Source organism: Fictibacillus norfolkensis, assembly GCF_014836645.1.
In the GTDB taxonomy this organism is placed as follows: domain Bacteria; phylum Bacillota; class Bacilli; order Bacillales; family Fictibacillaceae; genus Fictibacillus; species Fictibacillus norfolkensis.
Map to the genome: position 1 here is coordinate 57,672 of NZ_JACSQM010000003.1, position 115,343 is coordinate 173,014.

Sequence of the window (115,343 nt, forward strand, 5' to 3'; positions counted from 1 at the left end):
AAAGAGATCGAGCTTTTTGTATCTATGCCCATGCATGAAGCAATCTGTGGAAGCATATTGTAACGATCTTCATCCGCTAGATTTCTTGCACCGATCTCAGTCCCCATATACCAGCCATTGAATGGAGCTGCCGTGTATCGGAGCCCGCCAATCTCTAGAGCCATATCAGAAATGAGGGGCACACCGTACCATTTTAGCTCTAGATCTTGAAACCATTCAAACTCAGGGTGACGGATCTCTACTTCTAAAGTTGAAGATTGTGGGAGTTCAAATAACTTAGGAAGATTATTGTTTACTTGAATTACAAGGGGCAGGATATCAAATTTTCCGTATTTTGGTTCCCAGCCGAGTTCTATGCATTTTTCTGTAAATTCAATAGAAGAAGGATCACCAATCATACCATTCTCCATTTGATAGCCCGCATATCGAATCAACTGATGATTCCATATACGCACATGGTGTTTCTTTGTTTGAGGAGGAAAAATAGTTATCGTTGGCCGAATTCGTCCATGGTTAGTCGCATATTTCATGTGATCAATGATTGCCATAAAAATTTCTTCTTCTGTCTCAACATGTCGCCGATCGAACGTCTGCATCTGGTCCCAAAATAATCTCCCAATACAGCGATTGCTGTTGCGCCACGCTACTTTCGCGCCATAATCAATTTCAAAAGGTAAGTGTTGATATGTACCATCTATTTGTATTTCTTTTGTGATTTCAGAAATTCGATCATCAATCTCACTCTGTGTTTTATTTAATTCCTGATAACAGGAGGTGATGAACTCTGTTGCTTCTTGTAAAAGATTCATTTCCAAAATAAAGCCCCCAACAAAAATAAGTGTATTATTATAATAGCCTAGATTACAAAGAAATACCGCTTGTAAGTGTTACAAAAATAGAACATGAACGAGGTGAGTTGATGGGAACGAGAGCACCCTACCAGGTTTTGGTTATTCCCTTTGTTTTGAAAGAACATGGTATTGAATATGCTATTTTGAAACGTTCAGATATGGGTTACTGGCAAGCTATTGCGGGTGGCGGGGGAATGGGAGAGATCCCTGAACAGTCCGCTAGGAGAGAAGTCTTTGAAGAAACAGGTATAGGTGAAGATTGCCGGTTAATTCAATTAGATTCAATAACTTCTTTGCCAGTTGTACACGTAGTAGGTCACTTTCTTTGGGGAGAAGAAATGTTCGTTATACCGGAGTATTCATTTGGGTTAGAAGTCTACGATCAGAAATTGCATCTATCAAAAGAGCACACTGCCTACAAATGGGTTTGCTATGAAGAAGCTGTCTCCGCGTTAAAATGGGATAGCAACAAAACACCACTATGGGAACTGGATACAAGATTAAACATAATAAACAACATAAAGGGAAATTGTGCTAAACTATGAAAATTAAAGGAGGTCATAAGAATGAACGGTACAGGTTGTTTAATTTGTGAACGGATTGAGATGATCCAAAACGGAACAAATCCATATTTTGTAGCAGAGCTAGAGACGGGTTTCGTCGTGATTGGAGATCATCAATATTTTAAAGGATATACGCTATTTCTTTCAAAACAACATAAGACAGAACTGCATTTTTTAGAATCAGAAGTGAAGAAGACGTTCTTACATGAGATGAGTATAGTAGCTGAAGCGGTTTATAACGCATTTAACGCTGAAAAATTAAACTATGAATTATTAGGAAATGGTGATTCTCATCTTCACTGGCATTTGTTTCCTCGAAGAGAAAACGACTCGCCTGTAAAAGGTCCTGTATGGTGGGTAGATAGAAAAGAGATGTTCTCTGATAAAATAAGACCGTCACAAGATGAGTTGGAAGCAATGAAGAACCGTTTATTTGCAGAACTAAGCAAATTGGTTTCTGTGACAATTCGTTAAAGAAAGGAAATGAATGAAATGAGTGATCATCCTAAAATTGAAACGAACCGTTTGATCTTAAGAAAGGTATCTCAGGATGATGCGAGGGATATGTTTTCTTATCTATCGGACTCTGAAGTTGTAAAACATATGGGCCTCGAACCTTATCAAACGGTTGAAGCGGTTTATGAAGAAATAGAGTGGTATCATTCTATCTTAAAAGAACAAACCGGGATTCGATGGGGAATCACATTAAAGAATTCCGATAGAGTAATCGGAAGCTGTGGATTTCTGAATAGAAATGATAAGCATTTTCGCACAGAAGTAGGGTTTGAATTGAATAAAGAATATTGGGGAAAAGGTGTTGCTCGAGAAGCGTTAGAAGCAGTCGTAACATATGGATTTGAACATATGAAATTGGAACGAATCGAAGCACTAATAGAGCCCAATAATATTTCATCACAGAGTCTAGTAGAGAAGGTTGGTTTTCTTAAAGAAGGATTGTTAAGACATTATGAATACACATGTGGCAAATTTGATGATCTATACATCTATTCTTTGCTAAAAGGTGATGAAATTCATTTCAAACCCGAACATTAAACAAAAAAAATAATTGAATGTTAAGTTTTATGTTGAAAATAAAAATTATTATTGTTATATTATCAAAGTAACATACATAAAAACGAATTACTCGTATATGCTCGGTAATATGGTCTGAGTGTTTCTACCCGGTTCCCAATGAAAGAACTGGACTACGAGTTGAAGTATCAGGTTGAGTAGTTATCCTTTTGAAGAATAAGTACAACAGCCGTTAATTTAGCAATATTACTTTGTTTAAAGATACTTTGACTCTGGTGGTCTAGAGGTAGAACATACTTTCTCTAGGCTTTTTTTATTGAGTATATTGGAGTAATCCGTGACATCTGGAGGGTAATATTCAATGAAAAAATACGGATTATTAGCAATCGCAGCTGTTTTAATTTTATCCGCGTTAGCTGGATATAATTTCAAACAAACAGAATCTGGAAAAGAAAAAGCAAAACGACCGATTATCATTCAAGGGCCGATGCCGATTGAGGCTGAGAATTTTGCAAAACGCTTAAAGAACGTTAAAGAAGAAAAGTCTGGGAACTTTGTTTTTTATAAAGGAACATTAAATAACTATCCGGTAATTGTGGCCAAAACAGGTAAGGGCATGGAAAACACGGCAGCAGCTACTGCTATTGCTATCGAAAAATATAAACCTGCAGCCATCATTAATCAAGGTACATCTGGTGGACATGATCCGAGCTTAAACGTATTTGACATCGTTCTAGGAAAAAGAACGGTTAATCTTGGATCTTTAAAGACGCCTCACAAAGAATCAAATGAAGGAATTCACCCTACATCATGGATTCCAATGGACCTCATGGCATCAGAAGGAAGTGCCGGTGAAGATCCGAATGCAGAAAAAGCCCGTTATTTTGAAGGCGATGCAAAGCTTTTAAAAGCTGCTCATGCTGTAAAGGATAAGTATTCAAAAGGGAAAGTTGTAGAGGGTACGATCGGTTCTGCAGACGTTTGGAACAATGAAGTTGATCGTATCAAATGGTTCCATGAGAACTTCGGAACTTCTGTTGAAGAGATGGAAGGTGCATCAGCTGCACAAATTTCCAAAGCGTATGATGTGCCATTCCTCGGCATTCGTGTGCTTTCAAACAATAAGATAAATGGCGGTCAATATGATCCTACAACAGCAGCTGCGAATCAAGATTTTGTATTCGAAGTGGTTAAGAAATACATCTCTATGAAAAAAGGTAAATAGCATAAGGAAAACCCCGCTAACCAAATTTAGCGGGGTTTATTTTTTTAGAATAGCCTTATTGAATTTTTTCAGCAGATGACCAAACTGCTCTCGTTCTTCATCTGTCCAATCCTCTGTAAGTACTTCAAAACGATCAAGTCGAGCTTTTTTGTACTCATTAAAATCTTCTGTACCTGATTTTGTTAGTTGTAGGAAGTAAGCTCGACGATCCACATGGTCAGGAACTTTGTACACATATCCCTTTTTCTCAAGTGCTGCAGCTTGTCGACTAACGGTTGATGTATCGAGCTGCAAATTTTCAGCGAGGGTCTTCACACCAAGAGGTCCATGAACAGATAATTGGTGCAGAAGGAGGTAGGCTGATCTGTCTAGATTTCCGATTTTGTTTTTGGATGTAATCGAAGTGACGCGCCTTACAAGGACAGCCATCTCAAGTTCGATCTTTTCAAGTATGGATTTTTTCATCGTTTTTGCCACCTTTATATACAAAACTCTATCAACATGATAACCGATTCATGCACGATTCAACAACAGAATCATAATTTGACAATCAAATAGTTGTACTATACAATTACATAGTTGTATTATACAATAAGTTACAAGAATAATAAAATATAAAGGAGATGTGAGGATGTCAACAAACACACAAAGTGTTGGTGGAGCTAAGGTTTCAGGAGTTTCGCTCGATAAACAAAGTTTATTTCATCAGCCGATCTCCGTATGGGCTGTTTTTTTCGCTTGTATAACAGCTTTCATGGGAATGGGCTTGGTCAATCCTGTTTTACCTTCGATCGCTGAAAATCTTCAAGCTTCCCAAAGTGAAGTGACGTTACTTTATACGAGTTATAATGCAGTGATGGCTTTTGCCATGCTTATAACAAGCACGGTTTCTTCTAGACTTGGCAATAAAGGGACATTATTGACTGGGGTATTTATAATAGCGACAGTATCTGCGCTAGGAGGTTTTGCTGATAACATCTGGACATTAGTGGGACTCCGCGCAGGTTGGGGACTAGGAAATGCACTATTTGTAGCAACGGCACTAGCTGCGATCGTATCTCTTTCAAGCAGCGGAACAGCTAAGGCAATTATTTTATATGAAGCAGCCGTAGGTTTAGGAATCTCAATCGGACCCTTACTTGGTGGGACGTTAGGTAGTATTTCATGGAGGTCTCCTTTTTTAGGAGTTTCGACTCTCATGATTCTTGCATTCATGATTCTTTTGATTTTGATGCCTAAACCGAATGCGCAGTTAGCTGTGAAAAAGAAAAAAACACCACTATCCGCTCCGTTTAAAGCGATGAAACATCGTTCACTCTTAGTACTGGGAATCGTTGCGGCACTTTATAACATTGGTTTTTTTACGATCATGGCTTACGCACCATTTGTTCTTGGCTTACATCCGAAGGGATTAGGTTATGTGTTCTTAGGCTGGGGAACACTGCTAGCGATTACTTCGGTATTCATGGCACCAAAGCTTGAGAGAACGTTCGGAACGGTAAAATCTATGGCGATTATGCTTTTCTTGTTTGTAGCTGATCTTGTCATCATGGGATTATTTACTTCAACTCAATGGGTGATCATTTCAGCGATCGTTTTTGCTGGAGCGATATTAGGTAATACAAATACCTTAATAACAACAGCTGTGATGGAAGCCGCACCTGTTGAAAGGTCGACTGCATCAGCAGCGTATAGTTTTCTTCGGTTTTTAGGAGCGGCAATATCTCCTTATATGGCGGCAAAACTTGCTGAGATCTTTAATCCACATCTACCGTTTTATGTAGCTGCAGGATTCGTATTTTTATCAATCATATTCATCGGATGGAACTACAAACATCTAGCGCACGTAGATAGAAAAGACACTGCCCATTAAAAAATAGTAGTGAAAAAGCCTGCTCCGATAGTTGGAGCAGGCTTTTATGATTGTGGGGAATAAATGAATCCAGGAGTTTAAGGCATGAATCCACGAGTCTGCAATCCTCGAGACCGTTCAACTCTAGCGGCCGATGCCAAGCACTTACTGCTCGGTCAATATAAGAGGGCCATCCTTAGTGATTGCAAGTGTATGTTCATATTGAGCTGATAGCTTACCGTCAATGGTTCTAGCTGTCCAGCCATTGTTGTCCATCTTACGTTGCCAAGCACCTTCATTAATCATCGGTTCAATTGTAATAACCATACCTTCTTTCAGTTTCAAGCCTTTTCCCGGTTCGCCGTAATGAGGAATCATAGGATCTTCGTGAAGGGTAGGGCCGATGCCATGAGCTGTAAAATCACGTACTACAGAATAACCTTCTGCTTCAGCATAACTTTGGATGACATGTCCAATATCACCTAGACGATTGCCAACGACGGCTTGCTCGATGCCTTTGTATAAGGAGTTTTTAGTTACGTCTAGCAAACGTTGCTTGTCTGTCGAGATATCACCAACAGCATAGGTCCAAGCAGAGTCGGCTAATCCGCCTTTTAGATTGACGACCATATTAATGGTTACGATATCACCCTTTTTTAAAGGCTGTTTACGCGGAAACCCATGACAGATCTCATCGTTAATGGAAGCACATGTTGCGTATCGATAACCGTGAAATCCTTTTTGTTAAGGGGTTGCCCCATGTTCAGCTAAGAACTTTTCAACGAACTGATCAATCTCTAGCGTTGTGATACCTGGTCGGATTCGTTTAGCGATTTCTTTGTGAACGGCCGCTAGCAATTTTCCAGCATTGTGCATAAGCTCAATTTCTCGAGCTGATTTCAAATGAATCATGTAAATCCCTTCTTTTCAAGTCAGATTTCTATTTCATTATTGTAATGGAAAATAATTAGAAAATGAAATATTGTGCTACAAATGAAAAAGGTTCGGAATAATACCGAACCTTTTCTCTAATTTAATATAAAAATACCAACTAACGAGTAGACGATAACTGTAGAAAACAGAATCGTCATATGGATTAGAGAATAGATAAAGAGCAGCTTTGCCCATTTCTCAGAATCCTTGTTTTTCTTGTAGCCATAGATACTTAGCACGAGCCATCCAACATTCATAAGAAGTGCCACCAACGTTAAGCCTAGGCTTAATGGTAGAAACAAGAAGCTTGTTAAACTCAGTAACACAAGATAGATATTGGTTTGTGTATACGTTCTTTTTACCCCTTTTACAACCGGAAGCATCGGTATTCGAGCCGCCTTATATTCATCATGACGGCGAATGGCGATGGCATAAAAGTGAGGCATCTGCCAAATGACCTGGATGATGAAGAGTGCTGCAATCGCGGGGTGTGCAAGTGTCCCAGTCATTGCTGCCCAACCGATAAGTGGAGGCATCGCACCTGAAATACTGCCTACTTCCGTGTTATAGATCGTTCTTCGTTTCGTCCACATCGTATAAGGAACGACATAAAAGAAAAGACCTAAGAAACCTAATAATGCCGCAAGCGGTGTAGTGAAGGCAAGGGCGATAATACCAAGCACAGCCATAATACCAGCGAGTGTAATAGCAAATTTCGTATCGATCTCACCTGTAACCGTAGGCCGGCTCTTCGTTCTTTCCATGATCGCATCAATATCGCGGTCATATACATTATTTAACGTACCAGCAGCACCTATTACTAAAATGGTTCCGATCAATGCGAATACAACATCAAGCAACTTAGTGCCAGGATCAATATCGTACGTATATAATGCCAGCGTAAGTCCGGCAAACATAGGAACGAGGTTAGACTTAATGATTCCCGTTTTCACAGTTTGTGACAGAATCGCTGACCGTTTTTGTTTTTCTACTTTCAACGTTTTTTCCATACTATAAGACACCATCTTCACAATAATTCTCTCTCTATATTATCCATATAGTGTAACCTTAAATCCACTTCTATTAAAGCACTAAATGAATTCCCAGTTCAAATAATAGAACACCTTAATACACTTTACACAAAGGTTTTGTGAACGTTCTGTGAGGTTTATGTGATAGAAATGTGATACAAACGCTTACGTAGCTTATAATCGCTCTGTTTCATTCCTTTGTTTTTTATTACCGACATAAATAAAACGGAGTGCAACTAACATCAAAAGGATCGCGAGCATGCGTTCCCAAGTGAAAGGAACGGATAGCCCTCCAAAAAATCCAAAATGATCAATAACCATACCTGAAGATAGCTGGCCGATGACCGTTGCAATATTTGTAGCGATGACTCCAATACGAGGAACTGCAACCACCGTTAAAAACAAGTAACCAACCCCGAACCAAACGGCTGCTAGCTGCCATTTTGGTGCTTCAAAGACCTTTAAGATGTTACCTTCACCAAAGAAAAGAATAAGAATGGCTAATAGGAGAGCTCCTGAGAAAAACGTAAAAAACGCAGCTTCATACGTACCTGATTTTCTACTGAATGCTCCGTTAATAGAGGATTGAGCACTAAGCAACACGCCACCTATGACTGATCCTAGAAGAATTATTATTGCATGTTGTAATCCCTTCCTTTCTAGTAATGAGCAGCAGTGAGAATGTCATGAGAGCCACTGCAATAAGTTTTTCTTTGTTAACATGGGCTTTTGAACTCCCTAACCAGCCCTTGTGCTCAATAAGCATACTCATAGCCATCTGACCGATGATGACAGAAATCATTGCTATTCCAACGCCAACAATCGGTATAGATATAATTAAGATTGTCAGATAGATGGTACCTAGGACTCCACCAGAAAGTTCCCACTTTGGCGGGAACCCTTACCTAAAAACAGAACGACGATTCCTAAAATAATGGCACCAACAAAAAAGTTGTAAAAGCTGCTTTCTAATTTTCCAATCGTTTTGCCTAGTTCTCCGTAGATCGCCCCTTCAACTTAAAGAGACTCCGGCAAGTAGTGCTAAAAGATAAGTCCATATCTTCATAAACAAAACTCCTTCATATTTACATATTTAAAATTATCGATATAAAAAACAAAAAAAGAAGAACCTATAATTCTTCTTTCAGATAGGTAGCTAACTCTTAAATGTTTTTTTCGTTTCTCCGATAGTACGTCCATTTGCCATGACGCTCTGATTCAAGCAAACCAGCTTTCTGCATCATCGATAAATATTGGGATACAGTGGATTGCGAAAGATTCGCTTTTTCCTGTATATCTCCCACACAGATACCGACTTTCTCATTAATCGTTTTTGAAAGATGAGCAGTACGTTTATCAAAGTGTTGTAGAGGTTCTTAGAGCCATTTCAGAATGTCGAGGCGAATGTCGTTGGAAAGCGCCTTAAATACATCGATAGGATTGTTCATGTTTTTTATTCTAATCGGCTTTTCTAGATCTTTTTGTAAACACTCGTTAAAATTGGAAAAAAATGAAACAAATTAGTTTCTTGAATCGTAATATTATGTAGAAAACAAATGGGAGGGAAGTAAAGATGGAATCCATATTATCGATTCTAGTTCTTGTTACGTTGATTTTCTCCATTACATATGTCATACGACAAAGGCGTTCACAAGGAATAACAGGTCTGAGGACGGCATTAACATCGATTTGTTTTTTCTTAATCGCGATAGTTAATCTTTTAGCCTACTGGTTTGATTTCCTAGGAATCTGGAGCTGGGGAACTTCGGTTGTTCTTTTACTGTTGGGGGCTTACTTTACTAAATACTTAAGAAAAGTTGAACAAGTTTAAATGTTTTCATAACTTCACTTTAAATTAAAACGTTCTTACTACTAGAAAATATTAAAATAAGGTTTAAAGTCCTAATTTTGAAGGGTATTTGTAAAAGTAGAAAAAATATCCAATTAATTGTGATATAGTGCCTATATGAATATTTAGTGTAAGGCGGTGAAATTTCATGGATCCTTATTTATCATCCCTATATAGTTTGTTAAGGATTAAAGAGGAACAGTTGGAACGCTTGAATAGATGTCAAAGTGAAATGCAACAACATCAACAAGCATTTCAGAATGACAAATACCTGTGTTTAAATCCTGAATTATCTTCTGTAACTTGGACTGGAATGCTAGCAAATCAATTTGAAGATATTCGAGAAAATAGAATGTTGATAGAGTACGAAGATATAGAAAATAATCAATTTGAATCTGTTTTTAGTGTGATTAGTAATAAGATTATGGATATTCAATCTGAGATTAAATCTATTCAGGACTCAATTTCTGTAGCTAAACAAGCTAGTATAAAAAGTTAACGTAATCTTAAGGAGTGATTAACTTGGGTGAAATCAGAATTAAGTATAGTGATGTTCAAGAGTCTTTGTCCAAAATCCAATCTGCTGTTCAATCATTGAAGCCAAATACACCTAAATCTTTAGGAGAAGGTAATGTTTTAGAATCAATAGACAAATTAAATAGCTTAAATCAAATTCTTCAACAAACTTTAATGACTTATCAACAATTAATAATAAAGAATTTAGAAGGTACTCAGAAATCTGTAAAAATGATGCAAGAGACCGATGAGGGACTAGTAACAACTATGATACAAAGGTAAGGAGGAAATGGAAATTAATGAAAACGCTTAATGCTGACTCCCTTTACAATGGGGTACATGAGTTAGATTTAATTTTGTCTAGTTTTACAGATCAGTTAAGACAAATCCAGTCTGCAATTAATGAACTTGTTTCTTTAGAAGATTCTCTAAAAGGAAAAGGAGGAACCTCAATAAGGGGATTCTTCCAAGATTGTCATGAGCCATTTCTAACCTTTTGTATTTCATGTTTAACGAACTACGGAAACACGTTAAAGAATATTCAAAGTGCGTTAAAATCTCTAGATGCTTCTCCCAATGCATTTATCAGGCAAAGTTTTTTAGAAAATGAATTAAGAAACGGTTTGCGAAAAGTTAAAGAGAATACAATTGAATTAACTCAAGATGCCAATCAAAGTATGCAAAGTGTCAGTGATATCGTCTTTCTTCCTAGGCTTAACGAATCAGAGTTTGTTAATCAAGTAGAAGAAGCTAACAGATCATCAATTCAAACAATAGAGAAATTAATAGAGTTTGATTTAATGCAAACCAATGCTCTTAGTTCAATTGAACAACAGATACTTAAAATGAACCAATTTATTGAACAAATCGAATCAATGTTTCAAAGCGGTCAATTAAGTCTAGCTAGTTATAAACCAGGTCAATTGTGGAGCCGGAATAAATCTGAAGTAGGGAATGGAAATTCAAAATCAAAAGAATCAAAGCTTAATAATCCAGTAAAAGAGAAAGAATTAGAGTGGTGGGAAAAGGAACTTCCTGGTGATGACCCAAGGGCAGTTCTTGATTTATCTGCTCCTGTAAATTCCGCAGGTAATGCGTTTGGAACTTTAACAGAAGGAGCAGCGTTTGCGAAGTCTGCTTATAATACTCAAGTAAAAGGTTTCGGTATTTCAAAACATAATGATAACTTTCACGTAAAAAATGGAAAAGTAGAGAATATCAAAGGTAAAAAGTATCATAAAAATTGGATTGATTCACAATTAAAAAGAGGAAATACACCTGAGATAGCTAAGCATGTTAAGCCAGGATCTATAGTAAAAACCACTATGAAGGGTGGACTTTCATGGTTAGGAGTGGGTATAACAACTACTGAAAATGCATATGAAAATATAAAGAACGATGAATCAACCTCTAAAATTGTTGGGGATGCTGGTGTAGATGTAGGTCTAGGTGCAGTGTCACTGGGCACAGGTGCAGTTTTTGTTTCTGCAGTGGTTGCCTCTGGTGGAACAGTACTAGTAGCTGCAGCTGCTGGTCTAATAATTTCTTCGGCTATAACTTTTGCGTTTGAAGGAATAAAAACAGGAAAAGATCAAAAAAGTGCGTCTGATAAAATAAAAGATGGAGTTCAAAAAGGCGTTAAAACAATTGCTAGTTGGTTTAAATAAATTATTAGGTGGTTTTAGAGTTGAAACTTGATGAAAACATTAAATTTAGAAATTTACCTGATGCATTCAAGGAACATTTAACCTTCTTTGCTTCATTTCAAATAAAACAAATAATAGGGGCATTTACGTTTATTGGGCTTGATTTAGTAATTATTATGCCTTTACTTTTCCCATATATTGAGGAAGTGTTATTTATAACCCTCCCCTTAATTCTCCTCATTAATGTTTGGGCAATACGGTTATTAATCAAAAACCCATCTGAAACTGAATTTGAGAGTTTGCTATATTTAGGTTTTTTAGGTGCTGTAGGATCGTTCTGCTATTTCGTTTTAACCCAAAAAATGAGTTATTGGTTATTAAATATTGATTCTCCTTTATATTACATAATTTCACTTGTTGCTTATGTTGTTTTAATTCTCGTTTTTATTTATAAAAAAAATAATAAGTTTTCCTCTATTCAAATCGATGTAAATAAGAATAATAGCAGTTTGATTTGGAATAAAGTATTTACTTGGTCGGTACCTGCTGGATATATAATCGTTCATATTCTAATGAACCAATCATCTGCTTTGCTTCATAGTTATATGATAATTATGTACTCAGGACTTTTGATATTCTTTACAGATATTTCAGTGAAGTTTTTCCATAGATACCTGTTTATAAAGTCAAATATACACTTAGTTAAGCTGTCAAAGTCAAAGACTTCAAAATTAAATGCAAAAAAAATTTAAAATAAATTATTGCTATCATATTCATTCTTTAATTATGAGTAGAGTGGCATAGTCTTGATAGATTAATAGAAAAGGAGATAAGTTAATGAAAATACAAAACCTTTTACCTAACGGCTCAATAGTGTTACTTACAGGAGGAAATAAAAAATTAATGATTTACGGCAGGAAACAACTTGTGGTTGATGAACAAGAAATACAATATGATTATATTTCGGTTCCATATCCTGAGGGACACATCAATGAAGAACATACATATGTTTTTAACCATTCAGATATTGAAGAAATTATTTTTAGAGGATATGAGAACGAAGAGGAACAAGAATTTCAGTTGGTTTTAAACTCCGTAAATTAATAGTTGATAATATTAATAGAAATAGATCATTCGTGTATTTGAATGATCTAATTTTTTTACTTTTGGAACCATTTCTTTATGAAAACCAACATTGGTTTAGTGAAAATTTTAAAAATTAATAAAATAGGAAAGGCGATCAAATTAAAGAGAAAATTGAAAATCATTTAAGTGAAGCAGGGTTTATCATTCTATTAATTGGAGTTGTATTAGCGCTGTTTACGGCTTTAATTAGTACAAAAGGATTTTGGAGAACTACTGCTTTTAGTGGAATCGGTTTGTTTTTAATTATCTTTATTTTTGGAGTGTTATCTTTTATCGGAGTAATATAAACCTTTCTTTCATATCGTATGATAAGATATAATCTTTAATAACGATATAAAAGAGGTGGTTATCATGATTAGTTCGTCAAAGTTAAATCAATATTGGACAGATATCTATTTTCACTTGCACTACCCTCACGGGGAGAAAATTACTCATCAAGTGGTACGAATACTACAATTAATTGATAAGAAAGATAGGGTAGTTGTGAATGATGTGGCAACTCACCTCGAGATTTCTCACAATACGGCTTCTGAGCATGTGAAGCGAATGATTAATAAGAACTATATAGAAAAGAAACGTGATCAGAATGATGAACGAAAAGTCATTCTGCAGTTAACGGATTTTGGGAAAAACGTACTTCATGAGAATACGAGCCTAGATGAAGAAAAGTTGAATCATATTTTTAGTGATATGGATGAAGTTGAAAAGGAGTTAATCTCAAAGGCATTCAAACTACTAAGTGAGCGTGCGAAATCATGTATGTAATCATGAAAATCCTAATTTCTGCAGGAGTAATAGCAGCTGTTACCGAAATTGCTAGAAGGTTTCCTAGCTTTGGTGGAATGGTAGCTGCTCTCCCACTCGTTAGTTTGTTAAGCATCATCTGGCTTTATGTACAAGGAGAGCAAACCAAAACGTTAAGCAATTTTGCACTTGGAGTTCTTTGGGGGTTCCCGGCGACTGCCGTTTTATTGATTATCGTTTATGTTTCATTAAAGCATTCATTCTCATTAATCGCGTGCTTAGGTTTAGGTATAAGCGGTTGGTTACTATGTATTTTGCTTCAAGAGGTGGCTTTTAAATTTGTGAAAAACATTGTTTGAGGATTGTTGATGGTCAACTAAGTATCTTTAAAAGAGGTGGAAAAATGCAAAACACAAACTTTCCTTCAAAATTAGGCAAACCCGCTGAAAGAGCTTTAACATCTGCTGGCATCTCGACAATCGAACAACTAACAAATTGGAGGGAAGCAGATTTAAAGAAATTACATGGTATGGGTCCAAAAGCGATGGAGAAGCTCTTTGCTGCATTGCAAGAAAGAGGACTGTCATTTAAGAAATAGTACATTGTTTTATATATAAAAAGGAGAACGATTACATGTTACAGACAACACTCGAAAAAGCATCAGTTAACGATGCGGTACATTTAACAGCAATTATGAAAAAAACCTTTGATTATGAAGCGGAGAAGTGGATTTCGAACCGTGACATCATCGATTATAATATTCAGCCGCCTGGATACACATCTGTTGAAATGACTAAATATATGATTAGAGAATTAGAATATTTTAAAGTAATGTACGATGGTTTACTTGTTGGAGGAATCATAGCCACAATTTCAGGAAAGTCATACGGAAGGATTGATCGGATTTTTATTAATCCAGAACATCAAGGTAACGGGATTGGATCTGCAGTTATCAACTTGATTGAAAAAGAATTTCCATTTGTAAGAGCTTGGGATCTAGAGACATCGAGCAGACAGCTTAATAACCATCACTTTTATAAAAAGATGGGTTATGTTGTGACTTTTGAAGGTGAAGAAGAATATTGCTTTGTAAAACATATTAAGCAGCCAGTGCAACATGAGAGTATGTTGAAGGATCAAAATTTATCTTATAAACAAATTGAAAACTCTGATCTAAGTCGCTCTGAATTTTACCAAGTTACGATGGAAGGCAGTTCGGTGAGTAATAGTAATGTGAGCCATATACATATGAGCAATTGCAATTTAAGTCATTCTAAGTTTCAAAATATTAACTTTAGAAAAACGATGTTTGCCGATTTGAATTTATCAGATAGTGAATTCATTTATGTCACGTTAAGTGGTGCGCGATTCCTAGATACGAACCTTGGTGACAAAACTACCCCACTTATATTTGAAAGGTGCGATCTTACTGGTTCCAAACTAATAAATTGTGACCTTAAACATGTTGAGATTGAAAACAGCGATATTACCGGTATGAAAATTGATAACATTCCTGTTGAAGAATTGCTTCACTTGTACTATCAATCTAGTAAAAGCTAAGACCACTGAAAGAACAAAAGGAGATCAACAAATGATTCAGCAACTAAACGGTCAACAAATCGTAATCAGAGAAAAAAAGTTATACGTAGAACGGTACGGTTCAAATGATAAACCAGCTATCCTTTATCTTCACGGCGGTCCTGGAGAGAGTTGTAATGATTTTTCTTATCATCAAGCAGAGAGATTAGGAGAACACTTTCATCTTATCTTAATTGACCAAAGAGGCGTTTGTCGTTCTGAAAACATAGAAAAGGACGAACCATTTGGATTTCAAGATTTGATTGATGATTGTGAAGCTCTCCGAGAGCATTTACATATAAAAAAGTGGTCACTCATCGGTCATTCATTTGGTGGTTTTTTAGCACTAGCTTATGTTCGGCAGCATCCTGATTCCATAGAGAAAGTGATTTTTGAAGGACCTACCTTTGATTTTGAACTAACATCCAGAAGTCTTATTAGAAAGACTGCTCATTTACTTAAGAAGTATGGGCAACATGAGGGATACGAAAAAGGATTGCTCCTTGCTGAGGGAGATCATTCCATTCGTGAATTAACAGAAGAATATATGAAGTTGAGTGATGAGTTAGGTGAGAACCGTATGGAGATCTATCGGCATAATCATAATAACCCAACTGATTATTATTCATTTTATTCTGAGGAAGAATGGGACGAATTCTATGACCGTTCAGAGCACCACTACAATTTGTTAAGAGAGGAAGGCAAGATATTTGATTCTTTGTTAGATGACATTAAGTTTGTTGAAAATCCGATGTTGTTACTCGTTGGAAAATATGATGCTTGTACGTGTGATAAACATTTTGAGGTGTTCGAGCGAGATGCTATTAACGGAGAAATCTTTATCTTTGAAGAAAGTGGTCACACTCCTCATTACGAGGAGTCAGATAAGTTTAAGCAAATTATCATTGAATATTTGCAAAAATTGTAATTGGAAGACCATATATGTGGTCTTCATTTTAAATTTTATCTTATAGACGTCGCTTCTGTTTTGAATAAGTTTTCTATAATGTTTTGTGGTAGATGTAAAGTTAATTCTTCTTTTTTTCCCACATATAGGCTGAATGTTCTTCTGATAACTGAACTTCGTAAGAGTCAGCGTGACATAAATAGGTAAGTAATACTACTTTTCTAGTGGGGTTTGTAAAAAAAATAGGATAAACAATTTTTAATAGGTAGAGGTGAACAATGAAACTTGTATTATTATTTGGTCCACAAGCGGTTGGGAAGATGACTGTTGGACATGAGTTAGAGAAGGTTACAAAGTTAAAGCTGTTCCATAACCATATGACGATCGACCTTGTTACACCATTTTTTGAATATGGTTCTGAGGAAGGGCGTAGACTGGTAAACTTATTTCGTTCAGAGATCTTTCAGACATTTGCGCAGAGCGATCAGTATGGGATGATTTTTACATATGTTTGGGCTTTCAATTATCAGGAAGATTGGGAGTTTGTTGAAAGTGTTTGTCAGGTATTTGAGAAGGAGGGTGCAGAGATCTATTTTGTCGAACTTGAATCTGATCTAGAGACAAGGCTCCAAAGAAACACTACTCCTCATAGGTTAGACCATAAACCTTCTAAAAGAAATATTAAGTGGTCAGAAAATGATGTAAAGACATCGATGGAAAAGTACCGTTTGAACTCTGAAGAGGGAGAGATAAAAAGAGAAAATTATCTTCGAATCAACAACGAAAATTTAAACCCTGATGAAGTAGCTGCACAAATAAAATATACATTTAGCTTATAAAAAAGGACCTCGGAGGTCCTTTTTTGCTGCTTATACGTGAAAATCTGGTGCTTTGTCTGCCACAAGGTTTAATTGGATGCCGTGTTCCAAATACGCTTTTAGCCCACACAATACCATTGTATATCCTCCCATTGCATCAATGGCATGGTTTAGTACTTCATCACCATTGCCGGTAAAACCAGCATTTGTGATGTTAACCATAGTTTCATTATTGTTGCGAGAAGTAAATGACCACTCCACTGTTGTTCCATTGGAAGATGCAATCAAAATGCGTTTATTTGTTTCTAATTCTTTAACATAAATCTCGTCGGACACTCCGTACATTTCCCATTCCCACAAAACTTTTCTTCCTTCTGATAGTCTTCCACTGCTTTTAGTAAACCAGAATTTTGTAGTGATGTCAGGCTCTATAAAAGCTTCAAATACGAGGTTAGCTGGTTTCCTAATAAGCATTTCTGTGCGTACGACAGGATTCAAGTTAATAGACTTATTCATATTTTCTCCTTTCTTTGTACGTTTCTGCATGGTTTTATTTCATTTTATTATAGAAGAATTAGTTATTAGGAACAACGCTTCTATAGAATTTTAATTACAATGCTTCACATAAAGAACAAAATGTTACATGTATATTTTTTGAAATTAGGGTGGGAAAATCATCACCAATGTTATATGGTGTGTATATAGATATAAACACTATAACAGTTTCAAAAAGGTGGATGATGTTTATGAACCGATGGCAACAAGCATTTCGGCTATCAAAATTTGAATTAATACATTCAAAGAAAAGTATTTTAATCTTACTTTTTTTATTAGCGCCATATTCGTTTTTCTTGACGATGTCCATTAGTTCGTACTTAGAAGAACACTTTATGCTTTATGATATTTTCTTTTTAGTTACTTTTGGTGTTGCAGCCATATGGGCTAAACCGAAGGAATATCAGTATCAAAGAATCGCTGACGATATGTGGGCACAGCCGTTTACAGTCTTTCTTAACCAACTTCCTATTCCAAGAGAGATTGTGGTAAGAAGCCGATTTATTATTTATTTTATTTACTCACTTCCGTTCCATCTAGCAGTATTAGTGATCATGTATAGCTTTGCTCCTGAATTGCGACAAACGTTACCGCCCCTTGAGTTTATAGCATTTTCACTCATCTGGCTGAGCTTTGGGATCTGTTATGGAAGTGTATATCCCGCAAGTGATTCAGGAGATAAAGTCACGAATGTGAAGATGGCGTTTTACGCAGTAGTTTTATTAGGAAGTTTCACCTTATTATTATTCGCTGTTCCTTACCTCTCGAGTCATGGATTAGTGGGACTTACCATTTTGCTCGCAAGCAAATGGCCCATCGTTTCATCTGTAATATCCGTATTCGCAGCCGGTGTAAGTGTTGTATTTTGGATGAGATATATGAAAAAACATATAAATAAATTGGATTATTTTCAGTAAAGAAGGGAGGAAGCATTTAAATGGAACTTCCTATTAAGCTTTCTAGAGATTCCAGGGTTCCCATCTACCACCAGATAGAAGGACAAATTAAAGCACTAATTGTTAGTGGTAAGTTACCAGCAGGTTCACCTCTCCCTTCCATTCGAGCACTTTCAAAAGACTTAGAGATCAGTGTTATTACTACTCGGCGGGCTTATCAAGATTTAGAGTACGGAGGCTTTATCAAAACAACGCAAGGAAAAGGAACTTTCGTTGCTGAAGTGGAGGTAAAAAAAATGGAGAAGTTAGCAGTATCATCTGTATCTGAGGCGATTGAAAAAGGTGTAGAAACCGCTCTTCGACACAATTACTCAGTAGATGAAATTCGATCTGTGTTTGAAGAAGTGCTAGCAAGACTTAAAGATAACGATCGAGGTGGTAGTGAATGAAACTTTGTACACAAATTGAAAGAGTTGAGAAAACAGTGGATGATTTCACAGTTGGTCCAATAGATTTAGATATTGAACTCGGTACGATTACGGCACTAATTGGCAACAACGGTGCAGGGAAAAGCACACTCATAAAAATGATGATGAACCTAGTGAAACCGGACAACGGCCTATTGTTGCATTTTGGAACAAATATTAAGTCCAGTGAACATTGGAAACAAGAAGTTGCATATCAACCACAATCTGTTCTAGGTTGTGATTTGTTAACTGGTAATCATCTAAGAGATTTAATGGCACCCTGGTATAAAAATTGGGATCAAGAAATGTTTATGAATCTTGTAAAGACGTTTGAAATTGATCTCAATAAAAGGTTCATAAAAATGTCTAAAGGCATGGGTAAATATGAAAAAGAAGAATTAGCTTTTCGATATAAGCGCTATTGGTTTGAAGATGCATTGGGGATCGAAAGGATTCCTGGTGAGATCGACCGGTTGAACGATCGTTTGCTCATTTCTAATGATGTAGAACAAACTGACACATACTTGAAGAAAAACGAGATAAAAATTATGCAATCAGAGGTTTTAGAAGTAGAAGAAATTATAACTTACATGCTAATGGGGAGGTAAGAGATGATGAATGAACGCATATTAAAAGTAGAGAGATTAGGGAAATCGTTTAAAGATAAGAGAATTATTTCGGAAATCTCTTTTGAAGTACATCGTGGTGAGATCATGGGGATTCTTGGGCCAAATGGTGCAGGGAAATCTACAACGATCCGTAACATTATGGGCATTATGTATCCAGATGAAGGATCCATTCATTTTCATGGGAATTCTGAAATTCCTCGTCATAAAATAGGCTATCTACCTGAGGAGAGAGGTTTGTATAAAAACGTAAACGTGATGGATATCTTGCTTTATTTCGCTGAACTTAAAGATTATCCACAAAAGAAGGCGAAGAAACGTGCTCTGGAGTATTTAGAGAAATTCGGACTTGCTGGTAAAGAGAATACAAAGGTAGAAGAGCTGTCCAAAGGGATGGGGCAAAAAGTTCAATTGATCGCGGCGATTATTCACGAACCAGAACTGCTAATTCTAGATGAACCGTTTTCAGGTCTTGACCCTGTAAGCCAAGAGGTATTTAAAGAAGAAATTAAAGAACTTGCAGCCAATGGCACAGCGATTCTCCTTTCTTCTCATCAGATGAATATGGTCGAAGAATTATGTGATCGATTATTTATGATACATCGAGGCAAGAAAGTGATTTATGGTGCCATGGAAGATGTAAAGAGAGAATACGCAAACTTCAAATGTACGATTATAGGTGACAATCCTGAAGAACTGTTGCGTAATATCCCATCTGTTCATCGCGTTGAGAGTAAAGATGATCGAACGATTCTTTACTTAGAGCAAGACGTTCACATTCCAACCTGGCTTAGAGAGCTGCCAGGAGAGTTGAATGTATATGAATTAATAATCGATCGTGTATCATTGCATGAGATTTTTATTGATATCGCTTCTGATAAAAACATGATTGTGAAAGAAGGTGTGAAGCATGCGTAACAGCTGGAAAGTAGCTAAGTGGGAACTTAAGCGGAACATGAAAAATAAATCCTTTATCATATCACTACTCTTGACACCGCTATTATTTATCGTGTTCGCTAGTTTTCCGACACTCCTTGAAAAGCTGGAAGGAGAACCTGATTCAGAGACCGTAACAGTTTATGTGAAAGATGAACTAAATCTTTTTGATGAAGTTAATTCGTTGGTCAAATCTCAAGATTTATCTTGGAAGATGGAAGAAGTTACAAATGATTCAAAAAAGATACTTAAAAAGATAGAAACATCCGACAACCAAGCTTACGTGGCGTTGACCGAGAATGCAATAAAAACAGGAGAAGTGAAGGTCTTCATTAGTAATGAGATGCCTGAAACCTTTTCAAGTGAGGTGCAATTTCTAGAAGCTCCACTGCGTCAGGTGAAATATGATCAGCTAAATCTGTCACCAGAAGTCGTTCAATCGATAACAAAAGGAATAGAGATCAAGTCAGAAGACGCTTCAACAAAAGCTGGTTCAGGCGCTGAGAATCCGTCAGACAAACAGAGTGCGGATGACAGCTCAATGGAACGCATTATTCCAGGCGCATTTGCTGGTATCGTCCTTTTTTCAATCGTTATGACAGGTATGATGATCTTTCAGAGTGCCTCTCAAGAAAAGAAGGAAAAAGTAGCAGAGATTGTATTATCCTCTGTAACACCTGGAGACTTAATGCAAGGGAAAATTATCGGTTATTTCATATTAGGGCTCGTTCAAGTAGGGACTTGGCTATTACTTGTTGTTCCGATTGCAGCATGGAGATATGAGCTCCCGATCGTAGAATATCTCTTTGTACCTGAACTATTGCTATTGCTAGCGATCTCTATTGCAGGTTACTTGATGTTTGCTGCTATTTTCGTTGGTATTGGTGCAACGGTTGAAGATATGACAGCTACAAGCAATTTTCAAGGAATCGTGATGATGCTGCCGTTTCTTCCACTCATATTTATCGGCCCTATCTTGGCAAACCCAAGCGGCATCATCGCCCAAGTTGCCACATATTTTCCACTTACATCTCCAAGCATCCTTATCCTTCGCCTATCCTTATTGGATCAATGGCCGTGGGTTGAGATCATTATTGCATTAGTTATCTTGTTAGCTAGTATTTGGCTGTTGATGAAATTAGCAGGAAAGGTATTTAAAACAGGGATTTTACTTTATGGAAAAAATGCAACACCAAGTGAGATCTGGAAGTGGCTGCGTTACTAAAACAAATTGTTTAAGAAAACTCATTAAATTCATTAACAGGGAATGATGACGATGACAAAATTGTCTTTTAGTGGTTTAAAATATGGAGAAAGTGAAGTTGAAATAAAAATATTGGTGGATGTACAAAATGATTGGTTTGAGATAACGCATACCAGTAAAGTGTCACAAGTAATGAATAAATCAACAGGTGAGTATATACAAGTGAATCGAAATACTTTGAGATGTGATTTTGTTTCATAACCCGAAACTTATAAATGGAATGTGACTGAATAAATCAGTCACATTTTTTTGAATTTAAGTGTCTTGACAGTTGAGATTTTGGTCAATTAGCCATTTTCTATACTTTCACGAGAAAACATATTTAAGATATTCATCATTTCTCTTCCCAGTTAAGAGGTGGCTTGTTTAATTGTGGCTTGTATCCCAATTCTTTTGACGCAGCCACAATGAACTCTTTTCTAAAAAAGAAGCTTCTGTGGTAAACAATTTTATTATTTTCGACTTCTTGATATTGAATATCGTGTACAAGCTGACTTTGATCAGACTCCGCCAATACGACAATAACATGTTTACCCCATAGCTCACATTGGATAGCATGATGTCCGGGTAACCCAAATGCAAGTGAACCGTTTCTAATTTCGTCTTTATTCACTTCTAAAAATCCTAATGATGCTTCATAGTGTGCTTGGTCACTGATCAGTGAAAGCATTCCTTCTAGATCACCATGATTAAAAGCCTTTAGATAGGCTTGAATAATCTTTGATCTTTGAGGGGAAGCATTATAGTTCGATTTAATAGATTGATGTTTAGTAGTTTGTATTTTGTGTCTCATTCTTCGTACTGATGCATACACAGCACCAGGTGTTGTTTTTACAATACTAGCTATTTCGTCCGCTTGAAAACGAAATACCTCTAGTAAAAGAAACACTGCTGTTTGTCGAGGGGTAAACAGCTCATCTAACTGTTGAAGTGCTTCTTCTAACTCAAGACTGTCTGAGAATTCTTCAAATGCATCACTTTCTTCCGATAAAACGCCAAGTGTTCGTTTTTCTTTTCTGCAGAGGTCGATCCATGTATTTGTTGCAATGCGAAATACATATGATTTTAGATTGGTAGGATGCCATCTTGTATAAAGTCCTCCAAGTACTTTAAGCATCGTTTCTTGATACAAATCTTCACCATCCCAAGGTGAACCTGTGAGGTATCTGCAATAGTTCCATAATCCTTCACTATAATCGCGAATTTCTTCTTCAAACTTTTGTCGTAAATCGTTTGCTTGAGCCTGAAGTGTATGTGTTGTTGGCTGAGACATTTTTAAAACTCCTTTCTTTTACCGTTCACTATGTACAACGAATATTCTACTGAAAATTATACGCTTTTATTGAATCTTTTTTAAAAAAGTTAGTATTTAAGTGTGTTATTGTAAAGTTGGATAAAAGTTACATTTTTAAAGTGTAAAGGAGTAAGCTGTATGCAAAGGGTTACCTGTAATGAACGGTCTAGTTCGCTCTCAAGATCACTTAGACGGAATTCCAAACCATATGAATACACCATTCAAGGAAAAGAACAGATGACATACGGAGAGTGACGTGATGAAATTTAAACTACCTGAACCATTTATTAAAAAAATGAAAGGTGTTCATGGAGACGGAGCTAGTGCATGGCTAACTAATTTTGATGAATTAGTGGCTGACTGCGAAAAGCAGTATGATTTAAACATAAAACACCCCTTTGACCTTTCATACAATTTTGTTGCTCCGGCTAAAAGGAGTGATGGAAGTGAAGTGGTTTTAAAAGTGGTGGTTGATCAGAAAGAATTCGAAGCCGAGCTACTTGCACTTCAGCTTTTATCAGGTGAAAGTACAGTTAAAGTGTTAGCGTTCGAGAGGGAACGAGGCATTATGATTCTTGAACGAATACAGCCAGGACAAACTTTAGCAGAAATAGAAGAAGATGATAAGGCGACTTTAATTGCTGCCAATGTGATGAAGAAGTTAATGATTCCTGCCCCAGTTGATTCTAATCTTTCCACTGTTCTTGATCGTGAAAATAGTTTGAAACGAATCTATCAAAATTACAACAGTTATCAACCTGTTTCAAAAGCAACCATAGAAGAGGCTTTATTCATTACTGAAAAGTTAAACACTTCTATAGAGAAGCCATATTTACTTCATGGCGATCTTCACCACTACAATATACTAGCAAATGGAGATTCTTGGACTGTAATCGATCCAAAGGGTTTGATCGGAGATCGTGAATATGAGGTGGTTCAATATTTGCTGAATAAATTACCTGAACATGGAGTGGAAGAGATTACAGAAAAACGAATTGATATTTTTGTAGATGTACTGAATTTAAATAAAGAACGAGTTTTGTTAAGAACCTATTCACATGCTGTGTTAGCAACTTGTTGGACAATTGAAGATGGTCATGTGCAGGACAGCTTTTTAAATACAATTCAAGTCTTCAAAAGCTTAGTGAGGAAATACATAAATAAAGACGCACTCCTCTAGATTGAGAAGTACGTTTTTTTTTGGTATCAAACCACTCTTATGACAACGCTACCTTTCTTACGGCCAGTTTCAACATATTCATGAGCTTCTGAAACTTGCTCTAGCTCATAATAACGATCGATGACGGGTTTCATTTGACCTGATTCAATTCGTTCTTTTAAGAATTCTAGATCCACTGTACGCTCTTTTGCAATACCTTGCCCATCAACTGTTACGAATTTACCGTTTGCTTTTAATACATTTTGACACTTAGAGGTTGATAACTTGCCTACAGCATCAAAAATGATATCGTATTTTTTATCCGTTTTTGTAAAATCCTCTTTTGTATAATCTACGACATGATCAGCTCCTAATGATTTGACCAGTTCTAGATTGGTTGGACCGCATACGGCCGTTACTTCAGTATCATAATACTTGGCAAGTTGGACAGCAGCTGTTCCCACAGCTCCAGATGCTCCATAGATCAAAACATTTTGTCCCTTAAGGATCTTTCCTTTTCTCAAAAAATGTAGAGCTGTTGTTCCTCCAAAGGGAATGGCAGCGGCTTCTTCAAAAGTTACATTCTGTGGTTTATGGGTGACTATCCCGTCTTCACGTAGACATGTGTATTCTGCATGTGCGCCAAATCGCATCCCAGTCATTGCATAGACCCCATCCCCTTTTTTAAAGCGTGTAACATTCATTCCGATTTCTTCTACAACTCCTGCTAATTCAACACCTAAAATCGGTTTCCGTGGCCTTCTTATCCCTAAGAACAAACGCATGGGTAACCAGTATAAGAGGGGGCTGTTAAAACCACGAACCCTTACATCCCCAGTTGTTACAGTTGTAGCATGGATTTTAATAAGGACTTCGTTTTCTTTTGGAGCAGGTTTAGGGACTTGTTGAAGAATGAGCACTTGTGGCGTGCCATACTTCGTACATAATACAGCCTTCATAGAAAACCTCCTATTACATGTATTCATACATCTTATGTTCATTATTTGAACTAAAATGATAAGTTTAAAGGTTTTAGAAGGAAAAATAAGACTTTTAAGGAATGAAATATGAATCACAATTTTAGACTTACATGGAGGACAGCTTATGAATATACTGAAACGCTTTTTCTTTAAACGATCTAAAAACAACATCGGAGAGCTTTGTGGACTTATTGTGATTCTTACGATTATTCAATTTGTGGATTTTAAAAGTATTTGGGAGAAGCCCCTTAACTATATTTTAGTAATTTTAGGTAGTGCTACATTATATCGAATACTTGTAGAGATATTTGAAAAAATCCTTGGTGAAAAAAATAAAGTTGTAGGATCTCGATATACGTTTATTACAATCTTTGTATTTGTATTCCTGGTGAACTTTATTGATAAATAGGTGATGAATGTGACACTTTAGATAGTTTTTACACGGCACTTGCTATTGTTTTCATACAATATCGGTTTGAGCGAATGAAGTACAAAGGAACACCATTGAAACGAACTGGACGATTAATGATTGAAGCAATCATTTTTACGCTGATTCTGTTTTATGGAAGTAAAATATTTAATTAGTGGGTGAAGAATTGTGCCAGCTTACGGAAAATATCTACTTTATATCTTTGAACATAAGTTAAATGTTTTTATAGAATGCTGGAAGCTAGGACTTTATATTCAAGCGTTTACACATGATCTATCTAAGTTTCATCCAGCTGAGTTTTTTACATACGCAAAGAAATTTTATTCAGATGAAAAACCGAGTGAAGTGGAATGGCAATATGCTTGGCTTCATCATCAACATCACAATAAACATCATTGGAATTATTGGGTGGTCGATCAGCTTAAAAGAGAAGCGGTTCCGATTCCCCGAAAGTATGTACTTGAGATGATCTGTGATTACAAATCTTTCTCAAGAAGATGGGGAAGGAAGCAATCAGGACCAACTATATCGGATCGATTGATCGCCAATCTTCTGACTGATCGTGTAATTCTGCATCCGGACACAAGGAAAGAATGTGCACAAATAATTGAAAATTTGGAACCCGAGAATGCTCAGAAATCAATCTGAGTATTTTTTATTGAAAATAATTGTAAAATATTGCAACTTTTCTTACAGTTAAAACGTGGTTGATATGAAAGGGGGAGCGGTTGTGCAACTGGAGGATGTATATAAACACTATATGAATGATCTGTACCGCTATTTGTATTCTCTTTCGAAAAATCACCATGTTGCGGAGGATTTGGTGCAAGAAGCATTTTACCGAGCATATCTAACTTTGGCAGACTATGAGATTAACAATATTAAAGCTTGGTTGTTTAAAGTCGCGTACCATGCATTTATAGATCATCAAAGAAAGAATAAAAAAACGATTCTTACTGATGAGATTAAAGAAAATGTAGATATGATAGAAAATACACCGGAGAGTAAGATGCTAGAAAAGGAATCATTTTTATTATTAATTGAGGATTTAAAGTGTTTAAAAGAGATCGAAAAACAAGCGGTTCTCTTGTGCGATTTGAATGAACTTAGTTATCAAGAAGCAGCTGAGATTTTAAACATAAAGCTGAACACATTAAAAAGTCATATTTCAAGAGGTAGAAAAAAGCTAGTGGAACGTGTTAAGGAAAGGATGAACCTAGATGAGCGACGAGCATAAACCAGATCAAAATAATGACGAAAATCTATATAAAGCTTACATGATGAAAACGAAGAACGACATTCATACCTCACCAACTCTTTCTGAAGAAGAGCAAAGAGAGATCATTCGAGTAGGATCGAATACAGCTCGTAATGCAACCGTTATGATAAGCCTAGCGATCTTGCTTCTTATTCTTCCTCTCATGACATTAATCACTTATTTGTATTATGGTATTGGTGGTAAAGCGAACACGATGATTGACGTAGTAGGAAAGACGATATATGTAACCGAACCTAATATTAGTTTAGAAGAGATGGAGATCGAGAGCGAGATCGGCTTGTTTTCCATGAATGTTAAATTTGATACGTTTAAGCGTATTGGTAGTGAAGATTATTTAGCTGAAAAGGTGGATGTATATTTCGGATTAGATGAGCCTAAATTTCCTGAAAAAATATCTTTCTTAGAACAGCTTCCACCGATGGGCTATGGAATTGATGTGGTGAAGGATGGTCAGAAAATGTATCATCCCGATGCAATGGTTCCATTTAATACACCCGAAGCATGGGATGTGTTAGATGGTCTTCCTGATGGTACTGTAGCAGAAGCATACCTTTCGTTTTCCCAATTAATTAACCCTGATGATATCGATGCTTTCTTACCGAAAGAAACGGAAATTCGCTGGTTGGCGGTTGATACAGGATTAGAAGCGGAACAACTGGACAAAGAAGGTGTTCCGATCACTCCAATCGGCTATCCGGCACAGGTCGATACGACCACCTGGTCACCTTTTAACGGTAGAGATCAAACGAATGAGGAAGTATTTCTCGATATATTAAAGTTATTAGAGAAAAATGAAGAAACTGCAGAAGTTGTATCCAAAATAAAATCACTTGAAATAAAAGAGCGTCGTAAGTATGTGGAAGACAAAGGGATTCACATTTATGGAGCGGTTGTAACCGGACCCATTCCAGAGTTAAGAAAATTAGAACAGGTGAAAGAAATTCGAGCAGCAAAAGTAGGGGAGATAAAATTATGGAATTTGAAATAAAAAAGAAAAGGAAAAGAAAGCTGCAGACGTTAACAGGATTTATTTCTTTTATAATTGGATTACTCGCTCTAGCTGTATTAAACATTGGACTATTAATAGAAACGGTGGATATACCTGAATTATTTCTATTTCCCTTACCTTTACTTGGGGTTTTCTTAGGAGTAGTTGGGTTGGTTACGAAGAATCGATCCAAACAGTTCGCATGGTGGGGAATAGGAATCAATGGATTTATCCCAATTTTCTTCATAATCATGATGGGATTATCATGGACCATTAACGCTAAACCGTAAGTTCCAGTGAGGCAAAGGATCTGAAGTGTCAGATCCTTTTTTCTTTTACTAATCAATTGTAGGGCGTAACCAAAGTTTAGAAAAATCAACATATCCGAAATGCTTAATGTTCACGTTCATCAATTCAGTAGAAAAAGGAATGTACCTTTTTTGATAATATAATGGAATCATAATGGCTTCATCAATAAGTTCCTTTTCGACTTCAACATTCAGATTCGTCCATTCTTCAAATGGCGTGTGAACATATTGAGAGATGCGTTTTTGCCATTTTCTATTTTTTCCTAAAATTAAAGGGAGTGGAGCAAATCCATTTGTTAAGAAAAAATAGAAAGATAGATCTTGATTCAGCTCGAAAATTTCACCATGTATAAACATGTCTGTTTGATCTGTAAGCTGTTTATTAAAAATAGCGTCTTCAAAAGATACTTTTATAACTTTAACTGGAATGTCATATTGAGCAAACGTGTCGAGAAGCCATCTTGAAGCTTCTTCTGTATGCTCAGCTATCCTTATGATAAGAGGTTCTGCAAATTCTGGCCGGACAGTTCTCGGTATTGAATAGGGTAGGCGATTTCCAATCATGCAGCTGTTGTCATTAGGAATGGCTCTTGACTCATACTCTCGTATTCTATGACGGTTCATTGCTAGAATTTGATGGATGTATTGCCGTACTTCCAATTTAGCTATCTGTGATTCTTTACGGTACGCATTCATAATAAGCACACCAAATCCTGAATCACTCTCTACTTGAAAGGTTTCATGATGATCTGGTTCCATAGAGGAGTGGTAAACGATTGGAAAGTCTTTCGGAACTTTTACGAACTCAACCGCATCAAGTAAAGGCCGTTCTTGGAAATGTTCTTTAAAAGCAACAAGCGTTGTTTTTTGATCAGTGTCTTCTTCGACCAAGAACCCTCCAGTCCCATATATTCTCCCTTTGCTTTCTTTGTAAATACTCGATGTCATCATACTCAACAATGGGAGAATGTAGCTGCAGCCTCCGCTGTATAAAATATCAACTACAAGTGGAGCTTTGGATACGATTTCATCAATCGGTGTCCATAAATCTTTATTTTGCTCATGAAATCGAAGCTTTTCTAAACAGTTGATAACATCTGTTGCTGTTAAAACAGAGCCGTCGTGAAAACAAACGTCTTTTCTTAAATAAAGTCGTAGTTTCGTAGGTGAAACATCCCAGCTGTGAGCAAGTTCAGGTAGGATTTCTCCTTGATCGGTTAACGATACGAGTCGGTTAAATACATTCGATACCATATTTGCGCTATGAGCGTCTGCGGCATCTAATGGGTGGAGGGTTCTAAACGGAAAGCGCTTTGGAACGACGAGTTTGTCTTTCGCTTTCTGTACGAAACCAAATTGCGTATGAAATTTGTTCATCAATCTTATCTTCGTATCCGTCGACCAGTCGTACATCAAATATTTACTGCTGATTTCAACCGGTTCATGATCCAACTTGAGAAGCACTTCATCTTCAAAGTTCTCCTCGATATTTTTCAGCCATTGAAGACGTGAGACATTTCCTCTTCCACGACCTGGGATAAAAGTTAACCATCCTTCATCGTTCCATTTTTTTAAGTATCGTGTAGTTTGTTTCTGGCTGATCTGAAGTGCTTCAGCAATCTCTTCTGTTCGTATATGACCTGATGGAAAGTATCTCCATAGAATGAGAAGTTTGTTATCCATGTTCTCCTCCCGTTTAAAAGTAGACATGTTTTATTTAATTGTCTATTTTTATCATTTGTAGTCTAGTTTAATATTACAATACAGAGAAGGAGGGGACAACATGGGATGGAGAGAATACCCCCAAAATATTAAAGTACGGTTGATTACATCGTTCTTTAATCGAGCTGTTTCTTCGGCCGTTATGCCATTTATGGCCTTATTCTTTGCAACTGAAAAGGGCAAAGTTTGGGCAGGAACATTTTTAATTTTAACAGTAGTCATCGGATTCATTGTCAATTTAATCGGTGGTTACATTTCGGATCGTTTTCCCAGGAAGAAAGTGTTGATGACAACATCTTGCTTAAACGCAGTCATGTTTTTACTCATGACCGTTAGCTTGCTGCCTGAACAAAATTGGATCTTGCTCTTTGCACTCGCTTATATAGGATTCACTATTACAAGTAGTCTAGGCAGACCTGCCATGCATGCGATCATTATGGATTCGACGACACCTGAAAACAGAAAAGAAGTATATACGCTTGATTATTGGATGATCAATCTGTCTATGGCAATCGGTGCTGCTTTGGGTGGATTGCTTTATGTAAGTCACCAGATTGAACTTTTCGTGTTGTTAACTGTTACTTCAATCAGCATTCCCATTGCTTATGGAATTTGGCTCTGTGATGAGTTCACTGGCTTTTTGAAGAAAACGCATGAAAATGTTTTTCTCGACTTGTTTCAAAACTATAAAGTGGCTTTAAAAGATTCTGCATTCGTGAAAGTGGTTATCGGTGGAACCTTCATCTTTTCAGCGGAATTTACATTAAACAGTTATATTGGGATTCGTTTGGCTGAAACCTTTGAATCTTTCCACATTGGTAATTTTGAGATCACTGGCGTTCGGATGCTCAGTATGTTAAACATCCAAAACATGTTGATGGTTGTTTGTTTCACGTTCTTAATCAATCGGGTTATGGATCGTTTTTCTAAGAAGAATGCTTTATTGATTGGGTTGTTGTTATACGGGATCGGTTACGTGACCGTTACGTCAGCAAACGCTTGGTATGTATTACTTCTATTTAACGTGATTGCTACAATGGGTGAGTTAATCTACTCTCCCATTAAAGAAGCGGAAAAAGCTAACATGATACCTAGCGATAAGAGAGGATCATACTCTGCTTTTGCCAATGTTTCATTCAGTGGAGCAGATATGTTAGCGCGTTCGACGATTATCTTAGGGGCCTTTTTAGTACCAGTGATGATGAGTGTGTATATGGGAGTCGTGATCATAATCGGTGCGTTTTTCATGTATTCTGGACTCTTCTTAAGAGAAAAGCTAACAGAAAAAGCTGTGAAAAAAGAGGTAGTTGCGCAAGTTGTGAAGTAAAGATAGTTGAGAAGAGGAAGGTTAACAGATGACGTCCACCTCAAGTGAACAAAATTACTCTTTGTTCGATCGGTATGTACATCCATCATTCATTACGAGGTAAATACAAATAATTACGTGGTAAATCTCAATAATTACGAGGTAAATTAATTTAATTCCGTATATAAGATTATTTATCCGATTTTCGATAAACTTTGTCAAGCGCATTGAGATTGAAACCAGCAAGAAGAAAAGAAAAGAAGCTTGGAATCAATTCCAAGCTTCAATTATTTATGAATTGGATTCTTTAACCGAAGCGATCTCGATCTTTTCTACAAACATGTTGAAAACGCTGCGTTTTTCTTCAAGTTTTTTCAGCTGTTGCTTCAAATCATTGTACTTTTCTTCAAAAGGTTGTTGATAGGTTTTCTTGATGTTCTTGATCATTTCTTCATTGATGGTTGATTGGATGACTTGTTTCGTGATTCCAAATTTATAAGAATAAAGTTGAAGTTCTGTTTTAACTTTGTCGTACTCTTCATCTATTTCATTCTTTTGTTGCTCAATCTCATCTTTCCATTCTAGTAGAGCATCCTTTACATACGGCTCCATGTTTTGCCTCCTTACAGTGTTCGTATTTCTGTCATTACTTTTTTATGTACTCTATACACTATTAAGAGAGAATCACTCATTTATGGGGGTATTTTCACTCGTTGACTAAATTTTTCCATCAACATATCATTGATTTAACTATGTAATCAAAGAGCAGATAGAAGAAGCGATTAAAAGCAGATTCAAATGTAAACAAGTGCAGCCATTCGCGCTGCAGAACAAAAGAACTAGCCATGACTGGTTCGGGTTTAAGTATATTTCTCGAAATTCAGCACAACCACTTTTTATTCATATCATGTGAAAATTGTGAATTTGTAGAGGTGTATGATCCTAGTGTTCTTGAAGGAAAAAAGAACAGTTGGGGTCTGTACTTGATCTTTTATTCGGATAAAAACTCTAAAGAGGTGTTGTGAAGCATGCCGGTATTTGGATGGATTTTTCTTGTAATCGTGCTGGGCGGAATCATTGTTGGTTCTTTTGTTCATAAGTATCGTTACCGTAACATGAATCTCATCTATACTGCATTTGGTCAGGAAAACTATTTTAATGTCATAGCCAAACTTAAAGCTGATGGTGTGGCATATAAAGTGAGAATTCCGGGGCAGGCATTTGGTGATAGAGAACGGCCGGTAATTGATAACACGCAATACGACATTTACGTCAAGAGAGCAGATGCACATCTAGCAGCGGATGCTCTTAGAAAGTAAGGGGATGAAACGATAGTGAAAACTTTAAATTATGTGGAAACCCAAGAGGAACTGAGGCTTATGCTCGGAACTCCAAGTCTTAGGGGGCAGAATAAAGTTATTTCTAAAATAGATGAACATTGCAAAGACTTTATCGCTCATTCACCATTTTTAATTTTAGCTACGTCAGATCATGAAGGGAACTGTGATAGTTCACCTAGAGGTGATGCTGCAGGTTTTGTACATGTGATAGATGATCACCATCTCGTGATTCCTGACCGACCAGGGAATAAGCGGGTTGATTCAATGTTTAATATTCTCTCAAATCCAAAAGTAGGCTTACTATTTCTAATACCAGGAATGGGTGAGACGCTACGGATTAACGGTAAAGCAGCTGTTATTAAAGATGAAGAATTACTCAAAAAAATGGAAGTAGGCGGAAAAGCGCCACTTCTAGGAATTCTTGTTAATGTAGAACAGTGCTATATGCACTGTGGGAAAGCGTTTAAACGATCAGGACTTTGGGAACCTGAACGTTGGGAAATGAAAGAATCTCTCCCGAACGCTGCAAAGATTCTAGCAGCTCATGTAATCTACCTGAAATGACTGAAGAAAGAATAGCAAATGACCTAATTGAAGGCTATAAGAACAAGCTTTACTAGTTGGAAGTCTTATAGGAAACTTTCAAAAGCACTGCATGTACAGTGTTTTTGAAAGTTTATACGGTATTCTTTGGTTTTAACAACTCAAGTAAAGAATCATTTAATGTATATATTGAACTCTGCATTACGGTATGTATAAACATTTCTTTTAATAAAGAAGCGGATTCAACCAAACTATCACACGTTATATCTTTTGGATAAGTTGAAAGGTATTTCTCTAGAAAGTCACTATTTAACGAGGCGTAAGCTTTAAACTGATGAAGTTTTTTGTCTTCATTTATTGCCTGAACGATTAACGTATAATCTCTCATCGACTCTAGCATCTTTAGTGCGTATACGAAATTATCGCGCTTCAACTCTTTCTCTAATCTTATGAAACAATAAATAAATTCGAAAACAGGATCTTCGAAAGTAGCATACTTTAAGGGTTTGTTTGAAAAAGCTCTATCCTCTTTTCCCATCTTCTCAGAGACTAAGCCTGTCTTGTCCAAAACTACTTTCCACAACGGAGATCTTACACTCAATGAATTCCTTGGAAGGATTGAAACGTTGAATTCCAACGAGTTTTCTAGAATAACAATTAATAGATAAATATTTTTTGAAAACTGCTTCTCTTTAATGATAACGGGTTTCAAACCCTTGTAAAATTGTTGAATATGATCTTTCGCTCCAATGACTTCATCCTCAGATGACGTAGCTATCATTAGATCAATATCCGAGAATTCGTCTTTGTATCCCGTTACACCAGAACCTAATTGAACAACACCTTCAACCATAGGCAGTACATTTAACATATCGATCGTTCGCTGAAAATAATCATCTCTTTCTGTTGGAGTATACATAAGACACCTCACATTATTTATATGCTTTTTTAATATTAACATAATTTGTAAAATACTGTAACAGTAATCAACAACTTCCACATGCAACAAAGTTTACGAGATCACACCTAAAAAACAATAGTTACCCGATCATCGAAATACCGGATAACTATTGCTTATATTTTTTAATATAGTGGTGGGACACTCTGAGGATGGTTAAATACATTCTCAGGATCATATTTTGTTTTTACTCTTTGTAGCCTAGCAAAGTTTGTTGCCCAATAAGCTTTACCGAAGTTTTGTATGTTTTCATCTGGGACGTTTACATAAGAACCTACTGTATAAGGTTTTAACTGCTGACGCACAGACTCGACTGATGCAAGACTACTCGCTTCCTCAGATTTATCAACCCACGTTGCGTTCCATTCTGTGTAAAACAACGGATCACGCCAATAGAAAGCTGTTTTGTCTTTTGGCACACTGCTGATTGCACCGCCCCAATTGGTAAAGTAGAAATTGGTTTCTGTTCCAGGTGCTTCTTCTAAAAACTGTTTCATTACCTTAATGGGTTCTTCTGGCCAAAGACTAGTCGCCCAAGAAGAAGAAAATTTAAAGTTTTGATCAGCATAAGGTGGTTCAGGTGGATCAAGGAATTCGATACAGTCTGGGTAGAAGAGCGTTTCTATAACTACTTCTGAAGGTGTCCCAGCATTTAGTAAAGGCTGCAGGATTTGAATCAATTCAGGTCTTGAACCTAAGAAAAGGCCAGTTACTTGACATAATCCATTTACTTTGCTGAAAATCTCAATATAACTGCCCAATCGTGAATCTACAAACGGCATCAAATTCTGCCATGCTTCAAATACGGTTTCGAGCTGTTCCCATGGCCAAATAATGTTAAAGACCGTTGCGGTTTCAGGTGCACGATGAACTTTAAACGTATATTCCGTATTGAATCCAAACGTACCTCCACCGCCTCCTCTAGAGGCCCAAAACAAATCTTCGTTGCAAGTTGGACTGGCTTTAAGAATCCGTCCTTTTGCATCTACGGTCTCCAGTGCAAGAAGGTTATCTGATATGACACCAATTGTACGTGAGAGTAACCCGAACCCTCCACCAGTAGTGATGCCTCCGATTCCAACTGTCGGACTATCGCCAAAGACAGCCAAAAAACCTTCTCGAGCAAGACCTTTTACAAGAGGTCCGACCCGAATTCCAGGTTGGACAGTAGCGATTCCCTTTTTCTTATCTAAGTGCACTTTATTCATATCACCTGTGTCGATAACGATTCCGCCCTTTACAACATTGAACTCTTTGTCAAGAGCATGTCGGCCACTTCTGACCCTTAATGGAACATCGTTCTCTCGAGCCCATTTAATTGCATTGCTGACGTCACATGCATTTTGTGCGAATACGAATACAAGAGGATATGTGTTGACATAAGGGTTCCAGTTTCGAACGGCTTCATTATAGCCAGGGTCACCTTTAAAGATTATTCTTCCTGTTAACTCTGTAGATCCCATTAATTCCACTCCCGGCAAAGACGTATTTGTAGTTATATAAATGTATGCAGGATATGGATAGTCGGTTAAAATCTTTTATGAAGCTGAGCTCAGTCAGACAAAAACTTTTAAGGAGTATCTTAGAAAAAGAATGGAATGTGAGTTAAAAAAAGTGATGAATAAGGGAATGCTATAACTAAAGTTAAATATAGGTTAATGCTTTATAAAAGCAGTTCATTTGGTAAAAAAACATCTACATGATATCATTTCCAATTATAGTTTTAGAAAAGGAGGGGAACCGTGCAACGATTATATAACAGGCACCATTGGTTAGCGAAGATGGTAGCAGCTGACCCTGGATATGTGCGGTTGCAACAAGCTGGAAGAGCGACTGTTAGTTTAATTCTTGCTGTATTCACTACCCTTCTTATCATGCGATACACCGGTCACTCTGGAGGTATCACACCAGCTATTGTTTCGGGTATGCTTGGGTTGATGGGCATCATGGTCGTAATGGATGATACAAAACAAGAGATGAGAGTAACCACGTTATGGCTAGGTGTTTCAGCTATGATGGGCATTACAATCGGTTCTCTTGTCGCTAACAATGCGTATTACATAGATGCAGTTTTAGTGTTAAGTGTGTTTAGCAGTTTTTATTTCTCAAGGTATGGTACACGCTATTTTTCCTTGTTCATGATCTTTTTTATGACCGTTTATTTTTCCTCAGTTTTAAAGTTATCGAGTGACCAGTTGCCTTGGTTTTATGTTGGAATATGGTTCGGCGTAGCTTATGCCTTTATCCTTAATTTCTTCTTGTTTCAAGATACGGCGAAAAATTTAAAAAGTAGTATTCATTCGTTTCATATACAAAGCAATCTGACTCTTAACCTCTTGATCGAAGCCATGCAAGATAAAGAATCCAATACTCAGCGTAAGAAAGAATTAGAGAAGAACGTTGCCAAACTAAGAGATTACGCTCTTATTGTTTCTGGCTATATCAACGAGAATGATGTGAGGAAAATATGGCCAGGTCTCTTGCCGAACCAACTTCGACTATATGTGTTTGATACAGGCATGTTGATTGAAACGTTAGTTGACTCGGTTCGAGGATTAAAAACAGCAGATGCTCTACATGTTGAAGAGATCAAACAATCACTCATTGCTGTGACGGTTGCTGTTCGTGATGCTGAAGTACTCGCTCCACATGTGAAAAAACAAAATATTCTCCCTGCTGAAAAATCGGTTCAGCAACTTCGAATGTTAATCATGAAACTTTTTGAACGAGAAGAGCCTCCACAAGGATGGATCTATCTTATCCGCCGAATTGAATCGATCGCTAATCACGTGATAGAAGGTGCTGTAACGATACAGCAATCTCTCTATTTAGAGTCTGTAGATAAAAAAGAAGAAGAGACCGTCGATAAAGTGGGCGAAGAAGATACGAAAACAGAAGACAAAGCGTTAAAGCCCTCTACTAAAAAAGCATATCAAGCACTTGTAGCAGCAATTCTATCTATTATCGTTGGTCTGATCATCTCACCTGCACAGCCATATTGGGTTCTGCTTACAGCATTTGTTGTTCTACTTGGAACGGAGTCCATCGGACGGATTTATACGAAAGGATATCAGCGTTCTTTAGGCACGATCATAGGAGCTGTTATCGGTTTTGTCCTTGCTAAATTTCTTTCGGGACACACCGTTTTGGAAGTCATCTTTCTCTTTATTGTTGTTTTTCTAGCGTTTTATTTAATGACCGTTTCCTACACGTTAATGAGTGTTTTTATTACTATGCTTATTGCGTTTATGTACGATCTTTTATTAGGTGGTATTACGTTTTCACTGATTGGAGCCAGAGTTCTTGATACGGTTGCAGGGGCATCCATAGCGTTAGCTGTCTCTTATTTGATCTTTCCGAAGAAAACGAAAGTGAAGGTAGCTGAATCGATCAACGAATTCTTAGAAGAACTCGCTCCTTTTGTCTCCGAATACGTTAGAGGGTTTAGAGAAGACGTAAACGTTAAGGATCTGTCAGAAAGTGCGTTTAAGCTCGATACGAAACTTCAGACGATCAGGGATGAAGCGCAATCCTTTCTCCAACGCCCAGGATCACCAATATACGCTGATATGGTAAGTTGGATGACGAGGTTAGCTGCTATCAATTATTACGCAAAACATTTGGTCGCTTCTGCTTACAGAAAAGGATTTGATTACCCTGAAGAACTACTCGAAGGATTTATACAGATCGAGACGAAAATAAAGAACAATATTGATTCATTAGCTAATCTTGTAACAGAGAATGAAGGTGAATATGTTCTTCAAACATTAGAAGAAGAACGAGAAAAGTTCGAGCGTCTTGCGCCAAGCCGTAAGCAATCTCAGCGTGATCTAATTCATCACCTCTATTATGTATGGCGCATCAACCAATCCATTGTTGAGCTAGGAAATGAGTTGGGAGGAGTAATAGAGCACCAAAATAAAAATAAGTAATAGATGTACAAAAGGAGATCATTTCGTGAAATCGAAACGCAAAGTAATTTTGTATATTGCTTCAAGTGTAGATGGATTTATCGCAAAAAAGAATGGTGATATTGATTGGTTATCTGTTGTTGAACGTCCTGGTGAAGATTATGGCTATGAATCATTCATTAATACTGTAGATACGGTGATCATGGGAAGAAAAACGTATGACAAAGTGTTATCATTTGGAATTGAATTTCCTCATAAGAATAAGGATTGTTATGTCATCTCGAGAACCAAAACCGGCAATGATGAAAATGTTACTTTTTTTGGAGGGGATGTTAGTAATCTGATTCAGGAGTTAAAGAACAAAGAGGGAAAAAACATTTTTATTGATGGTGGATCAGAAGTTGTAAGAGAGCTTAAATCACGTAATCTAATCGATGAATACGTGATTTCTTATATTCCAATCATGCTAGGTAATGGAATTTCGTTATTTCAAGAAACTAAAATCGACACTAAGCTGGAGTTGGTCGATAGTAAAACCTTTGAATCAGGCTTGGTACAGGTAATCTATAGAACGGTATAAAACGGAGCAGCAACTTTAGAGTTGCTGCTCTTCATTATTTAAAGGGGAATCTGGAAGGAATCACATAGAAAATAAAGAAGTTAGTTTGAGCATAGATAGGAGGTACAATATTAATGAAATCGTTGAAATCAATAGATATTCAAAGAGCATCTCAAGAAGACCTGCAAATGATTATGAGTCTATTAAAAGAATGTGCACAATGGTTGAAAGATAGGAATATTGATCAATGGGGATTTTTGCTCGGTGGTGGTGAAGATACAGAGATCAAAAGTGCAATTGAGAGAAACGAAACATATAAGGTTACAAGGAATGAACAGCTGGTTGCTACATTTACCTTATCAATAGAACAAACAGAGTGGGACGAGCATATATTTGGAAAAGATGAAGTCCATGATTCTCTCTATATACACCGTTTAGCTGTGCGTCCGTCATTTATGAACAAGGGGATTGGTAAAGAAATTGTGAATTGGATTCAAGCAAATGTTGAACATGGTAGAGAATATATCAAGTTAGATTGTGTAGCAAATAATATTAAATTAAACCAGTTTTATGTTGAAAATGGATTTGAATATATTGGTGAGTTCGATAATCATAGTAAATATATGAAATTGCTTCATAGGAGGAAAGATGAGAGAAACTTTTGATCAATTTTACAAAGAGTATATAAAAAGTTGGAGAAACTTTTCTATCAAAGGTATAGAGGATGTTATTTCGTCTAAATACACAGCTCGGGAAATTAGAGGCAAGGATGTTTATGATTTTGGCTATGAAGAATCAATTGATGGATGGAATCATGCATTTAAGGAATTAGGTGAAAAGCGAGCTGTGTGGATTCTAAAAGAAGACGTAATCTTACCTTTAAAAGATGATGAAGTGATGGCAATTCTTTGGGCATCTCTAATTGTTAATGATAAACCAATTGAAACGGCTAGTTTATTTTTCCAGACTTTTAGCTGGGAAAATGATAGCTGGAAATTGGTCAGAAGCTACATTGAGGCAGGGTTATCGATAGAAAAGATGTTGAGTATAGAGATCACCTCAAAAGAAAGGTAAGATTCGGTTATGAACTTTTCGATAATAGCTGCTATGGACGAAAATAGAGTGATAGGCAAAGACAATGATTTACCTTGGAGGTTGCCAAAAGATTGGAAGTACGTACAAAAGATTACGATGGGAAAAACCATCGTTCTAGGTAGGAAAAACTTTGATTCTATTGGTAAAGCCCTGCCTGGAAGGAAGAATATTATACTTACGAGAAAAAAAGATTTCTCACCCCAAAATTGTATCGTTGTCCATTCTATTGATGAGGTATTGAAGGCGTGTGATGGTGATGAAGAAGAAGTCATAATTTTTGGAGGAGAGGAAATCTATAGGCTGTTTATGCCGATGGTAACTAAAATGTATCTTACAAAAATTCACCATGCCTTTGAAGGAGATACTTTCTTTCCCGAATTCAATGAAAGTGATTGGAAAGAGGTTTCTAGAGTCAAAGGAATCCAGGACAAAGAAAATCCGTATATCTATTATTTTCATCAATACGCTAGGGAATTGTGAAAATTCAATTCAATTCATTTCACTAACATCTTACATTAAATCAGATAAAAACAAACTTGACAGAAATTTCTAATCATCTTATTATTAGTAAAAGTTTTCCATCGTTTAAACGTGATGATTAGGAGTAGTAAGGATCGAATTGTTGTTAAGAGAGCTGCAGATTGGGTGCAATGCAGTCAACATATATCCTGAACTTGCCTAGGAGTGGACAGACTGAATGAAGTCTGCACGGTTAACCCCCGTAATCAGGTTCTGAGGTTTGCATGGATTTTTTGCAAACAAAGAAGAGTGGTACCACGTTAGGAATAGCCTATCGTCTCTTTATCGAGATGATAGGCTTTTTGTATTTAGGAGGAGAAAACAATGAGTAAGGATTGTTTTATTTGCAACAAACATAAAGGCACTATTGATACAGCTGGTGTAAAAATATTTGAAGATGAATATGTTTATGTGGGCCATATCGATAAAGGTGTTCGCCCTTCTTACCTAGGGCATATCATGATTGATCTGAAGCGACACGCACCAGGTCTTGGTGATCTGACGATTGAAGAAGCCAATGCATTCGGTCAGATCATGGCTCGACTGAGTAAAGCAGTGAAAGAGACAGAAAATGCTGAGCACATTTATGCGCTCGTATCAGGTAATTCTGTTGCACATCTGCATATGCACATCGTTCCACGTTATCCAAATACACCAGAAGAGTACTGGGGACCGAATGAAGTATATAGTTGGGCAGACGCTCCGTTTGGAATGAATGAAGATATAGTAAAAGTTTGCGAACGAGTGAGAAATTATTTGGAGGAGAATAGTGATGAAGACTAATATGACGTGGGTTGGAAGCGATAAAACATTTATAGATGAATTAGATGTAACACGAGTACAAAACGTAACCGTGGGCAGGTTTGGAGGAAATTCTCAAGCTGGTTCATATAAAAATGAAGATGGATGCTTAGTATGGGCGAACGAAGTAGAAAATTGGGAGTTTACAATGGTACTTGATGGTCATAAGACAGCCCAAAGTGTTGAACTGGTCCTAAATCACTTTGAAAAAAATGAGGATGAAATTAAGTCTGTTCTCTCTGAATCTGCAAGTGTAGCTCTTAAAAAGCTAGATTATCTTATACTCGATATCTTTCAAGATCCTGATTTTATGGATTCTTGTCGAAAAACAACAGGTGAAACAGCTTGTCTGATCGTTGTTCGAAAAGAAAAATATTTATGGTGGTTCTCAATTGGGGATTGTATTCTTCATCTTTTCCATCCAGAGCTGATTGTGCTAGGTGAGAGACAGCTTGTTCAACGAAGTTTTTATGAGTGGGTGGGTGAAGTGAACACATTTGAACTTCCGGTTCCTTGTTATCGTTCAGGTAAGAAAGAAATGAGAAAGGGACTTAACCAAATTTTCATGACGACTGATGGGCTGACTGAATGTCCGGGTGTTCCATATGAAGATGCGGGAGAGGTCCAAAAAGTATTGAGCGATAACGGTGTGGAAAAAGGCGTTCGATTCCTATTAGAAGAAATAAGAAGAAATAGTGTAAGAGATAGCACGACCATCATTGCGTGGTCTGTTGATATAGAGGAAACAGCTAGTATGCCAAGTGATCTGTAGAGCTGCTTCCTCCTATTCTAGTGTTGGGATTTATTATTTGATATCAATATAATGCTGAAGCACGCGCGGCGGGAAATATTTTAGTGGGAGTGGGCGTAAGGAAACGACAATGGTGTGGGGCATGATTGAGTCTTTTTGAGCTTGTTTAAGGCAGTTGTACATGTTCTTGCCTCCGACAGAGTTGGCAGAGTGTATGGTTATTCGGTTCGCAAACAGCTTTTCATTAACCATCATTTGTACAAGCATCATGCCGTTTCTCGTTCTGCTCAGTAAATCATGATCCAATGATAAGTGTTCAATGTCATGGTTCCTTAGGAGAGCCATACACTCATCTATTGTTTCAACGAAGACATATCCTTCTGGCGGATTCCGGTAATCATCCATAAAAACACTAATCTTTTTCATTTTCTTGCACTCCCTTCCTTAACGGAGGGTGACTAAGAAAAGTCAAAGGCCCTAAGTTATCTTGATATATTAATTATAACACATTATTCCAAAACAAGTTTTACATGGGGTATTAAGAAAGCAAAACGAATACTTTACTCATTTACAATAAAAGTAATTTAAATATTTATTTATATTAAATATTAAGTTATTAAATTCTTCATCATTTTCTATTTTCCTTCAAGAATAGTATGTTTTTTATCAAATATTAACAAATGAAATTTAAAATTGTACAAATTTGTTGAAATGCCCCAATTAAGTCTTGAACATTCCCTTTAAGACTCTGTTTCATTACGAACAGATATTCGTTAAAATAGAAAGTGAGGTGGTATACATGTTTCGAAAAAAATCTATCCAGCAAGTTATGGACGTTTTACGAGAGCCAGAGCTAGCTAACCAAATTGTTCATTGGAAAACAATTGAGCCACGAGAAGCGGTTTCTGTGCCACTTCCTGACTCTTTGCACCCGACTATTCAATCCGCTCTTTCTAAAAGAGGGATTTCTTCCTTATATATTCACCAACTATCTGCCTATGAAGCTGCCTTACGTGGTGAAAGCTTTGTAGCTGTTACACCTACCGCGTCTGGAAAAACGCTCTGCTATAACCTTCCTGTATTACAAGAGGTCGCTAATAATCCAGAAGCAAGAGCTCTGTACCTTTTTCCGACTAAAGCACTGGCACAAGATCAGAAGTCAGAGATGAACGAACTGATCGATGAGATGGGATTGGATATAAAAAGTTATACGTATGATGGGGATACTCCCGCAAACATTCGACAAGTGGTCAGAAAAGCGGGAAACATTGTTATGACGAATCCTGATATGCTACATGCTGCGGTTCTTCCTCATCACACAAAATGGGTATCACTATTTGAAAATCTGAAGTATGTAGTGGTAGATGAGTTACATACATATCGAGGCGTTTTCGGCAGCCATGTTGCAAATGTAATACGCCGACTGAAAAGGATCTGTAACTTTTACGGCAGTGACCCCATTTTTATCTGTACATCTGCAACTATTGCGAATCCAAAAGAGTTGGCAGAGCAACTTACTGGAAACCCGATGACTCTGATTAATAACAACGGAGCACCAGCCGGTCGAAAGCATTTTCTCTTTTATAATCCGCCCGTTGTGAATAAACCGCTGAACGTCAGGCGAAGCGCTACACTTGAAGCTAGAAATCTTGCGAAGCTGTTTTTAGAAAACCATATTCAAACGATCGTTTTCGCACGCAGCCGTGTACGAGTAGAAATATTGCTTACTTACTTGCAAGAACTTGTAAAAAAGGAGTTTGGTACGAAGTCCATTCAAGGGTATAGAGGCGGATATCTTCCTAAACAGCGGCGTGCTATCGAAAAAGGACTTCGTAATGGAGATATTATGGGAGTTGTTTCAACAAACGCCTTAGAATTAGGAGTAGATATTGGTCAGCTTCACGCTTGCATTCTCACAGGTTACCCAGGATCGATCGCAAGTGCATGGCAGCAGGCTGGGCGGGCGGGTCGTCGACAAGATGAGAGTGTGGTGATCATGGTGGCTTCCTCTTCTCCACTCGATCAATACGTGATTCAGAATCCCGCTTACTTTTTTGAACGATCACCAGAGTCTGCTCGGATGAATCCTGATAATCTGATTATTTTAGTTGATCATCTAAAATGCGCATCGTATGAATTGCCATTTCAAGAGAAGGAGAGATTTGGTGATCAAGAGATAGAGGATGTTTTAGAATTTTTAGTAGATGAACAAGTGCTTCACAAGAGAGGGAAGCATTTCTATTGGATGAACGATTCTTTTCCTGCGCATAACATTTCACTTCGTTCTGCTTCACAGGAAAACGTTGTAATCATCGATCAAAGTAATGTGGCTGATGTAAAAGTGATCGGCGAGATGGATCGCTTTAGTTCGATGACACTTCTTCACGAAGAAGCGATCTACCTTCATCAAGGTACACAATATCAGGTTGAGAAGCTCGATTACGAAGAAAAGAAAGCTTTTGTTCGTGAAGTGGATGTTGATTATTTTACAGACGCAAACCTTGCTGTATCGCTGAATGTACTAGAAGTAGACAAAGAAACGACTGATGAGCAGAATGCTAAAGCATATGGTGATGTGATGGTAGTCGCAAAGGCAACCATCTTTAAAAAGATTAAATTTGAAACACATGACAACATTGGCTCAGGGGCGATTCATCTTCCGGAAGAAGAGTTGCATACATCTGCCACTTGGCTAACGTTTGAAAATAACGAGTTAAGTGAAGAGAAGCTTGAGGCTGGCCTCCTTGGAATCGCACACGTTTTGCGGCATGTCGCTCCTTTATTCGTTATGTGTGATGCAAATGACCTTCATGTTGTACCGCAAGTTAAAGCAGTACATAATCAACAGCCTACTATCTTCATTTACGATCGATACCCAGGAGGAATAGGTCTAAGTGAAAAGGTGTATGGCTCTTGGGATACTGTTCTTGACCAAGCTCTCTCTATGATACAACGTTGTCCTTGTGAAAGCGGCTGTCCGTCTTGCACGGGTACATTAGAAGAAGGAAATAACAGCAAAAATCTCGCCATAAAATTGATCTCTCAAATCAAAGGAGCGGCAGAACATGTCGATTAAAAACAAGCTGAATCGACTAAAAAAGCATATGGTCAACCCAGTCGTTGATCCTCCTGTTGAAAGTAAGCGGAATTTAGAAGATTCAACTGGTGAAAGAATTCAACATGCAGACTATTGGGAGAAGTTTGGAGCTTCAGCTTATTTTTTCGAAGATGATTATTGTATCGTTCGAAAAGTGAAATACTCTCTAGATACACAATGGGGCCGTTATCGGTTTTCCGATGTTTTAAATGCTGTATCGAATTGGCAAGATATTGATGCCGCTCATCCACTACACGCTAAGAATCTTGACGCTTCTGATCTATTGTTCTTTGATACAGAGACTACAGGTTTGAGTGGCGGAGCAGGAAATACCATCTTTATGCTTGGAATGAGTCAGATTAAAGGAGATCATGTCTTAGTCCACCAATTCTTTTTGCCTGGTCCAGGATCTGAAGTGGCTCTTTACCATTATTTTTTAAATCATGTGAAGGAACTTCGGAACTTAGTCACCTACAATGGGAAATCGTTTGATTGGCCACAAGTGAAGACGCGGCACACTTTAATACGTGATTTTGTACCTTCATTGCCAGAGTTTGGTCACTTTGATCTGCTGCACGGAGCGAGGAGGCTTTGGAAAGATACGTTGCCTGCTGTAAAGCTTTCTGTTGTTGAAAAAGAGATGCTAGGTGTGAATCGAATACATGATACCCCTGGTTATCTTGCGCCAATGCTTTATTTTCAATATTGCAATGAAGGAGATCCTTCGCTCCTTGAAGGTGTTTTTCAACACAATGAGTGGGATGTTCTTTCTCTTATCACTCTTTATACACACATGTCTGGGATTGTAACAGGTAATGGTTTTCGAACTGAGAGAGAGACGTATGAATCAGCAAGATGGTTTGAAGCCTTAAACCAAAAAGAACATGCAATGTCTCTTTACCAGGAAGTGCTGCAAACTGGTACTTCACTGACATCCCAATCTAAAAAATCGTTAGCCGCACTATACAAAAAGTCTGATGGGTTAGAGGTTTCTGTTCGATATTGGTTAGAGTTGCTTGATGAGAATGATTTAGATGAAGAACCGGCTATAGAACTTTCTAAGTATTATGAGCATATTCAAAAAGATTATGAAAAAGCTCTTCACTTTGCTGTAATGGCTTATTCCAGGTGGAAGGGTAAAAAACGGTTAACAAAAAGGAAAGAAGAACAGGAAAATCAAGCGTTCGTGAGAAGAATCGAACGATTAGAACAACGCGTCATCCAATATTCGTAAAAATTCGTCAAATTTATGAATTCTTTCAAAATATCTCTTCTCAATTGGCTTTGTTTTTTGTAGAATATAAGAGGACATAAAAAATGTTCTTAAGAAAATAAATTCCCCCTTTTTTTATTGCCCGGGTAAGCGCAAAAAACGCCATAAAAACTCATATTTCTACTGAGTTTTCGTCATATTTTCAGACGGTTCGATTGTTTTCGCAAAATAACCCGGAATATCGATAGGGAAATATATATTTTAAGCTATGGAGAGATGGTACGTGAAGCAGTGGATTGTTGTTCTATTTTTTGTGATCGTCGGGTTAACAGTAATGATTGGCAATCAAATCAGTCACACAACACAAAACTTTTAATGAAGCCCCGGCTATAGACAGAGCCGGGTGTTTTTCATTAATAGGAGGTTTTCTAAACATGCTTCAAACACTGCTTGTCAGTGGCTACAAAGCTCACGAACTCGGTATTTTTAGTGATAAACACGAAGGGGTATACTACATCAAGAAAGCAATTGCTCAAAAGTTGGTCTCACTTTTGGATGAAGGTTTAGAGTGGGTAATCATCAGTGGGCAACCTGGTGTAGAAATGTGGGCTGCAGAAGTGGTATTTGAACTTCAAACAGAATTTTCTGATTTAAAGCTAGCTGTTCTTACACCGTTCTTAGAGCAAGAATCTCGTTGGAAAGAAAATGTTCAAGAAAAATATCATGAAATTTTAGCTGGTGCCGATTTTGTTGATTCGGTAAGCCGCAAGCCATACGAGTCGCCAGGACAGCTTCGAGTTAAGAATCAGTTTCTTGTACAAAAAAGCGATGCTGTCTTGCTTTTATACGACGAAGAAAAAGATGGTTCGCCGAAGTATTATTTAGATGCAGCCAAACAAAAGCAGGAAATGGACAATTCGTACGAAATATTTTATATTACTCCTTATGACTTGGATGTTCTTGTACAAGAGGAACAATACAATCGTAATGAATAAATGAATCTAAAGTCGAAAAAAATTGACATTTAGGTCAGGTAGTGAAAAAATAATTTTAGAATCTTTGTGTGAGGTGATTCACATGAGTGAACAGCGTTTTCATTTAACGGCGAAAGAAATATTGGAAAAAGACTTTAAACAAGGCTTTCGTGGCTATGATCAAGACGAAGTAGACAAATTCTTAGATCTTATTATTAAGGATTATGAAAATTTTCAAAAAGAGTATGATGCAGTTGTTCAAGAAAACAATCGACTGCGTAAAGATGCTCAAAATTCTACTGATCATCAGCAAACACGCAGAATGTCCGCAGTAACTTCAAGCACGACGAACTCCGATATTCTTCAGCGTTTGTCTAACTTGGAAAAACATGTTTTTGGCAGTAAACTGTACGATTGATTCCAGTAATTATCCATTTGTTTTTCTACATTCAGCATGCTATAATGAATCTTGCTTTTAAAAATTAAATCAATAGCGTTCGGGTAATCGCTGGATCTGATTTTTCAGGTTTAGAGGAAAGTCCATGCTCGCACGGATCTGAGATGACCGTAATGATCGTGCCTGGCCAAAAAATAAGCCAGGGTAGATTGGTTTGCTTGAATAAAGCTTACTGAACTAACGGCAGGGAACGCACCTAAGTCTTATGGATATGGTGTTAATACCTTGAAAGTGCCACAGTGACGTAGTCCCGATGGAAACAAAGGGAGTGGAACGCGGTAAACCCCACGAGCGAGAAACCCAAATTATGGTAGGGGAGTTTCCCATTTCGGAATTGAACGATTGGGAGAACAAGAAGCCAAGGCTTTTTGTAGATAGATGATTACCACCGGTGTACGAGGCTACCAGCCGTTTGTAGTACTAAGGAACAGAACATGGCTTACAGAACGTTATTGGTACCTAAATTAAAGCTGAATGAGGGCCCCGTTTACCGGGGCTTTTTCTATTTACATAAAAAAGTGCAGCTAAATAAGGGTATACTTATTAACATAAGAATCGATGATAATTAAGGAGTTCATATTATGACACAATTAAGACTGCTAGCAACAGCCGCTATGGGATTAGAAGCACTCGTAGCCAATGAAGTTCGCGCGCTAGGTTTTGAAAATGTAAAAGTAGAAAACGGTAAAGTTTATTTTGATGGTGATGAGAAGACGTTAGTCAAAGCTAACTTATGGCTAAGAACGGCAGATCGCGTAAAATTAGTGGTTGGTGAGTTTAAAGTGGAGACGTTTGATGAACTTTTTGAGCAAACGAAAGCACTTCCTTGGGCTGATTTTATTCCTGAAGATGGAGAGTTTCCTGTAATCGGCCGGTCCGTAAAATCAAAACTATTTTCTGTATCTGATTGCCAAGCAATCGTAAAGAAAGCAGTAGTTGATAACTTGAAAACGGCGTATAACCGTAAAACATGGTTCCCTGAGGACGGAGCTTTGTATCGTATTGAGGTTGCGATTCATAAAGATATTGCGACATTAACACTTGATACGAGTGGAACAGGCTTACACAAGCGTGGATACCGTGAGTTGCATTCAGGTGCGCCGATTAAAGAAACGATGGCTGCTGCTCTAATCATGCTAACGAATTGGACGCCTGATAAGCCTTTCGCAGATCCTTTCTGTGGATCTGGAACATTGCCGATTGAAGCTGCAATGATTGGACAAAACATTGCACCAGGACTAAATCGTGAATTTGCTTCAGAAAAATGGAACTGGATCGATAAAAAAGTCTGGTATGAGGCAGTTGGAGAAGCTCAAGACGTTGCGAAATACGATCTGCCTCTTGAAATCCAAGGATCTGATATTGATCATAAGATGATCGAACTATCCAAGAACAATGCAAACGAAGCTGGGTTCGATGATTTTATCACGTTTAAACAGATGCAAGTCCGCGATTTCACGACTAGAAAAGATTACGGTTGCCTTGTGACGAACCCGCCTTACGGAGAGCGACTAGGTGAGAGAGAAGAAGTAGCACAGATGTATCGTGATCTAGGTATGGCGATGAAACCGTATGATACATGGAGTGTGTACGTCATTACTTCAAATGAAAAATTTGAAGAATATTATGGCCGTTCAGCAACAAAAAAACGTAAGCTTTATAACGGTGATTTGAAGACCGACTATTATCAATACTTTGGAAAACGTCCGATTAGACAGCAACATAGCTGATGAGTGCGTTTTGAATATATGGCGTGGGTCCCCGTGAGCGTCGAAGATTGTAGACTCGCGGATGAAAGTCAAAAATTTGTGGATTGAGAAGCAAAACTCGTGGATACAGCTATAAAATTTATGGATTTAAAGAGAAAACTTTTGGATTCATACGCCCAAAACGATAAGAAAGGCTGACTTTTTTGATTGAGTCAGTTTTTTTTAATGTGAATCATACAACTAATAGCAATAAAACTAAAATAATTTCACGTACCGTACATATTTAAGATCCTATTATTCAAAAAACATAGGAAATAGCAATTTTGAATCTAATTTTAATAAAACTACACATACTCACTGCTACATTGATCCATCATTATATAGCTTTCACCACCAAATACTGAAACAGAGTTTAAAGACCTTATAAACGCGTACATACTATGCCTAACCATTAATTTAAAGGCAGGTTATTTCTATGTACTCACAATTTAGTCATTTAGAAAGCATTCAAAAGGCATTACAGAACCTACAACCACACCTGGAAGATCATCATAAAGCCGAAATTCAAAGTGTCCTTCAACAATCGATTGGTCACGTAAATAATATTAATCCGTCCTTTGCTCCGTATGCAGAACTATTAAAGGAAGAATTTTAAAAAAACAAAATCGACCAGCAGGACTTTTTTATTTTGTCACGAATTCTTATAACGGTATGTTTTTTAATGAAACAATGAAACCGTGAAGGGATGGAATAGTAAATGACGCAAACAAAAGTTGCTGTTGAAAAAGAATTCTTAGATTATGTGAAAAAAATGGTCCACATCAATGAAGCGATCGGACTCATGTATTGGGACCTTCGCACAGGCGCACCTAAAAAAGGTGTCGAACAACGTTCTGAAGTAATCGGAACGTTATCATCTGATGTATTTGCGATGTCTACTTCTGAGGAAATGAAGAGTTATATCGAAGAACTTTCTAAGTCAGGTGTACAGGACTCTTTGTCTGATGTTACGAAAAAGACGCTCCAAGAAGTAAAGAAAGATTACGAGCGTAACGCTAAGATTCCTCCAGCAGAATTTAAAGAGTACGTTATTCTTCAATCCAAAGCAGAAACAGTATGGGAAGAAGCGAAGAACACGAATGATTTCTCCTTATTCCAGCCGTATTTAGAAAAGCTTGTTGATTTCAATAAGAAATTCATTGGCTATTGGGGATATGAAGGGAATAAGTACAATACACTCCTAGATATGTATGAGCCAGGTGTTACCGTTGAAATTTTAGATGAAACGTTCTCAAAACTTCGTGATCGAATTGTACCATTACTTCAGAAAGTAACAGAAGCTGGGCAACCTGATACAAAGTTTTTATTTGAACATTTTCCGAAAGAAAAACAAAAGGAGTTCAGTTTGCATGTATTAAAAGACATGGGTTATGATTTTGACTCTGGTCGTTTGGATGAAACGGTTCACCCGTTTGCAATCGGATTGAATCCTGGAGACGTCCGTGTAACGACAAAGTATATGGAGAATGACTTCCGAACGGCTGTTTTCGGAACAATCCATGAAGGCGGACACGCACTTTATGAGCAAAATATATCCAATGAGTTAGTTGGGACACCTCTTGCTACTGGTACATCTATGGGCATTCACGAGTCTCAATCTCTGTTCTGGGAGAACTTTGTAGGTCGTCACTTTGGTTTCTGGAAGAATCAGTACAACATGCTTAAGACTGTTTCAGGTTCACAGTTTAACGGTGTAGAACTAGAAGAATTCTATCGTTCTATTAATGTGGTTGAGCCTTCACTCATTCGTATCGAAGCTGATGAGATGACATACCCACTTCATGTTATTGTTCGTTATGAAATTGAAAAAGGTTTGTTTAACGATGAGATCGAAGTAAAAGACCTTCCGCGTATCTGGAATGAGAAAATGCAGGAGTATATTGGTGTAACGCCGAAGAACGATGCAGAAGGAGTCCTTCAGGATGTTCATTGGTCAGGCGGAAGCTTTGGTTACTTCCCATCCTATGCCCTTGGATATATTTATGCAGCGCAGCTTAAACAAGCAATGCTGAAGGATATTCCTGACTTTGATGCACTTATGGAGTCGGGCAACTTCCTGCCGATCAAAGAATGGTTAACGAAGAACATTCACCAATATGGCAAGATGAAGAAACCAATCGAAATCTTAAAAGACGTAACAGGTGAGGGACTTAATCCAGATCATCTGATCGCTTATTTCGAAAAGAAATACAGTGATATTTACCGCTTAGAGAACTAATTACACCCTACCGGCGGACTCGAATTTATTTATCGAGAATGCCGGTTTTTTTACATAATCTGAAAGTATAACCTATTTTCAGAATGACATTTATTGTTGCAACAAATTTTTGATGAACGTATAAGTTCAACTTACGCTGTCCCGAAAAGCTTGGTATGATCCAAATTTCTTTATAAAAATGTTTCATTAGTACATATTTTGTCTAAAACTATATAAAAAGACACTAGGAGGAAATATTGATGGGAGCTGCAACGATACAAGATATCCAGAACTTGTTAAAATTAAGAAAACGAATTGCTGTAGTCGGTTTATCTGATCAACCTTTTCGTACATCTTATATGGTTTCAGAATACATGCAGAATGCCGGCTACGAGATTATTCCCGTAAATCCTAATTTCAAAGAGGTTTTAGGGCAAAAAGCATTTGCAACGCTCGAAGAAATTGATGGCCATGTTGATATTGTCAATGTATTTAGACGCAGTGAGTATTTACCGGAAGTTGCTCGTTCTGCAGCGAAAATTAAAGCTGGTTTCTTTTGGGCACAGCTAGGACTTTACAGTGCAGAAGCAGAAGAGATTTTGCAAAGTGCGACGATTCCTTATATTATGGATAAGTGCATTAAAGTGGAACATGCTATGATACGGTAGTAATGAACCACCCGCAATCATACGGGTGGTTTTCCCATGCTATCTAGTCATGTCACTTTTTTATCAGAAAATATTCTTTTCGACACTAAAGGTTTTCAGTCGATATACCGAGAAATAAGAGGAGAATATACAGACAACAGTAGTATAGAAACAAACGTTCTGCTATTATAGTAGTACTGCAGCAACGCGAAAGGAGCAACACAACTTGGCTAGTAATAAGTCATTAATGGAGTATAACGATGATGCCATTCAGGTGCTCGAAGGTTTAGAAGCCGTTCGAAAGCGTCCAGGTATGTATATCGGAAGCACGGATGCTAGAGGCTTGCATCACCTCGTATATGAAATTGTAGATAACGCTGTTGATGAAGCTTTAGGCGGATTCGGTGATTACATACATGTGAAAATTCACAAAGATAATAGTGTGTCGGTATCTGATGATGGCCGCGGAATGCCTACAGGTATGCACAAACTTGGAAAACCAACTCCTGAAATTATTTTTACAGTTCTTCACGCTGGCGGAAAGTTTGGTCAAGGTGGATACAAAACATCTGGCGGCCTGCATGGCGTAGGTGCATCAGTAGTAAACGCCTTATCTGAATGGTTGGAAGTAACGATCCACCGTGACGGCAAGACTTATCGTCAGCGTTTTGAGAATGGCGGTAAACCGGCAACAACCTTAGAAGTGATCGGAAATACACGTAAGTCTGGAACGACCGTCCATTTCAAACCAGACCCGACCATGTTTTCTACGATCAACTATAACTATGAAACATTAAGCGAACGTTTACGTGAAGCAGCATTTCTGTTAAAAGGGATCAAGATCGTACTTGAAGATGCGCGTAACGGTGAAAAAGACGAGTTTCAGTTTGATACAGGTCTTGAGGCGTTTGTAAAATACTTGAATGAAGATAAAGACTCTCTTCACACGGTTGTGAGTTTTGAGGGCATACAGAATGAGATCGAAGTAGATTTTGCGTTTCAGTATAATGATGGTTATGCAGAAAACGTATTATCATTCGTAAACAACGTTCGAACTAAAGACGGCGGAACGCATGAATCGGGTGCGAAAACGGCGATCACTCGAAGCATTAACGAATACGCTCGAAAAACGAACATGTTAAAAGAGAAAGATAAAAACTTAGACGGATCTGATATCCGTGAAGGTTTAACAGCTGTTGTTTCCGTTCGAATTCCAGAAGAATTTCTGCAATTTGAAGGACAAACGAAGAGTAAACTAGGAACGAGTGAAGCGCGTTCTGCTGTAGATGCTGTTGTAGCGGTTAAGTTAGCGTATTTCCTTGAGGAAAATCCTGCAATTAGTGAAATGCTCATCCGTAAAAGTATTAAAGCCGCGCAAGCACGTGAAGCAGCACGAAAAGCACGTGAAGATGCTCGAAACGGTAAAAAGAACAAACGTAAGGATTCGATGTTAAGCGGTAAATTAACTCCAGCTACATCAAAGAATCCTGAACGAAATGAACTTTATCTTGTTGAGGGTGATTCTGCAGGCGGATCGGCTAAGCAAGGAAGAGACCGTAAATTTCAGGCGATCCTTCCGCTAAGAGGAAAAGTAATCAACACAGAAAAAGCTAAGCTTGCGGACATCTTCAAGAACGAAGAAATCAATACGATCATCCATGCGATTGGAGCTGGAGTAGGCTCTGATTTTACATTAAAAGATGTGAACTACGATAAGATCGTAATCATGACTGATGCAGATACGGATGGTGCACATATCCAAGTGCTATTACTAACTTTCTTCTATCGCTATATGAAACCACTTATTGAAGAAGGAAAAGTATTCATCGCGCTTCCTCCACTTTATAAAGTAAGTAAAGGGACTGGTAAGAAAGAAGTCATCGAATATGCTTGGGATGAAGACGAGCTTAGAGAAGCACAGAAAAAGATCGGAAAAGGCTATATCATCCAGCGCTATAAAGGTTTAGGTGAGATGAATGCTGACCAATTATGGGAAACAACGATGGATCCTGACACACGTACATTGATCCGAGTAAGAATTGATGACGCTGCCCGTGCTGAAAAACGTGTATCTGTCCTAATGGGAGATAAAGTAGAACCACGACGAAAGTGGATCGAAGAACACGTTGCGTTTGGCATAAACGAAGAAACTAACATACTAGATAACGAGAACTTGTCAGCATTCTGAGGAGGTTTAAAGATTGTCACTGCTTGAGAAATTTAGAGAGCTGCCGTTAGAAGACGTAATCGGCGACCGCTTCGGAAGATACAGTAAATACATCATTCAGGAGCGTGCATTACCTGATGCAAGAGACGGCCTGAAGCCCGTTCAGCGCCGTATTTTATATGCGATGTTCGCAGAAGGAAACACGAACGAGAAACCATACAGAAAATCAGCAAAAACGGTCGGTAACGTAATCGGTAACTATCACCCCCATGGTGATTCTTCTGTTTATGAAGCGATGGTTCGTATGAGTCAGGACTGGAAAGTAAGAAATGTTCTGATTCAGATGCACGGTAACAACGGTAGTATTGATGGAGACCCTGCAGCTGCGATGCGTTATACAGAAGCTAGACTATCTGCAATCGCTTCTGAACTGCTCCGTGATATTGATAAAGAAACAGTAGAATTCGCACCAAACTTTGACGATACAACCGAAGAGCCGATCGTATTACCAAGCCGTTATCCAAACCTGTTAGTCAATGGATCAACAGGGATCTCGGCAGGTTATGCGACAGATATTCCGCCACATCACCTAGGTGAAGTAATCGATGCGGTTACGATGCAGATCGATAACCCCGACGTTTCTCTTGAGGAATTAATGACCGTGATCAAAGGACCAGATTTCCCAACAGGCGGAATCGTTCAAGGTCTTGATGGCATTAAGAAGGCGTTTGAAACTGGAAAAGGCCGCTTTATCATTCGTGCAAAAACGGAGATCGAGAGCTTAAAAGGCGGTCGTCAGCAGATTGTCATTACTGAAGTTCCTTTTGAAGTGAACAAAGCGAACCTCGTTAAGCGCATGGATGAGTTGCGTTTAGATAAAAAAGTAGATGGTATCGCTGAGATCCGCGATGAGACAGATCGCACGGGTCTACGAATCGTGATTGAGCTTCGTAAGGACGGTAATGCAGAAGGAATTCTAAACTATTTCTTTAAAAATGCAGACCTTCAAGTCTCCTATAACTACAACATGGTAGCGATTCATAACAAGACACCGAAGCTTATGGGTTTGAAGGCGATTCTTCATTCTTACATTCAGCATCAAAAAGAAGTTGTTACTCGAAGAACACGATATGATCTAAGAAAAGCAGAAGAGCGTTCACATATCGTTGAAGGTTTGATCAAAGCTATTTCCATCTTAGACGAAGTGATTGAAACGATCCGTGCTTCTAAAGATAAACGAAATGCAAAAGACAACATCATTGAAAAGTTTCAGTTTACTGAACCTCAAGCTGAAGCAATTGTTACGTTACAGCTTTACCGTTTAACGAATACGGATATTACGACGCTTCAGTCGGAAGCTGAGGAATTAGCGAAAAAAATTACGTATCTTCGTTCCTTATTAGACAGTGAGAAGAAGCTATTTAACGTTATCAAAAAAGAAATGAATGAGATTCAGAAGAAATACGCTGATCCACGCCGTACAATCATTGAAGCGGAAATCGAAGAGATCAAGATCGACATGGAAGTAATGATTCCGTCCGAAGATGTTATGGTGACTGTTACAGAAGATGGATATGTAAAACGCTCTAGCGTTCGTTCATACAGTGCTTCAAACGGAGAACCGCCAGGCATGAAAGATACAGATTCTCTTCTCATGGCGTCTCAGCTCAACACAACAGAAACGCTTCTCATGTTCACGAACAAAGGAAACTACGTTTACCTGCCTGTATACGAGATGCCTGAGATTCGTTGGAAAGACATGGGGCAGCATTTAGCAAGTCTTGTTGGACTAGATAAAGATGAAAGACTGATCAAAGCATACCCGATAAAAGAGTTTGCAGAAAATCAATTCCTTATCTTCTTTACTAAGCAGGGTATGGCGAAGAAAACAGAACTCAAGTGTTATAAAGCAACACGTTATAATCGTCCGCTGATGGCCGTTAAACTAAAAGCAGATGATGAGGTCGTAGACGTTTCGTTAACAAACGGAGAACAAGATGTTTTCATTACGACACATTTTGGACTGGGATTATGGTTTGCTGAAGAAGAGATCTCAATCGTTGGGCAGAGAGCTTCAGGAGTTAAAGGAATTAACTTGAAAACTGGTGACCATGTAGTTAGCGGATTTGCGCTACCGGAAGATCCAGAAAAAGCACAAGTTGTTATTGCTACACAGCGTGGTGCACTTAAAAAGATGAAGATTTCAGAATTCGAGAAAACATCACGTGCTAAACGCGGTCTTGTCATGGTGAGGGAGTTAAAATCGAATCCTCATCGAATCGTGGGGATGAAGTTAATTACTGCAGATGACACAAAGTTTGTTTTAGAAACAAGTTCAGGAAAAGTTGAGAGGATTTCTCCATCGAACTATAAGCCAGCTGATCGATATAACAATGGATCGTTCGTTGTGGATACAGGAGAAACAGGGCCTATAACGCGAATCAAATCATTGGTTTCAACCGAACAATCAAAAGAGTAGCTCTTGCTGCTCTTTTCTTCTTTTTTGTTTGAAAACTTGGAGGTTCTTGAAAGTGGTTGATCTTCGTTCCAGGATGCTCGCTTTCCGGGGGGCGTGCGGTGAGCCACCTAGCGCTCTGCGCTGTCAGGTGTCTCACCTGTCCCGCTGATCCCCCAGGAGTCTCGCACCTTCCACTACAATCAACTTATCAATGAAGAAAATAAAACAAGATTGTTAATGAAGAGAAAGAAAAATAAAAGAAAAAGTACACAACCAGAGAAATGAGAGATACATAACATGAAGAGCAACACACATTTACTTGGAGGCGTTGTAGCAGGGGCTGCTTATAAAGCATTTACAGATTTGCCTCCAGAGACTCTGCAGCATGAACTGACTTTTTTTGGTGCGGCTGTTCTAGGCAGCTTGCTTCCAGATCTTTGTCATCCAGGTTCATATTTAGGGAAGAAAACAGTTTTTTTATCAAAAACGATTTCTAAGACATTTGGGCATCGTACGATTACTCATAGCTGGATGATGATTTTAGTATTATTCTTGTTGCCACAATGGATAGATTGGCGTTACGAAGAAAGTTTAAGCATCGGTTTGGTGGTAGGGGTACTTTCACATCTTATTTTGGATGCTGCGACATCTAGGGGTATTCAACTTCTGTATCCGCTGCCCATTCGATTTCGTTTTCCATTCTACACGAAAACAGGTTCAAAAACAGAAACGAACATAGCGTCATTACTCGGATTGTTAGCCGCTGTCTTGATGATTCATTTATATATCGTGTCCCTGTTTTAAAGCAAGAACTTAAAAAAGGTTTAATTTACTTCCTCAATGGTAATACAACAATTGTATACAAAAAATGAGGAGTGGTTAAGTAATGGCTAAAATTGCAACAGTACTCGCAAATATGTTTGAAGATGTAGAATATACGGAACCGGCAAAAGCTTTTCGAGAAGCTGGCCATGAGGTAACCGTTATCGGCTCAGAAAAAGGGGCAACACTTGAAGGAAAACAAAAGGAAGCTCAAGTGACGACAAATGCAGCAATCTCAGAAGTATCACCTGGAGATTATGATGCCCTTTTCATTCCTGGTGGATTTTCGCCCGATATATTAAGAGGTGATGACGAATTCGTACAGTTTACGAAACATTTTGCTGATGAAGGGAAGCCTGTTTTTGCAATCTGTCATGGTCCGCAGCTCTTGATTTCTGCTGAGGTTCTAAACGGAAGAAACATTACCGGATTTAAGTCCATTCATGTTGATCTAAAGAACGCTGGTGCAACAGTTAAGGATGAAGAGGTAGTCGTTTGTGGAGGTAATCTTGTAACGAGCCGCCAACCAGATGATATTCCTGCCTTCATTCGAGAGTCATTAAAAGCTCTGCAACAATAAGTTGATAAAAAGATGAACCGTCTAGAAATAGCTTCTAGGCGGTTTTTCAATGTTGAAACTAAATCTAGCACAAAGCGTACAATAGGTATGAACATATAGATGGGATGAAGAACGATGGAATCAAAAGAATATTTATTAAAAGAACTTCAACAGATCGAGAAATGGGAAAAAGATCAAAAAGGGTTATGGTTCTGGGAGCGAATTACTCGCCTGCCGTTTAAACTGCTAGATAAAGTGACACCAAAGTTTATTCAAAATAAGATTGGTACACTTCTCGATGAGATAGGTGGATACATACAAAACGGTGGACAATATCTATCTAAAGAGAAATCGGTATTTCAGTTCTTCGAAAAACAAACAGGTAGAACGATAGAAGAGTTAGCAGACTTTAAAACAATACCAGTGGAAGAAATGAAGAACGTTTCATTAGAGTTAGCAAACAAACGAAAAAGTGCAGCAACCCTTCAAGGAGCCAGTACTGGAATTGGAGGTATCTTCACATTAGCCATTGATATACCTGCTATATTAGCAATCTCTTTAAAGACCCTACAAGAAATCGCGATCATACACGGGTATGATCCAAACGATAAAGAAGAAAGAGTCTATATCTTAAAATGTCTCCAGTTCTCTACGTCTGATTATGTAGGTAAAGAAGCGATTCTTAATGAACTTGCTGCAATCAGTAAGGATGAAATGAAAGCAAGAGAAGTCGTTTCTCAAATACAAGGGTGGAGAGAGGTCACATTAACGTTTACAGAGTCATTTGGTTGGAAAAAGCTGTTTCAGATGGTACCAATAGCAGGAATCATATTTGGGGCATTCGCCAATCGTTCGATGATCAGTGATCTTGCAGAAACAGGAACCATGCTTTACCAAAAGAGAAGGATTATAGAAAGACTAAATTCTGATTCCAACACTATCGTTGAATCGCAAAATTAGTGAAAGTGAAATATGCGAAAAAGACATTTTTCTAATACGATAGAAAATGTCTTTTTTTTGTAGATACAAACAATAGATAATCGTATTTCAGTTTAGAAGGACTAATGAACGTGTATGTTGAAAAGTACATGTAATACACATAAGAAATTTATGTAAATATTAGAACTCAAGCAGGTGACCAAGGAAACATGGAACATATTGATAAAAGAAATCGGTTAGAAGAAAAACCTTTTAGTTATCGAGAAACAAAAGATCACAACGTATTTTTAGATTATTACGGAAAACAAGTGAAAATTCTTAAAGGAAAAGAAGCTGAAAAGTTTTTAAATAGAATAAAAGCAGCAGACAGCGAAATGGCAGAACAATTGATTATGGCTAAAATAACTGGCAATTTCAAAAGGGGTAATGAACGTAAAACATGACATGATTTCATTTCCTTGAGAGGCACAAATTCTATTAAACAATGATTTTAAAACATACTCATCAACGTTCAGGAGTGAAGTAGATGAAGGGGTTCAATTACAGTGATTATGATGGATTAGGGCTTGCAGAGTTGGTTAGAAAGAAAGAAGTCCAGCCCATTGAATTAGTTGAAGAGTCCATCAAAAGGATTGATACTCTAAATCCGAAAATCAATGCTGTTATTAACACGATGTACGAAAAGGCACGGGTGACGGCTAACAATGAACAAAGTGGACCGTTTGCAGGTGTACCGACGCTGTTGAAGAATATTTCGCAAGAGGTGGAAGGTGAACCGATTACAGCAGGCTCTAAAGCTTTCCTTTCTTACCGTGCAAAGGTAGATTCTGAATATGTACGAAGATTAAGAAAATCTGGCGTTGTATTAGTCGGGCAGACGAACGTTCCAGAGTTTGCGTTAGTCGCTTATACAGAACCTGTCCAATATGGACCAACACGCAATCCGTGGAATTTAAACCATACTCCAGGAGGTTCAAGTGGAGGCTCAGCTGCTGCAGTCGCTTCTGGTATGGTACCTTTTGCGGGTGCGAATGACGGCGGAGGTTCTATCCGGATTCCAGCATCTTATTGTGGCCTGTTTGGATTAAAACCAACAAGAGGAAGAACCCCGGTCGGTCCTAACTTAGGCCGTTCCTGGCAAGGAGCGTCAGCTGAACACGTCCTAACACGAACCGTGAGAGATAGTGCAGCCATGCTCGATCAATTGCAAGGTCATGAGAAAGCAGGTGCCTTTCATACTCCAAAATTTGAAGGCAGATTCCTAGATGCTGCTAGCACTCCAATTAATGGGAAGTTAAGAATTGCTTTTTCTGTTTCATCTCCCATCGGAACAGAAGTTCATCCTGAATGTAGAGATGCCGTGCTTAACTCTGCAAAGATATTAGAATCTATGGGGCACGATGTGGAAGAAGTTGATGCTCCTGTTGATGGCCATAAGCTAGCGAAAAGTTATTTAACAATGTACTTTGGTGAAACGGCTGCTACTTTAACGTCTCTGGAAAGTATTCTTGGCCGGAAAGTGACTTACCGAGATGTAGAACCTTCTACTTGGCTGCTTGGTTTGCTCGGAAAAGCAACTTCAGCAGAAGAATTGGTTCTCAGTATAAGAGAATGGGATAAAGCCGCTCACCAGATGGAGACCTTTCATGAGACTTATGATATTTACATAACACCAACGACGGCGTTTCCCCCTGCTTTAATTGGAGAACTTCAGCCAACAGCTTCAGAACAATTCCTTATTCGAACTGTCGGTAGAATCGGGCTTGGTGGATTATTAAAGAAGGCAGGAATCGTCGATCAGATCGCTCGAAAAAATCTGGCTCGAACTCCTTTCACTCAGTTGGCGAATCTGACTGGACAACCGGCTATGAGTGTTCCACTTCATCTTACAGAAGAGGGACTACCGATCGGCGTGCAGTTCATGGCAGCTAGAGGTCAGGAGAGTTTGTTGCTCCAATTAGCTGGAGAACTTGAACAATCTGACCATTGGATAGATGTAAGACAAAATCCATTATTTTAAAATCGTCTAGCTCCTGCTAGGCGACTTTTTTTCGCGCAGATAAATTTACTATCATTCACATAAGTGACAAGTACATGATCATACAATAAGAGTGGTTCTTTGCTCTCTTTCATTCTTAATTAACTTTAGAAGGAGGTAACAAGTTGAGAACGATTCTAAAGTCAATGAACATACTGGACTCATTAAGAGATCCTTCAAAGGAAGATCTCAAGACAGCGCTAATTTCTTTAAATATAGAGCTCGGGGATCTCCAAACAGAACTGAAAACCTCAGAAAGTAAACCGTATTATAGAAAGCTTTTATATCAGAATGAAGATGTAGAATTATTGGTTATGAATTGGTCTCAAATAGAGTGTGCTCCACACGATCACGGATCTTCTCAAGGCTGGATTAAAGTGCTTAGTGGTTCTTCTGAAAATACTGTGTATGAGATTAAAGAAAATGGGCTGCCTTCTGAATTATTTTCAACGATTCATGATAAAGACCAAATTTTTTACGCACCTAAAAAAGGGATTCACAAGATGAAAGCCCAAAAGAAAAGCGATCTTGTCACACTCCACCTCTATTCACCGCCAATCAGTGGTATGAAAGTATATGATCTTGAAAAATGTTCAGTTTGTGTAGTCTCTGATGATTGCGGAGCATGGTGGCCAGATGAGCAGCGTCAAAAGTTAAAAGAGATACAGTTAAATTCTTGAGTAACAGATACGGAGTCCAATTAAAGCCAATGTTTAATTGGACTTTTTTCATTCACTTTCCACTTCTCTTTTCTAAGTCCTTAGCAGTATCACTCAATTCAACTTCTTTTTCATCCTTTAAAGTCCCAAATAATACATCGATAAAGGGAGTTGAAACGCCGTACCAATAGTTCTCGTTTTTATAATGATGCAAGGTATGTGTCTTCTTAATCCATCTGCCAAACCTGGTTTTCGGCTTCAGCGGCCTATGAGCCACATAATGTTTCCATTCATAGACGAAAAACATTAATAAAAGACCGATAGAAAAAGACAAGGTGTACTGAATTGATTGTGTGAGGAGAAAAAGGAGAGTAGATAATAGAAAGAGGCTAGGAATGCTATACCAAATTGGCAAGAATAACAACTTTAATTCATTTGGCTTTTTATGATGATCATAGTGTAATCTTTTTATTAATTTGAACAACAATGTATTTCTAGGTGCTTTAATATGAAAGAAAAAACGATGCGTGAGATATTCGCTGAACATGTAAATCAAAATACCTAGTGGAAAGAAAAGTAGAACTGTTGTCGTAAGGTTCATCGTAAACAGAAAACTGATTATTAGGATAAAAATAAACATCATAACTAATATATCAAAATGCAAGAAAAAATCTCGATATACCCCTTTACTCTTCATTACTCTTTCCTCCATTCATCTTTTTCTTCCAAAGATCTAGACTTTCTTCCATCATGGATTGCGTTATTTTTTCAGTTCCTTCAATGTCACCGATTAATATCGATTCCAAAAAAGCTACGTAATATTGTTTAGAAAACGATCGAGAAGAGGAATCATCGAAGTATTTGAGTGCCATTCTGTAATACACATCTTTAAAGCTATTCAGGATCATGCGATAGATCGGGTTTGGAGATAACTGAGCCATATCTTGCTGCAGATGATAATCAAAAATGGCATATGAATCTGATTCATCTTTCAATTCATCCAGAGATGAAAACAAGGATATTAGTTTTACTCGGTTGTGCTTAACGGCATCTTTTATATATGTTGGGGTTAAAGAGACCCTAAGTTCAAGCATATACACGATAAACTCATCAGGAATTTCGTCTTGCAGCTGAAGTATATTGACGATCGTCATTAAGTTTCCTTGTTTCCAATAATCATTTACCGTGGCTGGCATTCCCTTATGAAAAACGATCCAGCCATCCCGCTCTAATCGCTGCAAAGCCTCTCTAATTGTTGGTCTGCCTACATTATAAAGTGATGATAAATCTCTTTCAGATGGAATTGATTCATGAATTCTTATTTTTCCTTGTAGAATGGATTGGATGATTTGTTGCCCAATCATTTCAGAAGAACGCTTCTTCATGGCAAGTTACACCTCATTCTTGTGGCTATACCAATTAACGATGCTGGTAATACCAAATATATGAATGTAGATGATTTTCATGCCATTAGATTAAATTTATCATGATGCTAAAAACCACCTGTCCTTAGATGCAGGTGGTTTTTGTGTTTTCCCATTTTTCTAAACTGTATAAAACAGAAGACAGTTACAAAAGCTGAGAACATCAATTATTTAGAAGGAGGAGAATAGAGATGAGCCAGCAATTTTTCAAAAGAAAACGTCACGACTCATCATCATCAACTGAAAATTATGACCATCTTCATGTATCCTCTGATCTAAAGACGAATGTAGCAGAGATTAAGAACATTCTAGGAGAGAGTATCGATGTAAAAATCGTAGAGTTTTTAGAGATGCCTATTCCTTTTAGTATTTGTTACATCGAAGGATTGATCAACAAACAACAACTAGAATTATCCATTATTGAGCCTATAAAACGGACACAACTAGCAAATAAAAAGTTACAACCGAAAGAACTTATCCATCAAACAGAAGTTTCTGCAATGATAAGTCCTTGTCCTCATTTCGATTTGATCATTACCCCAGTCTTAAAAGGACAGGTCATTATTTTTGTAGACGGGATGACCGAGGCATACTCTATTCCCCTTGAAACTTGGGAGACACGCGGTGTAGAAGAACCTGAAGCACAAACAATGGTAAGAGGTCCACGTGAAGGATTTATTGAAACGCTTCAGACCAATACAACCTTGCTGAGACGCCGAATCTCAAATCCTACTTTACGCTTTAAGGCATTTGAAGTAGGAAAAATAACGAAAACAACGATATTAGTTTCATATCTAGAAAGCCAGGTCGATCAAGAAGTCTTACAAGAAGTGATAAAAAGGGTATCGAATCTAAACACTGACAAAATATTTGAAAGTGGAATGCTTGAAGAATTAATCGATGAGAACGGATACTCTCCGTTTCCTACTTTTCAATCTACAGAACGTCCAGATGTAGCAGCTGCCGCGTTATCTGAGGGTAACGTCGTAATCATGTTCGAGGGTACACCGTTCGTCCTTATCACACCAACAACATTTATATCGTTTTTCCAAGCGGCAGAAGATTATTACCATCACTTTGATCTCTCAAGTTTCATTCGCGTGATTCGAGTTATTTCTTTCATGATTTCATTAGCACTTCCGGCCGCTTATATTGCTGTCACCACCTTTCATCAAGAGTTGATTCCAACTAATCTTCTAGTCAGTTTAGCCGCTCAAAGAGAAGGTGTACCGTTTCCAGCTTTCGTTGAAGCACTCGTTATGGAAACAATCTTTGAAATCTTGCGTGAAGCTGGTATTCGAATGCCGCGTCCAATTGGTTCTGCTGTTTCGATTGTAGGAGCGATTGTAATCGGTGAATCTGCCGTAGCCGCAGGGCTTGTTTCACCAGCAATCGTAATCGTCGTTTCATTAACGGCCATTTCCAGTTTCGTCTCACCTTATTATGGATTTAGTGGTGCTGCACGTTTGCTTAGATTCGTACTAATGATTTTAGCAGCAACAACAGGCATCTTTGGCATGATTTTTTTCATGATCGGTCTGCTGATCCACCTATGTTCACTAACGTCCATGGGAAAACCTTACTTCACGCCGTTAGCCCCTTTTCAATCGGGAAAACAAAAAGACAGTCTGCTGCGTCTACCTTTATGGTGGACACAAACAAAACTGCATAGAAAATGGGTAAAAAAATCATGAGAAGATGGAATATAGTTGCTGTAATCATCTCTTGCGCATTAATACTATCTGGTTGTGCTGGTCGAATAGAACTGAACGAACTCATAATCGTCTCCTCTATTGGCGTGGATTACAAGAAAGATAAAACGATTGTTCACTTTCAAGTGGTGAATCCAGGAGGCACAGCAGGGGGGCAAGGTGGTGCACCATCAGGAGGATCTGGGGGATCAGTTTACACTTATACAGTATCAGGTGAAACTCTTTATGATGCCGTTGAAAAAGGAAGAAATATTTTGCCGAGAAAATTACTTTTTTCACATATTACAAGTGTCATCATTGGTGAAAAATATGCAAGGACCAAAGGAATAGCTCCAATATTTGATTTTCTGGAACGAAACCATGAAGTTAGGGATAATCTAATTATGTTTGTCGCAAAGAATTCGACCGCAAAAAATATTCTTTCCATTTATACACCAATTTTTAAGAACCCTGGTGAATCATTAAAGAATAGAGTGAGATTAGCTGCCACATCTACTGGTATATCAGATGGAATAAAGGAGAAAGATGTCGTTCGTTGGCGGTATGGTGAGTTTAGGGACCCAGTCATTCAAGGCGTAGAGATTGTTCAGATTAACGATAGTCAAAGTGAAACATCCAATTTAGAAAATATAAATGCGAATGATAAGACTTATCGGATCTCAGGACTGGCGGTCTTCAACAAAGAGAAAATGGTGACCTGGTTGAACAATGATCAAACGAGAGGTTGGTCTATTATCAATCAAAGAGTAAAGGATATCTTTATTTTGAGTCACAAATGTGATAGTCAAAAAGGTAATGTAGGATTTATGGTAAAAAGTGTAGACTCAAAAACAAAGGTCCTTTATAAGGATGGAAAATTAAAATATGTTGTAAATGTTAAAGGCAAAGCAATCTTACAAGAAGTTACATGTGCAGTCGATGTTGGTAATCCAATGGCCCTGCTTGAGATGGAAAAACGAGTGAACGAGGAGTTAGCCAGCCATATAAAAAGCACGGTGAGAAAGGCGCAGAAAGAAAAGACGGATGTTTTTGGATTTGGAAAGTTACTTTATAATAAACATCCTGAAGTCTGGAAGAAATACAAAGAAAATTGGAAAGAAGAGTTTTCCGATGTGGAATTAGAAACGAATGTGTCCATTAAACTTGAATCTGTAGGAGCGAGGGTGGAAACCATTCATGAGCAAAAATAAATCCTTTCGTGTTACGCTTACGACTTTCTGGATCTTCTCAATGATGAATTTAGCAACATTCCTCTCAAATAGACAATGGCTTCCTTTTTCTGAATGGATTGATGCTATTTATGCACCACTATATAAACTGATGTTTGGAGGATAAACATGAACCATACTATAAATCGATGGCAGCTTGTTTTAATCGTAGTCAGTTTTATTATGGGAAGTTCTTTATTAATGGCACCAAACTTAACCGCCTTCTTCTCCGCTCAAGATGCTTGGATATCCATGCTTATTGCGGTATTGATTGGATTGATCTTGAATGTAACTTGGATATTAATCTTGAAGCGGTACCAGTTTCGCTCAATCTTTCGAATAACCGAAGTCGCTGGGGGTAAAGTCCTTGGAACGATATTAAATATCATAATCATCTTTTATGCTCTTCATTTAGCTGCCTATGTCGTTCGGAATCTTAGTAACTTTATGATTTCAAACGTCATTCCAGAGTCAAGTCCATGGACCTTTCAAATCATGATCATCTTACTTGCCGTGTATTCTTGCTTTTATGGATTAAACAACATTGGGCGTGTAAATGAGTTTTTAACGCCTTTTATGATTCTCTTTTTTATTTGTTCGTTAGCCCTTACTACGAATCAGTTCAGATTTTCACACCTTCAGCCTTTTTTTGAACAAGGGATGTTAAAAATTTCGCAAGGTGCATACACGACGACAGGATTTCCTTTTATCGAGATCATTCTCTTAGGAAGTGTTCTCACATATGTGAAAAACAAAGATAAACTCTCAAAAAATTATCTAGCAGGAATCTTGTTTGGTGGGATGGCTCTTATCTTAACCGTATTTATAGCTGTAGGAGTAGAAGGAGCTTATATGGTAAGAAGACAAAGCTATCCTACTTATGAATTGATGAGAGATATATCAATCATTAATATTTTTGAAAGGGTAGAGGTTATAATAGGTGTTGTATGGATATTTGGAATACTTGTTAAGATTGTTGTATGTCTTTTTACAGCGTTGAAAGGATTACAGCATCTATCTAAGTTTTCTAACTATCATCCCTTTTTACTCCCTGCTGGATTATTAATCTGGGCGTTGAGTAACCATATCCATACGAATGCAATGGAATTCACAGATTTTGTAGGGCGAAATTGGACGCTATGGTGGTTTACCTTATATCTGATTTTACTTGTTGTTTTAGGTATAGGTATTTTGCGAAAGAAGGATAAGAATATGGATCAGCATGCAGATGATTCCACTCAATAGTACTTTCTATAATAGTGACAGAGAGCAAGTAACGGCCAAATTTTATCATAACTATGGTAATGGATATAAAAAGCGCCAGGTAAGCCGGCTCCTGTTGGGTAGCTGGCTTCTTCTTGTTTAGATAGCAACCAATTAACAGCTTTTTTCATACTGAGATTAGGCTGATCCGAGATAGCCGTTAATGTGTTAAGCGCCCAAGCTGTTTGAGAGTGTGTACTTTTGTTTAAGCTAACATACTTTCTCTTAGTATCACTCTCACAAGATTCGCCCCAACCTCCATCTTCATTTTGAATCGATAGCAACCAGTTTTTCGCTTTTTGAATTACTTTATCATTCTTGTGAACACCACATGCGATTAAACCTGTAACGGCAGCCCACGTCCCATAAATATAACAAACACCCCATCGCCCATACCATGAACCGTCTATTTCTTGATTGGATCGTAGCCAGTTCACACCTTTTGTTATTAAGAGATGATCTTGATTCAAGCCATGGTAATTTCCTAAGAACTCTAAAGTCCTGCCTGTTATATCTGGAGTGGAAGGATCGATTAGAGCGTCTTTTGCGTGCTTGATGGGGAGGCTTCCAATCAGATAACGATTTGTATTCTTTTCAAAGGCTGCCCATCCTCCATCATCGTTCTGCATAGACAGAAGCCAAGCAAGCCCTTTTTCATAGCTTGAATAATAAGAAGAATGGGTATGACAGTATTGTGCGATGGTACGGAGTGACACTTGAGTATCGTCTAGATCTGGGTGCTGCGTATTACCTAAAGAAAACCCCCAGCCTCCTGGGATTGCATCTGGATTATGAACAGACCAATCACCATGTTTTTTCTGCTGTTGTGAGAGAAGAAATCTTGCACCTTTTAATAACTGAGCGTTTGATTGTGAAACACCTGCTTCAAGCAATGTATAAAGAATGAGGGAAGTATCCCATGTAGTAGATGGTGAATTCTGCAGATGCAGCGTATCATCTACCTCACAAAACATCTTCATCAATCCGTTCAGAGCGTTTTGAATAACCGGTGATGATCGATCAAATCCTTCTGAAAGAAGACCATACACCATGAAAATCGTGGTTAAGGCATAACTAAGAAGTGTTCCATCTGGTTCGATATGATTTTGTATATAAGACATAATGTTGTCTTTCTTCGTTTTCATGTAGGATTCTCTAATGTTCAACAAGGAGAAAAGATTTATCCAATCTTCTATGTTAGAACCTTGATCTGGTTTACCTAATAGTACTGAAAGATTAGGTGTGTAGCTTGAAGTTAGTTTCTTTTTACCTTCAATCATCAACAGAACAGGAGCAAAGTGAGCTCTAGCATAGCTGCTGATATCAAAACGGTTAATGGGAGAAGTAAGGGGCAGTGAAAATAGAATGGCTGGATCGATCGGTAGCTCTGGCCAGTGATATAAACCGTTCATGGCTAAAAAGACTTTTGTTAGAAGGTCGGCATTTTTTAATCCACCATTATTTATAATGAATTGTTTGGCGTTCTGAAGCGGTTCTTCCGTGTGTGAGTGGGGCTTTGAATACAACAGAGCTGTATAGGCTTGGATAGTTGCTGACAAATTCGCTGGCTCCTCATCAGGATATACACGCCATAAGCCATCGGGAGACTGTTTGGAAAGGATTCGATCGGCTACCCTTTTAATAAGGTTTTCATTTTTGTAATCTATGGTCCGTAATAAAATGAGCACATATGCATCGGTAATTACAGAATTCTCAAAACAAAAACGCCAAGTCCCATCCGTTTTTTGGAGGGAAAGAAGCTCATTACACCGTTTATAAATCTCAGATTCGATTTCTTTAAAGTTCAAATTCCTCACCGCACTTTATCCATAGTGCTTTCAGTGTATGTAGTATATGGGTTATCCTATGAACAGGTAAGTGCAATCACTGTTCTTTTTTTAATTATCACGATAAAATCTTGTTAGGAATTGAGTTTTTGTTTTTAGGAGGAATTAGTTTGAGTAATCAAGAGCTTGCAACATTCGCAGGGGGTTGCTTTTGGTGTATGGTTAAACCGTTCGATGAGCTACCTGGCATTCATGGTATCGTATCTGGCTACACAGGTGGAGAACTTAAAAATCCAACATATGAACAGATTAAAACGGGTGAGACCGGGCATCGTGAAGCGGTTCAAATCACATTTGATCCGGAGATTTTTCCTTATCAAAAATTGTTAGATCTGTATTGGCCGCAAATTGATCCAACAGATGACGAAGGTCAGTTCATCGACCGTGGAACTCAATATAGAACGGCGATCTTTTATCATACGGAAGAACAAAGAGAACTTGCCGAACAATCTTTAAAGAATTTAGAAGAAAGCGGAAAGTTTAAAAAGCCGATCGTAACAGAAATTTTACCAGCAAGCGTGTTTTATGAAGCTGAAGAGTATCATCAAGATTTTTACAAGAAAAACCCAAAAGCCTATAAAGAAGAGCGCGAAACTTCAGGTAGAGACACTTTTATTGAGCAGAACTGGAAGTAAGTATACCGTAATTTTATTATGTTAACTATTGTCTCTTTTTTATGCAAGGAATGTAGATGACAGGATTATTCTACATCCATAGGAGAGTGTAGTTTATCATCATGAATATCTATATACAGTTTATTGTTGCTAGTAAGTAGTGCATAAACTACTCTTTCAATTGTAAGATTACGTTTCTTGAGTTCTGAGAGCAGCCATTCTTTAGAGATGTCATTTTCTTTTAAGTTGTTCAGTAGAATCTCACCGTCCATCATCAACTCGATGGGGAGTTTCACTTCTTCTTTAAAGATATGTAAGTCTTTACGGGTGACAGTAAGGTGCGCTTCTTTTTTCTTAACAGAGAGAAGTCCGTTATTCTCAACGAGTGCGTAGTCTACATCGTCTATAGAGAAAATATCTTTTTGCCTAAGCTGCTGATTTAAATAATCAAGGGTATAACGCATTTTTTTCATGTTATGCTCTAATATTTTTCCGTTTTCAATAACGACAGTCGGATCTCCTGCTACGTATTTTCGAGCTCTTTTACTCTTTAAGGAAAGAAATGCAGAAAGATAGATCAGAAGAACAAAGATAAAAAACACGAGAAAGATATAACGCGCTTTTACTTCTAATGCAAATGCTAAGTTTGCAGTGACAGAACCGAGCGTGACGACAGCGATAAAGTCAAAGATCGTCATTCTTGATACAGTTTGCTTGCCTAAAATACGAGCAGCAAAAAATATAGAAAGAAAGGCAATTATAGATCGAATAATTACATCAACATAAGGATTCACGTAGGTCACATCCCTGAAACTACAATTTAGATACTACTTTATCTTTTTATCCAACTTCTTGTAATTTAAGACGATTTGATCATTAAGAGTTATAAAAAAAACGCACAGAATCATTCCTGTGCGTTATCTTACTTACTTCTTGTTCTTTTTATACTGATTCAACACATGAACCATACCTTCTTCAATAAGTTCATTCGCTGGTTTATCAAGTTTTTTGGCTAATGCCTTAATTTCAGTGTATAACGAATGGCTTAATGTAGTGTTCACATTTTTTCGATCATGGTTCTTTTTTCTTATCTCACTTGAATACATGTGCATACCTCCAACAGGAGACTTCATAATCTACTTGATTCAGTCTATCATAATTCCAAAGTGATACGACTATTTTCTTTGTCTAGCAACATACGGATAGATTGGATCTTTTAAGTGGAATTCATAGGTTTCACCATCAACGATACCCACAACTTTTTCGCTATCATATAAATTCAGCAAAAACCCCGCCATCTCTTTACTTGTATGAAATTTAGGAACTGTTCCTTCATACTGAAACTCTTCGAGATCCATGGAACGCTTTGCAAATTCTGTTTCCGTAGCAGCTGGAGCTAACACTTTTGCTTGCATGGCTTGTCCTTTACTCTTTAATTCTTGTGCAAGTCCTTCTGTAAAGGCACTCACATAAAATTTAGATGCGCAATAGGTAACAGCATCCGCAACAATTGTGTAGCCACCGCCTGAAGAAATATTGATAATCTGAGTTCCTTCCACGTCAGCATAATCTCTAACATAAAGTGATGAAAGAACGGTTAATGCTTCAATGTTTAAATGAAGCATCGTTTCAATTTTATCTAAATTTTGCTCTCCAACTGAAGCGAAGTTCCCAAAGCCTGCATTGTTAATCCATGTTTCAATCTCATAACTCTTAAGCCTTTCGTAAAAATCATGTACTTTAGATGTAATCGATAGATCAACTGTGGAAACAACAACGTCTAGATCTGGGTACATAGACAATACGTTTGCTCTAAGTTGCTCTAATTCTTCTGTTCTCCGAGCTGCAATAATTAAATTCTTGCCTCTAGCAGCAAATGCAAGTGCCGTTTCGTATCCAATTCCAGAGCTCGCTCCCGTAATCACTGTGTATTTCATGAAAATCACTCCTTAAATTTATTCATTTGGTAATTCTTCTTGTGTTTTATTATACTGATTAGAGTAAACTCTAAGTCAAGAAATCAGTTATCAGTTGGAGTGATAGACATGTATACCATTGGAGAAGTTTCTAAACTCCTTAACATTAGCACACATACTCTGCGATTTTATGAAAAAGAAAAGATCATCACACCAGAACGAACAGTTCGTGGTGATCGACGTTATTCAGAATCTCATGTTCAATGGCTGCGTTTTGTTATCAAACTTAAAGAAACGAAGATGCCGCTTGTTCAGATTCAGGAATATGCTTCTTTATTTTTACAGGGTGATGAAACTACTCATAAGAGGTTGAACTTATTAAAAAATCACCAAGATCATGTCCAGAATCAAATTCAAGTATTGATGGAAATTGATGATTTGTTGCTTAAAAAGATATTAGCTTATGAAGAATATCTTCGTAAACAAGATTTCAGCTAAGACATAGAGAGGTGCAACTTACATGACGCAGAAAAGGATTAGAGATTTTGGGGTAAAGATCGGAAAGCTGGAGACTGGCGCTTCTAACTCAATTACTGATGTAGAAGGAGTTACAGTAGGGCATGTAACGCTAAGCGAAGGGAATATGCAAACAGGAGTTACTAGCATCATTCCTCATGACGGAAATATTTTTATGGAAAAACTTATCGCTTCGAGTCATGTGATCAATGGATTCGGGAAAACGATGGGAACCATTCAGATGAAAGAACTAGGGGTGTTAGAAACTCCTATTATACTGACTAACACGTTAAGTATAGGAACCGCCGCAGATGCTTTAATTCAATATATGTTAGATAAGAATCCTGAGATTGGCCAAACAACAGGTACAGTAAACCCTATCGTTGGTGAATGTAATGACATGTTTTTAAATGATGTAAGAGCACAATTTGTAAACAGAAATCATGTCGTAGAAGCTTTAGAAAATGCTGGTACAAAAGTAATAGAAGGCAGTGTTGGGGCGGGCACGGGAATGCTTTGCTATTCATTAAAAGGTGGAATCGGTACGTCTTCAAGATGTTTTTCAATCGACAATGAAACGTTTACGGTCGGATTACTTGTATTGTCAAACTTCGGCATATTAAGCGACCTTCTAATAAACGGTAGAGCTATCGGACAAGAATTAAAGGAAGCTTTACTAAAATCGTGGGAAGAAAAGGACAAAGGATCTGTCATGATTATTGTTGCTACAGATCTACCCGTTTCTGAAAGACAACTGAACCGAATTATTAAGAGATCTGTGACAGGTTTGTCGAGAACGGGTTCGATTATTACGCACGGCAGCGGGGAAGTGGTGATTGGTTTTTCAACAGCAACTAAGATTCCACATAATAAACCGAATCATATTACTACGATTCCAACGATACATGAAGAAGATATGGATCTAGCATTTCGTGCTGTTGGAGAAGCTGTAGAAGAAGCAGTGTTAAACTCACTAGTAACAGCTACACATGTAAAAGGCCGAGACGGGAATGAACGGCCAGCGTTCAAAGATCTTCTAGCAGAATTCGATATCCAATTAACGTAAGTAATACATAAAAAAATCCCTATCGAAAATCAATCGATAGGGATTTCTCACATGTGTTAAACAAATAGATTTAATAGTAGGATAAAACCTAATCCGGCAACTGAGATAATGGTTTCTAATAAAGTCCAAGTCGCAAACGTTTCTTTCATACTCAAACCAAAATATTCTTTGAACATCCAGAAACCTGCATCGTTCACGTGTGATGCTATTAAACTACCAGCACCTGTAGCAAGTACGACTAACGCTAGATTAACATCGGTTTGACCTAATAATGGAATGACTAGACCCGCTGTTGTTAATGCTGCAACTGTTGCAGATCCTAAAGAGATTCTAAGGATGGCTGCGATGATCCATGCCAGTAAGATAGGAGAGAATGTTGTATCTTTAAACAATTCTGCTACATAATCACCAACGCCACCGTTGATCAATACTTGTTTGAAGGCACCGCCTCCACCAATGATCAATAGCATCATTCCGATATGTGTAATAGCTGTCGTACATGAATCCATAACCGTTTTTATCGGTATATTTCTTGCTAACCCCATCGTATAAACGGCAACGAGTAAAGAGAGCAACATGGAAGTAGAAGCGTCACCAACAAAACGAATAACCTCAAATGTCTTTGAGTCTCCAATACCCATCGTATTCTGAACAAGTGTGATTACAGTAGCGATTGACATTAAAATAACTGGAAGCATAGCTGTAAACACTGAGATACCAAATGAAGGTGTATCTTCTAATTTAAATACTTTCTGTTCACCTAGTGAAGCAATATTTCCTGTTTTGTTGAATGAGTCAGGAACAATCTTTTTTGCAATTTTCGTAAACACGGGTCCTGCTAGAATAACAGTAGGAATCGCAATAATAAAACCATAAAGTAATACTTCACCAATATTAGCACCAAATTCTCCTGCGATTACCGTTGGACCCGGGTGAGGAGGTAAGAATCCGTGTGTTACTGAAAGTGCTGCTACCATTGGAATACCAAGATAAAGAATAGAAACGCGTAATTGTTTTGAAATGGCAAATACGATTGGTATTAATAAAACTAGACCTACTTCAAAGAATAAAGCGATACCAATAATGAACGAAGCAACAACGATCGCCCATTGAATTTTCTTTTCACCGAATTTCTCAATGAGTGTGATGGCAATCCGCTGAGCACCGCCGGCATCAGCAATTAGTTTACCTAACATAGCTCCTAGACCGAAAATTAACGCCAAATGTCCAAGTGTTCCACCTAAACCTGCTTCAATCGATTTAACAATTTCTCCAAGTGGCATACCTAGTGCTAATGCAACACCAAATGATACGATGATTAAAGAAATGAATGTGTTTAATTTGAAATACATGATTAATAATAACAATGCTAAAATTCCACAAGCTACGATAAATAATGGCATGATAGATCCTCCTAATACTAATTTTCTCTATGAATTAAACTTCTTTGATAAGCTGCAATACGCGAATAATCTTCTTCTAGTTTTCTAGATAGACTGATAAAGATGGGTAACAATTCTCTATATTCTTTTACAGCTTCTTCATTTGGAGAGTGAGTGTAAGTACTCCCGATCATTTTTGATGCTGCTTGAAACGATTCTATTTTTCCTGTTGCATATAACCCTAAAATACATGCACCTAAACAAGAACTTTCGTAAACCTCTGGTACCGCTACCTCTGTATCAAAAATGTCTGACATCATCTGACGCCAAGTTTCTGATCGGGCAAAGCCTCCAGTTGCCTGTATTCGGCTCACAGGTTCATCCATACATTCAACCAAGGCCAAATATACGGTATATAGATTATAGAGGACACCTTCAAGTGCAGCCCTGATCATATGTTCTTTTTTATGAGACAACGTTAGACCGAAGAAAGATCCTCGAACATCTGAATTCCAGAGTGGAGCGCGTTCACCAGCGAGATAAGGATGAAACAATAAACCATCAGCTCCGGGTCGCACACGTTCTGCTATCTTAGTTAAAATCTCATAAGGGTCTATTCCTAGACGCTTTGCTGTTTCAAGTTCTGAAGCTGCAAATTCATCCCGTATCCAGCGCAGGACAACACCGCCGTTGTTTACTGGCCCACCGATGACCCAGTGATTCTCTGTTAGTGCGTAGCAAAAAATCCTGCCTTTCTCATCTGTCTGCGGCTTATCAATGATTGTACGTATAGCACCACTCGTACCAATCGTTACGGCTATTTCACCTTTACCAATCGCATCTACACCAAGGTTTGACAGCACACCATCACTTGCTCCAATGATAAATGGTGTTTTCGGATCGATGCCGATCTGCTTGGCTATATCTAATTGACAATCATTGAAGATTGTTATTGTAGGGACTAGGGTTGATAATTGATTACGATTTATTCCTGCAACACGTAAAGCTTCTTCATCCCAATCCAGCTCTTTCAGATTCATCATCCCCATCGCTGAGGCTAGAGAATGATCTACAACATACTCGTTAAATAGGCGCTGAAAGATGAACTCTTTAATCCCAATATACTTTTTAGCTCTTTCTGCGATTTCAGGCTGATCATTGACGATCCAAGCAATTTTACTTAATGGACTCATCGGATGGATAGGAGTGCCCGTTCGTTTATAGATCTCATGTCCGTTACATTGCGCTTTTATTTTTCGTGCCCAAGCTTCACTGCGATTATCTGCCCAAGTGATGCACGGTGTTAATGGCTGATCATCTTCATCCATTGCAATCACGCTGTGCATGGCACTGCTAAATGAAATGAACGAAATAGCGCTGGATGGAATAGAAGAACGTTTGATAACATTTGTAAGGGTTTGCAAAACCGTTCGGAAAATTTCTTCTGGATCTTGTACCGCTGTAGAAATATCAGGTGTGTGAAGCGGGTACCCAATGTTTTCCTGTGAAAGAATTTCACCGTTTTCATTAAACAACACTGCTTTAGTACTTGTAGTTCCGATGTCGACTCCTACCATATAGCTTTTTCTATGTTGTGAACCGTCGATATCCATCATTTATTTACTCCTTTTCTTGCTCCCGTGCTTTCGATAGCATTTGTTGTGACATCCATAAATCATCTACTTTTCCTTGAACATCATCAAAATTTTGATGAAGCGATTGAATCATGATTTCTCTATTTTTAGATGAGATCGCATCAATGTAGAGTTCATGGTTTTTCATGATTCGAGAAAGGTCATCATATTTTTCGTTAAAATGCATGCGCATCGATAATAAGATGAAGCTTTCCATAACAGGTTTTGTATTGTTCCAAATCATTGTGATGTAAGAATGATCAATTGAACGAATGATTGTTTCATGAAACAAGACATCTTGAAGAGCAAATTCGTCAGCATCTTTGTACTTTATTGCGATCTGCATCATCTCAAAAATTTTTGTGAGTTCTCTAACAACGTGAGCCGTGTCGTTTTTAACAAGTCGTTCAAACACGAACGTCTCAATAAGAAGTCGAACATCATAAATTTCTTCTATTTCTTTTTCAGTTAAACCGACCACAACTGCACCCATACGCTCTAAACGAATTAAGTTTTCATTCGATAGAACCTTAAGTGCTTCTCGTATAGGAGACCGGCTAACATTATATTCAGCAGCTAATTTATTTTCAGAGAGGGTGGTACCGCTTTCAATGAGTCCCGAGATAATCCTCATTCTCAGTTCACATGCGACACGTTCCCCAGTTGATGCTTTGGAAAGCCACTTTTCAGGATAAAGAAAATCCTTCGAATCGTTCAACATAACAACCTCCTTTTGTAGAACGAGTATACTTGTATACAAGTATTATAGTACAGTGATTATAAAATGCAAGCGCTTTTATTTAATCGTGAAAAAACAGAAGTTGATATGGATTATTTTAGAAAATCAGAAGGGGAGAGCACTGGAAAGGCCGGGGACAGGTGTAATAGTCATTACTAAAGAACGAGCATGTGCTTCACAGATCATGCAGCCAATGATTGAAAAGGCAGTTAAATAGAAAAGAACAATCTTATTAATGAAGAGATTGTTCTTTTCTTTTTTTATTCAATAAATGAAGGCACTTCTTCTTTCTTCATTTCAGTTTCGTGAAATTCATTATACCGTGGGTGCATTTTTAATAGTTCATCAACCGTTACAATTTCATAACCCATTTGCTTGAGTTTAGGAAGAATGATTTTTAGTGCAGCAACGGTTTGACTTCGGTTCCCGCCGGAATCATGTAAAAGAATGATATCGCCGTTCTTTATATTTGTTAGAATATGCCTTGCGATCCTATCAGTCCCTGGATTTGTCCAGTCACGAGGATCTTGGTGCCAGGACCATAAAATAATCTTATATCCTTCTTTTTTTAAGACTTTTAAACTGTTCTCTGTAACCGTTCCACCTGGAGGTCGAAATAACTTTATATAATCTGTATGGTGACCAGGGTCTAGAAGGTGCTCGGTCTTTCTTGTTTCAACAACCACTTTATGCCTTGAAATAGCATGAAAACTAGGGTGATTATACGTATGATTTCCGATTTCATGTCCTTCTTTTAGTTCTCTTTTGACAATCTCGGGATATTTCTCAACCCGCTTACCAATAAGAAAGAACGTTGCATGAACGCCTTCCTCTTTTAGAACATCTAGGATTTGAGAGGTGTATACAGGATCTGGTCCATCATCAAATGTGATTGCTATTTGTTTCTTATTTGAAGGGACTTCCCATATTACATCTCCATACTTCTCGATTTCGAATCGATTTACAACGCCTGCATACACGGTTGGTCCGAATAAAAGAACATGACATATGAACATAGAAACAATCACTCTTACAATGGTAGACATAATGAGCCCTCATTCTAATATTTGTTAACATTAGTATTTGTATGAAGAAACTCATTTATTACACATAACGATAGCCAGTTCTTGCAACAAAAAAGCTGCTCAAAGGATTTCTTTGAACAGCTTAAGCGTTGTGATTTACAATCCACTTGGAGAAAGTGAGATCGCTTTTAGAGCATGATCTAAGTCATAGATTAAATCATCTACTGTTTCAATTCCGATTGAAAGGCGGATTAGTTCTGGACTCACGCCTGACTTTCTTTGTTCTTCTTCAGATAGTTGTTGATGAGTAGTGCTAGCTGGATGGATAATCAATGATTTTGAATCTCCAACGTTTGCCAAGTGAGAGAAGATGCTAACATTTTCGATCAACTTTTTACCTTCTTCAACACCGCCTTTAACCCCAAATGTTAAAATCGCACCCGCGCCTTTAGGAAGGTATTTTTGTGCTAGTTCATAGTAAGGGCTGCTTGGAAGTCCTGCGTAATTTACCCAATCAACAGATGGATGATTCTCTAAGAACTTCGCAACTTTCAATGTGTTTTCAACATGTCGTTCTATACGCAGAGCAAGTGTTTCCAGTCCTTGAATAAAAAGAAAGGAGTTGAAAGGTGCGATAGAGGAACCTAGATCTCGAAGCAGTTGAACACGTGCTTTTAGAATATAAGCAAGTGGACCAAAAGCATCCGTATACACGATCCCTTTATAGCTTGGATCTGGCTCAGTCAAGCCTGGGAATTTCCCATTGCTCCAATCAAATTTTCCAGAATCTACGATAACCCCACCGACTGAAGTACCATGTCCTCCGATGAATTTTGTAGCAGAATGGACGACGATATCTGCTCCATGTTCGATGGGACGACAAAGGTAAGGAGTAGCCAACGTATTATCGACAATAAGAGGAACCCCTGCGTCATGTGCGATGTCAGCGATAGCTTGAATATCTGCAACATCGATTTTCGGATTGCCGATGGTCTCGATGTATACGGCTTTTGTTTTTTCTGTAATAGCATCTTTAAACGATTGAAGATTATCAATCTCAGCGAATTGTGTATGAATGCCGAGTTTGGGGAGAGTAACAGAGAACAGGTTATAGGTCCCACCATATAGAGAGGTAGAAGCTACGATTTCATCACCAGAGCCAGCGATGTTAAATATAGCATTTGTAATGGCAGCCTGCCCGGATGCAAGAGCAAGAGCACCAACACCGCCTTCAAGCTTCGCGATGGTTTGTTCAAACGCATCTTGTGTTGGATTCATCAAACGCGTATATATGTTACCGAACTCTTTTAGAGCAAACAAGTTCGCTGCATGCTCTGTTGAATTGAATTGATAGGAAGTGGTCTGGTAGATGGGTACAGCTCGAGCTCCTGTTGTAGGATCTACTTTTTGACCTTCATGTAAAGAAATCGTTTCAAACCCATACTGTCTTTCTGCTTTTTGATCAGTCATATTCGAATCTCTCCTCAACGTTATTTTTATATCCAATCGCATTCAGTTTCAACTTATCCCAGAAAAAAAAGACCTCTTCCAAAAGAAGAGGTCCCGATGATTTCACCCGATCGAAGTCTCATCTTTCAGAACATTGATTGTTCTGCTGAAATTAGCACCATGCGTTTCCGCTGGTTGCCGGGCATCATAGGGTCAGTCCCTCAGCCTCTCTGGATAAGAAGATTTGAATATTGAATTAAGATTTATAATACATAGGTCCTTATCAATAGTCAACAGAATTTTTTAAAAATTTAGGATTTTTATTTTCCGGATTACTTTTTACTGCATAAATAACTCCAACCGCCCAAAAAGCAGCAAGTACAAAGTAGATCGAGAACAACATGTTATGTGAAACGCCTAGAGTATGAAGAAGGGTGCGGGTATTGGTGATAATAATCAATCCACCCACTAGTACCCCTAGTATGTGAGAAGGAATGAGACGTACTAACCATGCGGCAATAGGAGCTGCAATCACTCCACCTAGCATTAATGCTCCTACCCATAGCCATTCTACTTGTTCCCAGCCGAGAGCGATGAAAAATCCGATTGAAGCAGATACTGCAACAGCGAATTCGCTCGTATCTACAGAACCGATCACCTTTCTAGTTTTCATGTCTTGTTTTGCCATTAGGACTGGAGTAGTGACAGGACCCCAGCCTCCTCCACCTGTAGCATCTAAAAATCCTGCTAATAATCCAAGTGGTACGAGTTGTTTTTTAGTAAAGGGTCTACCACTCGCTGTTGCTTTCTTCTCTCCAAGTTTAAACAGAAAACGATATAAGATATAAATACCAAGGATAATTAGAAAGATTGAGATATACGGCTTTATTACATCTCCAGGTAGGTTGCTTAAAAAACAAGCACCTACAAATGCTCCGATCGAACCCGGCAGAATTAAGCGGAGAACAACTTGCCGATCAACATTTCCGAATTTAATGTGTGAAGCGCCGGATGCCGCAGTGGTTACAACTTCGGCAAGATGTACGGATGCAGATGCAGCTGCAGGAGCAATTCCCGCTACTAAGAGAAGTGATGTTGATGTAACGCCATAAGCCATCCCTAGTGAACCATCGATCAACTTTGCAAAAAGTCCAATTAGAGCTAATACGATTAACTTTTTCATATTCTTCCTCCCCAAAATAAAAAGGCCCTTAACAAGTGATGTTAAGAGCCTTCGGTTTACCGATCAGCGATACGGATTAAATTTTAGTTAATACTATATGATCCTAAAACATAAAAAGTCAACTGTTTGTTGAAATTTTTTGTAAAAATAGAAAAATGAAAAAATAGGTCTTGATATCCACTTCAGATATGTTATGATTTTATAAAATTTAAACTCTTATCCAGAGTGGTGAAGGGAACTGGCCCGATGAAACCCGGCAACCTGCGATTTGTAAGGTGCTAACTCCAGCAGAATGTATTTACATTTTGGAAGATAAGGTAATATGTTTACCTCCACTATCTTTCCGAAATGGGAAGGTTTTTTTTATTGTTGTTTTCATATTCATTGTTGCTTTTGAAAGAGTTGATTTCCGTTGCAGATACTCGCTTTCCGCGGGGCAGGCGGTGAGCCACATTCGTACGTTCCGTATAAGTGTCCCACCTGCCCACCTGCCCGCCTGTCCCGCAGGAGTCTCGCATCTTCCACTCCAATCAAAAGTCAAAGATGAAATAAGTAAGACTTAGAAAACAACTATTTTTAGGAAAGGGCCTTTAAAAGATAATGAATGTTGTAAAGGGAGGCAGTGGAGTGGCGAATGAAAAGAGTGCAAGTGATTTTCTTCCTCAGCTTGAAAAGATGCTGAGCAGTATTAAATTTGGTTCGATCACTTTAATCGTCCAAGATGGAAAAGTGATTCAGCTTGAAAAGAACGAGAAGGTAAGAATTAAATAGTTCGCTGACTAGAAAACTAGAGGCGGTTTTAACGATAGGGCTAAGCTCTTAAATCGTTAAAGCCGCTTTTTGTATGTTAAAAGGAGGTAGCAAATTGCTAACGTATGCAACTTGGAATGAGAAATTACCAGATTTTAATCACGAAAATCCGACAAAAGGTGCTTTAGATGTGTTGGAGTGGGCTTATGGAACATACGGTGAGGACTTAGTATATGCTTGCAGCTTTGGCATAGAAGGTAGTGTTCTTGTGGATCTTGTTTCACAAGTGAAGCCAGATGCACAGATTGTATTTCTCGATACAAACCTGCATTTTCAAGAAACCTATGACGTAATTGAAGCTGCAAAGAAACGATACCCTTCTCTTCGAATCAAGCTAAAAACGCCAGCTCTCACTCTAGAGGAGCAAGCAAAAAAACACAGTGATGGGCTTTGGAACGTGGACTCCAATCTATGCTGCACGATCAGAAAGGTGATTCCTCTAGAAGAAGAGTTAAAAGGGGTAAAAGCTTGGCTCTCTGGTCTGCGTAAAGAGCAGTCAGCAGCCAGGAGCAATACCGATTTCGTTAACAGAGATGAACGGTTCAAAAGTATTAAAGTTTGTCCGCTCATCCATTGGACGTGGAAGGATATTTGGCGGTATGCCCATAAGCACGACTTGCCGTATAACAAACTACATGACAATGGTTATCCAAGTATAGGCTGCGCTCCTTGTACACAGGCAGCTATTAACGCAGATGATCTTCGTTCCGGACGATGGTCAGGTACTGAAAAACTAGAATGTGGACTTCACGAGACTACATAGAGAATCACTAGGAGGAGAGAAACAATATGAGTACGATTCAACCGCACGGAGGGCAATTAATCAATCGATTCAAGCCTGACAAACCACATCAGCACATAAAAAAAGAAATTAACCTTGATGCAACAGCACTTAGTGATCTTGAATTGATCGCGATCGGAGCTTACAGTCCATTAACAGGATTTTTGAACCAAAAAGATTATCAAACCGTTGTCCACGATATAAGGCTCAGTGATGGTACGGTTTGGAGCTTGCCCATCACGTTACCGGTGGATCCTGATACAGCATCGACACTTACAAGAGGAGAAGAAGTTCGTTTAACATACGATGGCGTAACCTATGGAATTCTTAAGGTAGGTGATGTTTATACTCCTGTTAAACAAATTGAAGCGGAGCGTGTTTATAAGACATCCGATCATAATCATCCTGGAGTAAAGAAGCTGTTCGAACGACGTTCTGTTTATGTAGGCGGCGAGATTACGCTTGTTGAACGAATTGAGAAAATTTCGTTCAAAGAGTATCATCTCGATCCTAGTGAAACAAGAAAACAGTTTACGGAATTAGGTTGGAGTACCGTTGTAGGTTTTCAAACGAGAAATCCCGTTCACCGTGCGCATGAATATATTCAAAAAGCTGCACTGGAAATTGTAGACGGTCTCTTCTTAAATCCACTCGTTGGTGAAACAAAGTCTGATGATATACCAGCTGATGTTCGAATGGAAAGCTATCATGTTCTTCTAAAAAACTATTATCCTAATAACCGCGTTTTTCTTGCCGTATTTCCTGCCGCGATGCGTTATGCAGGCCCACGTGAAGCCATCTTTCATGCGATCGTTAGAAAAAATTACGGCTGCACACACTTTATCGTAGGTCGTGACCATGCTGGAGTAGGAAATTATTATGGAACGTATGAAGCACAAGAGATCTTTTCACAGTTTACAGAAGAGGAGATCGGCATCCAAACCTTGTTTTTTGAACATAGCTTTTATTGCAACAAATGTGAAGGAATGGCTTCTTCGAAAACATGTCCACACCCAACGGAAGAACATGTCATCTTATCCGGAACAAAGGTAAGAGAGCTCCTTCGAAATGGAGAACTTCCACCTAGTACGTTCAGCCGAAAAGAAGTAGTAGAGATCTTAATAAATGGACTAAATCGAAATGATGAAAATCATAGAATAGGAGATTCAAATGAGCAATCCGCACAATATAATTTGGCACGATAGTTCGATTTCAAAAGAAGCTAGGCGAAAACAAAACAACCATTCAAGTTTTGTACTTTGGTTTACGGGACTTTCAGGATCAGGAAAATCAACGGTTGCTAATGCATTAGCACAAGTGCTTTTTGATCAAGAAATAAGAAACTATGTGTTAGATGGAGATAACATCCGAAATGGATTAAACCGTGATCTTTCTTTCTCAGATAAAGATCGAAATGAAAACATACGACGCATCTCTGAAGTGTCAAAGCTATTTGTAGATAACGGAACGGTCGTACTTACAGCTTTTATCTCTCCGTTTATACAAGATCGGGAAATGGCGAAGAAAATCGTTTCAGAAGAGGAATTTATAGAAATTTTCGTTTCATGTCCGATTGAAGAATGTGAAAAAAGAGATCCAAAAGGTTTATACAACAAAGCGCGAAAAGGTGAGATTCCTGACTTTACTGGAATTGATTCACCTTATGAAGAACCGGTTTCACCCGCTCTTACCATACATACAACCGAACAAAACGTTTCAGAGTGTGTGGAGAGCATCTTACATTATTTGAAAAAAAGGAAGCTGATTTAACTAAATAAAAAGGAGATTGAGAGAATGGCATATGAAAAGACGTGGTCAGAAAATCCGAAGATCAATAAAACGGAACAAAAAAAACTCGTAAAAGACGGCTTAAAAATATTTGAAGATATCCCTCATTACGCAGAAAACGGCTTCTCTTCTATTCCAAAAGAAGAATGGGATAGTTTTAAGTGGGCGGGGCTCTATCTGCAGCGGCCAAAAGAAGACGGCTATTTTATGATGAGAGTTAATGTTCCATCAGGCATATTAAGTTATGAACAAGTAAAAGCATTGGCTCATATTTGCAAAGATTATGGCAGAGACGTATTCGATATCACGACACGTCAGGCTATTCAATTTCACTGGCTGACGATTGAACAGATTCCGGATATCTTTAATCGTTTAGAATCAGTCGGGTTATCGAGCGCTGGTGCATGCGGTGATATTACGAGAAATATCATGGGGAACCCAATAGCAGGCATCGATCCACATGAACTCTTTGATACCACTGAAATTGTAAAAGAAGTATATGAGTTCTTTCAGCATAATGAAGATTTCTCGAACCTGCCAAGAAAATACAAAATGTCGATCAGCTCAAATGTAAACAATAGTGCACATGCTGAGATCAACTGTGTGGCCTTTACTCCTGCATACAAACTAATTGATGAAAAGGAAGTTCCAGGGTTTCATATCAAGATTGGCGGAGGTCTTTCTTCTCGTCCTTTCTTAGCACAGCCACTCGATGTGTTCATTGAACCAGAACAGGTTAAAGACGTTTCTATCGCGATTACTACTATTTTCCGTGACTACGGTTATCGGGAAAAACGTCACCTTGCACGTCTTAAATTCTTGATGTCGGATTGGGGACCAGAAAAATTTAAAGAAAAACTCTTAGAATATACCGGAGCGCTTCACTCTAAAGGAAAAGATGCTCTTAAAACATGGAACGGCGGTTACTTCTATGGTGTTCATCCTCAAAAGCAAGAAGGATTAAGTTATATCGGCTTTAACGTACCTGTTGGTCGACTTCATGCTGACGAAGTTTTAGAGCTTGCTGAAATTGTGAAGAAATATGGAAACGGTGAAATCCGAACGGTAAATTCTCAAAACTTAATTATTCCTAATGTGAAACATGAAAACGTCGAGTTGCTTTTAAAAGAAAGCATCTTCAAACGCATTACAACTCAGCCGCTATCTTTCATTGGCCATTCTGTTTCTTGTACCGGTATCGAGTATTGCAACTTAGCACTCGTTGAAACGAAAGAAAGGATGCGTAAAATCGCTGAGAACCTCGATCAGAAAATAACACTAGATGTTCCCGTTCGCATTCATATGGTGGGCTGTCCTAACTCATGCGGACAGCGTCAAATCGCAGATATTGGTCTTCAAGGTGTATTGTTAAAAACGAAAGAGAAGAAAATGGTTCAAGCTTTTGAGATATATGTAGGAGGCACACTAGATGATGGCGGAAAATTTAATGAAAAGCTAAAAGGAAAGTTTCATGCGGATTCACTAGACGAAGTATTATTACGGTTTCTTACCACTTTCAAAGAAACGAAACTTCCATCAGAAAGCTTTTTTGACTATATAGACCGTGTCGGGTTGTAACATCTTCAAATAGAGTTGGACCGAATCGCAGAAGAATTAGAAGAAAAAGTCTCATAAAATGGAGGTCTCGCTATGTATTTATACCGTTTTGAAGTGATTTCGAAATCAGAGGTTATTCCTGTTGTGATAGCCGCTTCAACAGATGAACAGGCTTTTCAGTTGGTTGACATCGAGCTGGAGAAGTATTTTTTGAAACAGCCTGAAGTTGATGAGATCTCTCTTTATGAAAAGAAAAGAATTCGAACGGGAAACGGATTCGTGCTGTATGAACGTGAAACGATATTAAATCCTTAAGGAGTGATGATGATGGGAAAAGTATATCTTGTCGGAGCTGGTCCGGGTGACCCAGGGCTGATAACCGTAAAAGGTCTGCGTTGTATTCAGGAAGCGGATGTCATTTTATATGATCGATTAGTGAACAAAGAGCTGCTCTCTTATGCAAAAACCGACTGCGATTTAATCTATTGCGGAAAACTGCCAAACTACCATTTCATGAAACAAGAAACGATAAATAGTTTCTTAGTTAAACACGCTCAAAAAGGAAAAGTAGTAACTCGCCTTAAAGGAGGTGATCCCTTCGTGTTTGGAAGAGGAGGAGAAGAAGCAGAAACACTTGCAAGAAGTCGCATACCGTTTGAGGTAATTCCTGGGATAACATCAGGGATTGCAGCACCAGCTTATGCGGGTATTCCTGTTACACATCGAAACATCGCTTCAAGCTATGCAGTCGTTACAGGTCATCGCAAAAAAGGCAAAGAAGATGAATTGAAGTGGGGAAGTCTAGCAAACGGTATTGATACGTTAGCAATCTATATGGGAGTGGGCAACCTAGGTTATATTTGCAAACAGTTAACGAAAAACGGAAAAAGTAAAGAAACACCAGTTGCTCTCGTTCAATGGGGTTCCCTAGAGAATCAACGAACCGTAACAGGTACACTCGATACGATTGAGGAAATCGTGATTAACGAACATATTGAGAATCCGAGTATGATTATTGTTGGTGAAGTGGTTCGTCTTCGCAGTGAACTGAAATGGTTCGAACAGCTGAACGATGAACGAAGTAAGCTTGCTGACGTAAGAGAGGCTTTGTAAATGAAGGCTTTGCTCTTTATCTGTCACGGTACAAGACTTGCAAAAGGACGTATGGAAGCGGAAGAATTTGTGAGACTCTGTATGGCACAAGTAGATGTTCCTATTAAAGAGATTTGTTTTCTAGAGCTTGCTGAACCCTCTATCGCTCAGGGATTTGAAAGGTGTATACAAAAAGGAGCAACGAGCATCTCTGTGATTCCTGTGTTCTTATTAAGTGCAAACCATATAAAAATAGACATACCAAAAGAACTTCAGCACTTGCAAAATAAATTTCCAGGAGTTGATGTAAATTACGGTCGTGCTTTCGGTGTACACGGTGCCATTTCGCATTTGTTGTGGGAGAAGATTACAAAAAGTAGAGTTAATTTGAGGAAAAATACACAAATCCTGCTTGTAGGCAGAGGCAGCACCGATCAGGATGTAAAACGGGACCTAGAAGCAATTGCATCTAACGTTCAAAATCATTACGGAATTCCTAGTATTCAAGCTTGTTTTCTAACTGGTTCAGAACCAAGCTTTGAGAAAGCACTCTGGAGCAGCAGCGAATCATATGAGCAAGTGATCGTTGTGCCTTATCTTCTATTTTCAGGACTATTAATAAACGGGATGAAACATACGATAACTCGCTATCAGCAGCAAACCGCACAAAACGTAGCTCTTTGTGACACGCTTGGCTACCACCCTATCCTTAAAGACGTTTTACTCACGCGTATCAATGAAACACTTGAAACAAAGAAGTATGCATTTTCTTAAAAAGCGAGGAATGCTATGTATCCCATACATGTAAACTTGATTGGTAAAACGGTTGTAGTTGTAGGCGGTGGTTGGGTAGCACATCGAAAAATTAAGGATTTATTGAATGAAGAAGCGAAAATTACAGTAATCAGTCCAACGGCTGATAACGAGATTCAGGAATGGCATGCTGAACGAAAGCTAACCTGGATAAAAAGAGAAGTGGTACGTGAAGATTTGGAAGAAGCATTTCTAATCGTTGCTGCGACCAATTGTAAAGAGATTAACTCTTGGATTGCAGAACAGATAAGTTCAAAACAGCTTGTGAATGTAGTCGATCAGCCACACCTTGGTAATTTTATTGTTCCTAGTGTTGTAAAAAGAGGTAAGCTCATCCTCTCCGTTTCCACATCTGGTGCTAGTCCGAGTCTATCTAAATCTATAAAAAAAGAGCTTCAGCAAAAATACAGTGAAGAATATGAAACGTATTTAGATTTTTTATTCCAATGCAGATCCATCATTAAGAATGAATTTCCGCAAAATTGTCGAAAAGCCTTATTAACAAAGTTAACAGATCAGTCCTTTTTATATGACGAAGAAAAACAGCGCTCGTATAAACAGGAATTATTAAAAAGAATAGATCGCAATTTAGTAAATGAACCAATAAATGAATAAATCCTTATCAAGAGAGGTAGAGGGAACGGCCCTATGAAACCTCAGCAACCAGCAGCTACAAGCTGAAAAGGTGCTAATTCCTGCGAGTTCAATTGTTGAACTTGTAAAGATAAGAAGACCCCGACGCTTAAAAAAGTCTTCTTTTATAGAAGGCTTTTTATTTTTATATAGGAGGCTATCATGAGTTTAATCACAGACTTACAACAAAACAAGATACTGATCGGTGATGGTGCGATGGGAACGCTTCTGTATTCGTATGGATCTGACTTTTGTTATGAAGAGTTAAATCTTTCTCAAGAAGAGCAGATCTATAACATCCATCGCGCTTATTTAGATGCAGGTGCTGATATCATTCAAACGAATACGTATGCAGCGAACTATTCGAAGCTCGAACGCTATGGACTTCAAGATCACGTAAAAGAAATCAACAAAGCGGCGGTTCAAATCGCCAGAAAAGCCGCTCATAACAAATATGTTGTAGGTACGATTGGTGGAATACGAGGCATTAAACCGAATAGCATTTCTTTGGATGAGATCAAACGCAGTTTTCGTGAGCAGCTGTATTGTTTGTTGATGGAGAATGTTGATGGCATCCAATTAGAAACCTATTATGACCTAGAAGAACTTGAAACTGTTTTAGAGATTGCTAGAAAAGAAACAACACTTCCGATCATTGCACAAGTGTCATTGCAAGAAGTCGGATTTATGCAGGACCGGACCCCGATTTCAGATGCTCTGACCCGGCTTGAGAACTCAGGTGCTGATGTCGTAGGATTGAACTGTCGTCTAGGGCCGTATCACATGCTGATGACACTTGAAGAAGTTGGATTACCGAATCAGGCTTTTCTTTCAGCGTTTCCTAATGCATCGCTTCCTTCCTATACAGATGGCCGTTTTAATTATGAGGGGGACGCTGATTATTTTAAAGAATGTGCCCATTTGTTCAGGCAGCAAGGTGTTCGTCTATTAGGCGGTTGTTGTGGTACGACGCCTGCTCATATACAAGCATTCTCTAGTGAACTTAAAAACTTAGAGCCTGTAACAGAAAAAGAAGTAAAACAAAGAAAGCAAAAGATTGTTATTCAATCAGCATCAAAACCTAAATATGTACCACTAAGTGAAGAAGTTAAGAAGAAACAATCCATTATTGTGGAATTAGATCCACCACGTAAACTTGATACGTCACGTTTTATGGAAGGAGCAAAGGCTTTAAAAGAAGCGGGGATTGACGCGCTTACTCTCGCTGATAATTCGCTTGCTTCACCCCGTGTCTGTAACTCTGCATTAGGGTCAATTGTGCAGTCCCAACTAAACCTTCGTCCGCTCGTTCATATTACGTGCCGCGATAGAAATTTAATCGGCCTTCAGTCTCACTTGATGGGTCTTCACACGCATGGCATTCATGAAATACTAGCTGTGACTGGAGATCCCGCAAGCGTCGGAGATTTCCCAGGTGCGTCGTCTGTATATGATGTCACGTCTTTTGAACTGATCAAGCTCATCAAGCAGTTTAATGAAGGATTATCTCTATCAGGGAAAGAACTTGGAGAAAAAACATCCTTTACGGTCGGGGCTGCTTTTAACCCTAACATCCGATCTATTGATAAAGCCGTTGAGCGGTTAGAGAAGAAAATTGAATACGGCGCAGATTACTTTATCAGTCAGCCTGTTTTTTCAGAGCAAAGACTAATAGAAACGTATGAGGCTACAAAGCACATTGATAAACCGATCTATATTGGAATCATGCCGTTAACCTCTTCCCGAAACGCAGAGTTTCTTCACCATGAAGTTCCAGGCATCAAACTATCAGATTCTGTACGTGATCGCATGAGCAAGTATAAAGATGATCCACAACAGGCATGTAAAGAAGGCTTATTGATCGCCAAGTCATTATTAGACACAGCCATGGAACTCTTTAACGGCATCTACCTGATCACACCATTCATGCGTTACGAACTAACCGTTGAATTAGCACAATATGCACGAGCTAACTCTCCATCACTTTTAGCCAGGAGGTCACAGAATGCCTAAGTCATCAATAGACAAACAGCTGCAATCAAAGATTTTAATAATGGATGGTGCAATGGGAACAATGCTCCAAGAAGCGGAACTCACACCAGAAGATTTTGGCGGTGAGGAGTATGACGGTTGTAATGAGTATTTAAATGTAACGGCACCCCATGTGATCGAATCCATTCATCATAAATATCTTGCAGCAGGCGCTGATATCATTGAAACGAATACATTCGGCGGTACAAATCTCGTACTGGATGAATACACACTTGGACATAGAGCTTATGAGATCAATAAGCTAGGAGCAGAAATTGCAAGAAAAGCCGCTGATGTTGTTTCAACAGAACAGTGGCCGCGTTTTGTTGCTGGCTCACTCGGTCCCACTACAAAAACCCTGAGTGTTACGGGCGGAACGACGTTTAATCTGTTAAGAGATGCTTATGCTGAACAAGCACGAGGATTGATTGACGGAGGTGCAGATTTTCTTCTTTTAGAGACAAGCCAAGATATGCTGAATGTAAAAGCTGGCTATTTAGGGATTGAGCAAGCTATTGAACAAACAGGAAAAAAGATCCCACTTATAGTTTCTGGAACAATTGAACCGATGGGAACCACACTTGCTGGACAATCAATTGAGGCCTTTTATATATCGTTGAAGCATATGAACCCGATCGCGGTAGGATTAAACTGTGCGACAGGTCCTGAATTCATGCAAGATCACATACGCTCCTTATCAAATCTGTCTACTACAGCCGTAAGCTGTTATCCGAACGCAGGTCTTCCTGATGAAGAAGGAAATTATCATGAAACACCAGAATCATTGGCTACTAAACTATCTGGGTTTGCAGAAAAAGGGTGGTTGAACATTGTTGGAGGTTGCTGTGGTACTACACCGGCTCATATAGAAGCACTTTCAAAAGTTATGAAGAACTATTCACCACGTCACCTGCAAGTATACGAAACTCATATGGTCTCTGGAATCGAACCTTTTATCTATGATGATCCTTCGTTAAGACCGATCATGGTAGGAGAAAGAACAAATGTAATCGGCTCACGAAAATTCAAACGGTTAATTGCTGAGGGGAAATTTGAAGAAGCGGCTGAGATTGCAAGGGCTCAAGTAAAAGGCGGTGCACATGTACTCGACGTTTGTTTAGCTGATCCTGATCGGGAAGAATTAAGCGACATGGAAGCGTTCATGAAAGAAGCGGTTAAGAAAGTGAAAATTCCATTTGTCATCGATTCTACAGATGAGGATGTTATTGAGCTAGCGTTAAAGTATTCACAAGGAAAAGCCATCATCAATTCCATTAATTTAGAAGACGGGGAAGAACGGTTTGAAAAGGTGATCCCGCTTCTTCATAAATACGGAGCAGCGGTAGTGGTTGGAACGATCGATGAGATCGGAATGGGTGTTTCGGCTGAGCGAAAATTGGAAATCGCAAGAAGATCGTATGACTTATTAGTGGATAAATATAACGTTTCACCTTCAGACATCATTTTCGATCCGCTCGTTTTTCCAGTGGGAACAGGTGATGAACAGTACATTGGCTCAGCGAATGCAACGGTTGAAGGCATTCGCCAGATCAAGGAAAACTTTCCACATTGCTTAACCATTTTAGGAGTCAGTAACGTATCATTCGGATTGCCACCGGTCGGACGCGAAGTATTAAATGCGGTGTATCTCTACCATTGCACAGGAGCGGGACTTGATTACGCGATCGTAAATACTGAAAAGCTAGAACGTTTCGCCTCTATTGCACCGGAAGAAATTGAGATGGCAGAAAATCTATTATTTCGAACAACAGAGGAAGCATTATCTACTTTTACAGACTTTTATAGAGGCAAAAAGAAAGAAACAAAATCAAAGCTGCCTGATATGAGTTTAGAAGAGCGACTGCACTATTATATCTTAGAAGGTACGAAGGAAGGATTAATTCCCGACTTAGAGATCGCATTACAAAAGTATGCTACTCCATTAAGAATCATCAATGGTCCTTTAATGGATGGCATGAAAGAAGTGGGCAGACTTTTCAATGAGAACCAGTTAATCGTTGCAGAAGTCCTGCAAAGTGCGGAAGTCATGAAAGCATCTGTTGCTTATTTGGAACCTTACATGGAAACGAATGATGAATCTGCTTCAAAAGGAAAGGTGTTACTTGCTACAGTTAAGGGTGATGTTCATGACATCGGTAAAAACCTGGTAGATATCATTCTAAGTAATAATGGATTTAAAGTTGTAGACCTAGGGATCAAAGTAACGTCTCAAACGTTAATTGAAGCGATCAAAAAAGAACAACCAAATATTATCGGACTTTCTGGATTGCTCGTAAAATCTGCTCAACAGATGGTGTTAACGGCAAACGATATGAAAGAAGCGAACATTTCAACACCCATTTTAGTCGGCGGTGCTGCATTATCAAGAAAGTTTACAGACACGAAGATTTCAAAAGAATACGAAGGAATGGTTCTTTATGCAAAAGATGCGATGGAAGGTCTCTCGTTTGCAAATCAGATTCAAACTCCAAAAGAGTTCGACCGACTATCGGTAGAACTTGCACAGAGAAAAAAGACGATAGCTCTAAACTCTGAAATCAATGAAAGCTCTGCAGGGGTTGCAACTGCCGTTAAAGTGCGGTCAAAGGTTTCAGAAAATGCTCCCGTTTTTGTTCCGAACGATACAGAAAGACATATTCTAAAAAACTACTCACTCTCACATATTCAGCCTTATATCAATCAACAGATGCTACTCGGACATCATCTTGGTATAAAAGGCAAAATAACGAGATTACTTCAAGAAAAAGACGAGCGAACACTTGAAATTAAATCATTGATCGATCATCTTTTAAAAGAAGCGAAAGAAAAGAATTTGATTCAACCTTCCGCTCTATATCAATTCTTCCCTGCACAAAGTGATGGAGACCAGATTCTGATCTATGATCCGATTGATCAAAAGACAGTAATAGAAACGTTTGACTTCCCGAGACAAAACAAAGAGCCTTATCTTTGTATTGCAGATTATTTACGCTCAAAAGAAAGCGGGAAAATGGACTATGTTGGTTTCTTTTCAGTTACAGCAGGGACAGGTATTCGTGAACTCGCTGCAGAATATAAGAAAGAAGGACGATTTCTTGAAAGTCATGCACTTCAAGCTTTAGCTTTAGAAACGGCAGAAGGTTTCGCTGAACTTCTTCACCAGCAGATGCGAGATCGCTGGGGCTTTCCTGACTCGGTAGATTTTACGATGAGAGAACGATTTTCCGCTCGTTATCAGGGACAAAGATTTTCATTCGGCTATCCCGCTTGTCCAGAATTAGAAGATCAGCAAAAGCTATTTAAATTGTTAAAGCCAGAAGATATTGGTATTCAACTTACTGATGGGTGCATGATGGAGCCAGAAGCCTCCGTTTCTGCGATTGTTTTTGCTCATCCAGAAGCACGATATTTTAATGTGTTAAGTTAGAAAAAAAGCACCTGATTGAAGTTTCAGGTGCTTTCATCATTCGGATTTAAATAAAGAAAGGTGTTTTAAGTTTTAGATGTTTGAAAAAAAGCTTTATGAGCAGATGGAGGAAAAGCAAACCACTCGGCTACAGCATCTGCTTGTTCTTGATTTCTTACACCTTCTAATAAAGTATTAACAACATGCTGCGGCAAAGGTTGAGTCATCGCATTCGTCCATTGTGTAACTTCAGCTACATATGTTTTTATTCGATTCCAGTAAGATAACCCAAGTTTTTCGTCCCATTTGTCGTGTTTAAAATCAACAAGTGTTTCGTACAATTGCTCTGCACAGTATGAGGACAGATTCGAACCTTGCCCAGTGATGGGATCATTGAGAAAGACGCTGTCACCACAACCAATGACGAGCTTATCATTAAATGACATGTAAGGATGGCGAATTACTGGTTTGATGGCGACCTGTAGAAAAGCACGGTCATCAATTAATGAGAATTCTTTCGGATTCAATCGTTCATGAATATCTGGAAAAAACTCTTCAACTGCCTTTTTCATTTGTTTGTTGAAAGCTGTGGAGTCTTTAATCGTTTTAAACGTGTCTAGTTCTTTATGAGGGACCGCCATGATAAATAGTATGGTAACTGAACCTTTTTCAGTTTTTGCAGGAATTTCAAACATTTCACCAATTTCAGGGAGGACCGTGACATTAATTCCTAAAGGCTTGTGTTGGGTAACACCTGTAAAGTAACCTACTATACATTTACGCTGAGGTACATCAAACGGTGAAAGTTCTTCTATAGAAGGAAAGGAGAATAGCGGGCCGGATTTCCCTGTGCAATCAACAACCAAGTCATAGTGTTCTACAAGTGATTCAACATTTTCATTGTCTACTTTTTGTTCTTGAAACGTAACACCTTTTGAAGCTAAATCCTCCATACAAGTTGCATAATACAGTCGTTGATCTACAGATAAGGCATCTTCTTGCAGCATACCGGTAAAAAGCTTTTGGTTTCCAATCGTTACTCGGACACATTTTAACGGTTCGGTATCATGCCATTTTGGCATGTGAAAACTGGTTTCGCGAGATAGGGTCGGTCCGAAATGAACTTGAGTTGACATAACTCGTCCAGAACGTATCTTTTCTGGAGAAGTAGAGTGAATAACCGTAACTTGAAAATCCTCTCTGAGAGCATAAGCGAGCTGTAAACCAGAGGTACCGCTTCCGACAATACAAATCTGTTTCTTCAAGATCATCGCTCCTTCTATGTATTTTTTGTAAACAAAACATTGAACTCGTAACGCTCTCAGTCTATTTTTGATTCCGAATTTTGTAAATGCGTCTTTTTGTTTAATTTCATCTAGGTACATATAAACAAATCATATGTTGAAGAAAGCGGGGAAGCGGGTATGATAAATCAAATTGAACATTCATTATCTGAATTATTAGCTTCTGGCAAAGGAATGTATGGCTGTTCTTTGTTTGATTTTAAAACAAAAGAGAGTTTTGCTTTCCACGAAAATGAATCATTCTATGCTGCTAGTATTATAAAGGTACCCATCATGGCTGCTGTTTTTGCACACGCATTTGAAGGGAAGTGCCGCTTAAAGGATAAAATTCAGATACATGAAGAAGACTTTGTACCTGGGGATGGTATTTTGAAGCATTTATCTGCAGGTATGGAATGGACAATTAATGATCTAATTGTGTTAATGATTATTGAAAGTGATAATACTGCAACAAATGTTTTGATTGATTTAGTAGGTATAGAGAACATAGCATCACACATGATACGATGGGGATTTAAAACAAGCCAACTGCATCACAAGCTGCAAATTTCACCCGACAGAAAACGTGGTGGATTCAATGTTATAACACCGAATGAAATAAATCAGTTTTTAATCCAATTAGCATCAGGTAGAGTTGTATCAATGAAAGCATGTGATCTGATGATTAAGATTCTAAAACAACAGAAGATGAACGAGTTAATTCCAAGTTTACTGCCAGAGGTAGAAGGTGCTATTGGAATGATTCAGAATTGGGAAGCAGCTCACAAGACAGGCTATGTTTCAGGGGTGGAACATAATGTAGGATTATTCTATTTTCCAGGTCATACATACGCAATTTCTGTATTGAGTAAAAACGTTCCAAATCGAACTGAACCTAAGCAGATTATGGGAGAAATCGGACAATTAATATTCAAATTCAATGCTTCAAGACAAAAAAAAGCTAATGGATGCTTCTAGTCCATTAGCTTTTTTATGTTAACAAATTGAATCTGTAGATTTAGGATTTCTCAATCCGAACATCGGTCGAACGAACAAAGCTAGATACGTACCTAACATAGCCATAACTGCCCATACCCAGCCGTGAAGACTAAATGAAGCTATTCCGCTAAAATAAGCACCAATGTTGCAGCCGAATGCTAAGCGAGCACCATATCCCATCAATAATCCACCAATTATGGATGCGCCAGCAATACCGGGTTTGATCTTTCCAGGTTTAAACGTTCCTTGGAAAGAAGCTGAAATAAATGCACCAAGAATAATGCCGAAGTTCATTACACTTGTTCCATCTGTAAGGACACTTTTTGTGAGAGCTTCGCCATTCTTGCCATCAAAATAACCCCAAGTCGATACGTCAACACCAGTTGCCATCATGGCTTTGCCGCCCCATAATGCAAATGCTGATGTGATACCCCATGGACTTCCTTTAACCGCTAGTGTAAGTGCATTTAATAATGCGAGCACAATTGCAGCTGTAAATAATGGCCATGAGCCACGAAGCACCTTTTTCCAACCAACTGTAGTTGGGAGAGGCTTCATCATAGGCGGCTTTTTCTTTTTGGCTATTTGAACGGTTATCCAATAGATTAGTCCAAATAATCCTAATTGGATTACTAAAGCGCCAAAAAAGCCGAGACCTGGAATTTGATTTAAAGAAAGTGGTGGTAAAGAAGGCAATCCCATCCAAAATGCGAAGTGGTAAGCCCCAAGAACAGATCCTGCAATAAATGAGATAAGGGTTAAAATCATTGACGAAGATCCGCCACCTAAAGAGTAAAGTGTTCCTGATGCGCACCCGTTTCCGAACTGCATCCCAATACCAAAAAGAAAGGCACCAACTAAGATACTAATGCCAACTGGTGATACATTTCCTGTGGGTTCAACACCAGTAAAACTAAAACCAGTACTAAAAATAATGGCAAATAATACGGATGCAACTGCAAGCATCAGCATATGTGCTTGAAGTCCTTGAACGTTGCCGACTGAAACCAATCTGCGAAATGCTGAGGTAAAGCCAAAGCGTGCATAAAGTAAAGCTCCACCAAGTGCTAATCCGATGATAAAAAGGCTGCCTTGTGTCCAGCTCGCAACTTTAACTGTAAATAATAGCAGAATCATTGCTGCTAATACTCCTAAAAATACGTAAGTTCTTTGCATAGGCTGTAATTTTGTAACAACAGTAGTGTGCTGAAAAGATCGTTGTTTATTTGATGAAAGATAAGTTTCTGTTTGCTCCATAACTATAAACCCTCCAAATCCTATGAGTTATGTCGGAATTATAGCATTATACTATGAATCCATTAATATGAAAAGTTATTTTGATTTATTCCACTAATGTCCATGTCGAAAAAGTGAAATCAATCATTAAATAATAAGGATAGATAGGGAAGGGGAATAAAAATGTCTAAAAGAAGAAATCACTTTCATAATAACTGTTTTTCATGTGATGATTTGAGTAGAGCAGGACTTGGTTCTGGAATCGCAGTAAAAGAAATATCTTTCCAACCATTAACGACAACGACTACAACTTTTCCAATACTAATAACACTTGATGATGGAGTAGCGACTACTGGTATTGAATTTTTGAGAAACGGTGTAGCTTCAGGTTTACAAACTCTAACAGGCGGTGTCTATGACATAGCATATTTAATTAGTTCCACAGTCACAACTACAACTGGAGTTGCAAATACACTGCTATTCGAGCTTGTTACGAGCACAGGGAGGGTAATTGCAGATTCAACGTCAACTCAATTCTTTCCTGCCGCTTCACCAGCAGGGTTTTCAGCGAATACAAATTTGGAGCTAGGGCTGAATGTGAGATTGATGCCAGGAGAATCCGTTTCAATTATTTTGAGATCAATAACTCCATTAATATCTGCAGGAACGATTACAATTAATACAGCATCATTGTTTATTACACCAACTCCAACTATTGAAGAATTTAGAGAAGAGTCATCGAACTGTTGTATAGAATCAAGCATTCATCATTGTAAGAAAAGTAGTTTGTTTGGTGGTCAGAAAAATTCGCAGTATAGAAAAAGATAATAAAATTTTGCTGTGTCTTAAGATGTGGCAAATTACATACATTTAAGCTCGATTTTTTAATTTTCGTCTCACTATCTTAAGTAATCTTTGGTTTTGAGACTTGTTTAAATATGTTTTACATAGTTGCCGAGAATAGATATTACGTTAACTAGTAATAAATAATTAACTTACTTTTATATATAATCTCATCCCCTAGTAGTTAGTTTTTTGTGTGTAGTAAAATATAAACACCAATCCAAAAATTTGCGATTGGTGTTTTCTTACACTAAATATTATTTTCATTACTAATGGAGTTATATTTCAGCTGAAACTCTCCATCAGTATTTAACCAACGATAAAAAGTATTAATACCTATATTTGCACTCTTACAAGCCTCTGGCAAATCTCCATTTAAATTGTAATGATAAAGTAATTTTAATTTTCTTGCTTCTATTGCAGATTTATTGGCCTTAAATGGACGATCTTTTAATTGTTCTGGTGGCATCTTTTCTCTGTTAAATTCAATGTATTTTCTTACAATATATAAGTTTTTATCTTTGTAAATCCATTGCCCAAAGTTATAAACTGTTTTTCTCCCAGATAGGAATAATCTATGATACTTTTCCTTACTAACTATAAAAGGTTCAAATGAATAACATTCTAATCTTTTCTTAAGATGTTCCATGAATATTTGTGAGCCACCAACAAAAGATACTGTTCTTTTTTCAAAATTAATATTCCCATCGCCATCAAAGAAACCCCTAACAAAATGACTTAAATACTCCTCTGGTACATTTGGAAACTCTAATGTTGTTGACTTCTTTGGAGTCATCCCATGTAATTGCATAAGATCTTCTTTCATAATCTTGCTAGAGATATTTAATAAATGTACGCCTGTTCGTGGATTAGTTTTGATGGGATGTGTAGACTGAAGTTCTTTTCTTATATCTTCGAGGATCTTGGGGTATTTTTGTGAAAAACTAACCAATTGCAAATCTTGTGGCAAGCAACCATCAGCAGCGAAAAAACCCAACACATATGCCATAGATGCTGACCATGTTTTGAAGTAATCTTCATTCACTGAATAACGTCTTAACCAGCTGCTATGTGGTTGTCTTTCAACGTTGTTTTGCTGCAGAACAGAATTGATATATCTCGCTGTCACATTTGCCTGTAATGCAATCTCTTTACTGCTCATACCGCTTTGAAATTGTTCAATAATCGTAGGAATACTCATGGTGCATTTCTTTTTACGCATACCAATCAACTCCTTTATTCACTTATAAATATTATACCGAACATTTGTTCTCTAGTCTAGTTTTTGGCACTTTTCGCAATAAAAAGACGCTATCTTAAATGACAGCGTCCTAAAAAATTTCTATTTCATTAACTTTTTGATGATCTTCAAACCATATTTGGCGTTCGGATATCGAAAACTAAAGTCAAATTTATTCGTTTGGTTGAGCACACTTTTGTTATGAGAAAACGCAACGAAACTGGACTCACCGTGATAACTTCCGATCCCGCTCTCTCCTACTCCACCAAACGGCAGATAAGGTGTGGCGATGTGCATCAATGTATCGTTTATGGATCCACCACCAAATGAGATGTTATTCACCACTTTTTCTTCGACCTTTTTGTTAATTGTAAATAAGTAAAGTGCGAGTGGTTTTGGACGTTCTACAACAAATTCAATCACTTCATCAATGCTTTCGTATTCCATGACTGGAAAGATGGGTCCAAAGATTTCATCACTCATAACAGGTGAAGAAGTATCAGATGGAGCTATTAAAGTTGGTTCAATCTTTTCACTGGTTTCATCGTATCGACCACCGAAAAGTATTTCTCCTTCTGATAAGTAACTTTTTAAACGATTAAAATGACGATCATTTACGATCTTACCGAATTCTTCGTTCTGCAGTGGGTTTTCTCCGTAAAATTCTTTGATGACTTCTTTAAATGTATCAATGAATGGTTGACGTATGTTTTTGTGCAAATAGATATAGTCTGGTGCTATGCATGTTTGGCCAGCGTTCGTGAACTTTCCGAACGCTATGCGCTTCGCAGCAAGCTTGAGGTCTGCTGTTTCGTCTACGATACAAGGACTCTTGCCACCTAATTCTAATGTGATAGGAATAAGCCTCTTACTTGCTGCTTCCATCACAATTTTACCTACAGGTACGCTGCCTGTGAAGAATATATAATCCAATGGTTGATCGAGCAATATTTGATTGGTTTCGACTCCGCCTTCTACGACTGCGATAAAGTCAGGATGGTAGTATTCTTTGATCAGTTCATCCAATAGTTTTGACGTTTGTGGCGTAAGTTCAGATGGTTTTAATATGGCCGTATTACCAGCTGCGATAGCACCAATTAACGGAGCTAGTTGCAGTTGAAACGGGTAATTCCATGGAGCAATGATTAATGTGACTCCATAAGGTTCAGCAATCGTATACCCCTTTGAGCCAATATGAGTTTTTGCTGTTTTTACTTTTTTTGGTACCATCCATTTTTTAAGATGTTTTTGAGTATGACGAATCTCTTCTAATAAAAAGCCGATCTCAGTTGTGTAGGCTTCGGCTTCGGATTTATTTAAGTCTGTTTTTAAAGCGTGAAGAATCTTTGCTTCGTTGTTTCGAATAAGCTTAGATAGATTGTTCAAAGCTTTCATACGGAAATCATATGATCGAGTTACTCCGCTTCTAAAATATGTTCTCTGAGCTCGTACGAGTTTGTCGATCGATTCCTTTTTGTTGTCTTTCATCGTGTTTGGCTGATTCAAGCTTTACGCCTCCTACAACATAAAATTAAGTGTTTAAACTTATGAACATGTATTAGTGAAATCACTATAATATGTTTACGATAGGTAGTCAATCATTTTGACTTTTCTCATCTATTTTAGTGATACATTACTAAAATAACCCTAAAAAAAGCGAACTAAACAAAAAGACCCTTTCCATGTAAAAGAAAGGGTCCGCTATTTGTAATTTTAGTCTTGCGGAACGGCAGAAACTTGCCACTCTACTCCATATTTATCTGTTACTTGGCCATATGATGGGCTCCAGAATGTTTCTTGTAGAGGCATTGTAACTTTCCCCTCTTTAGAGAGTTTCTCAAAAACTTGTTTTGATGATTCTACTGAATCGATTTGAATCGCGATGGTTACTTGATTTCCAATCGTATAAGGCATCCCTGGAAAATTATCAGAAAGCATCATAACGGTATCGCCTACTTTGAATTGAGCGTTCATTACGCGGTCCTTTGCTTCTTCCGGAAGTGGATGATTAGGATCCTCTGGCATCTCTCCGAATGTTTGAAGTGAGATAAGCTCTGCGTTAAAAGCATCAACATAAACTCTACTGCTTCTTTTCCGTTTCCATTTGTTACTACATAAGGATTCACTGCTACAATCATTTTTAGCACCTCATCGTCTGATTTTTTCGACCATAGAACATTTGTTCGTTTTCATTGTATCAAACTTTATTTCCCATTGCTACAATTTTTATTTCTACTAAAACAGATCTACACCTTCTTTTTCATATAAAAAAGAGAACCCTTTAGGCTCTCTTTCATCTTCATCATTTTAAATCAATACTATAAATTCCAAATCCGTTTGCATCTGTTTTGTTAGTGTATTGAATCTTGCCTGTCTCACTCGTATATTTTTGACCATTTGGTGATGATAGGAATGTTACATTAGCATTTCCGCTAATCGGAGCAATCGACCAATTATTATCCGCAGTTGGCGTAATCTCTTTCATCTCTGTAATGTAATCCATTAAGATCTGACGGTTCTCATCAGCAGAGTCAACTACATATTCGCTGCCTTTTACACCTGGGAAGTTTCCGCCACCACCCGCTCTGTAATTGTTAGTTACTACTATAAAATCTTGGTTAGGATCGACTGCTTTTCCATCGTACGATAGATTCACGATACGATTGCTATCAGCATTGATCACTGCTCCGTTTTTGTCATACTTAGGAGCTTTAGTTACATCTACCTGATAATTAACGCCGTCGATTACGTCAAAGTTATAGACAGGAAAGCCTGCATCTAAAAGTTCTTGTGTTTCTGTTTTGTTTGGATCAATCGTCTTAAATTTACCTGCAGACATTTCTAGCCATTCTTTTACAACAGATCCTTTTACTTTAAGTGCTTTTAACGTGTTGTCATAAAGGTAGAGGTCACCTGCGCTTCGAATCGTAAGTGGTCCTTTTTGAATCTCAGTAAATTCACCTACGCCATTTCTTCCTGCTTTAAATGGTGCTCCAACTGAAAGAATAGGAAGATCTTTGTATTCTGGCTTGTTTAATGAAATGTATTTTTCTACATACCATTTCTGAGCATTCGTTACGACTTGAACAGATGGATCATCTTGAACGAGTGCAAAGAAGCTATGAATATCGTCCGTCGTTGAACCGATCGGTGTGTTTACGTACTTGATCGTAGCTTCATGAGCATTTTTAACAGTCTTAACCACTTTTTCGTCTGGCTTAACCGCAGCGGCACTTCTTACAGAAGATTGAGAGGAAACCACTTTCCATCTTCCACGATCTTGTTGAAGTGTTAAGTCGATCAATCCGAGTGATCCTCCACCATAGCCTGCTTGCACAGCTGGTACACCGTTAATTGTACCTTTTGCATTCTCAACACCAGGAAGAACATTACCTTTTGCGTCTTTAAACAATGAATCTAATGATTTCTCATCAGCAGCCGGGAATATCTTATGTGTGTGCGAGAACGTAAGAGCATTAATTCCTTTTACTTTGCTGAGTGCATAAATCACATCCTCTGTGTTCGTTTCACTTCCATTAAAGCCTGAGTGAGCTTGAGCGATGATGATATCTGCACCTTTTTTCTTCATCTGCGGGATGAACTTTTCCGCACTTTCAATAATATTTTTTGTGATTACTTTTCCATCAAGGTGTGATTTATCCCATTCATTGATCTGTGGTGGTACGAAACCAATATAACCGATCTTTAAAAGCTTTGGTCTGCCGTACTCATCTCTAACGAACTTCTTAACGATTTTATAGGGTGTGTATTTGTTCACATCATTTTTAGGATTGTTATCATGGTCATCTACGTATACGTTAGCGTTTACAAAAGGAAAATTAGCATCATCGTACGTCTCTGCTAAAAAGTCGAGTCCGTAATTGAACTCATGGTTACCGAGTGTTGCCATATCATAATCCATAAGATTCATAGCTGCGATAGCCGGATGAACTTCTCCGTCTTTTAACGGTGCAATCTTTGCTTTGTATGTACCAAGTGGCGTACCTTGAATCAAATCTCCATTGTCGACTAACACACTGTTCTGACTGTACTTTAAGTCTTCTCGAGCTGTTTTAACCAGTGTAGCTGTCTTTGCTAGTCCAACGTTTTCAGATGCAGCATTTTTGTAATAATCGAAGTTAAGTAGGTTTGTATGAATATCTGTTGTTTCCATGATTCTAAGGTTAACTTTACTTTTGTGTTTTGCTGGCATTTTAGCGATGGCTTGGCCCGCTAGAGGTGAACTTAATAGACTGATAGCTAATGTAAGGGAAGCTACTTTCTTAACATTTTTATTCATAACAATAACCCCTTTGTTTCATATGATTGAGACTAACTGGTCAGATCAAGAAAGATAGGAATATATTTAGATTCAACTAGAGATCTGAACATTTTGGTCCCAAGGAAGATTATAGTCTTCCTTTTCTGATAATACTAGCTTGTTTTTTCAAGATTCTGTGCATTCTTACACAATGTGTATCTTTTCAACGTATACATATAGTATAGTAATCTTGTAGTACCCTTTAAATTCCCACAAATGAATCGAAAGGAATGAACAACAAAATGGCTAGATCAAAAGCTAAGAAAATGAGAGAAAAAAGAGTTCGTGAAGGAAAACGAAATCCCATTCATGATCGAAGTGCTTTTGCTCATCAAGAGATGTATAATCTGATGACAACGAAGAAAACAAAATCAAGAAGTGAAAAACTTAATCGTATTAAACATAAGAAGCGGCTATCATCCACTGGTTTCAGTGAGGATCATAGCCGCTTCGTCGTTTATACCGCTTCCTTCTGACTTTTTTGCACGTGAGAAACGATCACTTTTTTAGACTTTGTGTTAAATAGTAAATTCAGTAGAACAGCCATCAAACTTCCAGCTACGATTCCGTTTTCAGTAAGAATTTGAATACTTTCCGGAAGTCTGCTGAACAGTTCAGGTTCAACGGTTACCCCTAACCCCATTCCAACTGAGCAAGCAATAATAAGAAGATTTTCTTGTTTAGCGAGGTCCACTTCACTTAGCATTTTGATTCCAGATGCAAACACCATTCCAAACATGGCAACCATTGCTCCTCCCATAACTGCTGTTGGGATTAATGTCGTAAGTGCAGCTACTTTAGGAATCAAGCCAAGGAAAATCAACATTCCCCCTGCAACATAGATCACCTGTTTTGCTTTTACTCCAGATAACTGAACAAGGCCTACATTTTGTGAATATGTCGTATAAGGAAAGGCATTAAAGATTCCACCCAAAATGATGGCAAGACCTTCTCCTCGATACCCTTTCGTTAAGTCTTTTGGTGTTAAGTTTCTGTCGCATATCTTTCCTAACGCCATAAATACACCTGTTGACTCAATCAAACTTACGATAGCCACTAAAATCATGGTAATGATCGCACCAAGTTCAAAGGTAGGAACTCCAAAATAAAAAGGCGTTGGCATGTGAACCCATGATGCTTCCTTAACTGGCGTGAAGTCAACTAAACCTAAGAATACAGAAACTATAGTTCCCGCTATGAGACCGATCAAGATAGAAACAGAACGAATGAAACCTTTAGAAAATCGATATAAAAGTAAGATAAATGCTAACACACCAAAAGAGAGCAATAAGTTTTGTGCTGAACCAAAGTTCTCGCTTCCCGCTCCGCCTGCCATGTCTTTGATTGCAACGGGTATTAATGTAATTCCTATAATCGTTACAACAGTTCCCGTCACGATGGGTGGGAAAAGCTTAAGAATTTTTCCAAACGCTCCGGCAAAAATAACAACGAATAGACCTGCTGCAATGATGGAACCGTAAATGGCACTCATTCCATATTGTCCACCTATAGCAATCATCGGTCCTACCGCTGTAAAGGTACAGCCTAGGACAACGGGAAGACCCACTCCGAAAAAGCGATTCTGCCAAACCTGTATAAGTGTAGCTAGTCCACAAGTTAGAAGATCGATAGCTACTAAATAAGCTAATTGTTCAGGAGATAATTTCAGTGCACTACCTACTATCAAAGGTACGATCACTGCTCCTGCATACATAGCAAGAACGTGTTGAATCCCTAAAGAAAATACTTTACCCTTCTTCATGATGACATCACCTCAGATTGGATGAAAGATATCCCGTTCGTGTTCATTTCTTTTATTCGCGCGATCGATTCAACACGATATCCTTTTTCCTCAAGTTTTTCACGACCAACTTGAAACGACTTTTCGATGACGATCCCAATTCCAGCGATCATAGCATGAGCTTGATCAACGAGGTCCGCTAGACCAAGTGCTGCTTCACCGTGAGCTAGGAAATCATCGATGATCAACACTCGATCACCAGGCTGAATGAATTTCTTAGCAACAGAAATTTCGTTTTGTTCTTGTTTTGTGAAAGAATAAACACCTGATGTTAAAAGACCCTCAGTTAAGGTTAATGATTTCTTTTTTCGAGCAAAGACAACAGGAACATGTAATTTCAATCCTGCGAAAACGGCAGGTGCTATACCGGACGATTCTATCGTAACGATTTTTGTAATTCCTTCATTCTTAAAACGATCGGCAAATTCAGTACCTATTTTCAGCATGAGATCTGGGTCGATCTGATGGTTCAAAAACGAGTCTACTTTTAATACGGACGGTGACAATACGATCCCTTCATCACAAATTTTCTTTTCTAAAAAATTCATTTTTCCACCCCATTGTTTGATTTAAACACAAAAAAACCGGAGAACGCCTTCTCTCTGAACGAGTGAAGCAATTCTCCGGTTAAAACAAAATCGGAACACATAAATAGCCCAATACATCTATAGAAAGATGCATGGAAAGTTTGCGTCACTCGTAGTCAAACCCTTAACGGGGGTTTGGTAGAAACTTGCAGGCCATATCCCTGCGATTATACGAGCTGTATGAAGTTAACTCACATTATACGACAAAGGTTTGGAAATGAAAACCTCTTTAAGCGATTTTGCGATTTTTGCTATTCTTTGGAGTATATCTATGGAAGATCGGATAAACTAGAAAACCTAAGAAAAATAATCCGATTCCTAAAGTAAAGGTTTTTGCATCCGCTGTTCCGGAAATAATAACCCAGCTAGAGTAGATGAATGCTAACGAGGCAATCGCACCGTCTCTTACGCGTGATCCTTTTATCTCTTTATAGGTTTCTCCACTATAGACAAGCTTTAAAAAGTAAATGGAAGAAATCAAGTACGGAATTAAATATGCGAGCGTTGCTGAAGTAGTTAAGAACGTATAAGCTTCACCAATCGTACCTGAAATCGTAGAGAAGATAAAAATTTGAGACATAATGTTTGTAACAGCTAATGCGTTCACTGGGCTTCCGTTCTTATTCACTTTAGCGAAGATAGCGGGAAACACACCTGATTTAGCTGCTTGATAAGGAACTTCTGAACTTAAGAGAATCCAGCCGATCGTTGAACCGAATAAAGAGATAACAGCTAACAATCCCATTAAAGAAGCTCCCGTATTTCCAATCAGAACGGATAATACATCAACGAACGGTTTGTCTGAACTCATTAGAACCTCACGTGGAAGAACATTCATTGTAAGTAGTGTTGTAATCATATAAATGCTTAATGCTATAAATAGACCCACAATCGTTGCTTTTTTTACATCTCGTTGTGAAGAAGCTCTTCCGGATAAGACTACAGCTGATTCAATCCCGACAAATGCCCATAATGTAGCAATTGCCGCCATATTGATCTGACTTCCAAGACCATGAGAGGTCCCTTCATTGTCTACAATCGGGAAGTAAGCATCAGCAAAGATGGTTGACTCTACTGCGAAGAGTGCAGCCACAATAAATAACATAAATCCAATTACCTTAGAAGCAGTTGCAACAAAATTAAGTTTACCTGCTCCGTTCATGCTCTTGATTAAAATAAAATGTGTGAACCATAGAAGAACGGTACACACTGTAAACGTAATAAGCTTACCTAACTGAATATCTTGACTGAATACTGTTCCGATAACCTTTGAACTTCTCATCATTGGGAAAAATGTTGATAAATATCCAGCAAAACTCGTGATGATTGCAACGTTGCTGATCCAATTCGCGACCCAATATCCCCACACCATACTAAATCCAGCTACATTACCTGCTTTTGGATTGGAGAACAAAGCTCTTGCATAACTTTGAGGACCTGCTGTTAATTCTGGTTTTCTTATGGCTAGTGACCCAAAAACTAACGCGATCATCAATACGCCAAATCCTGTAACTGCCCATGCCGCTGTAACGCCAAGTGGACTAGCTGTTTGAGCTAATGTGTTCGGTAACATGAAGATTCCCGAGCCTACCATGTTTCCAACGACAAATGCAGTTAGCAGCCACACGCTCCAATTATTATTTTTCATGATGTAAGTACCTCCTGTTGATATAAAGTCAATAAAAAAACACGTATGGAAACGCCCATACGTGAATATAATCAGCATCCTCCAAAAATCTCTAATAGCTCAACGCAGAAAGTTCTGCGACAGTTCTGCACTTGTTCAATGCAGCCCCAATGGGTTGTTACGTGGATATCAACCCATTTCGGCATCAATTCCTTTTAAACTGTTGTCAAAAGCACCACTTGCCTCTAACAGTTCTACTCATAATTCATGCGACCTCTACCTCACAGAGATTAATGTGAGGACTTTTATTTAATTCATTTAGTGTAACGTTTTGTAGATTAACAGATTGTTCTTTATGCGTCAATGTTTAACCATTATTTATAATCCGAACTCTGCCTGATGGTTTCGTAGACTCTTTTTCCGATTAATGCGTATCCTTTTTCATTAGGATGAAGCTTGTCAGAGAAATAATCGCGTTTATTCTTGTCGATGAAGAGGTCATCCGTGCGTATATAAGCGGTATTTTTATTTTTCTTTGTCACTTCAATCGTAGATTGATTCCAATTTGATACTGCCTCGTTGACAACAGCCATATCACTCCATTCAGCTTTAGGGTTATAGATCCCTAAAATATAGATGGTCTTCGGATTTTCTATATTTTGTACCTGTTGTATGATCTGGTTCAGGTTCTCCTTATAGATTTCCTCGTTCGCTGCAAGCTCTTCTTTGTTGAATTTCGTTAATAGATCTGTGCTCTTCAGAAAATCATTCGTTCCAATATTGATGAAAATCACATCAGAACTTTTAGCTGTCTTTGCTATCTCAGGATTTTTCAACCGCTTACGCAAGTCTGTGCTTGTATCATTTGGAACTCCAAAGTCATGTACAACAAGATGTTTGTTTAAATCCTCTTCATACCGATCTTCAACATCTCCTATATACCCATTATCCTTTGTATCACCTAATCCGTATGCGAGTGAATCTCCAAGAGCAGTAACTTCCATTTCTTTGGAATTGAAGGAGTATACCCCAAAAGCAACGCCTAACACAATAATGATACACGCTATCATTATCAATGATATTTTCTTCATGTTCCTACCTCCGACTTTCTAGTTGTTTATTCTAAGTATGTATCAGGGGGAATTTCTTTAGACCCTTATGCATTATTGGTATTCATACCTGTTTTGGTTAGCTTTTAAACAAAAGATACTTACACCTGTTGAAAATCGGGTCAAAAAAAGACAACAGAAATCGTTCATGTTGTCTTAGTAGATTATGTTAACTTTTGTGTTATCAAGTCTGCAACAAGAATATAGCGCTCAGGTGATGCACCTATAAAATCAAAAGGATAACAAGTGGATACCGTTAGTGTTGCTCTCGGTTTAGGTACTATGACCGTTCTGTCGTCTTTATCTACGATGCGCACATGTCTAATTTTATAGGTAAAGGTACCTGCTGACGTTTCTACGATCAACTTGTCACCCTTTCCAACTTCACCTAACTTGCGAAAAACAGTATCTCGATGTCCAGAAAGAACGGAATTATCCTGTTCTCCTGGTAAGACACTTTTCTCAAAATGACCTACACCTCTTTCTAACTCCTCTTCATCCGTTCCATGAAAAATAGGTAGTGTAGCATTCAATTTTGGTATGAGCAAGTTCCCAATATTCTCGCCTTTATTTGGTCTTATCGAATAAAGGGGTTCTCGATTTAAGTTTCCTTTGTGCAGCCTTGAGGGTTCTTCCGCACTTTTTACAATCTTTGTCTGACCTGTGTGAAAGAGCATATACCCTTTAATAAATGTGTAAGCATTAGTTGTACTGAACCAAAAACCGAGTAAGATTAAAACAAATGAAAAGAAAAGAAGTATCTTTCGAATGCTGCCTCTTATTCTCATTAGATTCCTTTGACGCGAAATCTTCTAAATAGGAATATTCCTGCCGCTAAAACACTTAACCCTATTAAAGAGTTCTCTAAGTGGTTTGTAGCGGTTGTTGGAAGTTTTCCGCCTTTCACTGTTTTTACAGGTGGAATTACTTTCGTCGGTGTTGCAGAAACAATCTTTTCAACTTTTTGAATATCTTTTCCTGTTTCTTGTATCAGTTCAGATCCAAACATTTCGGCCGTAATGCGTATATCTGCTAATAGTTTTCCTTTTAGATTATATATTTCCATAATAAGATCATTTCCATTTGTCGTTTCCATCATCATTAATGAATCCATTGAAACAGGTTGTTTTTGTCCATCAACAACCAGATAATACTTTGTCTCAAGTTGTAATAGTTGTTTCATCTCAGAAAAGATGGAAAGAAGTTCAGCAACTTGTTCGGAAGTAAGTTCGTCTGCTGTTTCAAAATCTTCAAACGCCATCATTCTTTCGGCAAGGGTCATCATTTGATCAAGGAAAACTGCATCTTCCCAATTCAGAGTCTCCATATGACTCAAAAGATTTTCTATTTCTGTTTCTGTTAAATCAATCTCTGTAAACAGATCCTCGATATCATCACCCATATAGTCATCGCCATTTATATAAAAATCAACGGCTCCTTCAAGATCTTCAATGTATTCGTAGTTTTCTCTCGAATCATCATTTTCTTTTAATAAAGCATCCAGTTCCGCAAGGGAAGCTAAGTTATAATCTCTTAATAGCTGTTGAAGATTATCATCGTTAATAAGAGTTCCTTCCCAGTCGTCTCCATTAATATAATAATCTACCGACCATTCCAGGTGTTCGATATATTCATAGTTTTCACGTGAATCATCGTTTTCTTTTAATAAAGCATCCAGTTCTTCAATGGATTTTAAATCGTAATCATTTAATAATTTTTGAAGGTTTTGTTCGTCTATAGGTGTGCCGATCATAAAATCAACTTCTTCAAACAGATCCTCTTCAAAAATAATATAAGTTCCATCAAGAACATCTTGCCCTTCCTCAATAGATCCATATTCTACAAGAAGTTCATTGAGTCTATCTCGACTGATGTCAAACTCTTTTAACACGAATTGAACACCTTTTTCTGATAACGGAGTACCAAGTTCATCTGCCGATTCAAAATCTCTTAAAGCCGACTCTTTGCTGTTCAAATAAGCAACAAAATCCTTAGAGTTCCACCCGATCTCTTGTAAGAACACTTTATACTCTTTGTCGTTCGCATTGATTGCAAACGCTGACAATGGCAAAATGCCGAGGCTAATCGTAATAGCCAATAAGAAAGTAACAACCTTTTTCATCCCTGACCCCCAGAAAACTTGTTTAATATAATTTCTAGAAAATTATACTGCCAAAATCTTTTTTTGCATACAAGTTTTTTTCTTTAATAGAGAAATTGAGTGTTATCTATTTTTTCTTATAAATTGCTTAATAATGTTAGTCTTTCCACCTAAAATAGAATGTTCATGATTTCTTCATTGTAAATACCGTCAACTTTGTTTACGATAAAAGTAACTTCTTTTTATTTAGTAAAAATTCTACGAGGTGAACAATGGGTAAACAAAAAAAGAATAAGGCATATGTAAACAGCTCAAAGAAAAAGAACAACTCTTCTCCTGTTTGGCTTTTTTGGACGATTGGTATTTTGACTCTAGGATTGATCATTTTTCTGTTCAGCGGTGCACTTGAAAATGATGATACGACAACAGCTGATATTTCCTATGAAAACCAGCCTTACTTAGGTGAGAAAGATGCGACTGTTAATATTATTGAGTTCGGAGATTACAAGTGTCCTGCATGTAAGAACTTTAATGAGTCATTCTTCCCGCTAATTGACAAAGAAATGATTCAAACAGGTAAGGTGAAATTCTATTTCTTAAACTATCCGTTTATTAATGTAGACTCAGAACGCTCTGCTATTTTTGGGGAAACCGTTTATAAAGAATTAGGAAATGAAACGTTTTGGAAGTTTCATAAAACGCTATACGAAAAGCAGCCTGACGATCAGAATCTAGAACGACAAGATATCTTTACCGAGAAATTCTTAACAGAAACACTTGGTGAAGTGACTTCAGATGAAGATGTTAAGAAAGTAACCGAAACATGGAAGAACAAGGACATTGAAAAAGCATTAAAAACAGACGAAACACTTGTAAGTGAACTTGGTGTAACTAGTACACCTACATTGTTTGTTAATGGTAAAAAGTTTGAAGGTACATCTTTAGAAGATTTAAAGAAAATGGTTGATGATGCTGTGAAGGAGAGTAAATAAAGGTGGGTAATAAACCTTTGTTGATCGCTTGGATCGCATCGATCGTTTCCATGGTAGGAAGTCTGTTTTTTAGTGAGGTCATGAAGTTTGTGCCATGTAATTTTTGCTGGTATCAAAGGATATTGATGTATCCGTTAGTAATTGTGCTAGGTGTAGCCTTTTATCAACAAGATCATAAAGTCACACGTTATGTCCTTCCTCTATCTATTCTGGGCATCATCGTTTCAGGCTATCATTATGCTCTTCAAAAAATACCTGCATTAAAGGCGTTTGAGGTATGTACATCAGGTGTTCCATGTTCAGGTGAATATATCAACTGGCTAGGATTCATCACGATCCCGCTATTAGCGTTTGTTGGATTTACAATTATAACAATTTGTATGTTATGGATGAGAAAGCAAACGAATTAATCGGTTGCTTTTTCTTTTACGCTGAAAATACAAAAGAGCCTGCCCTATAAAAAGGACCGGCTCATCACTTGAATAGAATTATTTTAGATCTACGTTATGATACACTTGCTGCACGTCTTCTAAATCTTCTAAAGCATCGACTAATTTCTCAAACTGAACCTGTGATTCTTCAGTGAGTTCCACATCGTTTTGTGCAAGCATTGTTAGTTCTGCTACAGAAAACTCTGTAATCTCTGCATTCTTAAACGCTTCTTGTACAGCATGAAACTGATCAGGTTCAGCGTAAACGATAACAGATTCATCTTCTTCGATCACATCACGAACATCTAGATCTGCTTCCATCAACAATTCCAAAACATCATCAGCTGACTTTCCTTCTAGCCCAATTACAGCTGTTGCATCGAACATGTAGGATACAGCTCCAGAAACACCCATGTTTCCATTATTTTTATTAAAAGCAGAACGAACTTCCGCTACAGTCCGATTCACATTATTCGTCAAGGTATCCACAATAATCATTGATCCGTTCGGACCAAAACCTTCATAACGAAGCTCGTCGTAGTTCTCGTCAGAACCGCCTTTTGCTTTTTCAATCGCTCGATCAATGATGTTTTTAGGTACGCTATATGTTTTTGCTCGTTCCAAAACCACTTTTAACGACTGATTAGATTCTGGATCAGGCTCACCTTGTTTTGCTGCCACATAGATTTCACGACCGAATTTTGCATAAATACGGCTCGTATTTGCGTCTTTTGATGCCTTTTTCTCTTTAATATTATTCCATTTACGTCCCATATTGCTCACTCTCTTTCAACTATAAATCTATGTAGAACATTATACATCAACTTAACTAATATTTAGTAGTATAAGAATCAAAACGAAAAGCAACCTGATAACCAGGCCGCTTTTAGCTATCGTCCATATTTATAGATTCTTTCTGGTCTGCCTACACCACCATAAGTGATGTCTGCTTTTGCTTTTTGTTCTGAAACGAGATATTCCAAGTATCGCCTTGCGGTTGTTCGGCTAACTCCGGTACGCTGTCCGAGGTCTTCTGCAGTAAAACCTTTTTTGTGCTGCATCAATATGGTCAATATCTTTTCTAGTGTAATAGGATCTATTCCTTTTGGGAGTAAGAATGGTTCAATCTCTATCTTTTCGCGTTTTAATAAAGAATCGATCATGTTTTGATTGATTTCTTTATCAGCTGACAGTTGTGTGATAGATCGCTTATATTCGTTGAATTGCAATAAAGTATCTTTAAACCGCTGAAAGATTACTGGCTTTACTATATAATCAAAAATTCCATCCTCTAGAGCGTGTTTTAAGGTTTTCACCTCTGTTGCAGCTGTTACCATGATGACTTCCATTCCTCGAAATTCACTTCGAATCCACCTTAGCAGATCGAGTCCATTCATATCTGGAAAATATATATCTAAGATAACTAAGTCAGGTTTTAATATGGAAATCTGTTCTTTCGCTTCTTCCTCGTTTAATGCAATGCCACATACAGAAAAGCCTTCTACTTTTTCAACAAATTTCCGGTTGATCTCAGCAATACGAATGTCGTCTTCTACGATAAAAACTTCCCATGAGCTCATGATGTCTATCCTCTATTCTTTCGGGATTATAACAGTGAAAAGCGTTGTATCAGCTTTTGTTCTCTCATAAAAGATTTGACCGTTTAATACTTCTACAGCTTGTTTGATCAGAAATAAACCGTATCCACGATCTTGTCCTTTTGTAGAGAATCCCTTTTTATATAACATATTAGCGATATTCTCAGGAATTCCTTCTCCATTATCTTCAACTTCCATGATCAGCTGTTCTCCGTAATCAGAAAGACTGATTTTTACTATTGGGTCATGCGTTCCGGACTCCATTACAGCATCCATTGCATTGTCTACTAAATTCCCAATAATGGTAACAAGAAATTGTCGGTCAATCGAGTCAGGTATATCTTTTAATTGACTGGCAGAATCAATTGTAAAGGCAACTCTCAGTTCGTTTGAACGATTAAACTTACCGATTAACAAACCGCCTATATAAGGATCAGAAATATAATCCATGATAAATTGTGTAAAGTTTTGATGAACATTTGATTCTTTCGTAATAATGTCTTGTGCCTCTTGATAAGAACCTAATTGAATCAAACCTGAAATTAAATACAGTTTATTTGAGAATTCATGAGTTTGAGCTCTTAAGCCCTCACTATAGCTTTTAACTTGCGCGAGTTCCTCATTTAATCGATAAAGCTCATCTCTGTTTCTAAATGTCGCAACAGCCCCTATTACTTGATCATGATCATCTAATATAGGAATGCGATTTGCGATAACTTTCGTGTTTCCGAGTTTCATCTGTTCGTCAAATTCATTTTGACCAGAAGCAATGACATCAAGTAATCTTGTATTTGGTATTGCTCTTAACACATTTTTGCCGATTAGATTCTCACTTCCTGTTTGGAGCATCTGAAGAGCAGTGTGATTTGCGAGTGTTATTTCACCTTCCCGATTAACAGCGATCACCCCTTCTCGAATCGCTTCTAAGATCGCGCTTTTTTCTTTGTATAACAATCCGATCTCTTTTGGTTCTAATCCATGGGTGGCTCTTTTTACTCCTTTTGCAATCATTACAGAACCGAGTGTTCCTAACAGCAAAGTAATGGTACCTATAATGATAATCTTTAATTTATACGGCCAAATCTCCTCTTTAATTTGATCGGTTAGAAAACCTACTGATACCAATCCAATAATTTCGCCGTCATTATTTCTAATAGGTGATTTTCCTCGCACAGCTGGACCTAGAGAACCTGTTGCTTCAGTTATACTCGGTTCACCTGATAGGGCTTTTTGGTTGTCACCACCTACCATTTTCTTCCCAATTCGTTCTTTTATGGGGTGTGAATAACGAACACCTTCTTTGTTTCCAACTACGATGTAATGAGCTCCAGTCTTCTTTCTGATCTTTTCTGCATAAGGCTGGATCGATTTAGAGGGTTCATCACTTTCAAACGCATCAATAATAAGTGGGTTGTTACTTACCGCATAAGAAACACTTAGGGCCCTCTCCCCAATTTGACTTTTCATCGTGTCTTCAAACATATTTTGAAAGATAACCGCTAATATGGCGATCACTAAAAAGATTAGGGAACAGCTGATGAGAATTAATTTTGTTTGCAGTTTCATAGTTTCCCTCCGTAGAAATAGAAAAGACTTTCTTAGAATAGAAAGTCTTCTCTACCTATCTTCTTTTATCCTTCAACGTTTACAACAACATTTTTTCCTTTTAACCTTAGAACAAAAGGTATGAGAATCCATAGAACGGCGCAAACCAAGAAAAATGCAGATATAGGTTGTTGAACAAATACCATAAAATCACCGTTTGATGTTGTTAAAGCACGTCTCATGTTGTTTTCAATCATTGGTCCTAAGACTAAGCCGAGTACAAGAGGAGCGATCGGATAGTCGTTCTGTGCTAATAGATATCCAGCAAGTCCAAAGCCGATCAATAAGAACAGATCGAACGTGGTTA

The 115,343-nt window shown here is 38.0% G+C and carries 116 protein-coding genes, 1 other RNA gene, 5 pseudogenes, 6 riboswitches and 1 other annotated feature (2 of these 129 cut by a window edge); of the genes and pseudogenes, 79 read left to right on the plus strand and 43 right to left on the minus strand.

What is annotated here, in order from left to right; translation table 11 throughout:
• Positions 1 to 809: the 5' portion of a nitric oxide synthase oxygenase gene (locus H9648_RS07590; RefSeq protein WP_191753715.1), read on the minus strand. Its footprint begins 277 nt before the window's first position; only the first 809 of its 1,086 coding nucleotides appear in the window; it begins with the start codon at positions 807 to 809; its stop codon lies beyond the left edge, outside the window.
• 110 nt (positions 810 to 919) lie between these two features.
• Here H9648_RS07590 and H9648_RS07595 point away from each other — a divergent pair, with 110 nt between their 5' ends.
• The 4 genes from H9648_RS07595 (at position 920) to H9648_RS07610 (ending at position 3,671) form a co-directional block, all read left to right on the plus strand.
• The gene (locus H9648_RS07595; protein WP_191753313.1) at positions 920 to 1,396 is read left to right on the plus strand and encodes an NUDIX hydrolase; all 477 of its coding nucleotides are present in this window, start codon (positions 920 to 922) and stop codon (positions 1,394 to 1,396) included.
• Between the two features lie 21 nt (positions 1,397 to 1,417).
• Positions 1,418 to 1,888, plus strand: coding sequence for an HIT family protein (locus H9648_RS07600; protein WP_225218798.1), 471 nt, complete (start codon positions 1,418 to 1,420; stop codon positions 1,886 to 1,888).
• 18 nt (positions 1,889 to 1,906) lie between these two features.
• Positions 1,907 to 2,467, plus strand: coding sequence for a GNAT family N-acetyltransferase (locus H9648_RS07605; protein ID WP_191753314.1), 561 nt, complete (start codon positions 1,907 to 1,909; stop codon positions 2,465 to 2,467).
• A gap of 71 nt (positions 2,468 to 2,538) precedes the next feature.
• A riboswitch (purine riboswitch) is annotated at positions 2,539 to 2,642 on the plus strand.
• Between the two features lie 165 nt (positions 2,643 to 2,807).
• Positions 2,808 to 3,671: a 5'-methylthioadenosine/S-adenosylhomocysteine nucleosidase gene (locus H9648_RS07610; protein ID WP_191753315.1), complete on the plus strand. Its 864-nt coding sequence runs from the start codon at positions 2,808 to 2,810 to the stop codon at positions 3,669 to 3,671.
• 36 nt (positions 3,672 to 3,707) lie between these two features.
• Here the strand turns inward: H9648_RS07610 and H9648_RS07615 are convergent, their stop codons facing one another.
• On the minus strand, positions 3,708 to 4,136 hold the full coding sequence (locus H9648_RS07615; protein WP_191753316.1) for a MarR family winged helix-turn-helix transcriptional regulator: 429 nt from the start codon (positions 4,134 to 4,136) through the stop codon (positions 3,708 to 3,710).
• Between the two features lie 166 nt (positions 4,137 to 4,302).
• Here H9648_RS07615 and H9648_RS07620 point away from each other — a divergent pair, with 166 nt between their 5' ends.
• Positions 4,303 to 5,544 (plus strand): MFS transporter, encoded by a 1,242-nt coding sequence (locus tag H9648_RS07620; RefSeq protein WP_191753317.1) that lies wholly within the window; start codon positions 4,303 to 4,305, stop codon positions 5,542 to 5,544.
• A gap of 144 nt (positions 5,545 to 5,688) precedes the next feature.
• Here the strand turns inward: H9648_RS07620 and map are convergent.
• The 5 genes and pseudogenes from map to H9648_RS07645 all read right to left on the minus strand — a co-directional run bounded on the left by map (position 5,689) and on the right by H9648_RS07645 (position 8,935).
• Positions 5,689 to 6,435, minus strand: a pseudogene (gene map, locus H9648_RS07625) (type I methionyl aminopeptidase).
• Positions 6,436 to 6,551: 116 nt separating this feature from the next.
• On the minus strand, positions 6,552 to 7,466 hold the full coding sequence (cyoE, locus tag H9648_RS07630) for a heme o synthase (protein ID WP_191753318.1): 915 nt from the start codon (positions 7,464 to 7,466) through the stop codon (positions 6,552 to 6,554).
• Between the two features lie 195 nt (positions 7,467 to 7,661).
• Positions 7,662 to 8,087: a DMT family transporter gene (locus H9648_RS07635; protein ID WP_225218799.1), complete on the minus strand. Its 426-nt coding sequence runs from the start codon at positions 8,085 to 8,087 to the stop codon at positions 7,662 to 7,664.
• Positions 8,088 to 8,151: 64 nt separating this feature from the next.
• Positions 8,152 to 8,553: pseudogene (locus tag H9648_RS07640) on the minus strand (DMT family transporter); the annotation flags it as partial.
• 97 nt (positions 8,554 to 8,650) lie between these two features.
• A pseudogene (locus H9648_RS07645) lies at positions 8,651 to 8,935 on the minus strand (ArsR/SmtB family transcription factor).
• 125 nt (positions 8,936 to 9,060) lie between these two features.
• Between H9648_RS07645 and H9648_RS07650 the strand changes: the two are divergent.
• The 12 genes from H9648_RS07650 (at position 9,061) to H9648_RS07705 (ending at position 16,712) form a co-directional block, all read left to right on the plus strand.
• Entirely contained in the window at positions 9,061 to 9,318 is a 258-nt protein-coding gene (locus tag H9648_RS07650) for a hypothetical protein (RefSeq protein ID WP_191753319.1), read from the plus strand.
• A gap of 166 nt (positions 9,319 to 9,484) precedes the next feature.
• Positions 9,485 to 9,835, plus strand: a complete 351-nt coding sequence (locus tag H9648_RS07655) for a YwqH-like family protein (RefSeq protein ID WP_191753320.1) — start codon at positions 9,485 to 9,487, stop codon at positions 9,833 to 9,835.
• Between the two features lie 23 nt (positions 9,836 to 9,858).
• The gene (locus H9648_RS07660) at positions 9,859 to 10,134 is read left to right on the plus strand and encodes a YwqI/YxiC family protein (protein WP_191753321.1); all 276 of its coding nucleotides are present in this window, start codon (positions 9,859 to 9,861) and stop codon (positions 10,132 to 10,134) included.
• A gap of 17 nt (positions 10,135 to 10,151) precedes the next feature.
• Positions 10,152 to 11,519 carry an LXG domain-containing protein gene (locus H9648_RS07665; protein ID WP_191753322.1) on the plus strand — a complete coding sequence of 456 codons (1,368 nt, stop codon included), beginning with the start codon at positions 10,152 to 10,154 and terminating at the stop codon, positions 11,517 to 11,519.
• A 20-nt stretch (positions 11,520 to 11,539) separates the two neighbouring features.
• The gene (locus H9648_RS07670) at positions 11,540 to 12,250 is read left to right on the plus strand and encodes a hypothetical protein (RefSeq protein ID WP_191753323.1); all 711 of its coding nucleotides are present in this window, start codon (positions 11,540 to 11,542) and stop codon (positions 12,248 to 12,250) included.
• A gap of 85 nt (positions 12,251 to 12,335) precedes the next feature.
• The gene (locus H9648_RS07675; protein WP_191753324.1) at positions 12,336 to 12,602 is read left to right on the plus strand and encodes a DUF4176 domain-containing protein; all 267 of its coding nucleotides are present in this window, start codon (positions 12,336 to 12,338) and stop codon (positions 12,600 to 12,602) included.
• A gap of 393 nt (positions 12,603 to 12,995) precedes the next feature.
• Positions 12,996 to 13,409, plus strand: a complete 414-nt coding sequence (locus H9648_RS07680) for a MarR family winged helix-turn-helix transcriptional regulator (protein ID WP_191753325.1) — start codon at positions 12,996 to 12,998, stop codon at positions 13,407 to 13,409.
• A complete protein-coding gene (locus tag H9648_RS07685; RefSeq protein WP_191753326.1) occupies positions 13,400 to 13,747 on the plus strand; it encodes a DUF3147 family protein in 348 nt (115 codons plus the stop codon). The genes H9648_RS07680 and H9648_RS07685 overlap by 10 nt, the downstream gene beginning before the upstream one ends.
• Before the next feature lie 44 nt (positions 13,748 to 13,791).
• Positions 13,792 to 13,986: a DNA-directed RNA polymerase subunit alpha C-terminal domain-containing protein gene (locus H9648_RS07690; RefSeq protein ID WP_191753327.1), complete on the plus strand. Its 195-nt coding sequence runs from the start codon at positions 13,792 to 13,794 to the stop codon at positions 13,984 to 13,986.
• A 35-nt stretch (positions 13,987 to 14,021) separates the two neighbouring features.
• A complete protein-coding gene (locus H9648_RS07695) occupies positions 14,022 to 14,948 on the plus strand; it encodes a GNAT family N-acetyltransferase (RefSeq protein WP_191753328.1) in 927 nt (308 codons plus the stop codon).
• Between the two features lie 31 nt (positions 14,949 to 14,979).
• A complete protein-coding gene (locus H9648_RS07700) occupies positions 14,980 to 15,894 on the plus strand; it encodes an alpha/beta fold hydrolase (RefSeq protein WP_191753329.1) in 915 nt (304 codons plus the stop codon).
• A gap of 257 nt (positions 15,895 to 16,151) precedes the next feature.
• Complete coding sequence (locus tag H9648_RS07705) at positions 16,152 to 16,712, plus strand: AAA family ATPase (RefSeq protein WP_191753330.1); 561 nt, start codon at positions 16,152 to 16,154, stop codon at positions 16,710 to 16,712.
• A 30-nt stretch (positions 16,713 to 16,742) separates the two neighbouring features.
• On the opposite strand, the gene H9648_RS07710 is transcribed toward H9648_RS07705, so the two are convergent.
• Positions 16,743 to 17,207: an SRPBCC family protein gene (locus tag H9648_RS07710; RefSeq protein WP_191753331.1), complete on the minus strand. Its 465-nt coding sequence runs from the start codon at positions 17,205 to 17,207 to the stop codon at positions 16,743 to 16,745.
• Between the two features lie 230 nt (positions 17,208 to 17,437).
• Here H9648_RS07710 and H9648_RS07715 point away from each other — a divergent pair, with 230 nt between their 5' ends.
• From H9648_RS07715 to H9648_RS07740, 6 genes are read left to right on the plus strand one after another with little or no spacing between them, the layout of a single operon-like run.
• On the plus strand, positions 17,438 to 18,163 hold the full coding sequence (locus H9648_RS07715; protein ID WP_191753332.1) for a hypothetical protein: 726 nt from the start codon (positions 17,438 to 17,440) through the stop codon (positions 18,161 to 18,163).
• 20 nt (positions 18,164 to 18,183) lie between these two features.
• Positions 18,184 to 18,591, plus strand: coding sequence for a GntR family transcriptional regulator (locus tag H9648_RS07720; RefSeq protein WP_066394544.1), 408 nt, complete (start codon positions 18,184 to 18,186; stop codon positions 18,589 to 18,591).
• Positions 18,588 to 19,217, plus strand: a complete 630-nt coding sequence (locus H9648_RS07725; RefSeq protein ID WP_191753333.1) for an ATP-binding cassette domain-containing protein — start codon at positions 18,588 to 18,590, stop codon at positions 19,215 to 19,217. The genes H9648_RS07720 and H9648_RS07725 overlap by 4 nt, the downstream gene beginning before the upstream one ends.
• A gap of 6 nt (positions 19,218 to 19,223) precedes the next feature.
• Positions 19,224 to 20,153, plus strand: a complete 930-nt coding sequence (locus tag H9648_RS07730; protein WP_191753718.1) for an ABC transporter ATP-binding protein — start codon at positions 19,224 to 19,226, stop codon at positions 20,151 to 20,153.
• Positions 20,146 to 21,396, plus strand: a complete 1,251-nt coding sequence (locus tag H9648_RS07735) for an ABC transporter permease (protein WP_191753334.1) — start codon at positions 20,146 to 20,148, stop codon at positions 21,394 to 21,396. Before H9648_RS07730 ends, H9648_RS07735 begins: the two co-directional genes overlap by 8 nt.
• Before the next feature lie 51 nt (positions 21,397 to 21,447).
• On the plus strand, positions 21,448 to 21,636 hold the full coding sequence (locus H9648_RS07740) for a hypothetical protein (protein ID WP_191753335.1): 189 nt from the start codon (positions 21,448 to 21,450) through the stop codon (positions 21,634 to 21,636).
• Between the two features lie 133 nt (positions 21,637 to 21,769).
• Here the strand turns inward: H9648_RS07740 and H9648_RS07745 are convergent, their stop codons facing one another.
• Positions 21,770 to 22,708, minus strand: coding sequence for a sigma-70 family RNA polymerase sigma factor (locus H9648_RS07745; protein WP_191753336.1), 939 nt, complete (start codon positions 22,706 to 22,708; stop codon positions 21,770 to 21,772).
• A 280-nt stretch (positions 22,709 to 22,988) separates the two neighbouring features.
• Here H9648_RS07745 and H9648_RS07750 point away from each other — a divergent pair, with 280 nt between their 5' ends.
• Entirely contained in the window at positions 22,989 to 23,909 is a 921-nt protein-coding gene (locus H9648_RS07750) for an aminoglycoside phosphotransferase family protein (protein WP_191753337.1), read from the plus strand.
• Between the two features lie 26 nt (positions 23,910 to 23,935).
• Here the strand turns inward: H9648_RS07750 and H9648_RS07755 are convergent, their stop codons facing one another.
• Positions 23,936 to 24,847 carry an NAD(P)-dependent alcohol dehydrogenase gene (locus H9648_RS07755; protein ID WP_191753338.1) on the minus strand — a complete coding sequence of 304 codons (912 nt, stop codon included), beginning with the start codon at positions 24,845 to 24,847 and terminating at the stop codon, positions 23,936 to 23,938.
• Between the two features lie 145 nt (positions 24,848 to 24,992).
• Between H9648_RS07755 and H9648_RS07760 the strand changes: the two genes are divergently transcribed.
• The 5 genes from H9648_RS07760 to H9648_RS07780 all read left to right on the plus strand — a co-directional run bounded on the left by H9648_RS07760 (position 24,993) and on the right by H9648_RS07780 (position 27,855).
• Positions 24,993 to 25,277, plus strand: a complete 285-nt coding sequence (locus H9648_RS07760) for a hypothetical protein (protein WP_191753339.1) — start codon at positions 24,993 to 24,995, stop codon at positions 25,275 to 25,277.
• 189 nt (positions 25,278 to 25,466) lie between these two features.
• Positions 25,467 to 25,946 (plus strand): DUF5662 family protein, encoded by a 480-nt coding sequence (locus tag H9648_RS07765; RefSeq protein ID WP_318243500.1) that lies wholly within the window; start codon positions 25,467 to 25,469, stop codon positions 25,944 to 25,946.
• 82 nt (positions 25,947 to 26,028) lie between these two features.
• The gene (locus tag H9648_RS07770; RefSeq protein ID WP_191753340.1) at positions 26,029 to 26,535 is read left to right on the plus strand and encodes a sigma-70 family RNA polymerase sigma factor; all 507 of its coding nucleotides are present in this window, start codon (positions 26,029 to 26,031) and stop codon (positions 26,533 to 26,535) included.
• Positions 26,519 to 27,565, plus strand: coding sequence for an anti-sigma factor (locus tag H9648_RS07775; protein WP_191753341.1), 1,047 nt, complete (start codon positions 26,519 to 26,521; stop codon positions 27,563 to 27,565). Before H9648_RS07770 ends, H9648_RS07775 begins: the two co-directional genes overlap by 17 nt.
• On the plus strand, positions 27,550 to 27,855 hold the full coding sequence (locus H9648_RS07780) for a hypothetical protein (protein WP_191753342.1): 306 nt from the start codon (positions 27,550 to 27,552) through the stop codon (positions 27,853 to 27,855). The genes H9648_RS07775 and H9648_RS07780 overlap by 16 nt, the downstream gene beginning before the upstream one ends.
• Before the next feature lie 48 nt (positions 27,856 to 27,903).
• Here the strand turns inward: H9648_RS07780 and H9648_RS07785 are convergent, their stop codons facing one another.
• Entirely contained in the window at positions 27,904 to 29,556 is a 1,653-nt protein-coding gene (locus H9648_RS07785) for an ABC transporter substrate-binding protein (RefSeq protein ID WP_191753343.1), read from the minus strand.
• 100 nt (positions 29,557 to 29,656) lie between these two features.
• Here H9648_RS07785 and H9648_RS07790 point away from each other — a divergent pair, with 100 nt between their 5' ends.
• Positions 29,657 to 30,922 carry an MDR family MFS transporter gene (locus H9648_RS07790; protein ID WP_191753344.1) on the plus strand — a complete coding sequence of 422 codons (1,266 nt, stop codon included), beginning with the start codon at positions 29,657 to 29,659 and terminating at the stop codon, positions 30,920 to 30,922.
• A gap of 270 nt (positions 30,923 to 31,192) precedes the next feature.
• On the opposite strand, the gene H9648_RS07795 is transcribed toward H9648_RS07790, so the two are convergent.
• The gene (locus tag H9648_RS07795) at positions 31,193 to 31,513 is read right to left on the minus strand and encodes a hypothetical protein (protein ID WP_191753345.1); all 321 of its coding nucleotides are present in this window, start codon (positions 31,511 to 31,513) and stop codon (positions 31,193 to 31,195) included.
• Positions 31,514 to 31,746: 233 nt separating this feature from the next.
• Between H9648_RS07795 and H9648_RS20670 the strand changes: the two genes are divergently transcribed.
• From H9648_RS20670 to H9648_RS07810, 3 genes and pseudogenes are all read left to right on the plus strand, one after another.
• The gene (locus tag H9648_RS20670) at positions 31,747 to 31,926 is read left to right on the plus strand and encodes a zinc ribbon domain-containing protein (RefSeq protein WP_225218800.1); all 180 of its coding nucleotides are present in this window, start codon (positions 31,747 to 31,749) and stop codon (positions 31,924 to 31,926) included.
• A 3-nt stretch (positions 31,927 to 31,929) separates the two neighbouring features.
• Positions 31,930 to 32,220 carry a hypothetical protein gene (locus H9648_RS07805; RefSeq protein ID WP_191753346.1) on the plus strand — a complete coding sequence of 97 codons (291 nt, stop codon included), beginning with the start codon at positions 31,930 to 31,932 and terminating at the stop codon, positions 32,218 to 32,220.
• A gap of 60 nt (positions 32,221 to 32,280) precedes the next feature.
• Positions 32,281 to 32,861, plus strand: a pseudogene (locus H9648_RS07810) (pyridoxamine 5'-phosphate oxidase family protein).
• A 56-nt stretch (positions 32,862 to 32,917) separates the two neighbouring features.
• Here H9648_RS07810 and H9648_RS07815 read toward each other — a convergent pair.
• Positions 32,918 to 33,703, minus strand: a complete 786-nt coding sequence (locus H9648_RS07815; RefSeq protein ID WP_191753347.1) for an aminoglycoside 6-adenylyltransferase — start codon at positions 33,701 to 33,703, stop codon at positions 32,918 to 32,920.
• Between the two features lie 164 nt (positions 33,704 to 33,867).
• Positions 33,868 to 35,205, minus strand: coding sequence for an FAD-binding oxidoreductase (locus H9648_RS07820; RefSeq protein ID WP_191753348.1), 1,338 nt, complete (start codon positions 35,203 to 35,205; stop codon positions 33,868 to 33,870).
• A 279-nt stretch (positions 35,206 to 35,484) separates the two neighbouring features.
• Between H9648_RS07820 and H9648_RS07825 the strand changes: the two genes are divergently transcribed.
• The 7 genes from H9648_RS07825 to H9648_RS07855 all read left to right on the plus strand — a co-directional run bounded on the left by H9648_RS07825 (position 35,485) and on the right by H9648_RS07855 (position 41,399).
• Positions 35,485 to 37,674, plus strand: a complete 2,190-nt coding sequence (locus H9648_RS07825; RefSeq protein WP_318243501.1) for an FUSC family protein — start codon at positions 35,485 to 35,487, stop codon at positions 37,672 to 37,674.
• 25 nt (positions 37,675 to 37,699) lie between these two features.
• Positions 37,700 to 38,233, plus strand: a complete 534-nt coding sequence (locus H9648_RS07830; protein ID WP_191753349.1) for a dihydrofolate reductase family protein — start codon at positions 37,700 to 37,702, stop codon at positions 38,231 to 38,233.
• 113 nt (positions 38,234 to 38,346) lie between these two features.
• Positions 38,347 to 38,877, plus strand: a complete 531-nt coding sequence (locus tag H9648_RS07835) for a GNAT family N-acetyltransferase (RefSeq protein ID WP_191753350.1) — start codon at positions 38,347 to 38,349, stop codon at positions 38,875 to 38,877.
• Complete coding sequence (locus H9648_RS07840) at positions 38,861 to 39,286, plus strand: flavoprotein (RefSeq protein ID WP_191753351.1); 426 nt, start codon at positions 38,861 to 38,863, stop codon at positions 39,284 to 39,286. The genes H9648_RS07835 and H9648_RS07840 overlap by 17 nt, the downstream gene beginning before the upstream one ends.
• A gap of 9 nt (positions 39,287 to 39,295) precedes the next feature.
• Complete coding sequence (locus H9648_RS07845; protein ID WP_191753352.1) at positions 39,296 to 39,787, plus strand: dihydrofolate reductase; 492 nt, start codon at positions 39,296 to 39,298, stop codon at positions 39,785 to 39,787.
• 105 nt (positions 39,788 to 39,892) lie between these two features.
• Positions 39,893 to 40,111 (plus strand) — a binding site (T-box leader).
• A 39-nt stretch (positions 40,112 to 40,150) separates the two neighbouring features.
• Positions 40,151 to 40,609 carry an HIT family protein gene (locus H9648_RS07850; protein ID WP_191753353.1) on the plus strand — a complete coding sequence of 153 codons (459 nt, stop codon included), beginning with the start codon at positions 40,151 to 40,153 and terminating at the stop codon, positions 40,607 to 40,609.
• Positions 40,599 to 41,399 (plus strand): PP2C family serine/threonine-protein phosphatase, encoded by an 801-nt coding sequence (locus tag H9648_RS07855; RefSeq protein ID WP_191753354.1) that lies wholly within the window; start codon positions 40,599 to 40,601, stop codon positions 41,397 to 41,399. Before H9648_RS07850 ends, H9648_RS07855 begins: the two co-directional genes overlap by 11 nt.
• Positions 41,400 to 41,432: 33 nt before the next feature.
• On the opposite strand, the gene H9648_RS07860 is transcribed toward H9648_RS07855, so the two are convergent.
• Positions 41,433 to 41,804: a cyclic-phosphate processing receiver domain-containing protein gene (locus tag H9648_RS07860; protein WP_191753355.1), complete on the minus strand. Its 372-nt coding sequence runs from the start codon at positions 41,802 to 41,804 to the stop codon at positions 41,433 to 41,435.
• A gap of 373 nt (positions 41,805 to 42,177) precedes the next feature.
• Between H9648_RS07860 and H9648_RS07865 the strand changes: the two genes are divergently transcribed.
• From H9648_RS07865 to H9648_RS07940, 16 genes are all read left to right on the plus strand, one after another.
• On the plus strand, positions 42,178 to 44,454 hold the full coding sequence (locus tag H9648_RS07865; protein ID WP_191753356.1) for a DEAD/DEAH box helicase: 2,277 nt from the start codon (positions 42,178 to 42,180) through the stop codon (positions 44,452 to 44,454).
• Positions 44,444 to 45,709: a ribonuclease H-like domain-containing protein gene (locus H9648_RS07870; RefSeq protein ID WP_191753357.1), complete on the plus strand. Its 1,266-nt coding sequence runs from the start codon at positions 44,444 to 44,446 to the stop codon at positions 45,707 to 45,709. Before H9648_RS07865 ends, H9648_RS07870 begins: the two co-directional genes overlap by 11 nt.
• Before the next feature lie 413 nt (positions 45,710 to 46,122).
• The gene (locus H9648_RS07875) at positions 46,123 to 46,683 is read left to right on the plus strand and encodes an SLOG family protein (protein WP_191753358.1); all 561 of its coding nucleotides are present in this window, start codon (positions 46,123 to 46,125) and stop codon (positions 46,681 to 46,683) included.
• 82 nt (positions 46,684 to 46,765) lie between these two features.
• Entirely contained in the window at positions 46,766 to 47,080 is a 315-nt protein-coding gene (gene gpsB / locus H9648_RS07880) for a cell division regulator GpsB (RefSeq protein WP_191753359.1), read from the plus strand.
• A 75-nt stretch (positions 47,081 to 47,155) separates the two neighbouring features.
• Positions 47,156 to 47,566, plus strand: an RNA gene (rnpB, locus tag H9648_RS07885) — RNase P RNA component class B.
• 134 nt (positions 47,567 to 47,700) lie between these two features.
• The gene (locus H9648_RS07890) at positions 47,701 to 48,849 is read left to right on the plus strand and encodes a THUMP domain-containing class I SAM-dependent RNA methyltransferase (protein ID WP_191753360.1); all 1,149 of its coding nucleotides are present in this window, start codon (positions 47,701 to 47,703) and stop codon (positions 48,847 to 48,849) included.
• A 736-nt stretch (positions 48,850 to 49,585) separates the two neighbouring features.
• Positions 49,586 to 51,106 (plus strand): carboxypeptidase M32, encoded by a 1,521-nt coding sequence (locus tag H9648_RS07895; RefSeq protein ID WP_191753361.1) that lies wholly within the window; start codon positions 49,586 to 49,588, stop codon positions 51,104 to 51,106.
• 239 nt (positions 51,107 to 51,345) lie between these two features.
• Positions 51,346 to 51,753 carry a CoA-binding protein gene (locus H9648_RS07900; RefSeq protein WP_191753362.1) on the plus strand — a complete coding sequence of 136 codons (408 nt, stop codon included), beginning with the start codon at positions 51,346 to 51,348 and terminating at the stop codon, positions 51,751 to 51,753.
• Positions 51,754 to 51,979: 226 nt separating this feature from the next.
• Complete coding sequence (parE, locus tag H9648_RS07905) at positions 51,980 to 53,920, plus strand: DNA topoisomerase IV subunit B (protein ID WP_137790706.1); 1,941 nt, start codon at positions 51,980 to 51,982, stop codon at positions 53,918 to 53,920.
• Between the two features lie 13 nt (positions 53,921 to 53,933).
• Entirely contained in the window at positions 53,934 to 56,378 is a 2,445-nt protein-coding gene (gene parC, locus H9648_RS07910) for a DNA topoisomerase IV subunit A (protein WP_191753363.1), read from the plus strand.
• 276 nt (positions 56,379 to 56,654) lie between these two features.
• Positions 56,655 to 57,161, plus strand: coding sequence for a metal-dependent hydrolase (locus H9648_RS07915; RefSeq protein ID WP_191753364.1), 507 nt, complete (start codon positions 56,655 to 56,657; stop codon positions 57,159 to 57,161).
• 82 nt (positions 57,162 to 57,243) lie between these two features.
• On the plus strand, positions 57,244 to 57,759 hold the full coding sequence (locus H9648_RS07920; protein ID WP_191753365.1) for a type 1 glutamine amidotransferase domain-containing protein: 516 nt from the start codon (positions 57,244 to 57,246) through the stop codon (positions 57,757 to 57,759).
• 114 nt (positions 57,760 to 57,873) lie between these two features.
• Positions 57,874 to 58,698: an EcsC family protein gene (locus tag H9648_RS07925; protein WP_191753366.1), complete on the plus strand. Its 825-nt coding sequence runs from the start codon at positions 57,874 to 57,876 to the stop codon at positions 58,696 to 58,698.
• Between the two features lie 188 nt (positions 58,699 to 58,886).
• Positions 58,887 to 59,120: a hypothetical protein gene (locus tag H9648_RS07930; RefSeq protein ID WP_191753367.1), complete on the plus strand. Its 234-nt coding sequence runs from the start codon at positions 58,887 to 58,889 to the stop codon at positions 59,118 to 59,120.
• An 83-nt stretch (positions 59,121 to 59,203) separates the two neighbouring features.
• Positions 59,204 to 60,697, plus strand: a complete 1,494-nt coding sequence (locus H9648_RS07935; RefSeq protein WP_191753368.1) for an amidase — start codon at positions 59,204 to 59,206, stop codon at positions 60,695 to 60,697.
• Positions 60,698 to 60,840: 143 nt separating this feature from the next.
• A complete protein-coding gene (locus H9648_RS07940) occupies positions 60,841 to 61,395 on the plus strand; it encodes a cysteine dioxygenase (protein WP_225218801.1) in 555 nt (184 codons plus the stop codon).
• A 52-nt stretch (positions 61,396 to 61,447) separates the two neighbouring features.
• Here the strand turns inward: H9648_RS07940 and H9648_RS07945 are convergent, their stop codons facing one another.
• On the minus strand, positions 61,448 to 62,071 hold the full coding sequence (locus tag H9648_RS07945; protein ID WP_225218802.1) for a sterol desaturase family protein: 624 nt from the start codon (positions 62,069 to 62,071) through the stop codon (positions 61,448 to 61,450).
• A complete protein-coding gene (locus H9648_RS07950; protein WP_191753370.1) occupies positions 62,061 to 62,759 on the minus strand; it encodes a GntR family transcriptional regulator in 699 nt (232 codons plus the stop codon). Before H9648_RS07950 ends, H9648_RS07945 begins: the two co-directional genes overlap by 11 nt.
• Before the next feature lie 230 nt (positions 62,760 to 62,989).
• On the opposite strand from H9648_RS07950, the gene H9648_RS07955 reads away from it, so the two are divergent.
• The 4 genes from H9648_RS07955 to H9648_RS07970 are packed head-to-tail and all read left to right on the plus strand — an operon-like array spanning position 62,990 to position 66,963.
• Entirely contained in the window at positions 62,990 to 64,492 is a 1,503-nt protein-coding gene (locus H9648_RS07955; protein ID WP_191753371.1) for a spore germination protein, read from the plus strand.
• Complete coding sequence (locus tag H9648_RS07960) at positions 64,489 to 65,700, plus strand: Ger(x)C family spore germination protein (RefSeq protein WP_191753372.1); 1,212 nt, start codon at positions 64,489 to 64,491, stop codon at positions 65,698 to 65,700. The genes H9648_RS07955 and H9648_RS07960 overlap by 4 nt, the downstream gene beginning before the upstream one ends.
• Entirely contained in the window at positions 65,687 to 65,845 is a 159-nt protein-coding gene (locus H9648_RS07965; protein ID WP_171005437.1) for a hypothetical protein, read from the plus strand. Before H9648_RS07960 ends, H9648_RS07965 begins: the two co-directional genes overlap by 14 nt.
• Before the next feature lie 2 nt (positions 65,846 to 65,847).
• Positions 65,848 to 66,963: a GerAB/ArcD/ProY family transporter gene (locus tag H9648_RS07970; RefSeq protein WP_191753373.1), complete on the plus strand. Its 1,116-nt coding sequence runs from the start codon at positions 65,848 to 65,850 to the stop codon at positions 66,961 to 66,963.
• On the opposite strand, the gene H9648_RS07975 is transcribed toward H9648_RS07970, so the two are convergent.
• Positions 66,957 to 68,798 (minus strand): terpene cyclase/mutase family protein, encoded by a 1,842-nt coding sequence (locus H9648_RS07975; RefSeq protein WP_318243502.1) that lies wholly within the window; start codon positions 68,796 to 68,798, stop codon positions 66,957 to 66,959. The two genes, H9648_RS07970 and H9648_RS07975, sit on opposite strands and share 7 nt — an antisense overlap.
• 140 nt (positions 68,799 to 68,938) lie before the next feature.
• Here H9648_RS07975 and msrA point away from each other — a divergent pair, with 140 nt between their 5' ends.
• Complete coding sequence (gene msrA, locus H9648_RS07980) at positions 68,939 to 69,463, plus strand: peptide-methionine (S)-S-oxide reductase MsrA (protein ID WP_191753375.1); 525 nt, start codon at positions 68,939 to 68,941, stop codon at positions 69,461 to 69,463.
• Between the two features lie 65 nt (positions 69,464 to 69,528).
• Here msrA and H9648_RS07985 read toward each other — a convergent pair whose 3' ends face one another.
• The 3 genes from H9648_RS07985 to H9648_RS07995 all read right to left on the minus strand — a co-directional run bounded on the left by H9648_RS07985 (position 69,529) and on the right by H9648_RS07995 (position 71,379).
• Complete coding sequence (locus tag H9648_RS07985) at positions 69,529 to 70,236, minus strand: DUF421 domain-containing protein (protein ID WP_191753376.1); 708 nt, start codon at positions 70,234 to 70,236, stop codon at positions 69,529 to 69,531.
• 132 nt (positions 70,237 to 70,368) lie between these two features.
• The gene (locus H9648_RS07990) at positions 70,369 to 70,548 is read right to left on the minus strand and encodes a hypothetical protein (protein ID WP_144700285.1); all 180 of its coding nucleotides are present in this window, start codon (positions 70,546 to 70,548) and stop codon (positions 70,369 to 70,371) included.
• A 69-nt stretch (positions 70,549 to 70,617) separates the two neighbouring features.
• The gene (locus H9648_RS07995; protein WP_191753377.1) at positions 70,618 to 71,379 is read right to left on the minus strand and encodes an SDR family NAD(P)-dependent oxidoreductase; all 762 of its coding nucleotides are present in this window, start codon (positions 71,377 to 71,379) and stop codon (positions 70,618 to 70,620) included.
• 108 nt (positions 71,380 to 71,487) lie between these two features.
• Between H9648_RS07995 and H9648_RS08000 the strand changes: the two genes are divergently transcribed.
• Together H9648_RS08000 and H9648_RS08005 are read left to right on the plus strand one after the other, a co-directional pair.
• A complete protein-coding gene (locus H9648_RS08000) occupies positions 71,488 to 71,856 on the plus strand; it encodes a MerR family transcriptional regulator (RefSeq protein WP_191753378.1) in 369 nt (122 codons plus the stop codon).
• Positions 71,857 to 71,878: 22 nt separating this feature from the next.
• On the plus strand, positions 71,879 to 72,940 hold the full coding sequence (locus tag H9648_RS08005; protein WP_191753379.1) for a DmpA family aminopeptidase: 1,062 nt from the start codon (positions 71,879 to 71,881) through the stop codon (positions 72,938 to 72,940).
• A 56-nt stretch (positions 72,941 to 72,996) separates the two neighbouring features.
• On the opposite strand, the gene H9648_RS08010 is transcribed toward H9648_RS08005, so the two are convergent.
• The 6 genes from H9648_RS08010 to H9648_RS08035 all read right to left on the minus strand — a co-directional run bounded on the left by H9648_RS08010 (position 72,997) and on the right by H9648_RS08035 (position 80,352).
• Positions 72,997 to 74,343 (minus strand): GntP family permease, encoded by a 1,347-nt coding sequence (locus H9648_RS08010; protein WP_191753380.1) that lies wholly within the window; start codon positions 74,341 to 74,343, stop codon positions 72,997 to 72,999.
• Between the two features lie 17 nt (positions 74,344 to 74,360).
• On the minus strand, positions 74,361 to 75,899 hold the full coding sequence (gntK, locus tag H9648_RS08015) for a gluconokinase (RefSeq protein ID WP_191753722.1): 1,539 nt from the start codon (positions 75,897 to 75,899) through the stop codon (positions 74,361 to 74,363).
• A 43-nt stretch (positions 75,900 to 75,942) separates the two neighbouring features.
• Positions 75,943 to 76,677, minus strand: a complete 735-nt coding sequence (locus tag H9648_RS08020; RefSeq protein ID WP_404825664.1) for a GntR family transcriptional regulator — start codon at positions 76,675 to 76,677, stop codon at positions 75,943 to 75,945.
• A 278-nt stretch (positions 76,678 to 76,955) separates the two neighbouring features.
• Complete coding sequence (locus H9648_RS08025) at positions 76,956 to 77,741, minus strand: polysaccharide deacetylase family protein (RefSeq protein WP_191753381.1); 786 nt, start codon at positions 77,739 to 77,741, stop codon at positions 76,956 to 76,958.
• Between the two features lie 135 nt (positions 77,742 to 77,876).
• Positions 77,877 to 79,190 (minus strand): homocysteine synthase, encoded by a 1,314-nt coding sequence (locus tag H9648_RS08030; RefSeq protein WP_191753382.1) that lies wholly within the window; start codon positions 79,188 to 79,190, stop codon positions 77,877 to 77,879.
• Between the two features lie 115 nt (positions 79,191 to 79,305).
• Positions 79,306 to 79,410: riboswitch (SAM riboswitch) on the minus strand.
• Positions 79,411 to 79,452: 42 nt separating this feature from the next.
• Complete coding sequence (locus H9648_RS08035) at positions 79,453 to 80,352, minus strand: sulfite exporter TauE/SafE family protein (RefSeq protein WP_191753383.1); 900 nt, start codon at positions 80,350 to 80,352, stop codon at positions 79,453 to 79,455.
• A 213-nt stretch (positions 80,353 to 80,565) separates the two neighbouring features.
• Positions 80,566 to 80,671: riboswitch (SAM riboswitch) on the plus strand.
• A 308-nt stretch (positions 80,672 to 80,979) separates the two neighbouring features.
• Between H9648_RS08035 and H9648_RS20675 the strand changes: the two genes are divergently transcribed.
• The 11 genes from H9648_RS20675 (at position 80,980) to metH (ending at position 93,284) form a co-directional block, all read left to right on the plus strand.
• Positions 80,980 to 81,123, plus strand: a complete 144-nt coding sequence (locus tag H9648_RS20675; protein ID WP_318243503.1) for a YezD family protein — start codon at positions 80,980 to 80,982, stop codon at positions 81,121 to 81,123.
• A 94-nt stretch (positions 81,124 to 81,217) separates the two neighbouring features.
• Positions 81,218 to 81,925, plus strand: coding sequence for a phosphoadenylyl-sulfate reductase (locus H9648_RS08045; protein ID WP_404825665.1), 708 nt, complete (start codon positions 81,218 to 81,220; stop codon positions 81,923 to 81,925).
• A 26-nt stretch (positions 81,926 to 81,951) separates the two neighbouring features.
• A complete protein-coding gene (gene sat, locus H9648_RS08050; protein ID WP_191753386.1) occupies positions 81,952 to 83,148 on the plus strand; it encodes a sulfate adenylyltransferase in 1,197 nt (398 codons plus the stop codon).
• On the plus strand, positions 83,114 to 83,713 hold the full coding sequence (cysC, locus tag H9648_RS08055; RefSeq protein WP_191753387.1) for an adenylyl-sulfate kinase: 600 nt from the start codon (positions 83,114 to 83,116) through the stop codon (positions 83,711 to 83,713). Before sat ends, cysC begins: the two co-directional genes overlap by 35 nt.
• A gap of 24 nt (positions 83,714 to 83,737) precedes the next feature.
• On the plus strand, positions 83,738 to 85,309 hold the full coding sequence (locus H9648_RS08060) for a nitrite/sulfite reductase (protein WP_191753388.1): 1,572 nt from the start codon (positions 83,738 to 83,740) through the stop codon (positions 85,307 to 85,309).
• 72 nt (positions 85,310 to 85,381) lie between these two features.
• Complete coding sequence (locus H9648_RS08065; protein ID WP_191753389.1) at positions 85,382 to 85,603, plus strand: DUF3906 family protein; 222 nt, start codon at positions 85,382 to 85,384, stop codon at positions 85,601 to 85,603.
• A gap of 9 nt (positions 85,604 to 85,612) precedes the next feature.
• Positions 85,613 to 86,401, plus strand: a complete 789-nt coding sequence (gene cobA, locus H9648_RS08070) for a uroporphyrinogen-III C-methyltransferase (RefSeq protein ID WP_191753390.1) — start codon at positions 85,613 to 85,615, stop codon at positions 86,399 to 86,401.
• A complete protein-coding gene (locus H9648_RS08075) occupies positions 86,402 to 87,154 on the plus strand; it encodes a sirohydrochlorin chelatase (RefSeq protein ID WP_191753391.1) in 753 nt (250 codons plus the stop codon).
• A gap of 15 nt (positions 87,155 to 87,169) precedes the next feature.
• Positions 87,170 to 87,808: an NAD(P)-binding protein gene (locus H9648_RS08080; protein ID WP_191753392.1), complete on the plus strand. Its 639-nt coding sequence runs from the start codon at positions 87,170 to 87,172 to the stop codon at positions 87,806 to 87,808.
• Between the two features lies 1 nt (position 87,809).
• A riboswitch (SAM riboswitch) is annotated at positions 87,810 to 87,924 on the plus strand.
• A gap of 64 nt (positions 87,925 to 87,988) precedes the next feature.
• Positions 87,989 to 89,839 carry a bifunctional homocysteine S-methyltransferase/methylenetetrahydrofolate reductase gene (locus H9648_RS08085; protein WP_191753393.1) on the plus strand — a complete coding sequence of 617 codons (1,851 nt, stop codon included), beginning with the start codon at positions 87,989 to 87,991 and terminating at the stop codon, positions 89,837 to 89,839.
• The gene (gene metH, locus H9648_RS08090) at positions 89,832 to 93,284 is read left to right on the plus strand and encodes a methionine synthase (RefSeq protein ID WP_191753394.1); all 3,453 of its coding nucleotides are present in this window, start codon (positions 89,832 to 89,834) and stop codon (positions 93,282 to 93,284) included. The genes H9648_RS08085 and metH overlap by 8 nt, the downstream gene beginning before the upstream one ends.
• A 65-nt stretch (positions 93,285 to 93,349) precedes the next feature.
• On the opposite strand, the gene H9648_RS08095 is transcribed toward metH, so the two are convergent.
• The gene (locus H9648_RS08095; protein ID WP_225218803.1) at positions 93,350 to 94,534 is read right to left on the minus strand and encodes a styrene monooxygenase/indole monooxygenase family protein; all 1,185 of its coding nucleotides are present in this window, start codon (positions 94,532 to 94,534) and stop codon (positions 93,350 to 93,352) included.
• 153 nt (positions 94,535 to 94,687) lie between these two features.
• Here H9648_RS08095 and H9648_RS08100 point away from each other — a divergent pair, with 153 nt between their 5' ends.
• Positions 94,688 to 95,524: a serine hydrolase gene (locus H9648_RS08100; protein WP_191753396.1), complete on the plus strand. Its 837-nt coding sequence runs from the start codon at positions 94,688 to 94,690 to the stop codon at positions 95,522 to 95,524.
• Positions 95,525 to 95,542: 18 nt separating this feature from the next.
• On the opposite strand, the gene H9648_RS08105 is transcribed toward H9648_RS08100, so the two are convergent.
• The gene (locus tag H9648_RS08105; RefSeq protein ID WP_191753397.1) at positions 95,543 to 96,802 is read right to left on the minus strand and encodes a YeeE/YedE family protein; all 1,260 of its coding nucleotides are present in this window, start codon (positions 96,800 to 96,802) and stop codon (positions 95,543 to 95,545) included.
• A 162-nt stretch (positions 96,803 to 96,964) separates the two neighbouring features.
• Here H9648_RS08105 and H9648_RS08110 point away from each other — a divergent pair, with 162 nt between their 5' ends.
• On the plus strand, positions 96,965 to 97,609 hold the full coding sequence (locus H9648_RS08110) for a hypothetical protein (protein WP_191753398.1): 645 nt from the start codon (positions 96,965 to 96,967) through the stop codon (positions 97,607 to 97,609).
• Between the two features lie 265 nt (positions 97,610 to 97,874).
• Here H9648_RS08110 and H9648_RS08115 read toward each other — a convergent pair whose 3' ends face one another.
• The 4 genes and pseudogenes from H9648_RS08115 to H9648_RS08130 all read right to left on the minus strand — a co-directional run bounded on the left by H9648_RS08115 (position 97,875) and on the right by H9648_RS08130 (position 103,164).
• Positions 97,875 to 98,846: an endonuclease gene (locus H9648_RS08115; RefSeq protein WP_191753399.1), complete on the minus strand. Its 972-nt coding sequence runs from the start codon at positions 98,844 to 98,846 to the stop codon at positions 97,875 to 97,877.
• Positions 98,847 to 98,966: 120 nt separating this feature from the next.
• Positions 98,967 to 100,352 (minus strand): aldehyde dehydrogenase, encoded by a 1,386-nt coding sequence (locus H9648_RS08120; RefSeq protein ID WP_191753724.1) that lies wholly within the window; start codon positions 100,350 to 100,352, stop codon positions 98,967 to 98,969.
• Between the two features lie 225 nt (positions 100,353 to 100,577).
• A pseudogene (locus tag H9648_RS08125) lies at positions 100,578 to 101,002 on the minus strand (VOC family protein).
• 164 nt (positions 101,003 to 101,166) lie between these two features.
• A complete protein-coding gene (locus H9648_RS08130; protein WP_191753400.1) occupies positions 101,167 to 103,164 on the minus strand; it encodes a bifunctional 2',3'-cyclic-nucleotide 2'-phosphodiesterase/3'-nucleotidase in 1,998 nt (665 codons plus the stop codon).
• Between the two features lie 263 nt (positions 103,165 to 103,427).
• Between H9648_RS08130 and H9648_RS08135 the strand changes: the two genes are divergently transcribed.
• Positions 103,428 to 103,661 (plus strand): hypothetical protein, encoded by a 234-nt coding sequence (locus H9648_RS08135; protein WP_191753401.1) that lies wholly within the window; start codon positions 103,428 to 103,430, stop codon positions 103,659 to 103,661.
• Here H9648_RS08135 and H9648_RS08140 read toward each other — a convergent pair.
• From H9648_RS08140 to H9648_RS08165, 6 genes are all read right to left on the minus strand, one after another.
• Positions 103,643 to 104,947: a nucleobase:cation symporter-2 family protein gene (locus H9648_RS08140; protein WP_191753402.1), complete on the minus strand. Its 1,305-nt coding sequence runs from the start codon at positions 104,945 to 104,947 to the stop codon at positions 103,643 to 103,645. The genes H9648_RS08135 and H9648_RS08140 overlap by 19 nt on opposite strands.
• On the minus strand, positions 104,944 to 105,534 hold the full coding sequence (locus tag H9648_RS08145) for a xanthine phosphoribosyltransferase (RefSeq protein WP_191753403.1): 591 nt from the start codon (positions 105,532 to 105,534) through the stop codon (positions 104,944 to 104,946). Before H9648_RS08145 ends, H9648_RS08140 begins: the two co-directional genes overlap by 4 nt.
• A 132-nt stretch (positions 105,535 to 105,666) precedes the next feature.
• A riboswitch (purine riboswitch) is annotated at positions 105,667 to 105,768 on the minus strand.
• Positions 105,769 to 105,802: 34 nt separating this feature from the next.
• A complete protein-coding gene (locus tag H9648_RS08150; RefSeq protein ID WP_404825672.1) occupies positions 105,803 to 107,224 on the minus strand; it encodes an amino acid permease in 1,422 nt (473 codons plus the stop codon).
• Between the two features lie 84 nt (positions 107,225 to 107,308).
• Positions 107,309 to 107,487, minus strand: a riboswitch (Lysine riboswitch).
• A gap of 87 nt (positions 107,488 to 107,574) precedes the next feature.
• A complete protein-coding gene (locus H9648_RS08155) occupies positions 107,575 to 108,291 on the minus strand; it encodes a GDSL-type esterase/lipase family protein (protein WP_191753405.1) in 717 nt (238 codons plus the stop codon).
• Between the two features lie 182 nt (positions 108,292 to 108,473).
• Positions 108,474 to 109,097 (minus strand): class D sortase, encoded by a 624-nt coding sequence (locus tag H9648_RS08160; protein ID WP_191753406.1) that lies wholly within the window; start codon positions 109,095 to 109,097, stop codon positions 108,474 to 108,476.
• Positions 109,097 to 110,431, minus strand: coding sequence for a processed acidic surface protein (locus tag H9648_RS08165; protein WP_191753407.1), 1,335 nt, complete (start codon positions 110,429 to 110,431; stop codon positions 109,097 to 109,099). The genes H9648_RS08160 and H9648_RS08165 overlap by 1 nt, the downstream gene beginning before the upstream one ends.
• A gap of 251 nt (positions 110,432 to 110,682) precedes the next feature.
• On the opposite strand from H9648_RS08165, the gene H9648_RS08170 reads away from it, so the two are divergent.
• Complete coding sequence (locus H9648_RS08170; protein WP_191753408.1) at positions 110,683 to 111,402, plus strand: DsbA family protein; 720 nt, start codon at positions 110,683 to 110,685, stop codon at positions 111,400 to 111,402.
• Between the two features lie 2 nt (positions 111,403 to 111,404).
• Entirely contained in the window at positions 111,405 to 111,812 is a 408-nt protein-coding gene (locus H9648_RS08175; protein WP_191753409.1) for a disulfide oxidoreductase, read from the plus strand.
• A 78-nt stretch (positions 111,813 to 111,890) separates the two neighbouring features.
• Here the strand turns inward: H9648_RS08175 and H9648_RS08180 are convergent, their stop codons facing one another.
• The 4 genes from H9648_RS08180 to H9648_RS08195 all read right to left on the minus strand — a co-directional run.
• On the minus strand, positions 111,891 to 112,607 hold the full coding sequence (locus tag H9648_RS08180; RefSeq protein ID WP_191753410.1) for a YebC/PmpR family DNA-binding transcriptional regulator: 717 nt from the start codon (positions 112,605 to 112,607) through the stop codon (positions 111,891 to 111,893).
• Positions 112,608 to 112,723: 116 nt separating this feature from the next.
• On the minus strand, positions 112,724 to 113,413 hold the full coding sequence (locus tag H9648_RS08185) for a response regulator (RefSeq protein WP_191753411.1): 690 nt from the start codon (positions 113,411 to 113,413) through the stop codon (positions 112,724 to 112,726).
• A 12-nt stretch (positions 113,414 to 113,425) separates the two neighbouring features.
• Positions 113,426 to 114,997 (minus strand): ATP-binding protein, encoded by a 1,572-nt coding sequence (locus tag H9648_RS08190; RefSeq protein WP_191753412.1) that lies wholly within the window; start codon positions 114,995 to 114,997, stop codon positions 113,426 to 113,428.
• 65 nt (positions 114,998 to 115,062) lie between these two features.
• A protein-coding gene (locus H9648_RS08195; protein ID WP_191753413.1) for a tripartite tricarboxylate transporter permease crosses the window boundary here: on the minus strand, positions 115,063 to 115,343 show its final stretch. It continues 1,246 nt past the right edge of the window; the window shows 281 of its 1,527 coding nt (coding positions 1,247-1,527); its start codon lies beyond the right edge, outside the window; the stop codon is at positions 115,063 to 115,065.

Bases quoted from the DNA above. Each gene is read 5' to 3' on its own strand.
- H9648_RS08105 (WP_191753397.1), bottom strand. From the start codon at position 96,802: ATGGAGCAAACAGAAACTTATCTTTCATCAAATAAACAACGATCTTTT.
- H9648_RS07990 (WP_144700285.1), bottom strand. From the start codon at position 70,548: ATGTATTCAAGTGAGATAAGAAAAAAGAACCATGATCGAAAAAATGTG.
- H9648_RS20670 (WP_225218800.1), top strand. From the start codon at position 31,747: ATGACTGGTTCGGGTTTAAGTATATTTCTCGAAATTCAGCACAACCAC.
- H9648_RS07870 (WP_191753357.1), top strand. From the start codon at position 44,444: ATGTCGATTAAAAACAAGCTGAATCGACTAAAAAAGCATATGGTCAAC.
- H9648_RS07735 (WP_191753334.1), top strand. From the start codon at position 20,146: ATGCGTAACAGCTGGAAAGTAGCTAAGTGGGAACTTAAGCGGAACATG.
- H9648_RS07655 (WP_191753320.1), top strand. From the start codon at position 9,485: ATGGATCCTTATTTATCATCCCTATATAGTTTGTTAAGGATTAAAGAG.
- H9648_RS08190 (WP_191753412.1), bottom strand. From the start codon at position 114,997: ATGAAACTGCAAACAAAATTAATTCTCATCAGCTGTTCCCTAATCTTT.
- H9648_RS07820 (WP_191753348.1), bottom strand. From the start codon at position 35,205: ATGGGATCTACAGAGTTAACAGGAAGAATAATCTTTAAAGGTGACCCT.
- H9648_RS07610 (WP_191753315.1), top strand. From the start codon at position 2,808: ATGAAAAAATACGGATTATTAGCAATCGCAGCTGTTTTAATTTTATCC.
- H9648_RS07965 (WP_171005437.1), top strand. From the start codon at position 65,687: ATGAGCAAAAATAAATCCTTTCGTGTTACGCTTACGACTTTCTGGATC.
- H9648_RS07695 (WP_191753328.1), top strand. From the start codon at position 14,022: ATGTTACAGACAACACTCGAAAAAGCATCAGTTAACGATGCGGTACAT.
- metH (WP_191753394.1), top strand. From the start codon at position 89,832: ATGCCTAAGTCATCAATAGACAAACAGCTGCAATCAAAGATTTTAATA.
- H9648_RS08075 (WP_191753391.1), top strand. From the start codon at position 86,402: ATGAAGGCTTTGCTCTTTATCTGTCACGGTACAAGACTTGCAAAAGGA.
- H9648_RS07745 (WP_191753336.1), bottom strand. From the start codon at position 22,708: ATGTCTCAGCCAACAACACATACACTTCAGGCTCAAGCAAACGATTTA.
- H9648_RS07955 (WP_191753371.1), top strand. From the start codon at position 62,990: ATGAGCCAGCAATTTTTCAAAAGAAAACGTCACGACTCATCATCATCA.
- H9648_RS07845 (WP_191753352.1), top strand. From the start codon at position 39,296: ATGAACTTTTCGATAATAGCTGCTATGGACGAAAATAGAGTGATAGGC.
- H9648_RS07755 (WP_191753338.1), bottom strand. From the start codon at position 24,847: ATGAAGGCTGTATTATGTACGAAGTATGGCACGCCACAAGTGCTCATT.
- H9648_RS08145 (WP_191753403.1), bottom strand. From the start codon at position 105,534: ATGAATTTTTTAGAAAAGAAAATTTGTGATGAAGGGATCGTATTGTCA.
- H9648_RS08065 (WP_191753389.1), top strand. From the start codon at position 85,382: ATGTATTTATACCGTTTTGAAGTGATTTCGAAATCAGAGGTTATTCCT.
- H9648_RS08110 (WP_191753398.1), top strand. From the start codon at position 96,965: ATGTCTAAAAGAAGAAATCACTTTCATAATAACTGTTTTTCATGTGAT.
- H9648_RS07945 (WP_225218802.1), bottom strand. From the start codon at position 62,071: ATGAAGAGTAAAGGGGTATATCGAGATTTTTTCTTGCATTTTGATATA.
- H9648_RS08160 (WP_191753406.1), bottom strand. From the start codon at position 109,097: ATGAGAATAAGAGGCAGCATTCGAAAGATACTTCTTTTCTTTTCATTT.
- H9648_RS08000 (WP_191753378.1), top strand. From the start codon at position 71,488: ATGTATACCATTGGAGAAGTTTCTAAACTCCTTAACATTAGCACACAT.
- H9648_RS07995 (WP_191753377.1), bottom strand. From the start codon at position 71,379: ATGAAATACACAGTGATTACGGGAGCGAGCTCTGGAATTGGATACGAA.
- H9648_RS07850 (WP_191753353.1), top strand. From the start codon at position 40,151: ATGAGTAAGGATTGTTTTATTTGCAACAAACATAAAGGCACTATTGAT.
- H9648_RS07970 (WP_191753373.1), top strand. From the start codon at position 65,848: ATGAACCATACTATAAATCGATGGCAGCTTGTTTTAATCGTAGTCAGT.
- H9648_RS07855 (WP_191753354.1), top strand. From the start codon at position 40,599: ATGAAGACTAATATGACGTGGGTTGGAAGCGATAAAACATTTATAGAT.
- H9648_RS07715 (WP_191753332.1), top strand. From the start codon at position 17,438: ATGAACCGATGGCAACAAGCATTTCGGCTATCAAAATTTGAATTAATA.
- H9648_RS07960 (WP_191753372.1), top strand. From the start codon at position 64,489: ATGAGAAGATGGAATATAGTTGCTGTAATCATCTCTTGCGCATTAATA.
- H9648_RS08085 (WP_191753393.1), top strand. From the start codon at position 87,989: ATGAGTTTAATCACAGACTTACAACAAAACAAGATACTGATCGGTGAT.
- H9648_RS07815 (WP_191753347.1), bottom strand. From the start codon at position 33,703: ATGTATACTCCAACAGAAAGAGATGATTATTTTCAGCGAACGATCGAT.
- cysC (WP_191753387.1), top strand. From the start codon at position 83,114: ATGAGCAATCCGCACAATATAATTTGGCACGATAGTTCGATTTCAAAA.
- H9648_RS08010 (WP_191753380.1), bottom strand. From the start codon at position 74,343: ATGCCATTATTTATCGTAGCTTGTGGAATTTTAGCATTGTTATTATTA.
- H9648_RS07935 (WP_191753368.1), top strand. From the start codon at position 59,204: ATGAAGGGGTTCAATTACAGTGATTATGATGGATTAGGGCTTGCAGAG.
- H9648_RS07790 (WP_191753344.1), top strand. From the start codon at position 29,657: ATGGGATGGAGAGAATACCCCCAAAATATTAAAGTACGGTTGATTACA.
- H9648_RS07950 (WP_191753370.1), bottom strand. From the start codon at position 62,759: ATGAAGAAGCGTTCTTCTGAAATGATTGGGCAACAAATCATCCAATCC.
- gntK (WP_191753722.1), bottom strand. From the start codon at position 75,899: ATGGTAGGAGTCGACATCGGAACTACAAGTACTAAAGCAGTGTTGTTT.
- H9648_RS08115 (WP_191753399.1), bottom strand. From the start codon at position 98,846: ATGCGTAAAAAGAAATGCACCATGAGTATTCCTACGATTATTGAACAA.
- H9648_RS08155 (WP_191753405.1), bottom strand. From the start codon at position 108,291: ATGAAGAAAATATCATTGATAATGATAGCGTGTATCATTATTGTGTTA.
- H9648_RS07860 (WP_191753355.1), bottom strand. From the start codon at position 41,804: ATGAAAAAGATTAGTGTTTTTATGGATGATTACCGGAATCCGCCAGAA.
- H9648_RS07760 (WP_191753339.1), top strand. From the start codon at position 24,993: ATGAATATACTGAAACGCTTTTTCTTTAAACGATCTAAAAACAACATC.
- H9648_RS07705 (WP_191753330.1), top strand. From the start codon at position 16,152: ATGAAACTTGTATTATTATTTGGTCCACAAGCGGTTGGGAAGATGACT.
- H9648_RS08005 (WP_191753379.1), top strand. From the start codon at position 71,879: ATGACGCAGAAAAGGATTAGAGATTTTGGGGTAAAGATCGGAAAGCTG.
- H9648_RS07650 (WP_191753319.1), top strand. From the start codon at position 9,061: ATGGAATCCATATTATCGATTCTAGTTCTTGTTACGTTGATTTTCTCC.
- H9648_RS07605 (WP_191753314.1), top strand. From the start codon at position 1,907: ATGAGTGATCATCCTAAAATTGAAACGAACCGTTTGATCTTAAGAAAG.
- H9648_RS07835 (WP_191753350.1), top strand. From the start codon at position 38,347: ATGAAATCGTTGAAATCAATAGATATTCAAAGAGCATCTCAAGAAGAC.
- H9648_RS07615 (WP_191753316.1), bottom strand. From the start codon at position 4,136: ATGAAAAAATCCATACTTGAAAAGATCGAACTTGAGATGGCTGTCCTT.
- cobA (WP_191753390.1), top strand. From the start codon at position 85,613: ATGATGGGAAAAGTATATCTTGTCGGAGCTGGTCCGGGTGACCCAGGG.
- H9648_RS07795 (WP_191753345.1), bottom strand. From the start codon at position 31,513: ATGGAGCCGTATGTAAAGGATGCTCTACTAGAATGGAAAGATGAGATT.
- H9648_RS08135 (WP_191753401.1), top strand. From the start codon at position 103,428: ATGGCTAGATCAAAAGCTAAGAAAATGAGAGAAAAAAGAGTTCGTGAA.
- H9648_RS07785 (WP_191753343.1), bottom strand. From the start codon at position 29,556: ATGGATAACAAACTTCTCATTCTATGGAGATACTTTCCATCAGGTCAT.
- H9648_RS07720 (WP_066394544.1), top strand. From the start codon at position 18,184: ATGGAACTTCCTATTAAGCTTTCTAGAGATTCCAGGGTTCCCATCTAC.
- H9648_RS07920 (WP_191753365.1), top strand. From the start codon at position 57,244: ATGGCTAAAATTGCAACAGTACTCGCAAATATGTTTGAAGATGTAGAA.
- H9648_RS08020 (WP_404825664.1), bottom strand. From the start codon at position 76,677: ATGTTGAACGATTCGAAGGATTTTCTTTATCCTGAAAAGTGGCTTTCC.
- H9648_RS08130 (WP_191753400.1), bottom strand. From the start codon at position 103,164: ATGAATAAAAATGTTAAGAAAGTAGCTTCCCTTACATTAGCTATCAGT.
- H9648_RS07595 (WP_191753313.1), top strand. From the start codon at position 920: ATGGGAACGAGAGCACCCTACCAGGTTTTGGTTATTCCCTTTGTTTTG.
- H9648_RS07710 (WP_191753331.1), bottom strand. From the start codon at position 17,207: ATGAATAAGTCTATTAACTTGAATCCTGTCGTACGCACAGAAATGCTT.
- H9648_RS07780 (WP_191753342.1), top strand. From the start codon at position 27,550: ATGGAATTTGAAATAAAAAAGAAAAGGAAAAGAAAGCTGCAGACGTTA.
- H9648_RS07685 (WP_191753326.1), top strand. From the start codon at position 13,400: ATGTATGTAATCATGAAAATCCTAATTTCTGCAGGAGTAATAGCAGCT.
- cyoE (WP_191753318.1), bottom strand. From the start codon at position 7,466: ATGGAAAAAACGTTGAAAGTAGAAAAACAAAAACGGTCAGCGATTCTG.
- H9648_RS07725 (WP_191753333.1), top strand. From the start codon at position 18,588: ATGAAACTTTGTACACAAATTGAAAGAGTTGAGAAAACAGTGGATGAT.
- sat (WP_191753386.1), top strand. From the start codon at position 81,952: ATGAGTACGATTCAACCGCACGGAGGGCAATTAATCAATCGATTCAAG.
- H9648_RS07925 (WP_191753366.1), top strand. From the start codon at position 57,874: ATGGAATCAAAAGAATATTTATTAAAAGAACTTCAACAGATCGAGAAA.
- H9648_RS07620 (WP_191753317.1), top strand. From the start codon at position 4,303: ATGTCAACAAACACACAAAGTGTTGGTGGAGCTAAGGTTTCAGGAGTT.
- H9648_RS07665 (WP_191753322.1), top strand. From the start codon at position 10,152: ATGAAAACGCTTAATGCTGACTCCCTTTACAATGGGGTACATGAGTTA.
- H9648_RS07700 (WP_191753329.1), top strand. From the start codon at position 14,980: ATGATTCAGCAACTAAACGGTCAACAAATCGTAATCAGAGAAAAAAAG.
- H9648_RS08035 (WP_191753383.1), bottom strand. From the start codon at position 80,352: ATGAAAAAGTTAATCGTATTAGCTCTAATTGGACTTTTTGCAAAGTTG.
- H9648_RS07680 (WP_191753325.1), top strand. From the start codon at position 12,996: ATGATTAGTTCGTCAAAGTTAAATCAATATTGGACAGATATCTATTTT.
- H9648_RS07865 (WP_191753356.1), top strand. From the start codon at position 42,178: ATGTTTCGAAAAAAATCTATCCAGCAAGTTATGGACGTTTTACGAGAG.
- H9648_RS08140 (WP_191753402.1), bottom strand. From the start codon at position 104,947: ATGAAGAAGGGTAAAGTATTTTCTTTAGGGATTCAACACGTTCTTGCT.
- H9648_RS08100 (WP_191753396.1), top strand. From the start codon at position 94,688: ATGATAAATCAAATTGAACATTCATTATCTGAATTATTAGCTTCTGGC.
- H9648_RS07890 (WP_191753360.1), top strand. From the start codon at position 47,701: ATGACACAATTAAGACTGCTAGCAACAGCCGCTATGGGATTAGAAGCA.
- H9648_RS07930 (WP_191753367.1), top strand. From the start codon at position 58,887: ATGGAACATATTGATAAAAGAAATCGGTTAGAAGAAAAACCTTTTAGT.
- H9648_RS07690 (WP_191753327.1), top strand. From the start codon at position 13,792: ATGCAAAACACAAACTTTCCTTCAAAATTAGGCAAACCCGCTGAAAGA.
- H9648_RS07740 (WP_191753335.1), top strand. From the start codon at position 21,448: ATGACAAAATTGTCTTTTAGTGGTTTAAAATATGGAGAAAGTGAAGTT.
- H9648_RS08080 (WP_191753392.1), top strand. From the start codon at position 87,170: ATGTATCCCATACATGTAAACTTGATTGGTAAAACGGTTGTAGTTGTA.
- H9648_RS08030 (WP_191753382.1), bottom strand. From the start codon at position 79,190: ATGACTGATCAAAAAGCAGAAAGACAGTATGGGTTTGAAACGATTTCT.
- H9648_RS07600 (WP_225218798.1), top strand. From the start codon at position 1,418: ATGAACGGTACAGGTTGTTTAATTTGTGAACGGATTGAGATGATCCAA.
- H9648_RS07775 (WP_191753341.1), top strand. From the start codon at position 26,519: ATGAGCGACGAGCATAAACCAGATCAAAATAATGACGAAAATCTATAT.
- H9648_RS07875 (WP_191753358.1), top strand. From the start codon at position 46,123: ATGCTTCAAACACTGCTTGTCAGTGGCTACAAAGCTCACGAACTCGGT.
- H9648_RS07750 (WP_191753337.1), top strand. From the start codon at position 22,989: ATGAAATTTAAACTACCTGAACCATTTATTAAAAAAATGAAAGGTGTT.
- parE (WP_137790706.1), top strand. From the start codon at position 51,980: ATGGAGTATAACGATGATGCCATTCAGGTGCTCGAAGGTTTAGAAGCC.
- H9648_RS07840 (WP_191753351.1), top strand. From the start codon at position 38,861: ATGAGAGAAACTTTTGATCAATTTTACAAAGAGTATATAAAAAGTTGG.
- H9648_RS07805 (WP_191753346.1), top strand. From the start codon at position 31,930: ATGCCGGTATTTGGATGGATTTTTCTTGTAATCGTGCTGGGCGGAATC.
- H9648_RS07675 (WP_191753324.1), top strand. From the start codon at position 12,336: ATGAAAATACAAAACCTTTTACCTAACGGCTCAATAGTGTTACTTACA.
- H9648_RS08180 (WP_191753410.1), bottom strand. From the start codon at position 112,607: ATGGGACGTAAATGGAATAATATTAAAGAGAAAAAGGCATCAAAAGAC.
- H9648_RS08120 (WP_191753724.1), bottom strand. From the start codon at position 100,352: ATGAAAGACAACAAAAAGGAATCGATCGACAAACTCGTACGAGCTCAG.
- H9648_RS08185 (WP_191753411.1), bottom strand. From the start codon at position 113,413: ATGAGCTCATGGGAAGTTTTTATCGTAGAAGACGACATTCGTATTGCT.
- H9648_RS08095 (WP_225218803.1), bottom strand. From the start codon at position 94,534: ATGATCTTGAAGAAACAGATTTGTATTGTCGGAAGCGGTACCTCTGGT.
- H9648_RS07900 (WP_191753362.1), top strand. From the start codon at position 51,346: ATGGGAGCTGCAACGATACAAGATATCCAGAACTTGTTAAAATTAAGA.
- gpsB (WP_191753359.1), top strand. From the start codon at position 46,766: ATGAGTGAACAGCGTTTTCATTTAACGGCGAAAGAAATATTGGAAAAA.
- H9648_RS08170 (WP_191753408.1), top strand. From the start codon at position 110,683: ATGGGTAAACAAAAAAAGAATAAGGCATATGTAAACAGCTCAAAGAAA.
- H9648_RS08060 (WP_191753388.1), top strand. From the start codon at position 83,738: ATGGCATATGAAAAGACGTGGTCAGAAAATCCGAAGATCAATAAAACG.
- H9648_RS07915 (WP_191753364.1), top strand. From the start codon at position 56,655: ATGAAGAGCAACACACATTTACTTGGAGGCGTTGTAGCAGGGGCTGCT.
- H9648_RS08025 (WP_191753381.1), bottom strand. From the start codon at position 77,741: ATGTCTACCATTGTAAGAGTGATTGTTTCTATGTTCATATGTCATGTT.
- H9648_RS07895 (WP_191753361.1), top strand. From the start codon at position 49,586: ATGACGCAAACAAAAGTTGCTGTTGAAAAAGAATTCTTAGATTATGTG.
- H9648_RS08165 (WP_191753407.1), bottom strand. From the start codon at position 110,431: ATGAAAAAGGTTGTTACTTTCTTATTGGCTATTACGATTAGCCTCGGC.
- H9648_RS07730 (WP_191753718.1), top strand. From the start codon at position 19,224: ATGAATGAACGCATATTAAAAGTAGAGAGATTAGGGAAATCGTTTAAA.